The sequence below is a fragment of the Vibrio sp. OPT20 genome, from assembly GCF_963889365.1.
Classification (GTDB): domain Bacteria; phylum Pseudomonadota; class Gammaproteobacteria; order Enterobacterales; family Vibrionaceae; genus Vibrio; species Vibrio splendidus.
The window spans coordinates 1-115,343 of sequence record NZ_CAWPOA010000075.1; the positions used below are offsets into that span (position 1 = coordinate 1).

At 43.9% G+C, this 115,343-nt stretch carries 110 protein-coding genes, 2 pseudogenes and 1 riboswitch; of the genes and pseudogenes, 51 read left to right on the forward strand and 61 right to left on the reverse strand.

Features of this window, described 5'->3' with window-relative positions; translation table 11 throughout:
- Positions 1-367: 367 nt before the first annotated feature.
- From AACR09_RS16280 to AACR09_RS16295, 4 genes are all read right to left on the reverse strand, one after another.
- Complete coding sequence (locus AACR09_RS16280; protein WP_193834397.1) at positions 368-2,635, reverse strand: YjbH domain-containing protein; 2,268 nt, start codon at positions 2,633-2,635, stop codon at positions 368-370.
- Complete coding sequence (locus tag AACR09_RS16285) at positions 2,635-3,600, reverse strand: capsule biosynthesis GfcC family protein (RefSeq protein ID WP_193834398.1); 966 nt, start codon at positions 3,598-3,600, stop codon at positions 2,635-2,637. The genes AACR09_RS16280 and AACR09_RS16285 overlap by 1 nt, the downstream gene beginning before the upstream one ends.
- A gap of 21 nt (positions 3,601-3,621) precedes the next feature.
- Entirely contained in the window at positions 3,622-4,329 is a 708-nt protein-coding gene (locus AACR09_RS16290) for a YjbF family lipoprotein (RefSeq protein ID WP_193834399.1), read from the reverse strand.
- An 83-nt stretch (positions 4,330-4,412) separates the two neighbouring features.
- The gene (locus AACR09_RS16295; RefSeq protein ID WP_228010407.1) at positions 4,413-4,652 is read right to left on the reverse strand and encodes a hypothetical protein; all 240 of its coding nucleotides are present in this window, start codon (positions 4,650-4,652) and stop codon (positions 4,413-4,415) included.
- A gap of 262 nt (positions 4,653-4,914) precedes the next feature.
- Between AACR09_RS16295 and AACR09_RS16300 the strand changes: the two genes are divergently transcribed.
- From AACR09_RS16300 to AACR09_RS16320, 5 genes are all read left to right on the forward strand, one after another.
- On the forward strand, positions 4,915-5,349 hold the full coding sequence (locus AACR09_RS16300; RefSeq protein WP_193834401.1) for a rhodanese-like domain-containing protein: 435 nt from the start codon (positions 4,915-4,917) through the stop codon (positions 5,347-5,349).
- A gap of 99 nt (positions 5,350-5,448) precedes the next feature.
- Positions 5,449-5,925: a protein-export chaperone SecB gene (gene secB, locus AACR09_RS16305; protein ID WP_004733234.1), complete on the forward strand. Its 477-nt coding sequence runs from the start codon at positions 5,449-5,451 to the stop codon at positions 5,923-5,925.
- Between the two features lie 269 nt (positions 5,926-6,194).
- Positions 6,195-7,259 (forward strand): NAD(P)H-dependent glycerol-3-phosphate dehydrogenase, encoded by a 1,065-nt coding sequence (gene gpsA, locus AACR09_RS16310; RefSeq protein ID WP_193834402.1) that lies wholly within the window; start codon positions 6,195-6,197, stop codon positions 7,257-7,259.
- A 546-nt stretch (positions 7,260-7,805) separates the two neighbouring features.
- Positions 7,806-8,627 (forward strand): serine O-acetyltransferase, encoded by an 822-nt coding sequence (gene cysE, locus AACR09_RS16315; RefSeq protein WP_009847961.1) that lies wholly within the window; start codon positions 7,806-7,808, stop codon positions 8,625-8,627.
- 105 nt (positions 8,628-8,732) lie between these two features.
- The gene (locus AACR09_RS16320; RefSeq protein ID WP_193834403.1) at positions 8,733-9,884 is read left to right on the forward strand and encodes a murein hydrolase activator EnvC family protein; all 1,152 of its coding nucleotides are present in this window, start codon (positions 8,733-8,735) and stop codon (positions 9,882-9,884) included.
- A gap of 258 nt (positions 9,885-10,142) precedes the next feature.
- Here AACR09_RS16320 and AACR09_RS16325 read toward each other — a convergent pair whose 3' ends face one another.
- Complete coding sequence (locus AACR09_RS16325) at positions 10,143-10,781, reverse strand: TetR/AcrR family transcriptional regulator (protein ID WP_004733226.1); 639 nt, start codon at positions 10,779-10,781, stop codon at positions 10,143-10,145.
- Between the two features lie 157 nt (positions 10,782-10,938).
- A complete protein-coding gene (locus AACR09_RS16330) occupies positions 10,939-12,102 on the reverse strand; it encodes a nucleotide sugar dehydrogenase (protein ID WP_193834404.1) in 1,164 nt (387 codons plus the stop codon).
- Between the two features lie 152 nt (positions 12,103-12,254).
- Here AACR09_RS16330 and rfaD point away from each other — a divergent pair, with 152 nt between their 5' ends.
- The 5 genes from rfaD (at position 12,255) to AACR09_RS16355 (ending at position 17,357) form a co-directional block, all read left to right on the forward strand.
- On the forward strand, positions 12,255-13,196 hold the full coding sequence (gene rfaD, locus AACR09_RS16335; RefSeq protein ID WP_193834405.1) for an ADP-glyceromanno-heptose 6-epimerase: 942 nt from the start codon (positions 12,255-12,257) through the stop codon (positions 13,194-13,196).
- 140 nt (positions 13,197-13,336) lie between these two features.
- The gene (gene lpxM / locus AACR09_RS16340) at positions 13,337-14,293 is read left to right on the forward strand and encodes a lauroyl-Kdo(2)-lipid IV(A) myristoyltransferase (RefSeq protein ID WP_193834406.1); all 957 of its coding nucleotides are present in this window, start codon (positions 13,337-13,339) and stop codon (positions 14,291-14,293) included.
- 16 nt (positions 14,294-14,309) lie between these two features.
- On the forward strand, positions 14,310-15,509 hold the full coding sequence (locus tag AACR09_RS16345) for an O-antigen ligase family protein (RefSeq protein WP_193834407.1): 1,200 nt from the start codon (positions 14,310-14,312) through the stop codon (positions 15,507-15,509).
- Positions 15,502-16,254 (forward strand): glycosyltransferase family 25 protein, encoded by a 753-nt coding sequence (locus AACR09_RS16350; protein ID WP_193834408.1) that lies wholly within the window; start codon positions 15,502-15,504, stop codon positions 16,252-16,254. Before AACR09_RS16345 ends, AACR09_RS16350 begins: the two co-directional genes overlap by 8 nt.
- Positions 16,251-17,357: a polysialyltransferase family glycosyltransferase gene (locus tag AACR09_RS16355; RefSeq protein ID WP_193834409.1), complete on the forward strand. Its 1,107-nt coding sequence runs from the start codon at positions 16,251-16,253 to the stop codon at positions 17,355-17,357. Before AACR09_RS16350 ends, AACR09_RS16355 begins: the two co-directional genes overlap by 4 nt.
- A gap of 4 nt (positions 17,358-17,361) precedes the next feature.
- Here AACR09_RS16355 and pseI read toward each other — a convergent pair whose 3' ends face one another.
- The 9 genes from pseI to AACR09_RS16400 form a co-directional block, all read right to left on the reverse strand.
- Entirely contained in the window at positions 17,362-18,411 is a 1,050-nt protein-coding gene (gene pseI, locus AACR09_RS16360) for a pseudaminic acid synthase (protein ID WP_193834410.1), read from the reverse strand.
- Positions 18,404-18,961: a UDP-4-amino-4,6-dideoxy-N-acetyl-beta-L-altrosamine N-acetyltransferase gene (pseH, locus tag AACR09_RS16365; protein ID WP_193834411.1), complete on the reverse strand. Its 558-nt coding sequence runs from the start codon at positions 18,959-18,961 to the stop codon at positions 18,404-18,406. The genes pseI and pseH overlap by 8 nt, the downstream gene beginning before the upstream one ends.
- Positions 18,942-20,012, reverse strand: a complete 1,071-nt coding sequence (gene pseG / locus AACR09_RS16370) for a UDP-2,4-diacetamido-2,4,6-trideoxy-beta-L-altropyranose hydrolase (protein ID WP_193834412.1) — start codon at positions 20,010-20,012, stop codon at positions 18,942-18,944. Before pseG ends, pseH begins: the two co-directional genes overlap by 20 nt.
- Before the next feature lie 3 nt (positions 20,013-20,015).
- Complete coding sequence (gene pseF / locus AACR09_RS16375; RefSeq protein WP_016789203.1) at positions 20,016-20,705, reverse strand: pseudaminic acid cytidylyltransferase; 690 nt, start codon at positions 20,703-20,705, stop codon at positions 20,016-20,018.
- Positions 20,705-21,880 carry a UDP-4-amino-4,6-dideoxy-N-acetyl-beta-L-altrosamine transaminase gene (pseC, locus tag AACR09_RS16380; protein WP_193834413.1) on the reverse strand — a complete coding sequence of 392 codons (1,176 nt, stop codon included), beginning with the start codon at positions 21,878-21,880 and terminating at the stop codon, positions 20,705-20,707. Before pseC ends, pseF begins: the two co-directional genes overlap by 1 nt.
- A complete protein-coding gene (gene pseB / locus AACR09_RS16385; protein WP_193834414.1) occupies positions 21,877-22,890 on the reverse strand; it encodes a UDP-N-acetylglucosamine 4,6-dehydratase (inverting) in 1,014 nt (337 codons plus the stop codon). The genes pseC and pseB overlap by 4 nt, the downstream gene beginning before the upstream one ends.
- Before the next feature lie 76 nt (positions 22,891-22,966).
- On the reverse strand, positions 22,967-24,052 hold the full coding sequence (locus AACR09_RS16390; RefSeq protein ID WP_193834415.1) for a glycosyltransferase family 4 protein: 1,086 nt from the start codon (positions 24,050-24,052) through the stop codon (positions 22,967-22,969).
- Between the two features lie 10 nt (positions 24,053-24,062).
- Positions 24,063-24,854, reverse strand: a complete 792-nt coding sequence (locus AACR09_RS16395) for a glycosyltransferase family 2 protein (protein ID WP_193834416.1) — start codon at positions 24,852-24,854, stop codon at positions 24,063-24,065.
- A 9-nt stretch (positions 24,855-24,863) separates the two neighbouring features.
- Entirely contained in the window at positions 24,864-25,895 is a 1,032-nt protein-coding gene (locus AACR09_RS16400; RefSeq protein WP_108086641.1) for a UDP-N-acetylglucosamine 2-epimerase, read from the reverse strand.
- Between the two features lie 132 nt (positions 25,896-26,027).
- On the opposite strand from AACR09_RS16400, the gene waaA reads away from it, so the two are divergent.
- Positions 26,028-27,284: a lipid IV(A) 3-deoxy-D-manno-octulosonic acid transferase gene (gene waaA / locus AACR09_RS16405; protein ID WP_193834417.1), complete on the forward strand. Its 1,257-nt coding sequence runs from the start codon at positions 26,028-26,030 to the stop codon at positions 27,282-27,284.
- A 5-nt stretch (positions 27,285-27,289) separates the two neighbouring features.
- On the opposite strand, the gene AACR09_RS16410 is transcribed toward waaA, so the two are convergent.
- Both AACR09_RS16410 and AACR09_RS16415 read right to left on the reverse strand, forming a co-directional pair.
- A complete protein-coding gene (locus tag AACR09_RS16410) occupies positions 27,290-28,399 on the reverse strand; it encodes a hypothetical protein (protein WP_193834418.1) in 1,110 nt (369 codons plus the stop codon).
- Positions 28,400-29,122, reverse strand: coding sequence for a 3-deoxy-D-manno-octulosonic acid kinase (locus AACR09_RS16415; protein WP_102445965.1), 723 nt, complete (start codon positions 29,120-29,122; stop codon positions 28,400-28,402). It lies immediately after the preceding gene.
- A gap of 96 nt (positions 29,123-29,218) precedes the next feature.
- Between AACR09_RS16415 and AACR09_RS16420 the strand changes: the two genes are divergently transcribed.
- The 3 genes from AACR09_RS16420 to AACR09_RS16430 all read left to right on the forward strand — a co-directional run bounded on the left by AACR09_RS16420 (position 29,219) and on the right by AACR09_RS16430 (position 31,886).
- Positions 29,219-30,301, forward strand: coding sequence for a glycosyltransferase family 9 protein (locus AACR09_RS16420; RefSeq protein ID WP_193834419.1), 1,083 nt, complete (start codon positions 29,219-29,221; stop codon positions 30,299-30,301).
- A gap of 1 nt (position 30,302) precedes the next feature.
- Positions 30,303-30,785: a pantetheine-phosphate adenylyltransferase gene (gene coaD / locus AACR09_RS16425; protein ID WP_193834420.1), complete on the forward strand. Its 483-nt coding sequence runs from the start codon at positions 30,303-30,305 to the stop codon at positions 30,783-30,785.
- Between the two features lie 348 nt (positions 30,786-31,133).
- Entirely contained in the window at positions 31,134-31,886 is a 753-nt protein-coding gene (locus AACR09_RS16430) for a glycosyltransferase family 25 protein (RefSeq protein ID WP_102445962.1), read from the forward strand.
- A gap of 145 nt (positions 31,887-32,031) precedes the next feature.
- Here the strand turns inward: AACR09_RS16430 and AACR09_RS16435 are convergent, their stop codons facing one another.
- From AACR09_RS16435 to radC (AACR09_RS16460), 6 genes are all read right to left on the reverse strand, one after another.
- The gene (locus tag AACR09_RS16435; RefSeq protein WP_193834421.1) at positions 32,032-33,036 is read right to left on the reverse strand and encodes an NAD-dependent epimerase; all 1,005 of its coding nucleotides are present in this window, start codon (positions 33,034-33,036) and stop codon (positions 32,032-32,034) included.
- 91 nt (positions 33,037-33,127) lie between these two features.
- On the reverse strand, positions 33,128-33,937 hold the full coding sequence (gene mutM / locus AACR09_RS16440; RefSeq protein WP_151408853.1) for a bifunctional DNA-formamidopyrimidine glycosylase/DNA-(apurinic or apyrimidinic site) lyase: 810 nt from the start codon (positions 33,935-33,937) through the stop codon (positions 33,128-33,130).
- Between the two features lie 2 nt (positions 33,938-33,939).
- A complete protein-coding gene (locus tag AACR09_RS16445; protein WP_193834422.1) occupies positions 33,940-34,494 on the reverse strand; it encodes a hypothetical protein in 555 nt (184 codons plus the stop codon).
- A 347-nt stretch (positions 34,495-34,841) separates the two neighbouring features.
- On the reverse strand, positions 34,842-35,009 hold the full coding sequence (gene rpmG / locus AACR09_RS16450; RefSeq protein ID WP_002535344.1) for a 50S ribosomal protein L33: 168 nt from the start codon (positions 35,007-35,009) through the stop codon (positions 34,842-34,844).
- A gap of 13 nt (positions 35,010-35,022) precedes the next feature.
- Entirely contained in the window at positions 35,023-35,259 is a 237-nt protein-coding gene (gene rpmB / locus AACR09_RS16455) for a 50S ribosomal protein L28 (protein WP_004728407.1), read from the reverse strand.
- A gap of 292 nt (positions 35,260-35,551) precedes the next feature.
- A complete protein-coding gene (gene radC / locus AACR09_RS16460; RefSeq protein WP_026012282.1) occupies positions 35,552-36,226 on the reverse strand; it encodes a RadC family protein in 675 nt (224 codons plus the stop codon).
- Positions 36,227-36,449: 223 nt separating this feature from the next.
- Between radC (AACR09_RS16460) and coaBC the strand changes: the two genes are divergently transcribed.
- From coaBC to lpxL, 3 genes are all read left to right on the forward strand, one after another.
- The gene (coaBC, locus tag AACR09_RS16465) at positions 36,450-37,691 is read left to right on the forward strand and encodes a bifunctional phosphopantothenoylcysteine decarboxylase/phosphopantothenate--cysteine ligase CoaBC (protein ID WP_102487733.1); all 1,242 of its coding nucleotides are present in this window, start codon (positions 36,450-36,452) and stop codon (positions 37,689-37,691) included.
- A gap of 139 nt (positions 37,692-37,830) precedes the next feature.
- A complete protein-coding gene (gene slmA, locus AACR09_RS16470) occupies positions 37,831-38,421 on the forward strand; it encodes a nucleoid occlusion factor SlmA (RefSeq protein WP_016768952.1) in 591 nt (196 codons plus the stop codon).
- Between the two features lie 39 nt (positions 38,422-38,460).
- Entirely contained in the window at positions 38,461-39,441 is a 981-nt protein-coding gene (lpxL, locus tag AACR09_RS16475) for an LpxL/LpxP family Kdo(2)-lipid IV(A) lauroyl/palmitoleoyl acyltransferase (protein WP_193834423.1), read from the forward strand.
- A 129-nt stretch (positions 39,442-39,570) separates the two neighbouring features.
- Here lpxL and pyrE read toward each other — a convergent pair whose 3' ends face one another.
- Positions 39,571-40,212, reverse strand: coding sequence for an orotate phosphoribosyltransferase (pyrE, locus tag AACR09_RS16480; RefSeq protein WP_102487735.1), 642 nt, complete (start codon positions 40,210-40,212; stop codon positions 39,571-39,573).
- 215 nt (positions 40,213-40,427) lie between these two features.
- The gene (gene rph / locus AACR09_RS16485) at positions 40,428-41,144 is read right to left on the reverse strand and encodes a ribonuclease PH (protein ID WP_004735726.1); all 717 of its coding nucleotides are present in this window, start codon (positions 41,142-41,144) and stop codon (positions 40,428-40,430) included.
- A 283-nt stretch (positions 41,145-41,427) separates the two neighbouring features.
- On the opposite strand from rph, the gene AACR09_RS16490 reads away from it, so the two are divergent.
- The 3 genes from AACR09_RS16490 to AACR09_RS16500 all read left to right on the forward strand — a co-directional run bounded on the left by AACR09_RS16490 (position 41,428) and on the right by AACR09_RS16500 (position 45,485).
- Positions 41,428-42,294, forward strand: coding sequence for a YicC/YloC family endoribonuclease (locus AACR09_RS16490; RefSeq protein ID WP_004735725.1), 867 nt, complete (start codon positions 41,428-41,430; stop codon positions 42,292-42,294).
- A gap of 235 nt (positions 42,295-42,529) precedes the next feature.
- Positions 42,530-43,750, forward strand: coding sequence for a tyrosine-type recombinase/integrase (locus AACR09_RS16495; RefSeq protein ID WP_193834424.1), 1,221 nt, complete (start codon positions 42,530-42,532; stop codon positions 43,748-43,750).
- A 148-nt stretch (positions 43,751-43,898) separates the two neighbouring features.
- On the forward strand, positions 43,899-45,485 hold the full coding sequence (locus AACR09_RS16500) for a DNA cytosine methyltransferase (RefSeq protein ID WP_193834425.1): 1,587 nt from the start codon (positions 43,899-43,901) through the stop codon (positions 45,483-45,485).
- Positions 45,486-45,518: 33 nt separating this feature from the next.
- Here AACR09_RS16500 and AACR09_RS16505 read toward each other — a convergent pair whose 3' ends face one another.
- Together AACR09_RS16505 and AACR09_RS16510 are read right to left on the reverse strand one after the other, a co-directional pair.
- Complete coding sequence (locus AACR09_RS16505; RefSeq protein WP_193834426.1) at positions 45,519-46,010, reverse strand: HEPN domain-containing protein; 492 nt, start codon at positions 46,008-46,010, stop codon at positions 45,519-45,521.
- A gap of 1 nt (position 46,011) precedes the next feature.
- On the reverse strand, positions 46,012-47,586 hold the full coding sequence (locus AACR09_RS16510; protein ID WP_193834427.1) for a DUF262 domain-containing protein: 1,575 nt from the start codon (positions 47,584-47,586) through the stop codon (positions 46,012-46,014).
- 206 nt (positions 47,587-47,792) lie between these two features.
- Between AACR09_RS16510 and radC (AACR09_RS16515) the strand changes: the two genes are divergently transcribed.
- From radC (AACR09_RS16515) to AACR09_RS16545, 7 genes and pseudogenes are all read left to right on the forward strand, one after another.
- Positions 47,793-48,266, forward strand: a complete 474-nt coding sequence (gene radC, locus AACR09_RS16515) for a RadC family protein (protein WP_193834428.1) — start codon at positions 47,793-47,795, stop codon at positions 48,264-48,266.
- The gene (locus AACR09_RS16520) at positions 48,263-48,700 is read left to right on the forward strand and encodes a DUF2787 domain-containing protein (protein WP_193834429.1); all 438 of its coding nucleotides are present in this window, start codon (positions 48,263-48,265) and stop codon (positions 48,698-48,700) included. Before radC (AACR09_RS16515) ends, AACR09_RS16520 begins: the two co-directional genes overlap by 4 nt.
- Positions 48,701-48,746: 46 nt before the next feature.
- The gene (locus tag AACR09_RS16525) at positions 48,747-49,190 is read left to right on the forward strand and encodes a DUF2787 domain-containing protein (protein WP_193834430.1); all 444 of its coding nucleotides are present in this window, start codon (positions 48,747-48,749) and stop codon (positions 49,188-49,190) included.
- Between the two features lie 317 nt (positions 49,191-49,507).
- The gene (locus AACR09_RS16530) at positions 49,508-50,275 is read left to right on the forward strand and encodes a transcriptional regulator (protein ID WP_193834431.1); all 768 of its coding nucleotides are present in this window, start codon (positions 49,508-49,510) and stop codon (positions 50,273-50,275) included.
- Positions 50,272-50,652 (forward strand): hypothetical protein, encoded by a 381-nt coding sequence (locus tag AACR09_RS16535; RefSeq protein WP_193834432.1) that lies wholly within the window; start codon positions 50,272-50,274, stop codon positions 50,650-50,652. The genes AACR09_RS16530 and AACR09_RS16535 overlap by 4 nt, the downstream gene beginning before the upstream one ends.
- A 50-nt stretch (positions 50,653-50,702) precedes the next feature.
- On the forward strand, positions 50,703-50,960 hold the full coding sequence (locus AACR09_RS16540) for a hypothetical protein (RefSeq protein WP_102437944.1): 258 nt from the start codon (positions 50,703-50,705) through the stop codon (positions 50,958-50,960).
- A gap of 42 nt (positions 50,961-51,002) precedes the next feature.
- Positions 51,003-51,188: pseudogene (locus AACR09_RS16545) on the forward strand (hypothetical protein); the annotation flags it as partial.
- A gap of 290 nt (positions 51,189-51,478) precedes the next feature.
- On the opposite strand, the gene AACR09_RS16550 reads toward AACR09_RS16545, so the two are convergent.
- The 5 genes and pseudogenes from AACR09_RS16550 to AACR09_RS16570 form a co-directional block, all read right to left on the reverse strand.
- Positions 51,479-52,033 carry a hypothetical protein gene (locus AACR09_RS16550; RefSeq protein WP_193834433.1) on the reverse strand — a complete coding sequence of 185 codons (555 nt, stop codon included), beginning with the start codon at positions 52,031-52,033 and terminating at the stop codon, positions 51,479-51,481.
- Between the two features lie 92 nt (positions 52,034-52,125).
- A complete protein-coding gene (locus tag AACR09_RS16555) occupies positions 52,126-52,653 on the reverse strand; it encodes a hypothetical protein (protein ID WP_193834434.1) in 528 nt (175 codons plus the stop codon).
- Positions 52,654-52,911: 258 nt separating this feature from the next.
- Positions 52,912-53,358 (reverse strand): annotated as a pseudogene (locus tag AACR09_RS16560) (ribonuclease HI).
- Between the two features lie 44 nt (positions 53,359-53,402).
- Positions 53,403-53,591: an AlpA family transcriptional regulator gene (locus AACR09_RS16565; protein ID WP_193834435.1), complete on the reverse strand. Its 189-nt coding sequence runs from the start codon at positions 53,589-53,591 to the stop codon at positions 53,403-53,405.
- A 76-nt stretch (positions 53,592-53,667) separates the two neighbouring features.
- On the reverse strand, positions 53,668-54,348 hold the full coding sequence (locus AACR09_RS16570) for an inovirus Gp2 family protein (RefSeq protein ID WP_193834436.1): 681 nt from the start codon (positions 54,346-54,348) through the stop codon (positions 53,668-53,670).
- A 493-nt stretch (positions 54,349-54,841) separates the two neighbouring features.
- Here AACR09_RS16570 and AACR09_RS16575 point away from each other — a divergent pair, with 493 nt between their 5' ends.
- Positions 54,842-55,693: a hypothetical protein gene (locus tag AACR09_RS16575; RefSeq protein ID WP_193834437.1), complete on the forward strand. Its 852-nt coding sequence runs from the start codon at positions 54,842-54,844 to the stop codon at positions 55,691-55,693.
- A 450-nt stretch (positions 55,694-56,143) separates the two neighbouring features.
- Here AACR09_RS16575 and cspE read toward each other — a convergent pair whose 3' ends face one another.
- From cspE to AACR09_RS16595, 4 genes are all read right to left on the reverse strand, one after another.
- Positions 56,144-56,356 carry a transcription antiterminator/RNA stability regulator CspE gene (gene cspE / locus AACR09_RS16580; protein ID WP_004735656.1) on the reverse strand — a complete coding sequence of 71 codons (213 nt, stop codon included), beginning with the start codon at positions 56,354-56,356 and terminating at the stop codon, positions 56,144-56,146.
- A 470-nt stretch (positions 56,357-56,826) separates the two neighbouring features.
- Complete coding sequence (locus AACR09_RS16585; protein WP_017093622.1) at positions 56,827-57,459, reverse strand: alternative oxidase; 633 nt, start codon at positions 57,457-57,459, stop codon at positions 56,827-56,829.
- A gap of 213 nt (positions 57,460-57,672) precedes the next feature.
- Complete coding sequence (locus tag AACR09_RS16590) at positions 57,673-58,098, reverse strand: phosphate-starvation-inducible protein PsiE (protein ID WP_017079068.1); 426 nt, start codon at positions 58,096-58,098, stop codon at positions 57,673-57,675.
- Between the two features lie 234 nt (positions 58,099-58,332).
- Positions 58,333-59,703, reverse strand: coding sequence for an NCS2 family permease (locus AACR09_RS16595; protein WP_065106070.1), 1,371 nt, complete (start codon positions 59,701-59,703; stop codon positions 58,333-58,335).
- Between the two features lie 58 nt (positions 59,704-59,761).
- Positions 59,762-59,861: riboswitch (purine riboswitch) on the reverse strand.
- A 324-nt stretch (positions 59,862-60,185) separates the two neighbouring features.
- On the opposite strand from AACR09_RS16595, the gene gmk reads away from it, so the two are divergent.
- The 4 genes from gmk (at position 60,186) to recG (ending at position 65,994) form a co-directional block, all read left to right on the forward strand.
- Complete coding sequence (gene gmk / locus AACR09_RS16600) at positions 60,186-60,809, forward strand: guanylate kinase (protein ID WP_004735650.1); 624 nt, start codon at positions 60,186-60,188, stop codon at positions 60,807-60,809.
- 279 nt (positions 60,810-61,088) lie between these two features.
- The gene (gene rpoZ / locus AACR09_RS16605; protein WP_004735648.1) at positions 61,089-61,361 is read left to right on the forward strand and encodes a DNA-directed RNA polymerase subunit omega; all 273 of its coding nucleotides are present in this window, start codon (positions 61,089-61,091) and stop codon (positions 61,359-61,361) included.
- A 53-nt stretch (positions 61,362-61,414) separates the two neighbouring features.
- Positions 61,415-63,541 (forward strand): bifunctional GTP diphosphokinase/guanosine-3',5'-bis pyrophosphate 3'-pyrophosphohydrolase, encoded by a 2,127-nt coding sequence (gene spoT, locus AACR09_RS16610; protein ID WP_004735646.1) that lies wholly within the window; start codon positions 61,415-61,417, stop codon positions 63,539-63,541.
- A 374-nt stretch (positions 63,542-63,915) separates the two neighbouring features.
- On the forward strand, positions 63,916-65,994 hold the full coding sequence (recG, locus tag AACR09_RS16615; RefSeq protein WP_029405087.1) for an ATP-dependent DNA helicase RecG: 2,079 nt from the start codon (positions 63,916-63,918) through the stop codon (positions 65,992-65,994).
- A gap of 275 nt (positions 65,995-66,269) precedes the next feature.
- Here recG and envZ read toward each other — a convergent pair whose 3' ends face one another.
- A complete protein-coding gene (gene envZ / locus AACR09_RS16620; RefSeq protein WP_017080818.1) occupies positions 66,270-67,565 on the reverse strand; it encodes a two-component system sensor histidine kinase EnvZ in 1,296 nt (431 codons plus the stop codon).
- Positions 67,566-67,881: 316 nt separating this feature from the next.
- Positions 67,882-68,601 (reverse strand): osmolarity response regulator transcription factor OmpR, encoded by a 720-nt coding sequence (gene ompR, locus AACR09_RS16625; RefSeq protein ID WP_004735642.1) that lies wholly within the window; start codon positions 68,599-68,601, stop codon positions 67,882-67,884.
- 178 nt (positions 68,602-68,779) lie between these two features.
- On the opposite strand from ompR, the gene greB reads away from it, so the two are divergent.
- A complete protein-coding gene (gene greB, locus AACR09_RS16630; protein ID WP_017079316.1) occupies positions 68,780-69,262 on the forward strand; it encodes a transcription elongation factor GreB in 483 nt (160 codons plus the stop codon).
- A 742-nt stretch (positions 69,263-70,004) separates the two neighbouring features.
- Positions 70,005-72,335, forward strand: a complete 2,331-nt coding sequence (locus AACR09_RS16635) for a Tex family protein (RefSeq protein WP_193834438.1) — start codon at positions 70,005-70,007, stop codon at positions 72,333-72,335.
- 138 nt (positions 72,336-72,473) lie between these two features.
- On the opposite strand, the gene AACR09_RS16640 is transcribed toward AACR09_RS16635, so the two are convergent.
- Positions 72,474-72,947 (reverse strand): ATP-dependent Lon protease, encoded by a 474-nt coding sequence (locus AACR09_RS16640; RefSeq protein ID WP_123302167.1) that lies wholly within the window; start codon positions 72,945-72,947, stop codon positions 72,474-72,476.
- A gap of 173 nt (positions 72,948-73,120) precedes the next feature.
- Entirely contained in the window at positions 73,121-73,897 is a 777-nt protein-coding gene (gene bioH, locus AACR09_RS16645; RefSeq protein WP_193834439.1) for a pimeloyl-ACP methyl ester esterase BioH, read from the reverse strand.
- Positions 73,898-73,990: 93 nt separating this feature from the next.
- Here bioH and AACR09_RS16650 point away from each other — a divergent pair, with 93 nt between their 5' ends.
- From AACR09_RS16650 to cysQ, 4 genes are all read left to right on the forward strand, one after another.
- Positions 73,991-74,704 carry a ComF family protein gene (locus AACR09_RS16650; protein ID WP_193834440.1) on the forward strand — a complete coding sequence of 238 codons (714 nt, stop codon included), beginning with the start codon at positions 73,991-73,993 and terminating at the stop codon, positions 74,702-74,704.
- 109 nt (positions 74,705-74,813) lie between these two features.
- Entirely contained in the window at positions 74,814-75,398 is a 585-nt protein-coding gene (nfuA, locus tag AACR09_RS16655; RefSeq protein WP_004735612.1) for a Fe-S biogenesis protein NfuA, read from the forward strand.
- 374 nt (positions 75,399-75,772) lie between these two features.
- Positions 75,773-76,324: an ADP compounds hydrolase NudE gene (gene nudE / locus AACR09_RS16660; protein ID WP_017079321.1), complete on the forward strand. Its 552-nt coding sequence runs from the start codon at positions 75,773-75,775 to the stop codon at positions 76,322-76,324.
- A 36-nt stretch (positions 76,325-76,360) separates the two neighbouring features.
- Complete coding sequence (cysQ, locus tag AACR09_RS16665) at positions 76,361-77,188, forward strand: 3'(2'),5'-bisphosphate nucleotidase CysQ (RefSeq protein WP_004735610.1); 828 nt, start codon at positions 76,361-76,363, stop codon at positions 77,186-77,188.
- A 149-nt stretch (positions 77,189-77,337) separates the two neighbouring features.
- On the opposite strand, the gene AACR09_RS16670 is transcribed toward cysQ, so the two are convergent.
- From AACR09_RS16670 to gspC, 12 genes are all read right to left on the reverse strand, one after another.
- Positions 77,338-78,117 carry a type II secretion system protein N gene (locus AACR09_RS16670; RefSeq protein WP_102568471.1) on the reverse strand — a complete coding sequence of 260 codons (780 nt, stop codon included), beginning with the start codon at positions 78,115-78,117 and terminating at the stop codon, positions 77,338-77,340.
- A 1-nt stretch (position 78,118) separates the two neighbouring features.
- Positions 78,119-78,607, reverse strand: a complete 489-nt coding sequence (locus tag AACR09_RS16675; RefSeq protein WP_017086954.1) for a type II secretion system protein M — start codon at positions 78,605-78,607, stop codon at positions 78,119-78,121.
- A 20-nt stretch (positions 78,608-78,627) separates the two neighbouring features.
- A complete protein-coding gene (gspL, locus tag AACR09_RS16680; RefSeq protein WP_193834441.1) occupies positions 78,628-79,875 on the reverse strand; it encodes a type II secretion system protein GspL in 1,248 nt (415 codons plus the stop codon).
- Positions 79,844-80,893, reverse strand: coding sequence for a type II secretion system minor pseudopilin GspK (gspK, locus tag AACR09_RS16685; protein WP_102490901.1), 1,050 nt, complete (start codon positions 80,891-80,893; stop codon positions 79,844-79,846). Before gspK ends, gspL begins: the two co-directional genes overlap by 32 nt.
- On the reverse strand, positions 80,877-81,644 hold the full coding sequence (gspJ, locus tag AACR09_RS16690; RefSeq protein WP_416222630.1) for a type II secretion system minor pseudopilin GspJ: 768 nt from the start codon (positions 81,642-81,644) through the stop codon (positions 80,877-80,879). The genes gspK and gspJ overlap by 17 nt, the downstream gene beginning before the upstream one ends.
- Positions 81,645-81,666: 22 nt before the next feature.
- Complete coding sequence (gspI, locus tag AACR09_RS16695) at positions 81,667-82,062, reverse strand: type II secretion system minor pseudopilin GspI (RefSeq protein ID WP_193834443.1); 396 nt, start codon at positions 82,060-82,062, stop codon at positions 81,667-81,669.
- Positions 82,049-82,642, reverse strand: a complete 594-nt coding sequence (gspH, locus tag AACR09_RS16700) for a type II secretion system minor pseudopilin GspH (protein ID WP_017091444.1) — start codon at positions 82,640-82,642, stop codon at positions 82,049-82,051. Before gspH ends, gspI begins: the two co-directional genes overlap by 14 nt.
- A gap of 135 nt (positions 82,643-82,777) precedes the next feature.
- Positions 82,778-83,221 carry a type II secretion system major pseudopilin GspG gene (gspG, locus tag AACR09_RS16705; protein ID WP_004735601.1) on the reverse strand — a complete coding sequence of 148 codons (444 nt, stop codon included), beginning with the start codon at positions 83,219-83,221 and terminating at the stop codon, positions 82,778-82,780.
- 88 nt (positions 83,222-83,309) lie between these two features.
- A complete protein-coding gene (gene gspF / locus AACR09_RS16710; protein ID WP_004735600.1) occupies positions 83,310-84,530 on the reverse strand; it encodes a type II secretion system inner membrane protein GspF in 1,221 nt (406 codons plus the stop codon).
- Position 84,531: 1 nt separating this feature from the next.
- Positions 84,532-86,034: a type II secretion system ATPase GspE gene (gene gspE / locus AACR09_RS16715; protein WP_004735599.1), complete on the reverse strand. Its 1,503-nt coding sequence runs from the start codon at positions 86,032-86,034 to the stop codon at positions 84,532-84,534.
- Positions 86,034-88,058 (reverse strand): type II secretion system secretin GspD, encoded by a 2,025-nt coding sequence (gene gspD / locus AACR09_RS16720; RefSeq protein ID WP_114634179.1) that lies wholly within the window; start codon positions 88,056-88,058, stop codon positions 86,034-86,036. Before gspD ends, gspE begins: the two co-directional genes overlap by 1 nt.
- A gap of 41 nt (positions 88,059-88,099) precedes the next feature.
- Complete coding sequence (gspC, locus tag AACR09_RS16725) at positions 88,100-88,996, reverse strand: type II secretion system protein GspC (RefSeq protein WP_193834453.1); 897 nt, start codon at positions 88,994-88,996, stop codon at positions 88,100-88,102.
- A 317-nt stretch (positions 88,997-89,313) separates the two neighbouring features.
- Between gspC and hslR the strand changes: the two genes are divergently transcribed.
- From hslR to AACR09_RS16745, 4 genes are all read left to right on the forward strand, one after another.
- Entirely contained in the window at positions 89,314-89,700 is a 387-nt protein-coding gene (gene hslR, locus AACR09_RS16730; protein ID WP_004735595.1) for a ribosome-associated heat shock protein Hsp15, read from the forward strand.
- Between the two features lie 18 nt (positions 89,701-89,718).
- Positions 89,719-90,612, forward strand: coding sequence for an Hsp33 family molecular chaperone HslO (hslO, locus tag AACR09_RS16735; RefSeq protein ID WP_054542068.1), 894 nt, complete (start codon positions 89,719-89,721; stop codon positions 90,610-90,612).
- A 337-nt stretch (positions 90,613-90,949) separates the two neighbouring features.
- Positions 90,950-92,575, forward strand: a complete 1,626-nt coding sequence (gene pckA / locus AACR09_RS16740) for a phosphoenolpyruvate carboxykinase (ATP) (RefSeq protein WP_004735593.1) — start codon at positions 90,950-90,952, stop codon at positions 92,573-92,575.
- 153 nt (positions 92,576-92,728) lie between these two features.
- The gene (locus tag AACR09_RS16745; protein WP_228010411.1) at positions 92,729-94,693 is read left to right on the forward strand and encodes an AsmA family protein; all 1,965 of its coding nucleotides are present in this window, start codon (positions 92,729-92,731) and stop codon (positions 94,691-94,693) included.
- Between the two features lie 70 nt (positions 94,694-94,763).
- Here the strand turns inward: AACR09_RS16745 and AACR09_RS16750 are convergent, their stop codons facing one another.
- From AACR09_RS16750 to AACR09_RS16760, 3 genes are read right to left on the reverse strand one after another with little or no spacing between them, the layout of a single operon-like run.
- Complete coding sequence (locus tag AACR09_RS16750) at positions 94,764-95,699, reverse strand: bifunctional GNAT family N-acetyltransferase/hotdog fold thioesterase (RefSeq protein WP_004735591.1); 936 nt, start codon at positions 95,697-95,699, stop codon at positions 94,764-94,766.
- 16 nt (positions 95,700-95,715) lie between these two features.
- Positions 95,716-96,150, reverse strand: a complete 435-nt coding sequence (gene dtd / locus AACR09_RS16755; RefSeq protein WP_004735590.1) for a D-aminoacyl-tRNA deacylase — start codon at positions 96,148-96,150, stop codon at positions 95,716-95,718.
- Positions 96,122-97,063, reverse strand: a complete 942-nt coding sequence (locus AACR09_RS16760) for a virulence factor BrkB family protein (protein ID WP_017086963.1) — start codon at positions 97,061-97,063, stop codon at positions 96,122-96,124. The genes dtd and AACR09_RS16760 overlap by 29 nt, the downstream gene beginning before the upstream one ends.
- 205 nt (positions 97,064-97,268) lie before the next feature.
- Here AACR09_RS16760 and AACR09_RS16765 point away from each other — a divergent pair, with 205 nt between their 5' ends.
- Together AACR09_RS16765 and AACR09_RS16770 are read left to right on the forward strand one after the other, a co-directional pair.
- Positions 97,269-97,910: a DUF2959 domain-containing protein gene (locus AACR09_RS16765; RefSeq protein ID WP_017079335.1), complete on the forward strand. Its 642-nt coding sequence runs from the start codon at positions 97,269-97,271 to the stop codon at positions 97,908-97,910.
- A gap of 20 nt (positions 97,911-97,930) precedes the next feature.
- Positions 97,931-98,461, forward strand: coding sequence for an AAA family ATPase (locus AACR09_RS16770; protein WP_193834444.1), 531 nt, complete (start codon positions 97,931-97,933; stop codon positions 98,459-98,461).
- 358 nt (positions 98,462-98,819) lie between these two features.
- Here the strand turns inward: AACR09_RS16770 and typA are convergent, their stop codons facing one another.
- Positions 98,820-100,652, reverse strand: coding sequence for a translational GTPase TypA (gene typA / locus AACR09_RS16775; RefSeq protein ID WP_004735586.1), 1,833 nt, complete (start codon positions 100,650-100,652; stop codon positions 98,820-98,822).
- A gap of 564 nt (positions 100,653-101,216) precedes the next feature.
- Here typA and glnA point away from each other — a divergent pair.
- The 5 genes from glnA to AACR09_RS16800 all read left to right on the forward strand — a co-directional run bounded on the left by glnA (position 101,217) and on the right by AACR09_RS16800 (position 108,867).
- Entirely contained in the window at positions 101,217-102,626 is a 1,410-nt protein-coding gene (gene glnA, locus AACR09_RS16780; RefSeq protein ID WP_004735585.1) for a glutamate--ammonia ligase, read from the forward strand.
- A gap of 226 nt (positions 102,627-102,852) precedes the next feature.
- Positions 102,853-103,422: a DUF4124 domain-containing protein gene (locus AACR09_RS16785; protein ID WP_193834445.1), complete on the forward strand. Its 570-nt coding sequence runs from the start codon at positions 102,853-102,855 to the stop codon at positions 103,420-103,422.
- 168 nt (positions 103,423-103,590) lie between these two features.
- Positions 103,591-104,667, forward strand: a complete 1,077-nt coding sequence (gene glnL, locus AACR09_RS16790) for a nitrogen regulation protein NR(II) (RefSeq protein ID WP_017079339.1) — start codon at positions 103,591-103,593, stop codon at positions 104,665-104,667.
- A 122-nt stretch (positions 104,668-104,789) separates the two neighbouring features.
- Complete coding sequence (gene glnG / locus AACR09_RS16795) at positions 104,790-106,193, forward strand: nitrogen regulation protein NR(I) (RefSeq protein ID WP_193834446.1); 1,404 nt, start codon at positions 104,790-104,792, stop codon at positions 106,191-106,193.
- Between the two features lie 109 nt (positions 106,194-106,302).
- The gene (locus tag AACR09_RS16800; RefSeq protein ID WP_193834447.1) at positions 106,303-108,867 is read left to right on the forward strand and encodes a bifunctional diguanylate cyclase/phosphodiesterase; all 2,565 of its coding nucleotides are present in this window, start codon (positions 106,303-106,305) and stop codon (positions 108,865-108,867) included.
- A gap of 91 nt (positions 108,868-108,958) precedes the next feature.
- Here AACR09_RS16800 and hemN read toward each other — a convergent pair whose 3' ends face one another.
- The 5 genes from hemN to AACR09_RS16825 form a co-directional block, all read right to left on the reverse strand.
- A complete protein-coding gene (hemN, locus tag AACR09_RS16805) occupies positions 108,959-110,350 on the reverse strand; it encodes an oxygen-independent coproporphyrinogen III oxidase (protein ID WP_004735579.1) in 1,392 nt (463 codons plus the stop codon).
- A gap of 346 nt (positions 110,351-110,696) precedes the next feature.
- Complete coding sequence (locus tag AACR09_RS16810; protein WP_017079341.1) at positions 110,697-111,185, reverse strand: DUF2489 domain-containing protein; 489 nt, start codon at positions 111,183-111,185, stop codon at positions 110,697-110,699.
- 6 nt (positions 111,186-111,191) lie between these two features.
- Positions 111,192-111,749 (reverse strand): Der GTPase-activating protein YihI, encoded by a 558-nt coding sequence (gene yihI, locus AACR09_RS16815; protein ID WP_004735577.1) that lies wholly within the window; start codon positions 111,747-111,749, stop codon positions 111,192-111,194.
- Complete coding sequence (locus AACR09_RS16820; protein WP_004735576.1) at positions 111,749-112,387, reverse strand: class I SAM-dependent methyltransferase; 639 nt, start codon at positions 112,385-112,387, stop codon at positions 111,749-111,751. The genes yihI and AACR09_RS16820 overlap by 1 nt, the downstream gene beginning before the upstream one ends.
- Positions 112,388-112,944: 557 nt before the next feature.
- On the reverse strand, positions 112,945-113,562 hold the full coding sequence (locus tag AACR09_RS16825) for a c-type cytochrome (RefSeq protein WP_004735574.1): 618 nt from the start codon (positions 113,560-113,562) through the stop codon (positions 112,945-112,947).
- 148 nt (positions 113,563-113,710) lie between these two features.
- On the opposite strand from AACR09_RS16825, the gene yihA reads away from it, so the two are divergent.
- Positions 113,711-114,370: a ribosome biogenesis GTP-binding protein YihA/YsxC gene (gene yihA / locus AACR09_RS16830; protein WP_004735573.1), complete on the forward strand. Its 660-nt coding sequence runs from the start codon at positions 113,711-113,713 to the stop codon at positions 114,368-114,370.
- Positions 114,371-114,600: 230 nt separating this feature from the next.
- Complete coding sequence (locus AACR09_RS16835) at positions 114,601-115,200, forward strand: hypothetical protein (protein ID WP_017081700.1); 600 nt, start codon at positions 114,601-114,603, stop codon at positions 115,198-115,200.
- Positions 115,201-115,343: the final 143 nt, after the last annotated feature.

The window sequence follows — 115,343 nt, forward strand, 5'->3', positions numbered from 1 at the left end:
AGAAAATGTACGTCGTTGTCGTTTTGTCATTGAACACCTCATTTATGGTGGAGACTTTACCACCTAATTTGGTGTCCGGGATCATTAGACCACTACATGTTGCTTGACAGAAAATACCAACATAAGGGGAGGCTGGGAGGGGTTGGTAACACATAGATTAACATCCCCCTCTAACTCCCCCTTTGATGAACATCACCGCTTACAAACGAACGGCGCTCAAGGGGGAGAACCAAAAGCTAGGCTCTTCGCAGACTTAATTACTCCCACCTGCTTTAAAGCTCTTCGATACCCGTTCACTCGCATCTCGATTCTTCTCTTTCCCCGCTCTTCGCATCCCGCTTACTCGTTACCCGCATCTGCTTTCAAGCTATTTAACGCTACTTGGCCTTTGGAACCAAGGTGAGCGAGCATCGGTTTGGTCGAACAAGTTGTACTGTTTGTTCAATACTTGGCCGCCATCACGCGTGATCGGTAACCAGGTGAAGCCAGCACGGCTTAAGCTTGGTTTCACAGTAACGAGATCAAACGGAATCGATACGTAAAAGCCTTTGGTGTAGCTGCCTTCGCCGTACTCTTCTGTTGTCATGTCGGTTAAGCTGACAAATGCACCAGCAATCACACCGCTCTTGAACTGCTTAGAGAAATCGACACGAGTACCGATATCACCCGCAAGGAATTTACCGACACCCACTTTAAGCAAGGTATCGCTCAAGAAATCCCACTTTGGGGTGTAGTAACCCGTAATAAAGCCAGTCGTGCCTTTGTCGATCACTTTATACGTTCGGCTGCTGTCGTCTGGGTTGACTTGGATCTCTTGATCAAACGTACCAAACCAGCTTTCAGGGTCTCGCTGGCTGATCGCGGTCATGTCTGCGCCAATCGCCCAGTTTTGGTTGAATGGACGATAAAGGATTTCGCCCCCCACACCCGCGAACATGCTCTCTAAGTAACCACCATAGGCTTGGGTGTAGACACCGCTGCCGTAGTCTTCAAACCAAGTCAGTTGTAAACGGTCTAAGCGAACCGGGTCATCAACATAAGAGCGGAACAAGGTTCTTACTCTTGGCGTTTGGTCGGTGCCGTCTGATGGGACTTCGTAATTAAACTTGTCGTAGTTATCAATTAAGTTGACGTAAAGCGAGCCCGACAGTTCGACATTGTTTAACGCCCAGAACGAAGCGTTGGTGTATAAGCCCAAACTGTACAAGTAAAAGTTTTCAGCCGAACCAAACGATTGAGCGAGGTTTGGTGAAATCGACACATCGAATCGTTCACGCCCATCATGATAGATAACGGATTTCTTGCGTTCTAATTCGTGAGTGTTTGTTGCGTCACTGGTTTGAGCGTTAAGGTAATGATTGTTCGCTGCCGCTTTGAATGCTTGCGCGTCTACCGTTGTCTCCGTGAGTTCCATCGATTTATCGTTTTCGATGATTTTATAGGTATCGATGTAACTCGGTACCGCGTTGGCGATCACGGTCGCGCCGCGCTCAAGGGCGATATCTCTGTCTCGGTATTTAACCTGAGTGCCCTTTACCACAATACTATTATCGTCGACCAAGATTTGCGCTTGTTCATAGCCAGCGATCGTTTCAAGCTCTTCTGCGAGGGCTGCCATGTCAATATCGTCAACCGTCTCGACATCGCTTGGGCGTAATTCTGCGGTTTCGGTATCTCGCCACACCGAATACATTTCATTGAAGTTAGTCGAGAGATCGAAACCAAGGGTTAAAGTATCGCCTCGCTCATAGCTGACTTTCGCTGAGCCCCAATCAGTGAAACGGTACACAGCGCCGACGTTCCATGGCGTATGTTGTGTCATGTCGACACCACCACGTACTACTGGGAAGTCTTGAGAGTAATCATTGCCATCGTATTCAAGCTTCAAGGTTAAAGGCTTATAAGGGGTTTGATATTCAAAACCACCATAAATCGCCGCATCACCTTTAAACCAGCGTTCAAAATCGACACTGCCACCATTACCTTTGGTGTCAGATGGACGTTCACAATATTTGTCACTGGCTTTGCACAATGGGTTAGTGAAGTTGCCACTGGTGCCCATGTATCCCCAAGCCATGCCCAAGGTAAAATCAACAGGGCCAAAGCGTTTGGTGGCCGCAACAAATTCGCCATCAAATAAACCGGTACCACCAAAATCACGCATACCGACCGATACTTCCGGTAAATAGTACCCTTCTTCGATTAAGCGCAGTTTAAAGTCGATGCCTTTATCTGTGTATTTAGTACAGCCACTGAATGAGTTTTGAGAACAATCTTGGTCTGCGCCTCCGCTATAGAGCAGGTCTTGTACTTGTGTATAACGAATGGTGGTTTCAAGCCAAGGCATCACCTGTAGGCTGACGTTATAAAAGTAGTATTCATTATTAAACGAAGCACTAAAGTTAAACTCGCCTTCTGGTGCCATTCGGCCTGTCGGCATTTGCATTAAGCCAACACCACCAAAGTTCATTTGTGACGTTCTGTATTCTGTGTCGTCAAATGATGATTTCTCTGCTCTGTTCGAAGAGGTATCAATGGTTGTTTCTGCAAAAACAGAAGTGCTGTTCGTTATTAACAAGGCGCAGGTAACCGCTGTGCACACTGCCGATAGAGGGAATGATTTCTGTTTCAGCATTACAGGCCAACCTTATGACGTAGCAAATCGACGATATCTTGGTTCAACGTTGAGTATTCTGATGGCAAAGAGTAAAACGCCATAAATACGATGGCACCTGGTGCTAGGTAAACCGGCTGTTCGTTCCAGTAAGCGTATTGAATGGTTTGTACCACGCCATCTGGCTGAACAACATATGCCACGCTTTTATCTGCGGCTTCACCAATAAAGCCGTTCGGCAATGCATCGAGATAATCATTCAAGGTTCCATGTTCAATCAGATTCATTGTTACCGACTCTTTCATTACACCCATCAACTGAATGGACGTTGGTCGTTGTGGCAAGTACAGAGAAAAGGCTTGAGTTTGACTAGTAGATGCTCTTTTTATGGCAGTAGACGACGGCTTGTTAGTGGGAGAACTTGAAACAAGCAACAGATTCTTATCTGATTGAGAGATAACCGCATTACGATCTAACTCAACAAAAACTCGATTGAGGTATTGGAAAGAGGCTAACTGTTGACGCACTAAGTTTGCTTCTGGTTCTTCTACCGAGAAAGCGTCAAGTTGGTTAAATACATTGCGCTTTTTGGCTTCGATAGCTTTGTTAGATTCGCTAGCTTGAGTATTGGTTTTATCAAACAGTTGAGCCGAAAGGGAGAAGTAACCAATACTGCCGCTAGCATTTTCGTTAGAGCTAGCATTCGCATTAAAGCTAGCGTTCGCGTCGTCTAATACCTGAAGCAGTCGAACGTCAGCTTTATACTCAAGCGTCACACCTTGAAGAGGAAGCTCAATTGTTGTTTTAATCGAAGGCGTAATAACGTTAGATGCCGCTGAAGCGTAGCTAACAGTGCACAGAGAGAACAGCGCGCTCAAAGCTAACAAGTTTCTCATCATTAACAGAGCTCTCACCGTTAATAAAGTTCTCACCAATGGCAACCGACGTCCCGTCATTTTTGATGCGTGACTCATATAATTCATCATTTTAGTTCATTACCCTGTTCGTTAATTACTTTGATAATGCTTAAGGACGGTTAGCTCAAGCCTTGTCATATCGGGGCCTAAATACTGTATGGTTTTGACCACTTTGCCTTTACTGTCGACCCAATATTCGTTGGTTATGTCTTGTTCTAACATTGGGAATTGAATTTTTTCTTGGAATTTCTTGGTATCGATAGACGCTAACGGAGTTTCAACCGTTTCATTTCCCGCATACGTTCGGGTGATGTTCGCTTTATAGCCGAATCGATAGTTAGGTTGCCAGTCGTAAACCGCTTGCCATTTTTGAGCTCCGGGGTTGGCAGACACATCAAATGCAGAAGAAGAATCGGCTGACGAGTTGTTTCCAGACGAGAACGTATTCAATGGTTGGAATGCCAAACCAGAAAGGTTTTCGTAAGGAAGCAATAGCGTTTGTACGATACGTCCATTTTCAGTGACGATCATCGCTTTATCAGAAGACATCCACTTTAACTGCTCTGCGCCCGTTTGCGGGTTTTCACCGACGTACGCTAAGACCATGAAGATTTTACCTTGGTCATTAACTTCCGCATAAATACTGGAATAAGGTAAAGTTTGAATGTATTTCTTCGACAGCTCAACATCGGAGCTGCCAAAAAAGGCTTCATCGAAAGTGGAATTAAAATCTTTGACCTTTTGAGAACATGCAGCTAAGGCGAGAACTGCGCATAGTAATAAGATACTTTTATACATAAAACAAAAACCGAAGATAGTAAGGATATAAAAAAGCCACTTTACATATTTATGTAAAGTGGCTTTCAAAGCTCAAAGTTTAATTACTGTTGAGCTGTCACTGTAGTCGCACCGCTTTCATTAGAAGCAACCGCGACAGCTGCCGCAGCCGCTACTGCAGCTGTCGCTACAGCAACTGTTGTTGCTGTACCTGCAGCTGCTGCTGATGCACCAGCGCCTGCTGCTGTACCTGAACCAGTACCCGTCGCTGCTGTAGTTTCAACTGCAAATGCAGCGCCTGAGAAGCTAACTGCTAATGCAGCTGCTAGAGCCATCTTTTTCATAATGATTTCCATTAATATAAACGTTTATATGTAGAAGATTATTTTCACACCCTCAATCAGTTGCTCAGCTTAAACAACTGATTGATCATGATAGATAATAACCACAATCAAGTAAATGAGTAAATCATAAGCAATACCTTATAAATCCTTCTTGAGATAACGCTTTTTGCATCACAACACCCTTCCTCTGTATTCTCCTACCCTTTCTCGCTATACTCCTGACCTATAGTTTTTCGCCCAATAACGAATAAGAGTTCAAGATATGCAAGAGTTAGTTCCATTTGTTCAAGAGAATATGATTTTAGCCATCGTATGGATCGGCTTGGTTGTTGCCATCATTGCGAACGTTATCAAGACATCAAACGCAGCCTACAAAGAGATCACGGCAGCGCAAACCACACACATGATTAACCGTGAAAACGGTATTGTGGTTGATATTCGTACTAAGGATGAGTTCAAAAAGGGCCATATTACGGACGCAGTTCACATTTTGCCGTCAGATATCAAAGCAAATAGCTTTGGTAGCCTTGAAAGCCAAAAAGCAGACCCAATCATCGTAGTATGCAAGACAGGTCAAACCGCTCAAGAAAGCGCGAACTTGCTGGTTAAAGCAGGTTTCGAAAACGTAAGCGTACTGAAAAGCGGCTTAGTGGCTTGGAGCGAAGCTAACCTTCCTTTGGTTAAAGGTAAGAAATAGGTTAAAGGCAAGAAGCGGCTGACCGATCAACTAACTTTCAGGCTCTGTTTGATAAATACAATGAACAGAGTCTAATTTAAAATTTTTAAGGACAAGAAAATGGCTGAAGCAGCACAACAAGACGCACAACAAAACTTCGCAATCCAACGTATCTTCCTAAAAGACGTCTCTTTCGAAGCGCCAAACTCTCCAGACATGTTTCAAAAAGAGTGGAACCCAGATGTAAAACTGGACCTAGACACTCAAAGCCGTGAGCTTGGCGAAGGCGTTTACGAAGTCATCCTACGTCTAACGGTTACGGTTAAGAACGCAGAAGACACTGCATTCCTTTGTGAAGTTCAACAAGGCGGCATCTTCTCTGCAAGCGAAATGGAAGCTGGCCAACTGGCACATTGCCTAGGTGCATTCTGCCCGAACATCCTGTTCCCATACGCTCGTGAAACGATTTCTAGCCTAGTGGTTAAAGGTACGTTCCCACAACTGAACCTAGCGCCAGTAAACTTTGATGCTTTGTTCATGAACTACCTACAAAACCAAGCTCAACAAGCAGAACAAACTGAAGGCGAGCAAGCTTAGGTTTTCAAGTAAAGCTTAAGTTTCGAAATAGAACTACTCTGACTAATGCTCAAATTGCTTATTTTTAAGAAGCTGGGCTTTTATTCGATAGCTAGTTTTCGTTAAATAGTTAGCTTTTAAATGCACATCGCAGCTTCTGCGATGTGCATTTTTTATTTACACTGTATTTTGATAGAGAGATTTTTCTTCTTAGTAGAACACTTTTTCTTCTTACTTTAGAAAACATCTCAAGAACTCTTCGATTTCCCTCATTATTTTTAGGTGGAAGCATGACAGAAACAACTCGCCCGACTCACGCGAAAGGCGCTTACGGTAAAGATAACGCTTACGGTAAAGACATCGCCATGACAGTGATAGGCGCAGGTTCTTATGGGACATCTTTAGCGATATCTCTAGCGCGTAACGGTGCCAATGTTGTTCTTTGGGGACATGACCCTGTTCATATGGCTCGCCTTGAATCTGAGCGTGCGAACAATGAGTTTCTGCCAAATATAGAATTCCCAGAAAGCCTGATCATTGAATCAGATTTAGAAAAAGCAGTGACTTCGAATCGAGACCTTTTGGTTGTCGTCCCGAGCCACGTGTTTGGTATCGTTTTAAATAGCCTTAAGCCTCACTTAACAGAGAACTCTCGCATCTGTTGGGCAACCAAAGGCTTAGAGCCAGAAACAGGCCGCCTACTTAAAGATGTCGCGCACGATGTGCTTGGTGATGGCTACTCGTTAGCGGTTCTATCAGGACCAACCTTCGCCAAAGAGTTAGCGATGGGTATGCCAACAGCTATCTCTGTCGCTTCACCTGATGAAGTATTCTTAGAAGAGCTGCAAGAAAAAATTCATTGCGGCAAAACATTCCGCGTATACGCAAACTCTGATTTCATCGGCATGCAACTGGGTGGCGCGGTTAAAAATGTTATCGCAATTGGCGCAGGCATGTCAGATGGTATTGGCTTTGGTGCCAATGCACGTACCGCACTTATCACTCGCGGCTTAGCTGAGATGAGCCGCTTAGGTGCAGCTCTTGGCGCACAACCAGAAACCTTCATGGGCATGGCCGGGTTGGGTGACTTAGTACTAACCTGTACTGATAACCAATCACGCAACCGCCGCTTCGGTTTGGCACTTGGCGCAGGCAAAGATGTCGATACCGCACAAGAAGAAATTGGCCAAGTCGTTGAAGGTTATCGCAACACTAAAGAAGTTTGGCTATTATCAGAACGCATGGGCGTTGAGATGCCAATTGTTGAACAAATTTATCAAGTACTGTATCAAGGGAAAGATGCACACTTAGCAGCACAAGATCTACTTGCACGAGACAAGAAGTCAGAAAGATAGAAGAGCAGATACGGGATTCGAGTAAACGAGATGCGAAAAGAGTAAAAGCGGATACGAGATTCGGGTAAACGAGATGCGAAAAGAGTAAAGGCAGATACGAGATTCGGGTAATCGAGATGCGAAAAGAGTAAAGGCAGATACGAGATTCGGGTAATCGAGATGCGAAAAGAGTAAAGGCAGATACGAGATTCGGGTAATCGAGATGCGTAAAGAGTAAAAGCAGATACGAGATTCGGGTAATCGAGATGCGTAAAGAGTAAAAGCAGATACGAGATTCGGGTAATCGAGATGCGTAAAGAGTAAAAGCAGATTGAGCGCTTAAAGAAGGCTTCTTTTCGTTATCCGCATCTCGCTACTCTAATCTGTTCTTTACATCTCGTTCCTCACTCTTAAAGATGACGTGAATTTTAATTCCGTCATTCCAGAACTGAGGAACGAAGTGTCTGGAATCTCGTAGTTCTTCGTACCTCGAATCTCGGTTTCTCGCATCTGCTCTTATAGCTCTTCGAATCTAGCATCTGCCCCTTAAAAATAATGGATGGTAAAATGAAACACTGTGAACAACAAAAAGTTTGGCAATGCATTGTGAAGGAAGCTCGACAGCAGTCGGAGCAAGAACCTATGCTTGCGAGTTTTTATCATGCTACGATCATCAACCATGAAAGTTTGGGCGCAGCCCTTAGCTACATCCTAGCAAACAAGCTAAAGACGGCTTCAATGCCAGCAATGGCAGTGCGTGAAGTGGTTGAACAAGCATTCAAACAGGACCAATCGATTATTGATGCTGCCGCTTGTGATATTTGCGCGACGGTAAATCGAGATCCTGCGGTCGAGATGTACTCGATGCCTCTGCTTTACCTGAAAGGCTACCACGCTCTGCAAGGCTACCGAGTGGCTAACTGGTTGTGGAAGCAAGGCCGTATCGCACTTGCCACTTACCTACAAAACCAAATCTCTGTTGCTTGCCAAGTGGATATTCACCCTGCAGCTCGTATCGGTAAAGCTATCATGCTCGACCACGCGACAGGCATTGTGATTGGTGAAACAGCCGTCGTTGAAAATGATGTATCTATCCTTCAAGACGTAACCCTTGGTGGTACGGGTAAAGAAGGTGGCGATCGTCACCCTAAAATCCGCGAAGGCGTAATGATTGGTGCCGGCGCTAAAATCCTTGGCAACATTGAAGTGGGTGAAGGCGCGAAAATTGGCTCTTGCTCTGTGGTTCTGCAAGCCGTACCACCTCATACAACAGTCGCTGGGGTTCCTGCAAAAATTGTCGGAAAACCTAAAACCGACAAGCCATCTTTAGATATGGACCAAGGGTTCAATGGTCGCTCTCAGAACTTCATCCATGGTGATGGGATTTAAGAGCAGATACGGGATGCGAGCAACCGAGATACGAAAAGCTTAAAAGCAGATGCGGGATTCGATTCAGCGGAATTCGAAAAATTAAGAGCAGATGAATACAACTAAATGACGATAATGATGAAACAAATTCGAGCCATTAGCCGGACTCTTCTGATATCTACCAGCCTTTGCGCTGCTCTGTTATCTACATCGTCATTTGCCGCCTCTCAGGGGGAACTGAAAGGCGTATCGAGCGAAATATCTCGCCAACAAACAAACCTGTCCTCACAACAGAAAAAACTCGATAACTTACAAGCAAGCCTCAAGAAACAAGAGCTATCCATCGCTTCGCTTGAAAAAGCGATACTAGACAGTAAAAAGCAGCTCAATACGGCCAATGCAAATATTGCCAACTTAGACACCAAGATTAAAGCGCTTACGGCTCAGAAAAAAATCCATACCGACAAATTAGAACAACTGATTCAGACTTACTACATGACAAGTCGAGCTAAAGCGTCTTCTCACATCCTCAACACAGGTGTGGAAGAAGATCGCATCAGTCACTACTACCAACACCTTGCCAAAGCTCGCTCCGCAACAATCAAAACGATTGAACAGACGCAACTTGAATTAGAAGAAAGCCACAAACAGCGTCAACTTGAGCAAGAACAGATAGCAACACTGCTAAAACAGCAAACCACCAAGCGCGACAAGCTATCTAAGACTCAAACGCAGCGTAAGAAAACCGTTGGCAGTATTAAAAAGAACATTTCGGGTGATAAGAATTACTTGGCGGAGCTTCAGCGCAATGAAACTCGCCTAAAAGCTGAAATAGCGAAAGCAGAGAAAGCGGCTCGAGAAAGACGTAATGCCGTCCCTATGGATGGGTTAGCCAAACGTAAAGGCAAGCTGCCTTGGCCAATCAAAGATAAAGTTCTACATAACTACGGCTCACGCCAAACGGGTCAAATTAACTGGAAAGGCATGGTAATCAAAGCTAAGTACGGCCAGCAAGTTAAGTCTGTTTATTCAGGCACGGTGGTTTTTGCAGAGTATCTACGTGGTTATGGCTTAGTGGTACTACTTGACCACGGTAAAGGCGATATGACGCTCTACGGCTTTAACCAAGCACTTTTAAAGAAAGAAGGTGACAAGGTTAAAGCGGGCGAAGCCATCGCGCTTGCTGGTGACACTGGCGGCCAAACTCGTCCATCACTGTACTTTGAGATTCGCAGAAACAGCCAAGCTCAGAACCCGAAGAGTTGGTTGGTTAGGTAAGAGCAGATACGGGATTCGAGTAATCGAGATGCGAAGAGCGGAAAATCTCTGAATTTGTATTTATCAGGCTTCGTCATTCCAGAATTGAGGAACGAAATATCTGGAATCTCGCTACTACATTGTTAGCCTCGAGGATAAAGAGAGATTCCCTATCACGCTCGTACCTCGCTGTAGGGAATGACGTCGCGGTTCATATCCCACCACTCACCCTGCTCTTCCCCGTTCTTCGTATCTCGAATCTCGGTTACTCGCATCTTTCTACTTGGAGTTCAAAGCCCTTACACCATCTTCCAACAGTGTCAGCTGCTCAAAACCTTGAGCAGTCGCAATTGGTTTAACGGTCGCGATCATCTGCAACATTCCTTGATGTACCACTTGCTCGGTAATTTGGGCTTTTGGAGACATCGCAGACTGATAAGCCAACCAACCTGATGCGATCAAGTGAAGAGAAGTGACCATCGACTTCATTTCCGTATCCGTTGCTTTGAGCAAGTTCAACTCAACGAAGGCTCTCATAATATCCACAAGATTCGTTTGCAGCTTTTCTTGTACGGCCATGTAATCAAGGTGGAGTTTTTCATCACGTGACAATATTTCAGGTAGGTTCGCATAGAAAAATCGGTACTTCCACATCAACGTGAAGATAGAATCTAAGTAGCGCTTTAGTAGCGTCAGGCTTTCTTGTTGGCCTTGAATCGGCGTGAACCTTTCAAGCAACTCTGTTGAATAGAGCGTAAAGATGTCACGTACAATTTCTTGTTTGTTACGGAAGTGGTAGTAGAGGTTACCAGGGCTAATCTCGATATGCTCAGCAATATGATTGGTCGTAATACTACGCTCACCGTGCTCATTAAAAAGCTCTAGAGCAGCGTAAACAATCTTGTCACGTGTTTTCATTAGTTATTAGTATCCCTATCCGTTTAGTGGTTCAGTATATCGCCACTAAGCGGATAGATCGAGCTGATAACATCTGGTCGAATTAGCAAGCGCTAAAATTCACCTTCAACCCATAATACCTTTGATCAATCACAGCTGTAATTAATCGCTGCTGGAATCAATCACTGCCAAACAGGTCTCGCGTGTAAACCTTATCTGCAACGTCTGATATTTCATCGACCATTCTATTGGATACAATCACATCTGATACGGCTTTGAACTCTTCTAGGTCAGAATAAACCTTCGAATTAAAGAAATGCTCTTCTTCCAACACCGGTTCGAACACGACCACTTCAATACCTTTAGCTTTCAAACGCTTCATGATGCCTTGAATCGACGACGCACGGAAGTTGTCTGAACCGGCCTTCATGATCAAACGATAAATACCGACAATTTTAGGCGAGCGCTTAATAATTGAATCCGCAATGAAGTCCTTACGAGTGCGGTTAGCATCGACAATGGCACCCACAATATTGTTAGGTACATCTTGATAGTTAGCTAACAGCTGTTTGGTGTCTTTTGGTAAGCAGTAACCACCATAGCCAAATGAAGGGTTATTATAGTGATTGCCAATTCGAGGATCTAAACCAACGCCTTCGATGATCTGACGAGAATCCAAACCATGCGCTTCGGCGTAAGAATCAAGCTCATTGAAATAAGAAACACGCATCGCCAAGTAGGTATTTGAGAAGAGCTTTACTGCTTCCGCTTCTGTGGAGTGAGTAAACAGTACGTCGATATTCTCTTTTTCTGCGCCTTCAACAAGAAGGTTTGCAAACACTTTAGCGCGTTCAGAACACTCACCAACAATGATCCGTGATGGGTGTAAGTTGTCGTACAGAGCTTTACCTTCGCGTAAAAACTCTGGTGAAAACATAATGTTTTCAAAACCTAGCTCTTCTTTGATCTGCGCAGTATAACCGACAGGAACCGTTGATTTGATCACCATTACCGCATTGGGATTTATGCTCATAACATCCTTGATAACAGATTCAACGGACGAGGTGTTGAAATAGTTACTTTTAGGATCATAATCTGTTGGTGTAGCAATAATGACAAATTCAACATCTTTGTAGGCAGTCTTATCAGTTGTCGCTCTAAAGTTTAACGCTTTACTTGACAGGAAGTGTTCGATCTCATTATCTACAATCGGCGACTGCTTATTATTCAGCATTGTAACTTTTTCATCAATGATATCGACAGCTACCACTTCGTGATTTTGTGCCAATAACATCGCATTTGATAAGCCAACATACCCAGTACCGGCCACTGCAATCTTCATACTAATACCTATAGCTTTGAGTTATTTACTCAATTTAATTCATAATTTATCTGGCCACATCATACTCTGGTTGAAGAATTATTCCACTAGCCCGCCTCATCCATTCCTTGCTATACTCGAAATAGTTTTGTATTCAAAAGAGTTAGAAAATTATGATTATCGTAACGGGTGGTGCTGGCATGATTGGCAGCAATATTGTTAAGGCGCTCAATGAGGCGGGCCACAACGATATCCTAGTCGTCGACAACTTAAAAGATGGTAAGAAATTTAAGAACCTTGTAGACCTAGACATCACTGATTACATGGATCGTGATGATTTTCTAACTCAGGTTATGGCTGGTGATGATTTCGGTCATATTGAAGCTATTTTCCATGAAGGTGCATGCTCTGCTACCACTGAGTGGGATGGCAAGTACATGATGCTTAACAACTATGAGTACTCAAAAGAGCTACTTCATTACTGTGTGGAGCGTGAAATACCCTTCCTATATGCCTCTTCTGCTGCCACTTATGGCGAAACCGATACTTTTATCGAGGAGCGAGAGTACGAAGGTGCATTGAATGTCTACGGCTATTCAAAACAACAATTTGATAACTATGTTCGCCGACTAACCGCGGATGCTGCAGCGCATAACGAAACGCTTCCACAAATCGTTGGCTTCCGTTACTTCAATGTTTATGGTCCACGCGAGCAACACAAAGGCAGTATGGCATCGGTAGCATTTCACCTAAACAACCAAATGAACGCCAGTGAGAACCCTAAGTTGTTCGCAGGTAGCGAAACCTTCAAGCGTGATTTTGTGTATGTCGGTGATGTCGTGGCTGTAAACTTGTGGTTCTTAGAAAATGGTGCTTCAGGCATCTTCAACCTAGGTACAGGCAACGCAGAGTCTTTTGAAGAAGTCGCAAAAGCGGTCATCAAGCACCATGGTAAAGGCGAAATCGAAACGATTCCTTTCCCTGAGCATTTAAAGGGGGCTTACCAAGAATTTACTCAAGCCGACCTAACCAAGCTTCGCAATACAGGTTGCGATATTGAGTTTAGAACAGTGGCAGATGGCGTCGCTGAGTACATGAAGCTCGTAAATGCATAGCTGTAGCTTTATATTTCAGATTAATACTAATAGTGCCCCCTACTTTTTAGGGTGCATTATTGGACAATCTAGTAAACATAATCATTCCCCGAGTGACCGATATAAAGTTAACTCTCTGATATAAATAATGTAGTGAACGAATGACCACACAACGTAATGATTTTGATCCAAAAGCTTACAATCCTGAGTTTAAATGGGGATTTCTAGCACCTAAATACTGGGGAACTTGGATTGCTGTTCTATTGTCGTCTTTAGTCTGCTTCTTACCTAATAGCATTCGTCTAGCACTCGCTAAGTTTATGGCTAAGCAAGCTGTAAAAATTAAGAATAAGGCTAACCGCCGAGCCCGTGTGAATCTTGAGATGTGTTTCCCTGAGCAATCTATCGAAGAGCGCGAAGAAACTCTCTATCAGTCATACGTTACTTCCATCTCATTTTTGATGGGATTTGCTTCACTGACACTAAAAAGTAAAACTTGGCTAGAGAATAACACCTCGATAAACGGCCTGAGCAACCTAACCGATATTACGGACAGTGGCGAGAATGTTATCTTGTTAGTGCCACATACGTGGGCTATCGATATCCCTGCAGTATTACTTGCATCACGCGACCTTCCAGTTTCCGCGATGGCAAAAGCTCAGAAAAACAAACTCAGTGACTGGCTAATGCACAGGCAACGCGTACAATACGGCGGTCGTGTTTATGATCGCAGTGGTGGTATCAAACCTTTCATCAAGTCAGTGCGTGATGGCTATCTGGGCTACTATCTGCCCGATGAAGATCTTGGTCGTGAGCACAGTGTCTTCATAGATTTCTTCGCGACTCAAAAAGCAACAATTTCAGGCCTCGGCCGCCTCTCAAAACTGAGTAAGGCCAAAATCGTTCCTTTGTTTGCTCAATACGATAGCAAGACAGGCAAATACACTCTGGATTTTTATCCTGCTCTACCATTCCCAACAGGAAGCGAAGAAGAGGACGCTCGCATGATGAATCAATGTATTGAAAATTACGTGAGTAAGAATCCTGAGCAATATATGTGGATCTTAAGGCTACTTAAGACTCGTCCAGACGGCAATATAAACCCTTACAGTAGTTAGCATTACATTAAACAGTATGAATATAATTAACAAAAAGCAGATTTATGCAGCAATCTTACTATTGCCTTACTTTTTTGCCACTACAGGCATGTTAGTTTTAGATAGTGGTGACAAGAAAATTATCCCACTTTTTTTAATTAGTATCATCGTCAGCATATTGGTATTCAAAAAAGAAACTATATTAAGTAATCTAAGGTACCCGTTTATATGGTTAGTAAGTATTTCATGTATATATACCGTGTTTAGCTACTATTATCACGGTGCTAGCTCAAGAGAAATAAGGGCTCTTATTGGATCCACCTTATTCCTAATGTTCTTTCCCTATCATATCTTGAGCTATAAATCTCTCGGTTGGATTGTGTTATTAGGTGGAATGACTGTATTTTTAAATAGTATGTACTTTAATATATACATGGGAGTTTCGCGTGACGCAGGTTATATCAACCCAATCCCTTACGCCACTTCATGTGCATTAATTTCCATCATTTCTTTTTCATTATTAATAGAGCAACCCTCTTTTAAAGAAAAGTTAATATCTTCATTAGCCTTTCTATTATCTTTGCCTCCAATAGTTCTCAGTGAAACTCGAGGGATTTGGCTTGCCATGATTTTAAGCATCTTAGTTCTTGCTATCTTTAAGTGTATAAAAAGCCCACCAAGTCGAAATAAATTACTAATTATTCTCATCACCACAACAATTTCATTATTTTCTGGAACTTATCTATTTAAGGACAAAATCACAGAAAGATATGAACGAACTGTTTATGAAATAGAACAAATCCAATCTGGAAACTATAGTACTTCTATTGGACAAAGGTTACAATTATGGCAAATAGCCCCTAAATTAATCCAGCAAAAACCACTACTTGGCCATGGACATGAAAAACCAAAGCTATTGCTAGATAAGTTAAAAAACAACGAAATATCTAATCTAACTTTTCGTCTTGCTTCACACCATTATCACAATCAGTTCCTTAATAAAATGGTGAAATCGGGAACTTTAGGATTAATACTACTTATAAGTATATTATTTTACCCCCTAGTAATAATGAAACATCTACAACCATTAGCTAAGTATATTACTGTTGGTTCAGTTACTCTATTATTTATTGCTGGGTTAACTGATGTACCTTTCAACCATCCTCAACCACTAATATTATACTTATTGTTTCTAGTCCCTCTTTGCTCAAGATGTAAGAGAGTTACCAATGACTAAAATTTTTGTCATAAATTTAGAATCTTCCACAGAAAGAAAAGAGAACATTGGTCGCCAACTAGATGAACTGTCTCTTCCTTTTGAGTTCTTTTCTGCGATAGATGGTCGAACATCTCCTCCTCATCCGCTACTTAAACGCTATAATGATAACCTGAGCCAAAGATACCGGGCAAAAACACTTAACGCGGGTCAACTAGGTTGTTATGCAAGTCACTTTTTACTCTGGGAAAAATGTGTAGAGCTAAATCAACCAATAATTATTATTGAAGACGATGCTTTATTATTTAAAAAGACATTCTTAGACTTTTTAAATAATATTCCTGAACTACCTAAATCCATCGAATGTATTCGGTTATTCAATAACAAGCGTAGAAAGTTCAGTTCCTATTCTACACTTGAATGTTCTTCAACCAGCATCCACAAATTTACAAAAGGGCATATGAGTACAACCGCTTATTACCTTACACCTCAAGGAGCGAATAAACTGTTATTACACTCTAAAGAGTGGTACATGGCTGTCGATATATATATGGATCGATTTTGGGCGAATGAAGTTGAATGCTATGGAACTAAAGAACCTTGTGTCACCAATGATCCTAAATTCGACTCTGAAATTGGCTATGCCAAACGAACAACGACTAGAAGTCTATTCAAGAAGTGTAAACGTGAGTGGTTTAACTTAAACGAAACCATTCAACGTCACCTACATAATTTAAAATTCAAACTGAGTAGAAATAAATTATGAACTCAACACATAAAGATATTTATGTCTGCTCTACGGTAAGGCACTTACTACTTAGTCTTTATAGAGCCCAAGATCATACTGGCGCATCTACTATAATATACTTTTATGACTATCAAGACATAAACCCTAAAGACATAGACACAACACAACTCCCTCCCCAAATAGAGTTGGTGTTAATGAATAGGGAATCGTTAGTTAATCATATAAAGAACATTGAATATATTGGAAAATATATTTTATTTTGTTCGCTTCGTGGTTGGTCAATACCAGATAAATTTAAAAAAATCTTGGTGGCATCAATATATGAAAGCAATAAAAACGTAGACTTAACGGGTGGGATAAATAAACTATTCTTATTCAATGATAATAATAAGATGTCTAGGTTATTTCGCCTTCTAGTTAAATCTTATTCAATGATAGAAGATGGAATGGGGAATTACGTTAAGCACCAGATTGATGACAAACCCAAGCAATTATTTCGCTTGCTATCAAGTCAGCCACCTAACCATTACGTATTTGGTGAAAGAAAGCAATGTGACCACATTTATGTGATACACCCAGAAAAGTTACCAAAATCAGTACAACACAAAGGAAGAAGACTTGTTTTATCAAAAAATAAAGCAAAAATATCAATAATTCAACAATGCTTTAAGTTTGACAATACTAGTAACTTCAACAATAAGACATTGATCATCGCCACGCAACCCATATTTAACAAATTAAAAGGTAAGCTTAAAGATAATGGTTTCTTTTATGACATCTATAGTAGATTAATATTAGAGAGTGAACGTAAAGGTTTTACGCCAATTTTAAAGTTACACCCAAAGGAAAGTGAGTCAGATTATTTATCCTTCAAAGAAAAAGGAGTGATATTTTTATCTAATAAGCTACCTTTGGAAATTTACCTGCTATCGAGTAAAGATAAGGTTAACATAATATCAATTAACTCTTCAGCCGGAATGGGGATAGAGGAATATTGTGAAATATATAAATTAGTCCCAGATAACAAAGTTCATAACTTAGAAAATATATTAATTGAATTAGAAAAAAAACAAGATAGCCTTCAAGATTTAATATCTCTCCAGCTATCTAACATCAAATAGCTGACTATATAAATAAATTCAAGGATAAAGGAGTTCCTGAATTTATCTTACTTAGAGCTTTTTTTCCTAGAACGTCTTCATAGTATTTTGGTGGCAAGCCAAAACCAGGTCTGATACTCCGAATGTTTTCAGGGGTCAACAATTCACCTTCCTCGATGTCTTTCACTACATACAAAGATCGGCGAAATTTCACGTTCCCCTTTTCAGCTTCCGTTCTCTCGTAATTGACTTGTCCCATTGCTTGCCAAGCTGTTTTCGTATCTTTACATAATGCCGCTAACTCATGAGGCTCAAGAGAAAAGCTATCATCTGCGCCACCACCGTTACGATCCATTGTGACATGTTTTTCAATCAAACATGCGCCTAGAGTAACCGAAGCAACGGCGGTAGCATTGTCGATAGTGTGATCAGAAAGGCCAGATAAAACGTCAAACCGCTCTGCGATATCGGCAATCGTCTTTAAGTTATATTGTTCTGCAGGGGCTGGATAGCCGCTTACACAATGCAATACAACCAATTCCTTACATCCATTATCTCTCGCTGTTTTTATTGCTTCTGCAATCTCTTCCTCGTTGGCCATTCCGGTTGAAATAATCATCGGCTTACCCGTTTGAGCAACACGCTTAATCAGAGGTAAATCAACCACTTCGAAAGATGCTATTTTGTATGCGGGAGCGTCTAGCTCCTCTAATAAATCTACAGCGGTAAAATCAAATGGTGAACTAAATATCGTAATACCTAACTCTTTTGCTTTTTCAAACAAAGGCTTATGCCATTCCCAAGGCATATGCGCTTCTTTATACAACTCATACAGAGTTTGGCCATCCCATAAACCACCATGAATTTGAAACTCTTCCGAGTCACTATCCATAGTGATAGTTTCATGGGTATAGGTTTGAAGTTTAATCGCATCAGCACCTGCTTTTTTTGCTTCTTCCATAATCTGAAAAGCTCGGTTTATATCACCATTATGGTTAGCAGAAAGCTCAGCAATAATATATGGAGGACAATTAGGACCAATTTCTCGATTATCGATGTATATGTTTTTATTCATTTTCTTCGTATACTCTCAATTTATCTTTCATAAGGTTTCTAGTATCTTTCCACTCATGTGAAAAGATACCCAAATGTACTACATCGTGATATTCAGTCCCATTGAAGAAAGCATCTCGATGAGTACCTTCAACTTTAAAGCCAAATTTGGAGTGTAATTTCACTACTGGTTGATTAAAGCCTAAAACCTCACAGCATAATTTGTGCAAACCTAATTCAGTAAATGCGTGCTCTAGGGCCCGATATTCCATCAAAGATCCGGTACCTCTTACCGCGTTGGGCGACGCATAGAATGCCCAAGAAGCGATTCCAGGAATTCGATTTATATCAGTAAATCCAACAACCCCTGCTGGCTCTCCATTTAACTCTGCTAGAAAATATTCTTTTGAACTATCCTTGCACATGCTAGAAAACCATGACTTATGCTCATCCATAGTGATTTCATGAGAGGTGTACATATTTTTTCTAACATCTGGAGAGTTTCTCCAAGCAAGAATTTCTTCTAAATCACTTTCTTCAAGTGGCCTAAATTTAATCACTCTTTGTTTCACGACAAAAGCTCTCCATTGTTTGAACGACCTTATTCGCACCGAAGCCATCAACTTCAAAATCTCTAAAAGGTTTGATGTCATCCCACCTTTCACATAAACGCGCTAGCTCAAGTGCATAAGTATCGGTACTCGTCGTTATACCTTCACCTAAGTATTCAACAAACCCTAAATCTGACAAGTAATTTGAAAGTATTACTTGATTCTCCGCTACGGAAACTATCGAGGCTGGAACTCTGAGACAAAAACGCTCCCAGTTACTTACTCCTGAGGCGCCAATTGCATATTTGCTATTACTTAAAGATAAATCAAAACTCTCTAAATTTTTGTATATAGAAACATTGCTCTTTTGATTAAGCTTTATCAAAGCATCAAAACGAGGGTTGATTCTCCCCGTGATCAAAATAGTATTAAACGGGAGCCTCTTAAACTCATTTGCTGCAAGAATAAATTTCTCGCACTCATTTGTAGGATCTGTTCCACCAAAAAAGACTAAGAGTTGATTGGATATTGAATCTCGGGGCGAATCCCGTAATGTTGAAAAGCTCTCTCTTAAAAGAGCATATTCAGGACCAAGGAGCTTAGTAGCAGAACAATCCGAATATCTTTTTGAAATGTTCGGCCATAGGTTTTGGTCGAGAATAATATCACTACAGTGTTCACGGTTAAGGTCATCAATCGATAAAATAGCGCATGACAGCTTACCTATAATGATACTTTCCCATTCATGGTCCAGCGCATAGTGATCCACAATCACCCACTCGGAAGAATCAACTTTAGATAGAAAGTCATTTGCATCTTCTTCAACGCTACGTTGAAGCCAAGCTTTATAATCAGCGCTATGGGAAGGAGTCATTTGTAGACAAGAGGGAGTCAGCTCTAATACGTCAAAGCCTCTATCACGGATATATGTAATCATGTCCCCAGGCTGAGGCAGACAAGCAAAGCATACAGAAAAACCTTTGCTTTTTAATATATCAGCAAGCACCAAACAGCGCATGACGTGGCCACTACCGATAAATAGTGACGCATCCACTCGGAAGGTAACCTTCATTATTTATCCTAACCTCAATGCTGAAAAAAGAGATTCGGCCAGTTCCCAGTCTTCTTGGGTATCAATATCTTGAACGCGTTTTCTCGGCAAGAGCACGGCCTTAGAGTGGCTGGAAAACACCGATAGTTTATTCAGGAAAGCATCTTTACGACCCCAATAAAACTGGCCAGCATCGTGATACGCTTCTTCCAAGTCTTGTGATCTTACCTGTTCGTTCTCAGGCGAAAACATCGAAACATAGCCTTGCTCATCAAGCTTAATTGCACGCTGAATCGGAAAAGGAAACGATGTGGCACCAAATGTAAATTGCACACTATTTCCTCTAAGTAGCTCGTAGCCTTTCTGAAGATCTTCAGGTAAAACAAACGGAGCAGTGGCGTACAAACAACAAACATCACCAATATCCCAGCCATTATTAGCGCACCAAGTTATTGCATGGTGTATCACATCCATAGTGGTAGCATAGTCATCGGAGATATTTGAAGGCCGTAAAAATGGCACTTCAGCACCATACTTTATCGCTACCTCGGCTATCTCAGCATCATCAGTAGAGACAATAACCTTATCAAAACAATCCGAAGCAAGTGCAGCCTCGATTGAGTAAGCGATCATAGGTTTGCCATGAAAGTGCTTTATATTTTTCCGAGGAATACGCTTGCTGCCACCACGTGCAGGAATAATAGCAACGTTCATTATTTACCTGTCAAAATTTCAGTTACTACACGAACAACGGTATTTTGCTGTTCTTCCGTCATACCGTGGAACATTGGCAGTGAGATGGCTTCTTGATAGTAGCGTTCTGACTCAGGGAATTCCCCTTCAGTAAAGCCCATAGCTTGGTAATATGGCTGAGTATGCACAGGAATGTAATGCAAATTAACACCGATGCCATTTTCACGCAGAGCGTCAAACACTTGTTTATGAGTTAATGATATCTCATCCAACTTCAAACGAATTACGAATAAATGCAAACCTGAGTATGTGTTTTCAAGTTGATAAGGAAGTACCAAGGGTAATTCAGATAACATTTGATTATAACGCTTAGACAACACATGGCGCGTCGCAACAAATTCATCAAGACGTTGCATTTGCGTGACACCCAACGCCGCTTGAAGTTCTGTCATGCGGTAGTTGAAACCTAAATCAACCTGTTGGTAATACCAGCCACCATGAGAAGCTTCCGTCATCATTACAGGATCTCGTGTAATACCATGACTGCGCAAGAGAGCCATTTTATCCGCTAGCTCTTTCTGGTTCGTTAATGCAGCACCACCTTCAGCCGTTGTGACAATTTTTACAGGGTGAAAACTGAACACTGTAATATCAGAATACTTACAATTACCGATTGGTTGTTCATGATATTGACCACCAATAGCATGAGAAGCATCTTCAATGACTTTAAAGCCATATTCTTTGGCTAGCTTAGCAATGGATTCCATATCACAAGGCTGACCACATAAGTGAACAGGAACCACGACTTTAGGTAGAGTTCCTGTAGCTTTAGCAGTAATTAGCTTTTGCTCTAGCTTTTTAGGGCACATGTTATAAGTTGCTGAATCAATATCAACAAAGTCCACTTTAGCTCCGCAATAAAGACCACAGTTTGCAGACGCAACAAAAGTAACAGGCGTTGTCCACAACCAGTCATCTTCCCCCAAACCTAAAGCCAAACAAGCGATATGCAGAGCCGAGGTTGCACTATTCACTGCTAACGCATACTGAGCACCAGTATGTTCTGTTAACGCTTTTTCAAACGCAGGAACTTGTGGTCCCTGAGTTAGAAAATCAGATTTAAGGACATCAACTACACTATCAATGTCTTGCTGACTGATATCTTGCTTGCCGTATGGAATCACTGTTCTACTCACACTGTAAATTTAGGATCAACATGTTCTTTGATTAGGTCACGTAGACCTTCAATCGTTTCCCACTCAGTATTGGTGCCTGAGTTGTATTTAAAACCAAAAGGCACTTTCTCAGCCTTATGGTGATTCATGTACTCATCTTCTGTGTATGTAAAAGAGACAGAAGGAAGGATTGCGTAATAACGACCTAAATCAATCGTATTGAGAGAATCAGTATCAGTGATCATTTCTTCATGAAGCTTTTCACCAGGGCGAATACCTACAACCTTAGTTACCATGCCTGGAGCAATAGCTTCAGCGATGTCTAGAATTTTGTATGAAGGGATCTTAGGAATAAAGATCTCACCACCCAAATGGTTTTCAATTGCATACATGACCATATTCACGCCATCTTGAAGAGAAATATTAAAACGCGTCATCTCTTCATGTGTAATTGGCAGTACACCTTCTTCTTTTTTCTGCATAAAGAACGGAATAACTGAGCCTCGAGAGCCCATAACGTTGCCGTAACGAACAACACTAAAACGAATATCTTTAGAGCCACGAATATTATTCGCGGCTGCAAACAATTTATCAGAAGCTAACTTAGTTGCACCATATAGATTAATCGGAGCACAAGCTTTATCCGTAGATAGTGCAACCACATCTTTGACGCCACACTGTAGCGCTGCATTAATTACATTTTCAGCCCCATCAATATTAGTACGAATACACTCCGTCGGATTGTATTCTGCTGTATCAACTTGCTTAATTGCTGCTGCATGAATAATTACATCAACGCCTTCACAGGCTTGAATCATACGGTTACGGTCACGCACATCACCGATGAAAAAACGTAATTGTGGGAAATCCTTATGTGGATATTGTTGCTTGATTTCAAACTGTTTTAGTTCATCACGAGAAAAGATAATGATCTTTTTTACATCTTGATATCGTTCAAGAATTGTTTTAATGAATTGTTTCCCAAATGACCCTGTGCCACCTGTAATTAATATTGTTTTGTTATTTAGCATACTCAACTACTCTAATATTCTTATATTTTCCCTAAGTTTTTAAACTTAAGTACTTTAATTACAAATTGATATCTAGCTACTTTTCGTTGGCTAACAATCTCTTAAAAAATTCCAAATGCTTCTTCACTGTCACTCGTGAACTAAAGCTTTCATCTAATCGCTGCTTAGCCGCTTCACTCATTGTTGTGCACTTGGCCTTATCTTGTGCGAGCTTGTCCATAGCCTCACCTAACGCCTTAGCGTCACCGGTCGGGACAATATAACCAGTCTCGCCATCTACAACGAGTTCAGGAGCGCCACCGGTAGTTGTAACTACTGAGGTTGTGCCATTTGCCATCGCTTCGACAATCGTGCGTGGTAGCCCTTCTCCACTAATCGATGGCTGAACTTGAAAATCAGCCATACACATGATTGAAGGGATATCTGTACGGTGCCCAATATAGTGAATTCGCTCACTCATAGGGCTCGCTTTCATCTCATCGAAATGAGGCTCATAGCCGCTGCCCGCTAAGATCAAATGGAAGTTCGGTGCAGTAATGTATTTGGTCGCCTCAAGTAAGACAGAGATGCCCTTACTTGGCCTTACATGCGCTGCAGTAATCGCGACTACATCATCTTCATTCAAACCAAACTCAGAGCGCTCAGTTGGTGGTACTTTATACCAATCCAATTCATGCCCTTTGTATATGGTAACAACGTTATCTTTGTTCTTCCAAACGCGCTTCACCACATCTTGTCGAACCGCTTCAGAAACACATACTATGCCGTCTACACGAGGGTGAAGTTGCGTTAAATAAGCACTAGGGTCATGTCGATACAACCCTCCAGTTGTACCTCGATAAACGACTAATTTAACGTTAAAGCCAATACACGCAAACGCGGCATTGGGGATCGTCTTAGAGTTAAAAGCATAGCAGATGTCGTAATCATGCGTTTTCAGCTCGTGGCGAATCTTTTTAATGGTATCAAAACAAACTTTACGCTTTGGATAACCATCAACGACTCGAATGCCGCACTCTTCTAACTTTGAGACATGCTCAGACTCACCTTGGGTCATGATAGTGACTTGGTGACCTTGACGCGCAAGCTCAATAAAGATCGCGGCTTCAGGGCGTAAACTGTTCCATGCATGTAAGTAAGATGCACAAACTAAAATCTTCATCTCTCAGTTCCTATTTGGCTTGGTCTTTTGAGCTGTCTTCTGAACGATTTTCAAGAATCCACAAACCGACGTATTTATTGAAATTCACTTGAGCGTAGGTCATCGCCATAATGAAGCCGACACTACCATCCATAAAGCCGCGGCGAATAATATAAACAAGGAAGAATGTCCATGCCGCTCGTAACAAGGCCAAAAATAAGCCGTGTGATTTCTTGCCTTTACGATGGTATTTTTGGGAGCCAAGCCAAGCGTACTGCGCTGCTTTATCTAAACCATGGCCATAATCGCGATGGGTGTAATGAAGAAGAAACCCCTTCAATATCCCTGTCGAGCCTTGCTCTGAAACAACCGTCTCATGAACCTCATCAAGCGTATATCGAGAACCGTCTCTCTTGAACAACCTTAAGACTGCACGAGCGCTACGGCCATACTTGAGCGTTGTCCCATAAAGGGTCACCCCCCAAGGAAGTTTATACGCTGTGTGTTTAATTTGATCTTGTTTCAATAGTTCAACAAGAGCGTCACTCATGTCTTTATCGAGAGCTTCATCAGCATCAATCGATAGCACCCAATCACATGTCGCTTTATCTAGAGCTCGCTGCTTTTGCTTACCAAAGCCAGGCCAATCTGTGATTGTCACGTTATCTGTATATTTTTGGCATATTTCAACTGTTGCATCTGTTGAGCCACTGTCTAAAACAATCAGTTCATCGGCAATATCAACAACAGATTTAAGGCAAGTTTCAATTCGGTCTTCTTCATTCTTGGTAATAACAATGACAGACAGGGTATGTTTTCTCATTATTCAGCCCTAGAATTTCCAATAGTTTAATGATTTACGGATTTTAAAGTTGCGAATCCAATTTTTTGGCTTGTTATCTTGCCAGCCGCTTTCTAGCACATCAGTAATAGCACTCAGAACTCTCGCTGAGGATTGCCCATCTAAATATGGCGTTATTGACGGGCCGTAATGAGCGATAGCGTTATCTCTGTCTTCATCAGCTAGCATCGCTTGCTTAATTGCTGACTCTAATTGCTCGGCTTGAGTAATGTTAATAAAGCTTGCTTGAGGATCACGATTATTCATCGTAACAACGGGTTTATTGAGCAACAAAAATTCCTGAAATATCGATGAGTTATCACACACCATCACATCAGCACGATGCTGCATTTCTATCACTCGATCATTATCAAAGAACAGAAGATTATCGCCTTCTAACGCCTGATATTTTGCTCGTGTCTCTTGTTTCATTTTAGGGTGCAATGTCACTAACCATTGCCACTGGCTTTGTTGGCTTAGGCGCTTAAGCTCTTCATAAACCAATTCAGCACACGATAAGCTTGGCGAAAAAGTGGAAGCGAATAGAATTTGAGGCCTCTCATGACGCTTCTCACCAGCTTGATAATTAAACAAGCTATCTAACTTCAACCACCCGGTCTCTTTTACTTGAAAATAGCCACGCTGTTTAGCTAACGGCTCAAGCGAACTTGTTCTTTCATGGCCTTCAGTGCAATACAAATCAAATAGACCACGCTCAGGGTATAAGTTCCCTCGTTTGCTCTCGTTTAAGCCATGAAATACTTGCACCTTCAATCCTGGAATAAAAGCAGGAACGCGATCACCGGGCACTAAAACAGCTGAAGGGTAAAAGGAGACAGCTTCAGCTAAAGAGACGCTCTGTTCATGCTCTAGTAAAAGATGTTCAGAAGCCTCGTCACCAACAAGCAACCACTTAACATCGTGGCCGAGCTGCTTCGCGTAATCATAGAATGGGCGAAGAATAGCAAATGAATAATTTTGCTCGACGTAGAGCAAGAAACGATAGGTTTGATCGGTTTGCATAAGCGATGAGATAAAATTCACCATGTCCGTTTGAAAGCGCAACTAAGCATTTAATTATAACGCTCTTTACTTTCGAGATTGAAGAAAATACTCTTCTGAATATTGATTTTACCTTCTGGTGTCACTGTTCTTATGCTTATACGACTTATCTATACTCTCATATTGTCATTAGCTTCTCCGCTACTGCTGTATGGGCTTTATAAGAGCAAACCCGGAAAACCAAGTTTCGGTAAGCGCTGGAAAGAACATTTCGGTATTACGCCGCAAACTCAAGGTAAAAGCCCTATCTGGATTCATGCAGTGTCGGTTGGTGAATCTATTGCTGCGATACCTATCATTAAACAACTGAAGCAGCGAGATCCAAATCAAGCCATCATTGTTTCCACGACAACCAGCACGGGTGCTGAGCAGATAGACAAGCTTGGTGATTTGGTCGAGCATCGTTACATGCCGATTGATTTTTTTTGGTGTGTGCGAGGCTTCCTCAAATCAGTTAAACCAAAGCAAATGTTGATTATGGAAACAGAACTGTGGCCAAACACACTGCATTGCGTCGCGAAAGCTGGGGTTCCTATTTCAGTACTTAACGCTCGTCTATCCGAACGCTCGTGCCAACGCTACGCCAAATTCCAACCTGTGTTTAACCTTCTAGCAAAAAACCTATCTCAAGTACTCTGCCAGTCCCCTAGTGATGCGGAACGTTTTGCTAGGCTAGGGCTAGATAGGTCATCTGTCCATGTGACAGGCTCAATCAAGTTTGATATTGAAGTCTCTTCTGAACAAATTGAAAAAGGTAGGGCATTAAGGGAGCAAGTAGGCTTTGAACGTGATGTCTGGATAGCGGCCAGCACTCATCAAGGCGAAGATGAAATTATCTTAGACGCTCATAAACAGCTCCTTAAAGACAATCCTAATACCTTGCTGATCATTGTGCCTCGTCACCCAGAGCGATTTAGTCAAGTGACGAAGCTGGCTAAACAGAACGAATTCAACACCATCACTCGAACGAGTCAGCAGCCAATCACCTCTGATATTGAAGTGTATATTGCTGATACGATGGGGGAAATGTTGGTATTACTCGGTGGAGCTGATGTGTGCTTTATGGGAGGAAGCCTTGTGGGCGATAAAGTAGGCGGCCACAATCTTCTAGAGCCGGCGGCCCTGCAGTTACCTTTACTGAATGGCCCTAGCTATTTTAACTTCGGCGAGATCACTGACAAGCTACTGGAAGCCAATGCCGTGGTTATTTGTCAAGATAGCCAAGATATCACAGGCCAACTCCAACAACTGTTCAAACAATCAGAACTGCGTAAAACTAAAGGCTTAGCGGCTTATCAAGTAGTTGAGCAAAACCGAGGGGCGTTGCTCAATACACTCATGAAAATATAAAGCTATTAACTATATATCTTGTTTAATACTTGATACTTATGTAAAAAACGGTTTTTCATTATTTTCTGGTTTTTCTCGTCCACTTTAAGATTATGATCAAAACTTAACGGGATTTCAGTCAACGTATTGTAGCTATAGACAGAGATCCCTTCAGCCTCTACCATCTCAGTAAAATTAGGTGTACCATCTTTTACATGTATCCTACCAGTACCACCAGATACATAGCTTCTAGCTGTGCTCATGCTCCCTCTACCCTGTAAAATAATATCAGAGCAAGACATGAACAATGCGTTATAATTAATGTTGTTTGTTGGAGTTATATAGCTGATATCAACTACACATTTCATCTTGAATAATGCCAAAAATGTATCGATAACGAGCCTAGAAAACACTCTTTTAGGTTTAACGAAAACTAACAATTTATGTTGATTTAAAACTCCAGCCATACCTAAACGATAGATAATTGACAAAATCTCAAGCACTGTGAAAGAGTCAGCTTTTGCACCTATTAATATTTTATTTTCTGCTTGGGTTTCCTCTACGAACTTAGACCGCATACATTCAAATTCATCCCACAGCTCACTGGGCATCGACTTAAAGGCATCCCTTGCGTCATAAAAATTGAGTTCTTGTCGTTTCAGAATTTTTTCAAGTGAGGGACGGAAGTAGGGTTCTGGCGCAATAAAGTTAATAACTTTGCTCAGGACAAATAAGCAGTCTTCATTAATCTGATTGTTTCTCGTTTGGATTAAGCTACCATGCTTGTCGATTGTTTTGAGCCAACGAGCTACTTCATCATCGGTCAAGTGAATGTATAACTTACCGATAAATTTATCTGAACACTCCAGAAGACTCTTTAGAAAAGGAGCATTACTTAGACTTAAGCTAATTGAAGTTACTGTCTTGCAACTAACAAGAGCAGCTGGATCAACATTACGATAGTTTACTAACTTTACGTTCGTACCTTTTAGGTGGTTAATTTGATCGCTTTCAGATAGAGATATCAGAACTATATCTTCTTCTTTAATCGAACATTTTCTAATAAGTACATCAATGTACAATTTCGTAAAAACGTGGTTTTCAAAACCAACAATGAGATTTTTATTTAAGAACATCTACATAACTCCCAACATGTAACCATCATTTAGGTATCCCCAATCCGATTCCTGCCATTGAACCTGACGCTTGTTCACTTCTTTTAAGAACGAGCGCTTTAAGCGATTCAAGTTGCCTTCTTTCCAGTCATCACCCGCTTGATGACCACACTTATCAAAATCAATAATCCACACCTTTTGCGAGTCATCAAGTAATATATTATGAATGTTGAGATCGGTATGATTAACCCCAGCATCGTGCATCTTGCGTACCTCTTGCCCAATTCGACGATAAATATCCGCATCTATTGGGCCATTGACCAAGACATCAACCAGATCTTTGGCATTGGGAATTCGTTCAGACATTAAGTCCGCTCGATAAAGTAGTCCGCTTTTAATGGCTCTAGCAGCAATGGGCTTCGGTACATTCACACCTGCGTTTGCCAATGCCTTGAGAACATTAAGCTCCATCGCACAGCGCGTGCTTTCCCAATCAGAGAAACGATATTGGTCTTCGACTAGCTTCCCAAACAATCCGCCACGGCGATAATGGCGCAATGCGGCCTGTATTCCATCAAGCTGAATGAACCATGTGGTACCGCGTCCTTGAGCACTGCCTGAAATGGCGTCTTGTTGCTGCCAATATTCAGCCTCAAAGATCTGAGCGATATCGCCCTCTGGTACCTGAGCCAAAAGTTCAGGGTCGTACCAAATTGTTTGGTTCTTGGTGCTAATCGTTTCCATCTATGAGGCCTTTGGGTCGCTTTTCGTCATTGCTATTTTACAACTAATGCGAGTATCTGCATAATTCTGATGTTATTCACTTTTTTCGGGCACTTTATGTCACTGTTCTCAACTGCACCTCAATCTCTTTGCATACTTCGCCTCTCCGCGATTGGCGATGTTTGTCATGCTATTTCTGTAGTTCAAGCCATCCAGAAGCAGTGGCCTGAAACGAAAATCACTTGGATAACGGGCAAAATAGAAGCCATGCTGATCGGCGATCTACCCGGTATTGAGGTGATTGTTTTCGATAAGAAACAAGGCTTCAAAGGAATGCGTGAATTATGGCGTCAGCTATCTGATCGTAAATTTGATGCACTTCTGCACATGCAAGCCGCACTCAGAGCCAGCGTGCTATCTTGGGGGATCAAGGCGAAGTGCAAAGTGGGATTTGGCAAAAACCGTACTCGTGAAATGCAGTCACTCTTTACCAACCGCCATCTACCTATTTCAGATAAGTTTCATGTGTTGGATAACTTTGCCGAATTTGCTCGCTACATTGGTGTGCCTTTTGATAAGCCTCAATGGGATATCCCTTTAACACCTGAAGATGAACAATTAGCAATCAGCACTATGGCAGACAAGCCGACCTTGGTTATCTCCCCAGCTGCAAGCAAAGATTCACGCAATTGGTTAACTGAGCGATATGCAGCTATTGCTGATTATGCTGTCGAACAAGGCATGCAAGTGGTGTTATGTGGTTCTCCGGCACCAAGAGAAGTTAACCTAGGTAGCGACATCGAAAAATTATGCCAGTCGCCAGTAACCAACTTGATTGGCAAAACGAACTTGAAGCAACTGACTGCCGTACTGAAACATGCAACGGTGGTATTGGCACCTGATACTGGCCCAGCTCACTTGGCAACTACGCAGTCAACGCCTGTAATCGGCTTGTACGCACACAGCGATCCTCGTAGAACAGGCCCTTACAACGATCTCGATATCGTAGTGAGTGTTTATCAACAGCATGTAGAAACGCAACAAGGTAAGCCAGTCGCAGACCTTCCATGGGGAACTCGCGCAAAAGGCGATGATCTAATGAAGGACATCACCGTCGAGATGGTAAAGCAGAAACTCGATAAGGCCTTAAACTCTAGTAAAGCACCGAATTCGAACACTACATTAAGCAAGGACAGCTGATATGAGCACACACGTTATTTACCCAGGGACTTTTGATCCTGTGACCAATGGCCACCTTGATATTATTGTTCGTGCCGCGAGTATGTTTGACCATATCACCGTTGGAGTAGCGGCGAGCCCAAGTAAAAAGACCATGTTTGAATTAGATGAACGAGTAGAGCTATTACGCGATGCCGTAGCTCACCTGTCTAATGTATCTGTTGAAGGGTTTTCTGGATTACTTGTAGATTTTGCCAAACAACAGAAAGCTAACGTGTTGGTGCGTGGTTTGAGAACAACAATGGATTTTGAATACGAGTTTGGTCTCACGAGCATGTACCGGAAGTTACTGCCGGGCCTTGAGAGTGTATTTCTAACCCCTTCAGAAGAGTATGCATTTCTCTCTTCGACAATAGTTCGAGAAGTGGCTATCCATGGTGGGGATATAAGTCAGTTCGTACCTCAAAAAGTAGCAGACGAAATTAAAATAAAAACAGCCAAGTAGTATTCTCATCGAAAAAGTAGCGCTCGTTGGCGCTATTTTTGTAAATGCTATGAAGTTTAAAGCGAGTAGAGGCTAGACAAAAATCAAGTTTTCATTCTCAGTACGCTTTAGGAAATCGTATTTCAAAAAGGCCTATTTGTACTAATTCCGGTGAATACCAACAACGTCATACGCCTCACGCATAGCCTCTCTAGCACTGCAGAGCCTATAACAGTGAATCAAGCCACGATGCATCAACATTCTTGAAGCCCGTCACAACCATAACTGCTAACTAAGTGAACAATCATTACAAAAAACTAGGCGAGTGATAACATAGTTCATTATAAATAAATACATCAATATAGCTCTATGAAATCATACTGTATTACCTTAAAAGCAAATCATTGTAGGCAAAAATCAACAGCAGATACCCTTAAGGATGTTCAGGTTGATTTTGAGTTTTTTATTGGGGTGGATGCGCGAACCGATGAACACCCTCTACTAACAAGAATTCACGATAGAGCTTTTTTACACAATATGGGTAGGTCGCATGCAATTGGAGAAGTTGGATGTTATGCAAGCCACTACCTTATTTGGCAAAAATGTATCGAGCTCAATGAGCCAGTTTTAGTCTTCGAAGATCATGCCGATATTGATATCGACATATTTCGTAATACACTGACTATCGCCGAGCAGCATATTGAGCAGTGTGGCTTTATTCGCTTACAAGACAGTAAGAACAAATTACATTACTCAGTTGATAGGTACGATACCCAACACCTTGTAAAGTATTTGAAAGTACCTCAAGGAACCGCCTGTTACGCTATATCTCCCAAAGCTGCACAAGCTTTCATCGAACAAAGTTCAACTTTCAATTATCCAGTCGATGTATTCTTACGGAATACTTGGATTCATAAACATCCCATGTTTGGTGTTTCTTCTGCAGGATTGCAGCGTAGTAAACGGCCGTCAATTATCGGTAGCCGTAAACATAAAGGTAGAAAAGACTATTCTGTAGCCTTTATGAAGATTGTGAACAAAATAAAGAGTATGGCACTCAATCTATCAACAAACCTTTATCACCTTGCAGTCCTAGATAAAGAGTTCAGACCAAAGTTCTAGAGATAGGAAAAGTAAACTCACATTAAATTGTCCCCTCTCTCTTTATATTTATGCTTATGTTTGTATTTATAATTAAAAAATAACCATGCGATTGCCTATAAAAATAGCGCTCATTGAGCGCTATTTTTAATGAAACCGTGACTTTTTAAAGCGAGTAATAGGCTTTATACCAATCCGCGAAAGCTTTTGCTCCTTCTTGGATCTTCACTTGAGGCTTATAGCCAACTGCTTCAAACAGATCGTCAGTATCAGCGCAAGTCGCGTACACATCACCTGGCTGCATTGGCATGAAGTTCTTTTTCGCTTCAACACCTAGAGCACCTTCTAATGCTTCTATGTAATCCATCAATTTAACGGGGCTACCATGGCCAATATTAAATACACGATACGGCGCAGAACTGGTTGCTGGTGAACCTTGCTCTACTGTCCAATCTGGTTGCTTAGCTGGAATACGATCTTGAACACGGATAATACCTTCAACGATATCATCGATGTAGGTAAAGTCGCGCATCATATCGCCATTGTTATAGATGTCGATCTCTTTACCCGCCACGATTAAGTTCGCAAACTTAAACATCGCCATATCAGGGCGGCTCCAGGGGCCGTAAACCGTAAAGAAGCGAAGGCCTGTCGTTGGTACGTCATATAAATGAGAATAGGTATGTGCCATCAGCTCATTCGACTTCTTGGTCGCTGCGTATAGTGAGATCGGGTGATCAACACTGTCTGCTGTATGGAATGGCATTTTTTGATTCAAGCCATAAACAGAGCTTGATGATGCATAAACGAGGTGTTCAACCTTGTTATGGCGACAGCCTTCAAGAATAGCTAAGTGACCGACAAGGTTGCTATCGGCATACGCCATTGGATTATCAATTGAGTAACGAACGCCAGCTTGCGCTGCTAAATGAATCACACGGTCAAACTTTTGCTCAGCAAACAGCTTCGCCATGCCTTCTCTATCAGCAAGATCCAGCTCGATAAAAGTCAGGTTTTCATGTTCAATGCGTTTTAGTCGGTCATGTTTTAAAGAGACTTGGTAGTAATCATTTAAGTTATCAATACCGATAACCTCATGTCCTGCCGCACATAGTCGCTCTGACACTGCGGAGCCGATAAAACCGGCAACGCCAGTTACTAAATATTTCATTCTACTATTCTCAATTCGTATCATTAATGTAATTGTAGCGACTAGCCCGCATATCTACTAGCAGTAAAAAGTTAACGTAAGTTCAGTTTTTTTAAACTTGGCACTCTTCACAAAAGAACGTATTCCTCTGCCCTATTTTTAACTCTTGAATTAGAGCTTCACAGTTAGGGCACTTTTCACCGGCTTTCCCATACACTTGTAGCTCTTGAGCAAAATACCCCGGCTTGCCATCTGCTTGCGCGAAATCTTTTAAAGTAGTGCCACCTTGTTTGATAGCAGTCGCAAGTACCTCTTTAATCTCTTGAGTTAACAAGACCCACTCGGCTTGAGTTATCTTATTAGCAGGGCGAAGTGGATGAATTCGTGAAGAAAATAGTGCTTCATTTGCGTAGATATTTCCCACACCGACCACCACTTTGTTGTCCATAATGAACTGTTTGACGGCCACTTTACGCTTTTCTGCTTTCTCAGCAATGTAATCAGCGTTGAAGTCATCGGTTAGTGGCTCAGGGCCAGATCCCAGTAATACAGTATGTATCTCATCAGGCGCCGACCAGAGCCACGCACCAAAGCGGCGCGGATCGTTATAACGCAGTACCTTGCCATTGGTGAGCTTAAGATCCACGTGATCGTGCTTTGCTGCAGGAAAATCGGCATCTAATATACGCAATGAACCAGACATACCGAGGTGAACTATAGCTGTGCCCATATCGGTTTCAATCAATAGGTACTTTGCGCGACGCGAGATTGATCGAATCACCTGCCCTTCTAATTTCTTAAGTTCTTGAGGGATATCCCAGCGCAGCTTAGGCGTGCGAAAAGTCAGGGATTTAATCGTCTCGCCAACTAAATGAGGCGAGATCCCCATGCGGCTTACTTCAACTTCGGGTAATTCAGGCATAGTTAGTCGTCCGATTTCATTGGTTTGTCTGATATAGACTGCTTGTTTGATGTAGATAGTTTGTCTGATTTAAAGGACTGGTCTGAGCCAAAGCTTGGAAACAAGTAGCTCTCTTCAATAGACACCGCCAACCACTGATCATTCCAGTTTTTTAGCAGCCAGAACTGAGGCAGTTGATAATAGGTAATGCGTTGTGGTTCTTCTTGATCTTGATACCACACCTCGATGGTGTGCGGGGTATTCAGTTGTGGTGAGAGGTCGGTATAGGTTTGAGAGTCGACTTCGGTACCCACAAGCTCTTTCCATCGCTGCGACAACTCTTGTGCACTGGTAGTTTGAGGAAGTGTTGTCTCTTTAAATTGATAAACCCAATGATCGTCTTCTAGCACAACTGACCAATTAGCAAAGTGCAAAGCTTGAAGCTCGGCTGTTGGGTTTAAAAGGTAAGGATAAAGACTGCTTACCTGAAGTTCAGATTCAGGCTCAGGTTCGATAAGGTACGTTTTGATCAAGGTTGGAAGATTTAACACCCCAATAAAAGCAATCACGCTTAACATGAGTATGTTATTCCATCGACGTCCACGATATCTCATCTGATTCTGCTCATCTAACCTATTGAGTGTTCAGTATATCGTGAAAAAGGCGATACTTTCTATGTTGCGCTGTTTTCTATCACATAAGCCCATCGGCAAGTGTAACGTCTGTGCGGTAGGTGCCAAATTGAGCCAATGAAACTTACGTCTATCAAAAACACTGAGTCTTCTCGAAAAAGCTTAAGCTTCTCAAAAAACCTTAGACCTCTCAAAACAATGGGGCTTCCCAAATTTTGGACATAAAAAAACCCAGCTATAAGCTGGGTTTTTAATTTATTCTTCTATAAAAGAAGAGACAAAGGGGCTATCAATTACTTGATTTTAGCTTCTTTGTACATAACGTGCTGGCGAACTACTGGATCAAACTTTTTGATCTCAAATTTGCCTGGCATGTTACGCTTGTTCTTGTCAGTTGTGTAGAAGTGACCAGTTCCAGCAGAAGATACTAGACGGATTTTCTCACGAATGCCTTTAGCCATTGCTTAATTCCTCTTAAACGTTTTCGCCACGTGCACGGATATCAACAAGAACAGCATCGATGCCTTTCTTATCAATAATACGCATGCCTTTAGCAGTTAGACGTAGTTTAACAAAACGTTTTTCGCTCTCTACCCAGAAACGGTGAGTTTGTAGGTTCGGCAGAAAACGACGCTTGGTAGCATTGCGTGCGTGTGAACGGTTATTACCCGTTACTGGACGCTTACCAGTTACTTGACATACTCGGGACATGAATGTCTCTCCAAATCGTTTCAGCTCGATATCAACCTTGGTGGCCGAACCTCTCTATCAATTCTGAAAATAGAGGTAAAAACCATAATGGAAAATCCATTCAAGGCTATCAAAGGTCGCGTATTATACTAACTTGACATGCATTGCTCAAGACCCGAACAGATCCTTTTTAAGGATTTCGTGATCTTTTTTTGAACAGGGCAGCTATTTGAGTAATCAGAGCTGATTTAAGGTTCTAAAATGTGGGCGGAATGATAGCAGATTTAACGCAACTAACAACCTAAAATGTGATTCAAATCCATCCGCGCTCTGCAAAAGAGATAACTTCACCATCTCCAACCACAAAATGGTCGAGAATTCGGATGTCCACCAGCGCCAATGCGTCGGTTAATCTGCGTGTAATTCGCCTATCTGCTTGACTTGGCTCCGCGACACCAGAAGGATGGTTATGCGCCAGAATTAATGCTGCTGCATTATGATGAAGTGCCCGTTTCACTACTTCTCTAGGGTAAACTGATGCGGCATCGATGGTTCCTTCAAACATCACTTCATCCTTTATTACTCTATTTTGGTTATCTAGGAACAAGATATAGAAGGCTTCTCGCTGGCGATCGCGCAATATACTCGAAAGATACAACTTGGTATGGCTTGGGCTAGTGAGTGCATCGCCTCGAGATAAAGTTTCGGCCAAATAACGTTGCGTCATCTCTAAAACGGCCTGCAACTGGACATATTTCGCCTGCCCCATCCCTTTATGAGCACAAAACTCAGTCTCGGTTGCAGAAAAAAGTTGGCGCAGTGAACCAAAATCTTTGATCAACTTGTCAGAAAGCTCTAAAACATTCATTCCTTGTGTACCCGTTCGAAGAAATATCGCTAACAACTCCGCATCACTTAAAGAATCTGGCCCTCGACTCAGTAACTTTTCTCTTGGCATCGACTCAACAGGCATCTTACTTATAGGCATATAAAGGCTATTTAGGGTCATGAATACGATCCATCAGCTTAATGAGCTTGCAACCAGAGATCCTTTGATAAAGAGAAAAGGAAACGAGTCGCTAGCAAAACCGTGTAATTGATAAGTTTGATAACACCAATTTGATGAGCATCAAGTCTGTTCCAATTCTGCTTCTAGGCACTAATCCTTTGTTCTGATATCGTAAGTCCCAGAGAAATTAAGGAACAGAATCATGCAAACATTGGTTAATCAACTGGATAACGCTGACCTACAAGGCCTAGCTGGGAAAAAAATCCTACTTGGCATTAGTGGTGGTATCGCTGCGTATAAATGTGCCGAACTGACTCGACGCTTAATTGAACGAGGGGCGCAAGTACAAGTCGTGATGACGAATGCAGCCAAGGAGTTCATCACTCCTCTCACCATGCAAGCCGTCTCTGGAAGGCCAGTGTCTGATAGTTTGCTTGATCCTGCTGCTGAGGCTTCCATGGGACACATCGAGCTAGCGAAATGGGCTGACCTCGTTTTACTAGCTCCCGCAACCGCAGATCTTATTGCGCGCATGACCGCAGGCATGGGTAACGACCTACTGACCACTTTGGTTTTAGCAACCGATGCGCCAGTTGCGGTATCCCCAGCAATGAACCAACAAATGTACAGCAACCCAGCAACTCAAGAGAACATCGCCACGCTAAAACGTCGAGGCTGTGAAATCTGGGGACCCGCTGCTGGCGAACAAGCCTGTGGTGATGTCGGCATGGGTCGCATGCTAGAACCAATGCAGCTCGTGCACCGTTGCGAAGACTTCTTCCAACCTAAACCACTTGCTGGCCGCTCTGTGTTAATCACTGCAGGCCCAACTCGTGAAGCCATCGACCCGGTGCGTTACATTACCAACCACAGCTCAGGCAAGATGGGCTATGCACTGGCTGAAGCGGCCGCGAAACAAGGCGCAACAGTGACTCTAATCAGTGGCCCTGTTTCATTAGCGACGCCAAGCAAGGTTAATCGTATTGATGTCGACAGCGCACAACAGATGTTTGATGCCGTTAGTGCCAACGCGGCTCAACACGATATTTTCATCAGCTGCGCCGCAGTTGCCGATTACCGCCCTGAGACCATTGCAGACCAAAAGCTTAAAAAGGTCGATGGTAAAGATGACATGACCATTCAAATGGTTAAGAACCCGGACATTGTCGCTTCTGTAGCCTCAATGTCCGAAGGTCGCCCATTTACTGTTGGCTTCGCTGCAGAAACTCAAGATGTTGAGAAATATGCTCGTGGTAAACTGGAAAGAAAGAACCTCGACATGATTTGCGCCAATGACGTTTCTGTCGAAGGCCAAGGCTTCAATAGCAGCAGTAATGAATTGCACCTTTATTGGAAAGACGGTGATAAATCTCTGCCACTGGATAGCAAAGATACCCTTGGTTTCCAGATCCTCGATCAGATCCAACAGCTTATTGGTGCATAAACGCACAAATTTGCTCTGACAATCTGCTGACACCTCTCGATTCTGTTGACCTAGGGCTCACAAAACTAGGAAACAGAATTGAATGGTGTTTATAATCCTGCTTCACTCAATCCTCATCTTTAGGAAAGGAAGTAAATAGATGGCTGGTACTCGAAAATCAAACCGTCGTGAAGAAATCCTACAAGCTCTCGCACAAATGTTGGAATCGACCGAAGGTGCTTCTCGTATCACAACGGTAAAGTTGGCCAAGCAAGTCGGCGTATCTGAAGCTGCGCTCTACCGCCACTTCCCAAGCAAAGCTCGCATGTTTGAAGGCCTGATCGAGTTCATTGAAGAAGCGTTGATGTCTCGAATCAACCGTATTCTAGATGAAGAGAAAGACACACTTGAGCGTATTCGCTTAGTCATGCAGCTTATCTTGGTCTTTTCTGAGCGTAACCCTGGATTGACTCGTATTTTGTCGGGTCATGCTCTAATGTTTGAAAATGAACGCCTGCGTGAACGCATCAATCAGCTTTTTGAGCGTATTGAAACTCAGCTTCGACAAATCCTGCGTGAAAGAAAGCTTCGTGAAGGGAAATCGTTCCCGGTTGATGAGAAGATCTTAGCGGCTCAACTGCTCGGTCAGGTTGAAGGCAGCCTGAATCGATTTGTACGTTCTGACTTCAAATATCAACCGACAGAAAACTTTGATGCTTATTGGGCACTGCTGAGCGCTCAGATTAAGTAGCAATCAAATTAAGTAGCAATCAAATCTTAAGTGATGGTTATGACGACGAAAACTTCTCCGACAAACAGTACGGCACAACACGTTATTACTAAGCCACCTTTTACTCTGGCACTACTCCACCCTAAATACTGGGGAGTGTGGTTCGGTTTTGGGCTATTGGCGCTTATCGTTAATGTTCTCCCTTACCGTATATTATTACTGCTAGGTCGTTCATTGGGCTCTCTTGGGGCTCACTATGGTAAAAAGCGCGTAGCGGTCGCAATACGTAACTTGGAACTCGCCTTCCCAGATAAGCCAGCAGACGAAGTCGCTGCCATGGTCAGTGAAAACTTTAAAAATACCGGTATGGCGCTGATCGAAACGGGCATTACCTGGTTCTGGCCAACGTGGCGTTTCAAAAGAATCCTAGTGGATAAAGACACCCAAACACTACGAACTCACAAAGCCAACGGTAAAGGTGTGTTGTTGTGCTGTGTGCATGCTTTGAACCTAGAGATCACTGCGAGAGCAATGGCCGTTCTTGGTATTTCTGGTTTAGGTGTTTATCGCCCGCACAACAACCCAGCTTACGAATTCATTCAATACCGTGGTCGTACTCAGAACGGCAATCGCCTTATTCACCGTAAAGACGTGAAGCGTATGATTCGAATCCTGCGTCAGGGTGAGATCCTTTTCTATCTGCCGGATCATGACTATGGCCGCAACAAGTCTGTGTTTGTGCCTTTCTTCGCAGTAGAAGATGCGTGTACCACAACAGGCACCAGTATTCTGGCTTACACTAGCCGATGTGCACTTGTTCCGGGGTCTGGTTTTAGAAATGCCGATGGTAAGTATGAAATCATGGCGGATGAGTCCATCGAAGATGACTATCCACGCAAAGATGAAAAAGCCGCGGCCGCTTATCTAAACCGTTATCTTGAGAAGATTATTTTGCGAGCGCCAGAGCAATGGATGTGGCTGCACAAGCGTTTCAAAACCATGGAAGACCCAGAAATTGAGCGCGGTATTCGTTATAAATAGATAAGAAAGCAGCTCATCTCAATAGAAAAGTAAAAGGCCCGAAAGAGTTATCTCTCTCGGGCCTTTTTACTTTTTCGATTCTTAACCTAGAGCGCTAAACCATCAGGTTCAACTTCTTCAGTTTACGAATTAGATACCATATTGAGCGCGGTACGCTTTGACTGATTCTAGATGTGCTGCGTCGGTGCCTTTCTCTTCAAGGAAGGTCACCAGATCAGTCAGGCTAACGATTGAGATAATCGCACAACTAAAGTCACGCTCTACTTCTTGAATCGCAGACAATTCGCCTTTGCCCTTCTCTTGGCGGTCAATCGCAACAAGCACACCCGCTAAGTCAGCGCCGTTTGCTTGGATGATTTCCATCGACTCACGGATCGCAGTACCTGCAGTGATCACGTCATCCACTAGCATGATACGACCTTCAAGTTCGCTACCCACTAGGTTGCCACCTTCACCGTGGTTCTTCGCTTCTTTACGGTTGAAGCAGTAAGGCGTGTCCACATCGTGGTGATCCGCTAGTGCAACCGCTGTTGTCGTTGCAATTGGGATACCTTTGTACGCAGGGCCAAATAGTACGTCGAACTCAATACCTGAGTCTGCCAATGCTGCTGCGTAGAAGCGACCTAAGCGTGCTAGGTCACGACCTGTATTAAACAATCCAGCATTGAAGAAGTAAGGGCTCTTACGGCCAGACTTTAAAGTAAACTCACCAAACTTAAGTACTTCTTTCTCTAGTGCAAATTCAATAAATTCACGTTGATATGCTTTCATGTTTTTCCTCTACGTTTATCCAATAAAACTTAATTAACTTAAACTCTTCTTAGTATCTTCTAAGTAGTCGTGTTTTCCGCTAGGCAACAAGCTTACGAAACCCGTGAGCTTACGAGTAGTAAGTGATTCGGGTGAGTAAGCACAGTTAACAACGCGGAGGGCGCGAATACGAAGAAGATAAAAAAATAGCCCCCAATGTGGGAGCTATCTAGAAACTAGTCGGCCAACGCAGCTTTCTGCGCTTCGACGATATCGGTAATGCCCTTATTCGCCAGGGCTAAAAGCTGCATCAGCTCTTCGTGGCTGAACGGTTCGCCTTCTGCGGTGCCTTGAATCTCAATCATCTTACCGTCTTCCGTCATTACAACGTTCATGTCGGTATCAGCTGCTGAGTCTTCAACGTACTCAAGGTCACACAGTGCTTGTGCACCAACGATGCCCACTGAAACTGCCGCTACGTGGCCTTTCATTGGGTTCTTTTTCAGTTTACCGCTTGCAAGTAAGCTGTTGATAGCATCAGCCATTGCAACGCTTGCACCTGAGATAGAAGCAGTACGTGTACCGCCGTCTGCTTGGATAACATCACAATCGACAGTGATCATGATTTCACCCATTACTTTCAGGTCAACAACAGCACGTAGGCTACGCGCGATCAGACGTTGGATTTCCATCGTACGACCACCTTGCTTACCGCTCGCCGCTTCACGACGGTTACGAGTGTGCGTTGCACGTGGAAGCATGCCGTATTCAGCGGTTACCCAACCCTTTCCTTGGCCTTTTAACCAACGCGGTACGTTTTCTTCTACCGTCGCATTACATAGAACTTTAGTGTTGCCGAACTCAACTAATACAGAACCTTCAGCATAAGCTGTGTAGTTACGAGTAATTTTAATTGGACGAATTTGATCTACAGCGCGGTCATTTGGACGCATTGGTATCTACCTTATTAACAGTCTGAAGTGATTTACTATCGAAAGAGTGCATCACCTAAGAAAGGGGTGAGACAGTTTTGATTGGGGCAAGATTATATAGCAGTTTATCTTTCAAATCTATTTACCATTCAAAGCGACTTACGACTTAAAGCGACTTACGACTCAAAGATACTTACCGTGAAAGGCTATTTATCGCGGAAAAGCGACAGGCTTCGGGTGCACCCCGTATCGTGATACTATGCGTGCGCGTTATTTTCAGAATGATAAAAGACAGGAAAATTCGATGATTTATAGTATGACCGCGTATGCACGCAAAGAAGTAAAAGGCGATTGGGGTACAGCAGTATGGGAAATCCGTAGTGTAAACCAACGCTACCTTGAAACTTACTTCCGTATGCCTGAACAGTTCCGTGGTTTAGAGCCGATCTTGCGTGAGCGTTTCCGTAAGCGTCTAGCGCGCGGCAAGGTTGAATGTAACCTACGCTTCGAAGCAAACCCAGCAGCAAAGGGTGAACTAAGCATTAACGAAGGTTTGGCTCAGCAGGTGATCAATGCCGCTAACCAAGTTATGACGATGACAGGTGAAGACAGCCGTTTGAACCCATTCCAAGTCATGAACTGGCCTGGCGTGATGGAAACGCCAGAGCAAGACATGGATGCCATCAACAAAGATCTACTGGAAGCATTTAACGATGCTATTGCAGAGTTCATTGATGCTCGTGCTCGTGAAGGCGAGAACATGAAGGCGCTCATCGTACAGCGCTTAGATGCAATCACTGAAGAAGTCGTGAAAGTTCGTGCACGCATGCCTGAGATCCTAGAATGGCAACGTGAGCGCCTTCTTACCAAATTTGAAGATGCTAAAATTGAACTTGAAGGTTCTCGTGTTGAGCAAGAACTTATCCTACTTGCGCAGAAGTCAGACGTAGCAGAAGAGCTAGACCGTCTAGACTCTCACGTGAAAGAAGCAAATGTAGTACTGAAGAAAGGTGGCGCTTGTGGCCGTAAGCTAGACTTCATGATGCAAGAGTTCAACCGTGAGTCAAACACACTAGCGTCTAAGTCTATCAGCACAGACATAACAGCATCAGGCGTAGAGCTCAAAGTTCTTATCGAACAGATGCGTGAGCAGATCCAGAATATTGAGTAGATTCCCCTCTACTCCAAACACTTCCACAAGGTCCTTGTTTATAAGGGCTTTGTTATTTTTACCATCCATACACATCCATAAAATTCATCAACAGCCACGAACAAACGGGGAGTATCGTGGGTAGCACTTTGCTATTTACTCCCCACCGTAGTATAAATATCACAACATACTCCCCACTTCTGGAGGGTGATGTAATAATAAATTCTATTAGAGCTATAAATTCAAGGAGATAGAGATGGGTAATCTCACCGTCAACCAAGTTAAGGCGATAGTAAAAGACCAAAAAACAGGTCGTCATGCCGATGGTGATGGTTTCTATCTAATGATTCCTAGAGTAGGTCGACCGTACTGGATGCTAAGGTACACCCTTTTTAAGAAAAGAAAGGAGATGACAATTGGCAAGGTCGATGAACTTTCTCTTGCCGATGCAAGGTTGAAAGCTGCTGAGCTTCGAAAGCAAATAAGCGAAGGGATTAACCCAATTGCAGAAAAAAAGCGGAGTAAACAAGCTGATATACAAATAATCGATGATCTCTTCGAAGACTGGTACAAGGATTTGTCCAAAAGGCTCAAGCACCCCAATATACCTAAGCGTATCTACCAGAAAGAGATCTCTCCGCAAATTGGTCAATACACGTTGAAACGTGTCACCCCTTTAGATATCCGTAACATCATCCAAATAGTCGCTGACAGTGGCCGTCCAACCACAGCCAATGACACGCTAATGTATTGTAAGCAGCTTTTTAAACACGGTATGAAGATTGGTGTTATTGAGTCTAACCCTGCACTAGCATTTTCTAACTATGATGCTGGTGGCATTGAAGAGAGCCGAGATCGTGTACTAGAACTGGAAGAGATTAAACATGTTTTTTCCGTCTTCAATCAAAATATATATAGTTTCAATCGAGACAACTACCTAGCCTGTACTCTGCTTCTTTGTCTTGGGGTTCGTAAGTCAGAACTAACAGAAGCAAAATGGGCAGAGTTCGATTTTGGTGGTGCTTTATGGCACTTACCAGCCGAGAGAAGTAAATCTGGCACAAGTTTCACTATTCCTCTTCCGGAGCTGTGCATAGAATGGTTTAAAGAACTGCATATGCGAGCTTGTGGCTCGGAGTACGTCTTCCCGAATAGAAGGGAAAGCAAAGTACCTCACATGGGCAAAGACACATTGAATAGAGCTATTTCAAAGCTATTTGGTCGAGAGTCCGGTCGTAAGGTACAACCACCAAATAAAATGGGCGATATCAAACACTTTGCGGTTCACGATCTACGCCGCACCTGCCGTAGCCTACTCGCTTCAGAACGAGTTTCTAGCCATATTGCCGAACGCTGTTTAAATCATAAAATTAAAGGAGTGGAAGGTATTTATGACCGTTATGATTATCTTGAGGAGCGTAGAGAGGCACTTGAGAAAGTCACTGAGCTAGTAAAAGACAGTGTCTGGTCTGTTTAGGCGATCAAACTCTTGGCAGTTGTTATTAAAGCTGAACTGAATACGAGAGGATTTAAACGGGTTTCGAATAATCTTCGAAAATATCCTGGACCTTTAAAAACTAATGTTTTAGAATTTAGATCTAAATATTATATAAGTGAGTATAAATTTGAATCATATTGAGCTGTTTTCGGGATGTGGCGGATTATCTTTAGGCTTAGCTAGAGCTGGGCTTGAGCTTACATTAGCTAATGAACTATCGCCAATGGCAGCCGAAACGTTTGCATATAATTTATTAGGCGAAGACCTATATTCACTTTCGAAGCAAGAAAAAAAAAGCAAGAAAACCTTTTGGCTTAGTAGTCAATATCCAGACTTAAGCAACCGACTTAGAGAAAACCCCTTTGAGTATCCAGATCTAGGTGCAGGGCATACAGACATACCTAACGAATACCAAAAACTACAAGGAAGCCTTTTGGTCGGGAATGTCATTCACCTAAATCAATTGTTAGAGTCTGAACCTAAACTGCTTGAAGATATAAAAAGTGGGTTCGGAAATAATGGTATCGATCTTGTATCCGGAGGACCACCTTGTCAGAGTTTTAGTTTGGCAGGACTAAGAAAAAAAGACTGTGATAAAAATTTATTACCTTGGGAGTTCGCGAAATTTGTAGGTATGGTGAAACCTAAGCTGGTAATTCTCGAAAACGTTTCTGGTATACTAAGACCTTTTAATGAAGATGGCGTAAAATACCATGCTTGGTTTGAAGTAGCTAAAACCTTTGCGAAACAAGGTTATATACCATTGTGTCTACATATAAATGCACGATTAGTAGGTGTTCCTCAAAATAGACCTCGTTTCATAATGCTCGCAATTAGAGAGGATATTTATACAAGTATATCTACGTCTTTGAACGAGTATGAAACTAAACTACTTACCCCTTGCGCAGATCTATTTAAAGGTATTAGAGGCGGTAAAAACGTCAATATACAAGACTATCACTGTTATGACGTTAACATTGATAAAGATCTAGAGTTATTTAGAAATTCATTTCTTGCACCTCTTGTTGGCAGTACAGAGGTGTCTGTGAAAATGGCTATTCATGATTTATGCTTTACTCATAAAAACAACAAATCAAAATTTATCAATACATTAAATGACAGTTTTGCAGATATTTTAGGTAAAGCGACTCCTATATCTAATCACTTACCAAGAAAAAATAGCGATCGAGTTAAGAGAAGGTTTCGGGTTTATCAAGTACTTCAAGAAAGCAGTCAAGAAGCAAGAAAGCAAGTTGTTGACATTTTAAAAGGTGGATCAGTTCATCTTAACAATACAGCTTGGAAAGAATTGAAACCACATAAGTTTGTATCTCCAGAAGGTGAATACGTAAATTTTAGAGCAAAAGAAGACTTTATTAGTTACCTGAAAGAACACTCGACAAAAAAACGAAGTCAGCGCGCACTAGATGAAAATCAACCAGCCCCTGCGGCTTTGTCTATACCTGACGATGCATGCCATTACGATTGTAACGAACTACGAACCTTAACAGTTCGAGAAATGGCTAGAATCCAATCCTTTCCTGATGCATTTACATTTCGCTCAAAAGTAACTACAGGGGGAACTATGAGACGCAGTGAAGTACCTCAATATACTCAAGTTGGTAATGCTGTTCCTCCACTATTAGGACTAAAGTTAGGTAACGTTATTTCCAAAATAATACAAAAACAAGCATCCACATCAAAGAGTCGATGATGTAAATGCTTCGGTCGAGACAACCCTAATTGATCATGACTTAATTAGGGTATCGATAAACGAGACTAGCTCACTAATAGTAGAAAAAGCTCTACGGACGGAAACAAGAGTAACACCATTCGTTTTAGACTCTTGCCCATGAGCAATGCTATTTCTCCAGCTAACTACTGAATTTATATCATTTTTCCTATCATCTTTATCTTTTAGCCACTCCAGAAAGTTATCGCTCCAATTGGAATTAAACTGACCTAGAATAGTTTTAATATTTTCAGTATTCATATTTTTTGAAATAGGCCAGGTTTCTTCGACATATCTAGATATCTGCCTCCTTGAGCCTTGTGATGCATATTGCAGCAGCAACTCTTTTACAGCTTGCTCTAAGTATCCTGATACTAAGACCGCTAAATACTTAGCGTTATGAGCTTGAGCTTCAGGACTACTATCTTCTGCCACATATGACTTAAGTAAACTATCAATTCTACTTCTGTATTTATCGTGGCTATTATGGCGAGAATGACGTGACATACTACTCCCCAGAGAATATCTTCATTGCAATATCAATCCTACCAATTACATTTTCTGTATCATTAATAAACTCATCTGTTGCATTGATATACTGTTGATCTGTGAGTAGCTGTTCTAAATGTCCAGCTAAACCATCTTCATCTAAAGTCACTCCACTTTTAAGGGCTTTCGCCACTCCAACCATTACAGAGTCAAATTTTGATAAAAGGAAAGTACCTCCCGTTTTAAAAATCTTCGAATCAAAGTCGCTTAGAATAATGGTTGTTTGTTCAAATAGACTTTCAAGATCACTCAAGCTTTCCTGTGGTATGTTTCTGTTTTTTTCCATAAATTTATCTAGAAAACTAGGCATCGGAGCTTTGTAATTGCAATGGTCTTCGTAAAGAGCCATAAACCTCAAGATTGCTTCAACATCTTTATAACGGCTATGTTTGGGACCAAACAACGCTCTCCAACTAGGCATATCATTCAGTTTATGTAGAAGGTCATCAAATGAGCCATAAAAAATACACGACCTCACTTCTTGAGGTTGGAGCGGTTTTCCACTTGTATTAAGTCTTCTAAAAATTTGTATCACTGCATTGTTATACTCATTCCCGTAGTGGAGGCTATCCGCCGATGGGTCTGGACGAATAACAATACTGTGAAGCACTGAGTCACTTAATGTTCTAACATCAGCATCATCCAATACTTTTGATTTGGGAGACTTCGCAACATCAGAATTGAAATAACAACCCCGAAGATCCTCATGAATTTTTTTACTATTCGAAATCGAGAACTCTCCTGCTAAATATCTTTGAAGTGTTTTTAATCTCTGCTGTCCGTCAATGATGTTCAACGTTTTTGAGTCACGATCCTGAGCTAAAAAGATATTTGGGACAGGCAAACCAAGAATTAAAGATTCAATAAATCTCGATTGCTCAGTTAAACTCCAGACAAAACCTCGTTGGAAACCTGGCAGTTTGATATCCCCCCGATTTAGCCGTTTTACAAGTCCTTCAACATCACTGTCCCAACCATAACTTGAAACTTCAAATCGTGATGGTAAATCACTTTCACTACTTTCATCATTCTCAACTTTAGTATCTTCCCCAACCCCAACAGTTCCTACAAGCTCATTGGAGTCAACGTCAATTCTATTTACGATTTCGGAAAAGTAAGAACCATCAGCCGTATCCAATGGATGACTATCAGATAAGTTCAAAAGTATAATATTACTATTTTCAATAAATACAGCAAATGCTTGCCCATCAGACGCCAAACGGCTAAAACGCCCAGGCCAAAATCGACTATCCCCTCTAGTATTCGCTTTATATAAAGAAGTCTTTGTTTCTTCAAGATTTCCATTGCTCAAAACAATACACGGAAGCATAACCTTGTATTCAGAGCCAGATAATTGTGCGTCATAATCATGAATCTGCTTATTCTTTAACAATTCGATGATTGGTGACGTTGCATCTAAAATACTTTTCGTTAGTCCTGTTTCAGTGACATAAAGCAATTCAAATTCAATTCCTAACTCACTTAAAGTCTGTGTCTTCTCTAACTCAGATGATGTTAATTCTCTTATATTCATTTTCTTCAACCCAAATAAAGACCAAAATTCCTTGATCACTGTTCATATTAATTACTTTAAGTTCCATATTGCTTGTACCTTTTCAATATGGGCATTTATTTACAATAAGTTACCATCAATACGACTCTCGTTCATCTCAAACCAAAAATATTCAGGCATATGTCATCAATGTGAATCCCCATCATTGAATCCGACAGGAGCCCGTAATGACTACCCCTAATTCTGATTACAAAAAACAACAGCGCTATCAGGAGAATGAAATCCTAGAGCATGCCGCTGAGATACTCGCGACACGCTATGTACGTGGTGATGCCTTAATTAGCCCTGATGCGACCAAAGAGTATGTACGCTGCAAGCTAGGTAGCTATGAACGTGAAGTGTTTGCTTTACTGCTACTGGATAACCAAAACCGATTGATTGAGTTTAAAGAACTCTTTCATGGCACAGTAGATGCCGCCAGCGTCTACCCAAGAGAAGTAGTAAAAGCGGTGTTGGAAGTGAATGCAGCAGCAGTGATTATGGCTCACAACCATCCTTCAGGTGACTCTACCCCCTCACAAGCGGATCGACGTATAACCGAAAGACTCAAAGACGCTTTAGCGCTGGTGGATGTGCGCGTATTGGACCATATCGTAACAGGCGAAACCTGCACCTCATTTGCTGAGCGAGACTGGTTATGATTGAACAACACTATGGTGACATCAGTATCAATGATGCACTGCTCTCGTCATTAGAGAGCCTTCTAGCAGGTCATACCGTTCCTGAGCATGCTGAGAGACTGGTACTGAACTGCCGTCAAATGAGTTACTACCGCCATCGTCAAGGATTGCACCCTATAGAGATACAATTCAAACGGAAGTCAATATCAGGTCCTTGGCTTATCGTGTTCTTTGCAAGCTTTTCTTACCCTAATGACAACAATACTTCAGTAGAGCCCGAGCTGTACTTTCATCTTGCTAATCGCTGGTTCTATCAACCCGATACAGGAACAACGGATTTATCTCATCCAGAAGTGCAAGAGGTGCTCTCTGCTTGGATGAATGCATTAACTCGCCACCTAAGCCGAAACGTCTTTGACAGCGTGCAACTCTCGTTGGTCAGCTCGTTTAGCTAAGCCCCTACCTACTTTCTGATTTATCCCTAAACAAGGAGGACTGTCGATGTCCCAATTAGTCTTTACGTCATTACCCCTACCTGTCTCTAAGAAGCTGTATGCATTGCTTAATGCGCGTTACTCGGCTCATTTGTTTAACAATGAAACGCTCTCCACCAGCAGTCATGTGGTCTTTAACTTTCGTGATAAGAGTTACAGTGCTGATGCTGGTGGCTTTCACCCTGTCGAAATTTCTATTTGCCAGTCTTCAACAGGAGAATGGTGTGTTGAGTACATCACGGACTTTGCTTATATGGGGAGCTACTACCCTGAGCTTGAACGGAATTTGGATTTTGACTTTCGTGCTCGTCAATGTTTTGCCAGCTATCACGGCTGGTTTTCAATGAAAGATAACCGTGACGCTGTCGAGCTGTATCAATTGTGGGAGAGTAATTTTCTCGCTTACGTCGAGATTGAGCCATTCGACGATATTACCCTTACCCCACAATAACTCATGACTTCCCTTCTTCTACAAACCATCAAACTTGTCACGGCTCTTATCACCCTGTTTACCCTCTCTCCCTTCTTTGGTGCCATTGGAACCCTAACGACTTTGGGCTTTCTGGTGGTTCTGCTGATTGGGTTACTGGTAGCTATCTCAGAGCTGAGAGATAAAAACAACCATCGATAATGTTAATCGACTCACGCTTTCGTTAAGTCGATTGATGGCGCTTTAACCGATGGACATTATGTGTCGAACCCACCTCTATTCTCGCGACATTAAATGTCCGACTCCAACATGGAGCGCTATGTATTGAGAGAGTAGTCATGAGCAATAAAACCAGCATTGAAGGCTTATCTGCTTTGCTGCACACGCTAATGTTTATTCCTCAACATCAATGGATCACCGTTAGGGAGTTGCAGCAGCAGTTAGCCCTAATCGATATCCACCGCACCACGCGCAGTATCAAACGTTATCTCGATGACATCATTGTGGAAGTGTTTAACGTAGAGTGCGATTCGATGAGCATGCCCCATGTTTACCGAAAAACATCCGAGCAATTACTGACGTTCAATAAACAAGAAATGCTCTATTGGCAACTGACCAACAAGTACTTACAGCCGCTTATTCCTGATGCACTGAATTATGGACAGGGTCGGTCCTCGGAGAGAGACAAACCCTTACGGGATAAGGCTTCAGCCATTTCAAAAGAACGACTTTGGCTAAGCAAAGTACACCTCAACCTACCTAATGCGAGAAGCTGGAGTAACAGGCAGCAACAAGTCTTAGGGTCAGTCCATGAAGCATTACTTAACAACCGAATGCTAAAGGTCTCTAGCCAAGCTTTGCAGCAAGAGCAAACGCTCATTGAACCACTGGGACTCTCGGTTCAGTGCGATGCGCTCTTGCTGCTCTTTCGGTTATCCGACCAACATCCAATACACACCGTTGCCTTACCACTCATCGATGAGGCCAGTGTATCGACATTTTCATTTACCTATCCCTCTGACTTCAATGTTGAGCAGTTCATGCAGACTCACGAAGGGACAGGCTATCCAGAATTTCACTCACCAATGAGGAGAGTAAACCCATGACAAAAATAAAACATCGACTAAACCAATCGGTTCGATACGCAGTCACGATTGCCCTGTTTATAGGAATGACAGGCTGCACAGAGCAGGAAGAATCACCAGAAGCCGTTGCGGATATAGAAGTATCGATCTCCACCAACTCTCATTGGGGAAGCTTAGTCTTTGACCTACAAGCCATCACCAACAACACCGTCATCACCGACGTTGTGATTAACCGAGGTAATTGTCGTATTCCTGCTGGTACGGCCTCAGAGCTATCTAGAAACGTTTCATTGAAGTTCGGTGAAACCTACACGGGATACAGCAACAACTGCACCGTCGATAACGTGAAAGAAATTGAAGTCACTTCAACGGCTGGCACCTTTGTTTACACCTTCTAAACCGAAAGCAAAACGACTCATCTATTTATCAATACCAATAAGGATCGAATATGAAAAAATCATACGTACTCATCGCGATTGCATTGAGCTCTCTAAGCGTTTCATCAATGGCAAACGCTGCGCTCGGTGGAACACCAAACATCTCTAAGGCGCATCTGGAGAAACACTGGAATGGAAAACAAGGCCCTCAATCCACTCTTGTCGCTGGAGCTCTTCTACATTGGACAGCCGATGCGTGTGGAAAGCTTAACGGTCAGATCTCCGATAAGAATAAGTGTTCACCTGAAGCTGAACAAACGGCTAACTAATCTCCCCAACTTTCTTTTTAAAATTATAGTGAGAATGACACCATGAAAAACATCACAACAAACACACTTGTTCTACTGACTATCCTAGCATCACCTTTTGTTTTGGCTCAAGGTGGTGGTGCGCTTGGAGGTAATCCATCGGTAGAAACGGGAGCGGTTAACGTCAGTGTAGGTAAATGCATTCAATACAAAATAGATGTGAAAACGGTGAAACGGAAAGGAAAGGAAAGGAAAGATCAAACATTGAAGTGCCCAACGGTTGTAATACTGAGGAAAACAACTAACAAAGAGCGATATAGAAAAGGGATTGATGCAATCCCTTTTTTCCCCGCAAGCCACACTTAAATTCTATCATTTTGAATTTTTTGACTGTCATTACTCGTTATTAAAACTCACCTCTAAACAAGGGCTATTTAGAGAAATAATACTCAAAGAGTCCATATCAAAAAGTCGAAGCAGTGAGGCAATGGTGCACAAATTGAATTGCTCGACAAAGCTAAACAATATTAGCTTTAAGATTAGAACTCAATAAACTCAAACATCGCACCAGATTGCCTTAAGAAGTCTTCTCCTACTAGCATCGGGTGATATTTTACACCATTTGATAACTCATCGGCATGGCTTGCTATTATGCCACCAGCTCCACCCTTAATGTTGTTAATCTTTGCGTAACTGGTTGGGAAAGTCAGGTCGAGAATCTCCATACTAGGTAACGTTAACCAAGCGTGAATATTGAGGGTAGATCCCTTAAATCCATTTTGCAACAGAGCGAGTAGATCTGTTTCTGATTGATAAAAAAGCTTTTGGTCTTTTGACTCAATGTGTCCGATAGTAAACTCACAGGGTACGCCAATGATCTCACTTATTGGTTGCTGAAGTTTATAATGAAACTCAAGGCACTTTGCGACAACATCATCCTCTGTTGGTAAACCAATGTATTGTTGGAGCAATCTAGGAAACTTGGTCATGAACTCATAAGTGAGAAAACGTACATCTTGGCACGTGACATAAGGGCTCTTTAAATTGAACCGTTTGGTCCGTTCTAATGCAACTTTAAATTCTTGCTGGTACATATTTTCCTCACATCAATTGCGATAAGGCCAACTGAACTGCCTTTCGAGAATAGGTTCAGAAATCTAACATCTAAACGCAGTTGTTTTTACACTTAAAAAAAACACCGCGGAATAAAGCCAACAATTAGAAGTACCGCTAACATAGCTAACCCTTTACGCCGTTGAGACATCTTATCATTTACGTACGTTAGTAAACCATTAACTAAGAGAGCACAAATGCACACTATGAGCAAATGCTCAGGGAAATCGAAATTCGCAAACCGATCATTCAGTGATAATACCCACAGAAATAATAGAAACCACACAATGCTGAATACGAAGGAGAGCAACTGTTCTTTAATTGCTATAAATAGTTTTTCGCACCGACTCTCAGGCTTCAAAATAAAGAACACTGGCAAAACAATCGCTAGAGCGGTTAGAGCACACCAAATAGTGTAATAGCCATAGCTTTCATTCATAAATAACTCAAAACCCATTTCTACTGTATCCAGAGATAATTGAATCTCTGGATGCAACATAGCAATAGAGGCACTCCCTAACATCAAAAGAAAGATTACCCCTATAGGCTGAAATATGTAATCTTCGTACCAGTATGACGATTGTTTTTTTACCTTGTTCATTCTGTTCTATTTCCTTTTTTCAAACTTGTAAAATTAGTCATTAATCTATCTAACTTGATGTAATGCAAAAGGTTACACTATAAGTCCTACGTCAACCTAACTTAATTTTCTTCCTCTCAACGCATCAGCCTACAGATATATGTTATCTATAAAAATGCTTAACGCTACCCTAAAGACGAATCACCGTTCCTAGGGATAAAGCAAAATTATGACCGCACAGCCTGCTAGCGATCTGCCAACAAACTGTGCACAATCTTCTTAATCAGCTCCTGCCGCTTCAACGGCTAACAAGTCTGCCATGTCATTACCTTTATCTCCTGAATGGGCTTTGACCTTTCTCACCTCAACGTATTTCTTTGAACGCAGTTCGTCGATTTGTTGTCATAGATGACGGTTCTTTACTGGCTTTTTGTCTGACTTACGCCAACCTTTATCCTTCCAGTTATCTAACCAACCGTTATAGCCTTTTACACAAAAATCACTGTCTGAGTAGATAACATCGCCATCCTGCGCATACTCTAGACCTTCGATTAAGGCCATTAGCTCTAATTCTGCATTGGTGGTACTGCGTCTGATAATGATGCTATCTTGATACTCTAGTTCACCGTGCTCATTAAAGGCCGCAATACCAATGCCACCTTGTGTGCATCCGTGTTGATTGTTTGGTGCTGCGCCATCTACGTAAATTGAAAAGGGAGCCCACAATGACTCCCTGTTGATGTGGTAGGTGTGTTCGTTGTTGCTTGTGGTTAACTTTGGCTTTCTCGAATTGCTAGACGTTGTTCCATCCATTCTTCTATTTCGCTTTCAAGCCATGCCACCGCTCTTCCTCCCAATGGAATGGTTTTAGGGAAGACTTCTTCATCCATAAACTTGTAAATAGTTGAACGACCTAATCCCGTTAACGCTATTACTTCTTTTAGTCTTAAAAATCTCATTGGGAATAGTCTCCTGTGTTGTATATACCCATGAGATAAGCCACCGCTGTAAAAAAATGCAGTTTCCCTTTTTAGGTTAACGACGACTGCACCCGAAATTCCTTCTACGATCACCAAAATGCTTCGTGTCTTCTTTGGCTAAATAGCTAGCGTGTTTAAACAACTCATCAAAAGCATCATCAAAGTCATCAGAGTTACTGTTCAAGCGATGAATAACCACGCTGTCACTATTCTTTCTCTTTGAGAAATGTACCAATCCATTTGCCTCTTCATAATCAACTCCGACGACTCTCGCCCATGCCTCTACGATAAAGGAGCCTAAATTATCATCTGGCGTTTGAGTTTTCCCCAACCAGTTAAATCTATCCTTATTGAACATGAGTACTAAATGATAGTGGTCACTCATTGAGGTAGAGCGCTCTCTAACCCACACATTTCGCACCTTGCAGGGATGAACCCTACCACCCTCTTGTCTTTTTTTTCGCTTTCCAGAGTAAGCTATCTGAGACTGCAACGAGCGGATAAAATCTGTGATGACATTGCCACCCTCTTCATTGGACCTTAACTTTGGAAATCTCAAATCTACACGGATAGCCATGAGGCGAGGATAGTCATCTAATGCTCGTTCAATGGTGTCGTGCATTTTTTCTAAGTAGTCGAGGTACAGTGGACCGTGTGCAGTCTGGATAGGATGACCAAGAAAGGTTTTCTTGGTGGTGAGTCTAAGGTTTTTATTTTTTCGAGAACGTACATTCATTGCTATCTACTCCTGTCTTTAGGTTCATAGATAGGCTGATGCCGTTATTTATAATTGTGTACTGTGAGTCACTTGGTGTGACTCAGGGATATCTGATGATGTGGTCGTGTACTAGGTATGGTAGATGTTTAGTTATTAACGTAATAATACTAACCAGACAGACATTAAGATATGACAAAAAATTCGATTTTCACATCAAGATAGCGTGACGAAATCGTTTCTAATGGTAGTGGGAATAAAAAATTCAAATTGTAACTAAAAAAATATCACATGATTCAAGCAGTATAGTCGCACTTTAAATGATTTTAACTTCATAATGCTATGATTTTGGATAAATTTTAGATTCATACAAAAATCAATGGAATTAATACCCTACACATATACTACTTAATTACTACAACATAACCATAATATGCCTACAATTAGACTATTTATTTCCTACTTTATGCAATCGTGATATAACTGCATCATAATCGGAGGTTGGAGGGTTGATATGAGTAATGTCTATGTTGAGTTTTTAGAGAAAAAGGGACTGTGTAACGTCAACAATATCCGTAACTTAAAGTTCTATCTGAGTTACCTTTGTCACCATTTGGATGAAATAAAAGTATCTAGACAGGGGGACGGTAAAGCGGATCTACAAAAAAAAATTTACTACACCTACCAAGATCCTACATTCAATTTAGACCCACATATTAACCTTATGAATGAGTCAGCTACACGTTCACTTCTGTCAAACAATGCTTTTGATTGGATAGACAAAAGTGAAGATCGTGTAAATTATTTCGTATGGTCAATGCTAAGACTAGCAACATACGACGAGGTAACATCTTCTAATCATAAGTTTGGATTCACCTTTGATATTGAGCGATGCATCGAAAATCTAGAAGAGTCCGATAAGAACCTATATATTGATTTGGGATTAGATACATACCCTCTTTGTAGAAAAGATGTGAGGGAAACCATTTATGAATTTTTTGATGTTTGGGAGGCTCATGCGTCTGCCAAAGAACGGCTTATGAAGAGGCTAAAGAGACAATGGATATCTTTGACCAACCGTATATCTCCCGATTATTCATGGATCTCACCAAGTAGTAAGAAACAGAACCTATGGATTTATAACTACATTTATAAATCAAAAATCTACGTTCCGCATATTCCTCAACCAACTTCAACAAAAGAACATTACAATGCAAACATTGCTATTATAGATAGCTATCTTTCATTAGACCGAGATACAAGACACGATGACTACCTACCTCCTCATAAAATAATGTCCCGGATGAAAAAAGCGTGGCAACAACACGAGCATCGAGAAAAACAATTGAAACAACGCAAATCATAATGATGTTTCTAAATCAACAACCAAATGGGGAGTATATTGGGTAGTAATAAACTAAAAAACGAATCATAAAAATATAAATTATTGATATAAAACAAAATAAATTAGCCAATCTACAAACAGATCCAGAACATTGAATAACAGTTTGTCAGTAACACGCTGTGAATAGCCATTAGCTGAATCAGTGTTGATTAGATCAAGATAAGCTCCTAGTTTTAGGGGCTTTTTTTATGGATACAATAATGACAATCAGGATGAGTAAGTTGAGCAGGTCGTTACGCAGGAGATTTGTTTGGATCAAGAGATAGATACAGCTATAGATAAAACAGAGAAGCAGATATAACAAAGGATTTTAGAATATTTTGAGGGGGTATTACAAGTGGAACTAGAGGGGAAAGATTTAAGGGAGAAAGTGACGCAAGTTGCTAATGCAACTTGCGTCGACTTAAAATCTTATAGAGCTACAACGTTTGCAGCTTGAAGACCTTTTTGGCCTTGCTCTACTTCGAAAGACACTTGTTGGCCTTCTTTAAGAGTCTTGAAACCTTCAGAAGCGATAGCACGGAAGTGAACGAATACGTCAGCGCCGCCGTTGTCTTGAGTTAGGAAACCGAAACCTTTCTCTTCGTTAAACCATTTTACTACGCCGTTTGTTTTGTTAGACATGATGTGTCCCTTATATAAAAATAAAAAATTAATCGCCAAAAGTGCGATGCGCTGAAAGCTTGAATTATTTAATGTATCTATGAAGCCAAGGGAAACACTGAGAATAACAATGAAGCAATACTAAGGGTTTTACTTTACAACTGATGTTTCATTTAATAACTCTGAAAACAGAGCGAGGCCATTCTTGGTGATCTGGGTCGGGTTGTAAAGCTTTATTTGAAAATAATTGATGTTTTTTTGTTCGGTTGACTCAGATTACAGCCCTACTACGCCATTAAGCTCATTTATAACGCTTTGATCTTAAAAAATTTACTCATAGTACGCCTCTCTAAGCGCTCCCCCTCAGGTAAGCCCATATTTCTAGTATCCATAGAAAAGCTCAACCCCATCCCAGATTTGAACCAGTAATTAAGACGACCTTATTTTCTGATTGTTGAGCTTTATTTGTCATAATTATGTCTTTTTGATGATTAGCACTGATGATCGGGTAAGTCTTGGGTTTTATAGAGATCGGCAATGTCGTGATTCTTATCTCTATGTTTAGCTTCATCTTCCCTTATGCAGAAAAGCACATCCAAAAACGTAGCATTCTCGGGTAAGCGATAATATTTAATCGCAATTTCAGGAGCGGGATGATTGGGCAACGTGCCATCTTGAATTTTCGAGATATATTCGGAGTAACTATTACAAGCTTCCTCTTCAAAATACCCAACGATCCTATGCGCGGTTTTAGATGAGACTAAGTAGATCACGCCATAGATGAGTAGAAAGATGAACTGTAATAGCATCACTAAAATGCGTTCTATAATGGACGGGTTGGTAACGGTGAGGAAAATCATCAAATGCATCCGTTCATTATCCGCTTCGTCCAGTAGCTCTTTGATCCAACCACCATCGTCTTTCATGCGGCGCAGAGCTTTGAGGTGGTTGAACACTCCCGCCACCATGCCCGGCACCGCCGCTATGGTTTCCAACAACATGGCTCGTTTGGCTAAGTGTTTTCCATAAAACAAGTTAAGTGTCTTTTTGAGAAGTCGAGTAACAAGAAGTGCAACCTTTTCGGAGAAGATTTCAGGTTTATAATGAGTGCTTTCAAAATGCATAGCGTGTTCCTTATATGAGTCTAATACTTACTAATCAACATTCATGCCAAGACACAAAGCCTTATACAGCAAGGAAAAAACAACAATTAGAGTCATATTGACAAATAAAATAACGTAATAAAAGAGACATCATTGTGTCTTTTAGACACATTAAGAGCAATAAAAAAACCCAGCAACATGGCTGGGCTCTTATTAGCTTATAACCTGATTGATTTACTCATCCGGCTGCTTGGTTCTTAGATCGACATAAGGCCAATAATGGTGTCCCACACGAATCAAGAGTGTTGCTGCGGCCAAGATAAATGCCGCTAAAGATAACCAAACGATCAATACCGCATCGAGTTCTTTCATGCCCAAAGTGATGTAACGAGCAATTGCCATCATCGCGATGTAGATTGGGTATCGCACTGGGATCTTACCGTTCATCACAAACTGCTGAACCATTGCCAACACTTCTAAATAGATAAACATCAGCAGAATGTCGGTCAATTGCACTCGGCGTTCAGCGAAGACATGCATGAACTCTTCGACCATCGCAAACAAGGTCGCCAGTGTGATCGCCACCAGCAATACCGCTTCCATAATGTGGAATACTTTTAAAAACGGCTTACTAAAAGATTTAGGTAAGTTAGAAGGCATAGTCACTCTTCAAAAAATAATTAATCCAGTCTCTACAATAGCATGCATCAATATAAGTCGCGTACTGTCAAAGCATCGACTTGGGGATAACACCATCAATTCATCGGTAACCAACAATAAAAAGCAAAGGTAAGAAACAACAGATACAAAAATGGCCCCGCATTTACTGCAGAGCCATCTGTTTGTCTTTTACTTAACGACTGCTACTTAACAAACGTTATTTCGCCATTAGGCTTATAGCAGAATCAGGTAAGTTAAGAACACCACACACAGGCCGTAGATAAGCGGGTGTACTTCTTTGCGCTTACCCGCGACAACCATCGTGAATGCGTAACTGATGAAGCCCATCGCCATGCCGTTTGCTGGTGAGAAGCTTAGAACGGTGAACATGATGGTGAAGAAAGCTGCAATGCGTGACTCTTTCTTTTCCCAGTTTATCTGACCAAGGCGACCCACCATGTAGATGCCTACCACTACCATCGCAGGCGCGACCATTGCCGCTGAGAAGATAGAGAAGATTGGGTATAGAAATAGAGACACTAGGAATAGGCCAGCCACCATGACTGCCGCTAAACCTGTTTTCGCACCTTGAGAAGAAGCAATACCCGATTCAGAGAACGCAGTGATCGATGTGGTACCAAGAATCGAACCAATCACCGTACCGCCCGCATCTGCCACTAGCGCCGATTTCGCGTTTGGCACCTTACCGTCTTTGTCGATGATACCTGCATCGCGGCCCACACCCACAATCGTGCTCAAGCCATCAAAGAAATCGACAATCAGGAAGATAAGTACGATGAACAACAAATCGAACATTTTCTCAGGCGTGAAAGCTGAGAAATCAAAGATCGCACCAAAGCTGCCCGCCATGCTTGGTGGCATAGAAACGAATTGGTCTGGGATTGGTGCGTTTGATGTACCTAAGAACACATCAGCCAAAATCGTCAATGCTATCGCTGAAACAAACGAGATAAACGTTGCCAGCTTAATGTCACGAACCATACAGCCCAGAGCGATGAAGATACTCACATAAGCGATAACCACTTGTGGGTCTGAGATGTCACCTAAGCCAACCAGTACAAACGGGTTAGAAACAATGATGCCTGCATTCTTAAGGCCTAAGAAAGCAATGAATAAGCCGAGAGATACGGTAATCGCTAGCTTCAAATCTTCAGGAATTGATTCAATCATCGACTTACGGATATTGGTCAACGAGAAAGCGAGATAAAGGATACCGGATAGGAAGATACCAAATAGCGCTTCATTCCAAAGTACCGCCACAGAACCGCTTAACAGTAGACCTTTGAAGAATCCGTTCATACTCATGCCCGGAGCCAGCATGACTGGGTAGTTACCCCAAATACCCATGATAAGCGTTGCGATAGCAGCAGAAAGAGCGGTAGCCGTAAAGACTGCCCCTTTGTCCATCCCCGGGATGCCCCCCAGAATTGCTGGGTTAACCGCCAAGATATAACTCATCGCTAAGAAGGTAATAAAACCTGCGTATAGCTCAGTGCTGATCGTGGTCTTTCTCTCTGAGAGTTTGAACAGGGTGTCAAGCGAGCCAGACGTTTTCTGGGCTTTCAGGGTGGAGTCGGTATTCACAACAAAACCTATGTAATAAATTAAGAAATTTGAGATTCAAATGCTGTGAGAATAGAGGGGTCTCTACACTAAAAACTGTAGTCACCAAGGTAGGCTCGGTAGTAGAAACATCTAGTCCATATCACTAGATATATACAGCATTTAATCGTTTGCGCGGATTGTAAGGATTGAGATTAAAACTTCAACAAATTTTGTCCAGATCACATAAAAAAGTGAAGATGACGAGCCATTGCAGTTATACAAAGATCCTTGAAAAGATCATTCGCTGATAAATAACGATCAAGCCAGTTGTTCTCAATCATCTAAATATGCTACTCTTCGCCTCCATTTTTCTGACCTAATTTTCACCAGTTGCACCTATTAGTTTTACTAGTTATTCCTTTATAGACGTAACCACCGGAACAAAAATTAGGGTCAGTGCTATCTTTTATAGTGTCGGTTTATCGCCTTCACTCAATCCAACCAACAGTGGAAATATACAGATGGGCATAGGTACTCTTTACATCGTATCTGCACCTAGTGGCGCAGGTAAATCGAGCTTGATCTCAGCAATGCTGGAAACCAATCCAACCTACGCAATGAAGGTATCTGTTTCACACACCACTCGCGGTATGCGCCCTGGTGAAGAGAATGGTGTTCACTACCACTTCGTAGAGAAACATCACTTTGAAGACCTGATTAAGAAAGGTGAGTTTCTAGAGTACGCTGAAGTATTCGGCAACTACTACGGCACTTCACGTGTTTGGATTGAAGAAAACCTAAACCGCGGTATCGATGTATTCCTAGATATCGACTGGCAAGGTGCTCGTCAGATCCGTGAACAAATGCCTCAAGCGAAGAGTGTCTTCATTCTTCCACCATCAAATGGTGAGCTAGAGCGTCGTTTGAATGTTCGCGGTCAAGATAGCGACGAAGTTATTGCGAAACGCATGAGCGAAGCAAAATCAGAGATTTCTCACTATGCAGAATACGATTATGTGATCGTGAATGATGACTTTGATGCAGCCTTAATGGACTTCAGGGCAATCATTCGTGCGGAGCGCTTAAAAGAAGATAAGCAAGCAGCTAAATACAGCGGCATGCTTACAGCACTACTAGCGGAATAATCTCTGATACCAATCGTAGTAAACAACTGGTCATTCTAGCTTGCTAAAAAGCCTGATAACGTCGTTATAATTTTTGATTGTAGGGTCACTACTTATCGAAAAATTCTGCCTTGTTCTCAAACTTTTTTCCGGCGCTATCTCTGAGCACTGATTTACTGTGATTGGTATAACTGGATTTTCCATTGAGATAAGTATACGGTGAGCTAGAAAGTCTCTAGTTAAACTTGTATACTTTCTCGTCATATAAAATTTATTAGTTAATTACTATTTGGAGTCCTCATGGCACGCGTAACTGTTCAAGACGCTGTTGAAAAAGTTGGCAACCGTTTCGACCTAGTTCTTATTTCGGCTCGCCGCGCACGTCAAATGCAAACTGGCGGCAAAGATTCACTAGTGCCTGAAGAAAACGATAAGCCTACGGTTATCGCTCTTCGCGAAATCGAAGAAGGTCTTATCACTAAAGACGTACTAGATGCTCGTGAGCGTCAAGAGCAACAAGAGCAAGAAGCGGCTGAACTTGCAGCAGTAAGCAGCATCGCTCACACTCGTTAGCTCACAGCCGCTAAAAGCGTCATTCGAACTAATTAACCTTCCGGGCCTTTAATTTGTATCTATTCGATAGCCTCAAAGACGTTGCCCAAGAATACCTAACAGAGCCTCAAATTGAGGCTCTGCGTCAATCTTATGTGGTAGCGAGAAATGCCCATGAAGGGCAAACCCGTTCAACGGGTGAACCATACATAATCCACCCTGTTGCTGTTTCAAGAATCCTGGCAGAAATGCGTCTGGATATCGAAACTCTGCAAGCCGCCCTACTCCACGATGTAATTGAAGATACTGAAGTTACAAAAGAGGAGCTGGAAGCTCAATTCGGCAATACCGTTGCTGAACTGGTTGATGGTGTATCTAAGCTGGATAAGCTTAAATTTCGTGATCGCAAAGAAGCGCAAGCAGAGAACTTCCGTAAGATGGTTCTCGCCATGGTGCAAGACATCCGCGTTATCTTGATCAAATTAGCTGACCGTACTCACAACATGCGTACGCTTGGGGCACTTCGTCCTGACAAAAAGCGTCGTATTGCTCGTGAAACTTTAGAGATCTATTCTCCGCTAGCTCACCGTCTTGGTATTCATAACATCAAGACCGAACTAGAAGAGTTGGGCTTCGAAGCCCTCTACCCTAACCGTTATCGCGTACTCAGAAATGTAGTGAAAGCTGCGCGTGGTAACCGTAAGGAAATGATCCAACGTATCCATAGCGAAATTGAAGGCCGTCTTGAAGAAGTCGGTTTGTCTGCTCGCGTCGTAGGTCGTGAAAAGAACTTGTTCTCCATCTATAACAAGATGAAAACCAAAGAACAGCGCTTTCACACCATTATGGACATCTACGCTTTCCGCGTAGTGGTTGATACCCCAGACACTTGTTATCGCGCACTTGGCCAGGCTCACAGCTTGTACAAGCCACGTCCGGGCCGCATGAAAGATTACATTGCGGTACCAAAAGCCAACGGCTACCAATCTCTTCATACGTCAATGATCGGCCCTCACGGGGTACCTGTAGAGGTTCAGATCCGGACCGAAGATATGGAGCAAATGGCCGATAAAGGCGTCGCGGCGCACTGGTCTTACAAAGGCAGTGGCTCACGTAGTAGCAATGGGACAACCGCACAGGTTAAAGCACAGCGTTGGATGCAGAGCTTACTTGAGCTTCAACAAAGCGCAGGTAACTCATTCGAATTCATTGAAAACGTTAAATCTGATCTGTTCCCAGATGAGATCTTCGTGTTCACGCCGAAAGGTCGCATCGTCGAACTTCCTGCGGGTGCAACAGCGGTCGATTTTGCTTACGCGGTACATACCGATGTGGGCAACATGTGTGTAGGGGCTCGTGTCGACATGAACCCTTACCCACTCAGCAAATCGCTGAAGAACGGTCAAACCATTGAGATCATCAGTGCTCCGGGCGCACGTCCAAATGCAGCATGGCTCAACTACGTGGTGACCTCACGCGCTCGAACTAAGATCCGTCAGGTTCTGAAGACCATGCGCCGTGAAGAGTCGATTACGCTAGGCCGTCGTCTACTGAATCACGCACTTGGTGAACACTCTATTGCCGATATCGGCCAAGAGAACCTCGAGCATGTATTGTCTGACTTACGCCTAGAAAGCGTTGAAGACTTGCTAGCATCGATTGGTCTTGGCGAGCTGATGAGTATCGTCATTGCTCGTCGCCTACTGGGTGATGCTGACGAACTGACTGAAGTGAAAAACAACAGCGATGCGCCTAGGAAGAAACTAGCTATCCGCGGAGCTGAAGGTCTACTACTGACTTTTGCAAATTGTTGTCACCCGATCCCAGGCGATCACATCATTGCTCATGTATCTCCCGGTCGTGGTCTTGTGGTTCACCGCGAAACGTGTCCAAACGTTCGTGGCTACCAAAAAGAACCAGACAAATACATGGCGGTGGAATGGTCTGACGATTACGATCAAGAGTTCACAGCTGAACTTCAGATCGACATCCAGAACCACCAAGGTGCACTGGCAGAGTTAACGAACGTTATCTCGAAAACGGGCTCAAACATTCACGGTATTTCAACCGAAGAACGTGATGGACGCCTGTACACAGTGACTATCTTGCTGACGACCAAAGATCGTGTTCATCTTGCAAGTATTATGAAAAAGCTACGTGTGATGCCACACGCGCTGAAAGTAAAACGTCGTAAGAACTGATCTAAAAGCAGATAAATAAAGCAGATGAGAGATACGAATCTCGAGATGCGAAGAGCAAAAGCTTTTCACCACCTCAACTCTTCGTATTTCGAGTCTGCTTTAATTTTTTGTACTGTCCTGTTTTCTATATCCCCCCTTTAGTACCCAGTTTACTCGTACCTCGTCTCTGCCCTTGATCCTTTCGTATCTCGTTTACCCGTATCCCGCATCTACTCTAATCTTTTCGCATATCGTTTACCCAAATCCCGTATCCGCTCTTAATCTCTTCGTATCTCGTTCACTCTCATCCCTCATCTGCTTCTAAGCTTTACCCTGTACAAAAATCCAGTAAAATGCTTGAATAGATTATCTCTCTTACGTTTATGAGCCTTGTTATGTCACAGCTTTTATCTGCTATCCCTCTCAACTCTTTATCTGGAGTCGGCGCTAAAGTCGCAGAGAAACTAGAGAAGGTTGGGCTTAACAATGTACAAGACCTGCTATTTCACCTGCCTTTGCGCTATGAAGATCGAACGCGTATCTATCCAATCGTAAAACTGCATGCTGGTTTATGGGCAGCAGTGCAAGGCAAGGTAATGCACGTCGATACCATTTTCGGTAAACGTAAGATGCTCGCAGTAAAGATCAGTGATGGTAATGGCACTATTACCCTACGTTTTTTCAACTTCACTGCAGGCATGAAGAATAACTTTGCTGAAGGCAAACAAGTGCACGCTTATGGTGAGATCAAACGCGGTAATATGGGGCTTGAGATCGTCCATCCTGACTACAAATTCTTTGCGCCGAGGCAACAGCCAGACGTTGAAGCCAACCTAACTCCGGTGTACCCAACCACCGAAGGGCTAAGACAAGTCACGCTGCGTAATCTTACCGATCAAGCTTTAGAGTTAATCGACAAGGCCGCAGTTAACGAGCTTCTCCCATCCGGTTTATACGACCACCAAATAACACTCGCGCAAGCACTGCATACCATTCACAGGCCTCCTCCAGGCATTGACCTAGAGCTGTTTGATGAAGGTAAACACCCTGCGCAGCTGCGCCTGATTATGGAAGAGCTACTGGCTCAAAACCTATCGATGCTGTCTGTTCGTAGTAAAGGGCAGCAAGACAAAGCGATGCCTTTCCCTCCGGTAAACACCCTCAAAGATAAGTTGTTAGCTCAACTTCCGTTTTCACCAACCAATGCTCAAGTAAGGGTGACTAAAGAGATCGAAGCCGACCTTGAAAAGCCACACCCTATGATGCGTTTAGTACAGGGTGATGTAGGTTCAGGTAAAACCTTAGTCGCCGCACTGGCAGCCGTTCGCGCACTCGAACATGGTCAGCAAGTGGCACTGATGGCACCAACCGAACTATTGGCAGAACAGCACGCGATTAACTTTGCTAACTGGTTTGAGGCGATGGGCATTCAAGTCGGTTGGCTGGCAGGTAAACTCAAAGGTAAGGCTCGTGAAACGGAACTAACACGTATTGCCAGCGGCGAAGCGCAAATGGTGGTCGGTACTCATGCGCTGTTCCAAGAGCATGTCGAGTTCAAAAACCTTGGTTTAGTGATCATTGATGAGCAACACCGATTTGGCGTCCACCAGCGATTAGAACTACGTGAGAAAGGCGCAAAACAAGGCTACTACCCCCATCAGTTGGTCATGACCGCCACTCCAATCCCACGAACGTTAGCAATGACGGCCTATGCCGACCTCGAAACTTCGATTATTGATGAACTGCCACCGGGACGAACACCAATTCAAACCGTAGCGATTCCTGATACCAAGCGCGATGACATTGTTGAACGTGTGAAAAATGCGTGTCTCAATGAAGGCAAACAAGCCTACTGGGTGTGTACGCTGATTGATGAATCGGAAGTACTGGAAGCTCAAGCTGCAGCTGATACCGCAGAAGAGCTACAACGCAAACTGCCTGACGTAAAAATTGGTTTAGTCCATGGCCGTATGAAACCCGCCGAGAAACAGGCGGTGATGCGAGAGTTCAAAGAGAACAAGCTGCATCTATTGGTTGCGACAACCGTGATTGAAGTCGGTGTGGATGTACCGAATTCGAGCTTAATGATCATCGAGAACCCAGAACGTCTTGGCCTAGCGCAACTGCACCAACTGCGGGGCCGTGTTGGCCGAGGTTCGGTCGCAAGTCATTGTGTATTGTTGTATCACTCACCGCTGTCTAAAACCGCTCAGAAACGCTTAGGTGTGCTACGTGAAAGTAACGATGGCTTTGTGATTGCACAGCGCGACTTAGAAATCCGTGGCCCCGGTGAATTGCTCGGTACCAAACAAACTGGCTTGGCTGATTTCAAGATCGCCGATCTAATTCGTGACCAACGTTTAATCCCAGAAGTGCAGCGTATTGCTCGTCATATTCACGATAGCTACCCAGACAATGCCAAGGCGATCATTAACCGTTGGTTGGGTGAACGCGATGTTTACTCTAAGGCGTAGTTAACATTAAGGCATAGTTAACACTGAGACCACATTCAAACGTAAATAAGGCTTCCTCAAGGAAGCCTTTTTAGTGTGCGTTACTTTCATCAAGCAAGAGCGAGATTCCCTATTCGCTCGTTCCTCACGATAGGGAATGACGATCAAAGTAAACTTTCATCATCAAAGTCCATGGTTAGCAATTCGTCATCCCCGAGAGGGAAGAATGACCGAGTCGGGGATCTCTTAACAGTTCCCCGAACCGAACTTATCGTCATCACACGGACCGATGATAACTAGGGCTTCACAGGGAAACTGATCTGCGCTTTTAAGCCACCTTCACTACGATTATTAACCACTACCGCGCCTTGGTGCTGACTGACAATACGTTTCACAATCGCCAAGCCTAAACCGGTACCTTCACTGCCACGAGCGGTGTCACCACGCGTGAACGGTTCAAACAATTTACCGACTTGGTCTTGCGGGATCCCAGGGCCATTGTCTTCAACGGTCACCCAAGCCAATTTATTATCAGCCGTCATGCCAGTCGATACCTTGACCCAACCATTGCCATAGCGCAGCGCATTCACCACCAAGTTACTCACGGCACGCTTCATCGCGATCGGGTTACCTAGCGCAGGCTTCATCGATTCTGGAATATCGGTTTCAATTTGTACCTCGTAGCCACCTTCTGAGCTAGAAACTTCTCGGGCAATATCATCGACAAATACCTCTTGGAATGAATCTCGATCAACGGGCTTTAGGTAATCCATAAACTGGCTGATGATCTCATTACACTCTTCGGTATCACTGATGATCCCTTCCGCTAAATAGCTATCTTCTGGCGACATCATCTCGGTCGCTAAGCGAATACGCGTTAACGGAGTACGTAAATCATGACTGATACCTGCCATCAACAAAGCGCGATCTTCTTCGAGTTCTTGGATACCTTTCGACATCTGATTAAAGGCTCGAGTTACCGAGCGGATCTCTTGCGCACCTTGCACTGGCAATGGTGGTGGAATATCGCCACGCCCCACACCTTGGGCGGCTTTCTCTAGCGCTATCAAAGGCCGGTTTTGCAAGCGAATGAACAGCCAGCCACCTGCGACAATCAACATCGCCATGATCAGGCTGTTACGGAACAGAGGCGCAAAGTCTTCTTCTTGCAGCTCAGACAGAGGAATACGAATCAAGGAGTTAGGCAGCTGCGCGATGTCCATCCACAACACGTAGCTCTCTTTGCCTAGAATCAGCCGTACTTCGGTTTCAGAGCCCAACTCTTTGGTCATCTCCTCACTCATCAGATCGATTGCTACTGCATGGTAATACTCACCCGCAGCTTCGCTGTCCTTGGCGTGAACCGTCACTCCGAGCTGCTCAAGCACACGTTGACGCAGTGGCGCATCAATCTCGATATCACTGCCTTGATCCAAGACGAGGTTTAGCTCGTGAGCCAGAATCTTATTAAACTGCTGCAAACTCGGCATCAATGCATAGTTAAACACCGCGTAATAAGAAAAGATTTGGCTAGCAACCAACAAGGTTAAAAAGAGCACTATCGACTGAGTAAAGGAGCTACGTATGCGCATAGAAGACCTAAAGTGAGGGATGATAAAGGGATATAGTGGGAACTATAGCTGTAATACCAATCACAGTAAGTAAATGATCATAAATAGCACCGGAAAAAGGCTTGAGAACAAGGCAGCAATTTTTGATAAGTAGTTATTCTACAATCAAAATTTCTAACGAAGTTATCGAGCGTTTTAACAAGCTAGGATGAGCAGTTATTTACTACGATTGGTATCTCTCATTGTGCTGAATATAAAACGGGCCATCACATATTAATGAGATGACCCGTAAGATTCACAGAATCGGTAAAGCAGCTATAGAGCTTATAAAGCTGGATTACACAGCTTTGCCATCTGGAACGAATACATAACCCAAGCCCCACACCGTTTGGATGTAACGAGGTTTACTTGGATCTTCTTCAACTAGACGACGCAGACGTGAAATCTGAACATCGATAGAACGCTCCATCGCTGAATACTCACGGCCACGTGCCATGTTCATCAGCTTATCGCGAGACATTGGCTCACGAGCGTTAGTGACCAGTGACTTAAGTACCGCAAATTCACCTGAGGTCAGAGGCATTGGCTCTTCACCACGGAACATTTCACGTGTACCTAGGTTCAAGCGGAACTCACCAAAGGCAACCACAGATTCTTCCGTGCTTGGCGCTCCCGGAGCTTCAATCACTTGGCGGCGCATTACCGCTTTGATACGAGCAAGCAGTTCACGCGGGTTAAATGGTTTTGGCAGGTAATCATCTGCACCTACTTCCAAGCCCACAATGCGATCCACTTCATCACCCTTTGCCGTCAACATAAGGATAGGCAGCGAGTTGTTTGCGTTTCGTAGACGACGACAGATCGACAGACCATCTTCGCCAGGCAACATTAAATCCAATACCATCAAGTGAAAATTTTCACGGGTTAACAGGCGGTCCATCTGCTCACTGTTTGCCACGCTACGCACTTGAAAGCCTTGCTCTGACAGATAGCGTTCTAGTAATGCACGTAGACGAGCATCGTCATCGACCACTAAAATTTTGTAGTTTTCTTGCATGTAATGGTTCCACCTATTAAAGCTCAAACCTAAGGTTAAGCATTCTTGGTAAATTGTATATTGGTATAAGACATTAAAAATGTAACATTATTGGAGAAAAAGTCGCCTAAATAATTGTTAACGTATGTTGCCTTTCTATATATTCTATCTTAGAACATCATTTCATTAAGTCAGATTTATGAAAACCAAACTGATCACCCGAGAAGGTTATAACAAGCTCAAAGCAGAACATGACCACTTATGGCACGAGAAGCGCCCAGAAATCACTAAGATAGTCACTTGGGCAGCAAGCCTTGGAGATCGTTCAGAAAACGCAGACTACACGTTCAACAAGCGTTTGCTTCGTCAGATTGATCGCCGAGTGCGTTTCTTACGCAAGTTCCTGCCTGATGTCACGATCGTGGACTACTCACCGCAACAAGAAGGTAAGGTATTTTTCGGTGCTTGGGTCGAGATTGAGAATGATGATGGGGAAATGAAGAAGTTTCGTATTGTCGGCCCTGAAGAGATCTACGGTGATGCGAAAGGTTATATCTCTATCGACTCGCCAATGGCTAGAGCTCTGCTGAAGAAGGAAGTGGATGATGAGTTTACGGTAACCACACCGGAAGGCGATAAAGAGTGGTTCATTAACTCGATTCGCTACGCAGACGACGCGTAAAGTTTATTGCTTATGGCTTACCTTATGCCTTGGCTTATGGCTTATAGCTTATAGCTTATAGCTTATAGCTTATAGCTTATAGCTTAGCGTGATTAACCGGCCATCACAGGTCGAGCAGACAATCCCAAACTCCAGATAAAAGAAAACCCCGCTAGGCTTGCGCCTGGCGGGGTTAAGTCTCTATCGCAGCAATCCGGCTACTGTTTATCTCTACGAGATAAGGTGCTCCCTGCATCTGTCCTTGATAGTGGCTAAATCCTTTAACCAATTTCCTTTTTGTTCATCGCCATCCTAGCGGTGTCCATTCTAGCCTGTCATCCTGACTGGCGAATCTCATCCAGAGATTATTACTTCCTTGCTGACCACTCATCCTAAGTAATCAAATCTTCATCCTGAAGATACCTAGTCCATTAGGCTTTTTCCTGTTCCTGCCAACTCCCTGTCGACAAGTTAAATATTACGGTATTTGGGCGAGTTTCCTAGATAGTCCCAAAAAATATTTCGAGTTAGAAATACGCCCCAAAACATAGCGCCATTAAAAATCAACAACTTACATTTAAATTAAGACATATTGACAGGTTTAAGGCGACTTAGGCTTACATCACGTGTGAGAGATCTCGCACAAAGCGGATATCACAAACGGAAATTCGACTTCTGACACGATAATTACACAGCCAAAGCTAGAAAAAGCGTACGCTCACCCCCATGTATTTGTCATGATATTAAATAAGAGATTCATCGGATGAGCCAAGCTATCTGTCGACTGATTGCTGAAGAACTGAATGTTCGTTCAGAGCAAGTCACCGCCGCAGTCAACCTAATTGACGACGGTAACACCGTTCCCTTTATTGCCCGCTACCGTAAAGAAGTCACGGGTGGCTTAGACGATACCCAACTGCGTAACCTTGATAGTCGCCTTTCATACCTTCGCGAACTTGACGATCGCCGCCAAACGATTCTTAAGTCGATTCAAGACCAAGGCAAGCTCACGCCAGAATTAGAGCGTGATATCACTCAAGCCGACAGCAAGACGCGCCTAGAAGATTTATACCTACCATACAAACCAAAGCGCCGCACCAAAGGCCAGATCGCAATCGAAGCAGGCTTAGAGCCACTTGCCGATACACTTTGGAATGAACCACAACACGATCCTGAAACCGAAGCCGCTAACTTCATCAGCAGCGATAAAGGCATTGCTGATACCAAAGCGGCACTGGATGGTGCACGAGCGATCATCATGGAGCGCATTGCTGAAGACGCCAACCTACTTGAAAAGATTCGCCAACATCTCACGCGTAACTCTGAGCTCGTTTCACGTGTCGTGGCAGGCAAAGAGCAAGCCGGCGAGAAATTCAAAGATTACTTCGAACACAACGAAACACTCAACAAAGTACCTTCACACCGTGCGCTTGCGATGTTGCGAGGCCGAAATGAAGGCTTCCTAACGCTGGCAATGAATGCTGACCCTGAGCAAGAAGAAGGTGTACGTGGTTCTTACTGCGAGAACATCATCTCTGATCACTACGGTATTACCCTGAGCAGCGCACCTGCAGATGCATGGCGTAAGCAAGTGATTAGCTGGGCGTGGCGTATCAAGGTTTCTATGCACATGGAAACTGAGCTGATGGGCGCGATGAAAGAACGCGGTGAAATCGAAGCGATTGAAGTGTTCGCAACCAACCTTAAAGACTTGTTGATGGCGGCGCCTGCTGGCCCTCGAGCAACCTTAGGCTTGGATCCGGGTTTACGTACCGGTTCAAAAATCGCGGTTGTAGATTCAACCGGTAAGGTTCTGGCAACAGAGACCATTTACCCTCACCCACCACAGAAGCAATACGACAAATCTGCACACGTGGTTGAGCAGATGGTTCGCCAATACAATGTTGATTTGATTGCGATTGGTAACGGTACGGCTTCACGCGAAACAGACAGCTTTGTTGCTGATGTGATTAAACGCGGCAACCTAACAGCACAAAAGATTATTGTCAGCGAAGCGGGCGCATCGGTTTATTCCGCGTCTGAGTTAGCGGCGAAAGAATTCCCGAACATGGATGTATCGATTCGTGGTGCAGTGTCTATTGCTCGTCGTCTGCAAGATCCACTGGCAGAGCTAGTGAAAATTGACCCTAAATCGATCGGTGTGGGCCAATACCAACACGACGTGAGCCAAACTATGCTCGCTAAGCGCCTAGATGCGATTGTCGAAGACTGTGTAAACGCGGTTGGTGTTGATGTGAATACGGCTTCTGCCGCACTGTTAACTCGTGTTGCTGGCCTTTCTAACACTATCGCCCAGAACATCGTGGACTTCCGTGATGAAAACGGTCGCTTCGAAGCGCGTACAACACTCAAAAAAGTCGCTCGTTTAGGGCCAAAAGCGTTTGAACAGTGTGCGGGTTTCCTAAGAATCATGGATGGTAAGAATCCACTAGACGCATCTTCGGTTCACCCAGAAGCTTACCCATTGGTGAAAGCCATCGCCGAGAAAAACCAGAAAGACATCAAGTCTCTGGTGGGTAATACAGACTTCTTACGTGGTTTACATGCGGTTGATTACACCAATGAGAACTTCGGTGTACCTACGGTAACCGACATCATCAAAGAGCTGGATAAGCCGGGTCGAGATCCTCGTCCTGAATTCAAGACAGCAACCTTCGCCGATGGCGTAAATAGCATGTCTGACCTAGAACCCGGCATGATCTTAGAAGGTGTGGTTTCAAACGTAGCTAACTTTGGCGCCTTCGTTGACATTGGCGTTCACCAAGACGGTTTAGTGCATATATCAGCGCTAACCGATCGTTTTGTGTCTGATCCTCATGAAGTCGTGAAAACGGGAGAAATCGTCAAAGTGAAGGTGATGGAAGTGGATGTTCAACGTAAACGTATTGCGCTAAGCATGCGTATGAAAGATGAACCCGGCCAAGATAACCGCGCACAACGTTCAAGTGCACCTCGCACGCAAAACCGCCCGAATCAAAGTTCGCAAGGTGGACAACGTCGTCGAGAAGAGCCGCAACAAAACGCTGCGATGGGTGGTGCTTTTGCCGCTGCCTTTGCTAAAGCGAAGAAATAATAGGTCAATGAAACGACGGCGTGTCGTGAAATAAATAGCCTGTAAAAACAGAAAACCTGCATCCCTTAGGGTATGCAGGTTTTTTTATTATGTGTTCAAAAGAGACATCGAAGTTTGGTTAGGTCATAAGTTTTCGATTTATAACACGACCAACATTCCTGATGGAGCATGAGGCGCAACAGCATGACCATAATGATATTTTATGACCTTACGTCGCTTCTCCATCTGTCCCTCTTGAATCGCCGCATCTAAAACATGCTTTGGCAGGCGGAAACGCATGGTATAGCCTTTTCCTTGATCAGCACTGTATGTTCTCAGTGCCAATAAGCTGAACAGCCTATCAAAAGGATCTTGTGGCTCTTCTTGGCTAATCGAATTGGCCTCTGACTCGTTCTCCATTTCATAACCTGGATGGTCTGAAGGATCCCAAGCCGACTGCTGCCTTCGTTTATCGTCCGATTTTACCTTTCGCTCTGCATTGGTTTTCGCCAATGCTACGGCGGGAGCGACAGGTTCTCGAACTCTATTGTCACGCGCAACTTGCTCTGTTTGCACATTAACGGATGGGGCGATCAGTGGCACACTCACTGCAGTTGCAGGTGACACAATCATCGCGAACTCCTCAAGAATCGCCCATCGTTATTGCTATAACACTGCTGTACTGAGTTACACAGCAGGCATAGCCCAAAACTTACCGCAATCAACTCTGGAGAGAGTGAGGTCTGAGTATCATGCAACGCCTTGGTTAGATCATATATCGACCAAGCCAGCGATAAATTTAGCGATTATTTTCGCGCGAAGCTGACCAGTTCACTGCAAAAGGCATCCGCTTCAGTCATAAAAGGCGCATGTGAAGACTGAGTGAAGATGTATTGTTCGGTATGAGGTAAGGCTTTGCCCAGGTCTTTTGCAACCTTGATTGGCACAAGCCCATCTAATCGACCGTATAAGCGCAGCATAGGCACAGAGATCTGCGGCAGTTGTTCACGGAGGTCAACGTCTGACAGCATCTTTAAACCAGCCAATAATGAATCGGGATTCGGCAACGGGCGTGAAAGCACCGCTTGCTTGAGTTGTTTGACATCTTGTCTTGCAGAAGGACTGCCCATGGCTTGCAACGCCATAAAGCGTTCGATGGTGGTTTGAAAATCTTCAACCAACTGTTCGGTGAATGCGCTTAATACGTTTGGCTGAATGCCTCGCCATAACACCGGTTCTTTTGCGGCGGCGAATTTAGGAGAACTGGCGACAGTCACCAATTTACTGACATAATCTGAGTGATGGAGAGCCATGTGCGTCGCGACCAAACCACCGAGTGACCAACCCACCCAAATCGCTTGCTTGGGCGCGTCGACCAATAGTTGCTGAGCAATCTCTTCAAGATCTTGAGCGTGGCAATGCGCGCTATGTCCATACCCTGGAAGGTCAACAACATGCATTCGGAAGTCAGCTTCTAAAGCAGTAACCGTTTGCTGCCATACGGCACCATTCATACCCCAACCGTGAACCAGAACTAAATCAGGCCCTTGCCCAGAAACATGCCAATACAACGCGTCACTCATTCTCAATATTCCCTACTTTTTTCATCGGCGATTATCTGTGCTTTTCAGTATGGTGAGTAAAAGGAACACCATAACCCAAAAGCATCACGAGCTATGTTATCTGATTGGCTACAAAAACACACACCACGTCTGGTCACACCTCAATGCCACCTGTGCAAGCTAGATAAGTCGCACAGCGATGCTCACCCTCGATGGTGTGATTCTTGTCTTAATCTCTTTGAGTCAGTTCCTCGCTGCCAACGATGTGGTTTAAAAACACTGCTCACAATAGAGCAGTGCGGACAGTGCTTATCTCAACCTCCACCTTGGCATCGTCTCTATTGCGTTGGGGACTACACCTTTCCAACAGCACGTTACATTCAACAAATGAAGTACGCCGATAAGTTTTGGTTTGCACGCGATCTGTCAAAGTTATTAGCTTCACGTATCGAGCACCCTGCTCCGCTGATCACCAGCGTACCTCTGCATTGGCGTCGATATATTCATCGAGGCTTTAATCAAAGTCAGCTGCTCGCTAATTACACAGCTCAAGAACTTGGCGTTAAAGATGAGGTGCTGTTCCGTCGAATTCGCTCAACCGCTTCTCAGCAAGGGCTGACTAAATCCGCACGCTTACATAATCTAAAGAGCGCTTTTACGCTTCGAAAACAAGACTTTCAAGGAACTGTCCCTTCTCACGTCGCGATAATTGATGATGTTGTAACCACCGGCAGTACTGTGTATAAATTATGCCAATTACTACTTGAAGTAGGCGTGAAAAGGATTGATATTTACTGCATCTGCCGCACTCCTGAGCCCTCTGGATAAAAGCTGTGAATCGCTACTTGTACAGCAATCCAACAAAAAAGGGCTGAATTACAAATCTGACAGGAGTAGAATGGCGCTAATAACCTACAAATCTACTCAGGTATTCGTCGTGTCAAATATTACTATTACAGAAACAGCTCAAACTCACTTTGCCAATCTGCTGTCACAGCAGCCTGAAGGTACAAACATTCGTGTGTTCGTGGTAAACCCAGGCACACAAAACGCTGAGTGTGGTGTTTCTTACTGCCCAACAGATGCTATCGAAGCGTCTGACACTAAGCTTTCTTTCGACGCTTTCTCTGCTTACGTAGATGAGCTAAGCCTACCATTCCTAGACGAAGCTGAGATTGACTTCGTAACTGACAAAATGGGCTCTCAACTCACACTAAAAGCGCCAAACGCTAAAATGCGTAAAGTATCAGATGACGCAACTCTGATAGAGCGTGTTGAGTATGCAATCCAAACACAAGTGAACCCACAGCTTGCTGGCCACGGCGGTCACGTTAGCCTAGTAGAGATCACTGAAGAAGGCGCAGCTATCGTTGCATTCGGCGGCGGTTGTAACGGTTGTTCTATGGTTGACGTAACGCTTAAAGAAGGCATCGAGAAAGAACTTCTTCAACAATTCGAAGGTGAATTGACGGCCGTTCGTGATGCAACTGAACACGATCGCGGTGAGCACTCTTACTACTAATCACTTTACGACTAGGTACTTCATGATTAACTACTTCACGACCAAGTACCTTACAACTAAGTGCTACTGCGACTAAGTACTCATCCAGTCTTAGCCGGTAGAAAGTTAAAGATTCAATCGAAAGGTTGATGCGCAAGCATCAACCTTTTTTTGTGTTTAAAACAGCAAAGCACTTTCGAACCGTCTATTTCTCGTTCAATGCCCATAATGACGGGCGCGTTACCATTTGGAGTAAGGTATTCAAGTGATCGCAATCGGTTCCTGATCCAATAATTCCAGGATATGAAAACTCGGATCTAGGAACTCAACTCTATTTCCCCTATATTAGAATGACTTTATAAGAAAGAATTCCAATGAGCTAAGGAGCGAGCGCAATGACAAAAAGGACCAAGCCAGAAATTTTGGCTCAACAAACTGTCGCTCAATCAAAACTATTCTCTATCGAGTCTCTCGATTTACGCTTTTCAAACGGTGTAGAGCGTACCTACGAACGCATGAAGCCCAGCGGCCGCAACGCAGTAATGATGGTTCCGATTACTGAACAAGGCGATATTCTGTTAGTGCGTGAATACGCAGCAGGCACAGAGCGCTATGAACTCGGCTTCCCAAAAGGGCTAATTGATCCAGGCGAGCAGCCCAATCAAGCCGCCGTTCGTGAACTAAAAGAAGAGATTGGCTTCGGTGCCAACAAGCTTACTCCCCTAAAAGAAGTGATCCTTGCACCCTCTTATTTCTCTAGCAAAATGACGCTGTTTATCGCAGAAGAACTCTACCCAGAGAAACTAGAAGGTGACGAACCAGAACCACTAGACATTGTGCGCTGGCCACTTGCTCAAGCCGAAGAACTGTTAACGCATCTCGACTTCTGTGAGGCTCGCAGTATTACAGCCCTACTATTAGCCCTTCGTGTATTAAACAATAATTAGAACATTCAGGCTCGCTCGAAGAGTAAGAGAATATTTATGCCAATAACAAAAGATTTGTCTCACCTCCTACCCTCTATCATTGAGATTGCTCGCTCTGCAGGCCAACTCATCTTAGAGATTTACGAGAAAAAGGATTACGAAGAGTTCACTAAGAGTGATGACACTCCAGTAACCAGTGCCGATCTTGCAGCACATAAGCTGATATTAAAAAAACTCAGTGAATTGACGCCTGATATTCCCGTATTATCCGAAGAAGACGCCGACATCAGCCTAGAGCAACGCTCTCAATGGGATCGCTACTGGTTGGTTGACCCACTCGATGGCACGCAAGAGTTCATCGCACGAAGTGGCGACTTTGCAACAATCATCGCCCTAATTGAGCATAACAAGCCAGTAATGGGCGTCGTGTACGCACCTGTTTCAGGTGTGAGCTATTACGCTTACAGTGGCAAAGGCGCTTGGAAGATCCCAGACCTCAATGACAGTGTAAAAATCAAAACGCATCGTCACGAGCTGCCAAACCAATCGATCGCGATGGCAATCAGCCGTCGCCAAGACATCAATCGCATCACTAACCGTATGAGCTCTGCTTGGAACTATGATTTGGTTCCTTTAGGCTCTGCTGCGCTGAAGGCATGCTTGGTTGCCGAAGGCGCTGTCGATTGTTATCTACGTATTGGACCAACCGGAGAGTGGGATACCGCGGCAACCCAGTGCATTGTTGAAGAAGCGGGAGGCCGAATCCTGAGTACTCAATTAGAGCCACTGTCGTACAATGAAAGAGAGACGCTTGAGAACCCGAACTTCATTGTTCTTGGTGATGCAGACTTACCTTGGGCAGAGATCTTACAAGGCAAAGATTAGGCGAGTTCGCTCCCTTTAACCGTCAGATATCCTCTGGATTCTCAGAACAAACAAAACGGGCACCTCAGTGAGGTGCCCGTTTTTATATCTTGCGATTTGATCGCCAAATTTACTAACCAACAGATACTAGCTCAGAAGTAGAGACCGGGCTAAAAGCGGCCTTGATAAGTAAATTGGTATTTACCTTGGCTATCAGGGTTGCCCAACCACTTAAGTTGGCTCTGCATCGCAGGCGGGAATTCAGCGCCCGGCTTAAACCATGCCGCCGAGGTGTAGCTTTGATTGGGCGTTACGCTCGCCGAGAACTCACTGTCCACTTGCTCGCTCTTCTGAGCGCCTTTGGCTGCAATTGTGTTGTCTTCACAGGTAATATCTGCAATCACAGGGCCAAGGTCTAACGAGCCAACAGGAGAGTCGACCGCTGCACCAGACCAAGCAAGCGTACCTTCGCCCGATTGGCACCAAGGCTGAGCATGAACCGCATGTTTGATCGTCAGTTCAACTTGTCCTGCAATAGACACAGGCACTGGGATAGCTGGCGCATATTTCATCACGTTGCTGGCTGGCATTGATGCCACTAAGTTTTCCGCGTAAGCACCACTCATGCTATATCCGACACGTCCTTTACCTGATAAGTTCATGTCGCTGTTGCGGCCAAAGCGAACCGCAAGTTCTGCTTTGGCTTGGAATAGTTTAGAGAACTGGAAGTCCCACTGCACTGAGCCGTAATTGACACGCTGCCACGCAATATTGTTAGCGCGACCTTGCCAAACTGTGCCCTCAACGCCTTCAATGCTTAAACCACGCACGACGGGTGCATGCTTGAGAGCAAAAGCAGCAGGCAAATGCAGCAACAAGCTTACCGAGAAAAAAACGATAAAAATGACGCTGAATAACAGGCCGTATTTGAAAGATAAACCGCGTTTCACATTAACCTCGTTTAAACTGTAGTCGGTTGATCTCAATAACCCCAGGGCTATCAGAGCGATCAATATCCATAAACTCAACCTCAACACCCTGCTTTTCTTTCAGGTATGTCAGCCAGTCAACGAACTTATTAAATGGCACAGGCTTAATCCACACTTGCAGCATCTCACCACGTGGTTGTACTCGTATCAGCTCGATGTTAAAGCGGCGCATAGAAGCAGGCACAGATTGGTTCAAGGGCTGACTGGCACTGATGCCACCGCTGCCTCGTAGTTCAACGACTTGATTGGCTTTGTCGGTTACCCAAGCAAGAAGCTGCTTCTCACTTTGAATACGACTTTGTGCAAGTTCAGCTCGCTGACTGAGTGGCTGTAATAACCCCCAATAAACGACACCCAACACCAATAAAACTGAGCAACCAACAACTAATCGTTGCTCTCTTTGACTTATTGAAGTCCACCACGCTTGGAGTGGTTCAATCATATTTCTCATCACTGATCTCCTTACGCAGGTTATTGATGGGGTTTAAGAGTAAAGCTGCCAAATACGGCATCGCCATTGCGATTCAATGGCCCTTGCTCAACGACAAACTTCTCTTCGAGTTTCACCCTTGCGGTCTCAAAGTGTTGGAAGTCAGAGCTTTTCGCCTGAAGTCGAACCTCAGAACGGTTGCCATCATAACGAATGCTTTCAACTTCGATCGACTTCACTTGCCCTAAGGTTTCAGGCAACAATGCTAGCCAACCGAGTAAGGAGTCACCTTCGCCTGAACCACCGTATTTCTTAGCTTCATCATTCATCTGACGCTTAAGGTAGCTTATTGTCGGAATGCGTTGTTTACCTGGCAGCACAGCTCTAAAAATACGTTCACTCTCGGCTCTGTAAGCTTCGGCTTGCGCTTCATACTGCTGAACCTTCAACACTTGTTGAGTCACAATCACGGCCACCAGCAAACAAGCAGCAATCGCCACTTTCTGCCAAACACGCCAATATTTACTGAATGAAGATTTGGTTTTAAAGGTGCCAGTCAGTAAATTTACGCCGCTTGTGATCGCTTGCTGACTCAATAAAGACATCACCAATTCCGCAGGCTTTGCTTGCCACTCGAGACCGCTTTGCTGTTGAACGTCGTCGCTCGGCATCGCGGTATAGCTGAAGATAGTCGTCGATTGCTCTTCCTCACCAGCGACAACCCAATCACTTTGCAAAAACATCGGTAACCATGCTTCACTGATCGATACGGCTTGATAGTTACCTTGACGTTGAGAGTGACCTTGGCGTAATAACCAATGTTGGTCGATCTGTAATGCACTGATGCCTTGTTCTTCAAAAGGCACGGCTAGTGTATCTGGTAGCACCTTACGGAAGATTATATTGGCTTCGCGAAACAGGTCTAAAGCTTGTTTTAACCATTCACGATCCACACCACACACGGTAGCGTGAGTGGCATCTTTATCTAAAATGGTCAGGTGTAAGTCTTCGATATCTTGTGCGACTTCGTCTTCTAATAAGAACGGCAGCATAGAATCAAACTGGCGAGCAGCACCTTTCGGGATCTCAACACGCTTAATTAAGCATTCACTTCCCGGCAATAAAGCGATACAGCTGCGCTTTTCAGCGTAAGGCGTTAACTCGTCAAGCTGATCCCAGCTAGACAGTTCACCGCTTGCTATCACTTCTTGTTGGCTTGTCGACCAAACTAACCACTGCACAGGGCTTTGTGGTTCGCTACTCAGTCGAACGGTCAGAAACTCGCTCACTGATTCCTCCAAAACGACGGCGTACTACCGTCACTGTTTCTCGATTACTACTATAGAAAAGCGTCCGTATACGTACACGTGACTGCTCAACTAATACCTCTGCATCTAGCTCAAAATAGGCGCTATCTACAGTTAAATATGCTTTCGCTTTCTTGCTGACTTCGGCACTCACACCAACAATGGCAGGTTCAGCCATGAAAGCATCCACCGTATCCCAGCCATCAAATGGGCGTTTGTCTATCAGCTGTTTGGCATCCGATTCACTTAAGCCTGGCGCAAACATCGCTTCCAATAAAGGCGCTTGCTTTTCCGTGAGTGTATTCACGTTCAAACGGAAATCATCGGTTGGCAGAGCACAAACAAAGGGACGAACCTTATTCATCACTTCACCAGTGACCTGATAAACCGCTCGTAGCTCCGATTCATCGGCCATTAAGCCATTCGCCGCCAAATAAGAGGGCTTCATCGCTTCATACGTGCTGTCTTCTACGCCAGACGAAGAGGTGGTTCGTGTATCCGCATCAACAAACTCCCACGTTGAATTTGCGATAACCTCAGCCTGATAAGGTTCAACGTCTTGGTTTTCCAATAAGGTTTGCCAAACCGTGATTAAATAAGGAGTCTGGTTACTTGAAGTGGTCGCCACTCCGGCTAAGGCATTAAGATTAAAACATGCCTGAGCATCAACAATGCGGCCCTTAACTTGGCCATAATCCAATGGGTATACCTGCTCTTCTAACGCCCATGGTTGGCTTAGGTTCACGGTATCACTGTCTTTGTAACTTTGCCTAATACCGTCTTGCACAAGCGCTTCTACACCAATGCTATACCAGTAAGCCTGTTGATAATTCAACTGATTACCAACGCGCTTGAATTGAGTAAACAGACGTTCAGACATGCTGCCAGCAATGGTTGCCATGATCGCCAATAGCATCAAAATAATGATCAGCGCGACACCACGCTGCCTGCGCCCTAGAACAGGTATGTTCGCTGCACGCTTGTTAGTTCGATGAGTCATTATTCCCCTCATTACTACCTGAAGAGTCACTGTTTGAAGAATCATCGGCCTGATCTAGCGTGCCGCTTGGTGTGAGATAAACACGCTCTATCTCACCATAGTCTTTTAGTGTCAGCTTGAGCCTCACCGCTTTCGGCAGGGACTTATCGGTTTGCCACTCTTTACCCCAGCGGCTTCCGTCATAAAACTCGAATTCCAAGCTTTCAACATCATCAAGCAGAGGGGTAATCACACCTTCTTGGCCTGAAGGTGTATCGGGATAACGCCACCATACACGCTCAAGTGTTTCTTCTTTAATGCGGTAGCCAACCTTCGTGACTTCACCGCGAGGAAACTGCTGTTGTGGGTTGTGCCAACCTAGGCGAGTAAACATGATGCCTACACTGTCAGAATCCAATAAATACTCTTTCATTAAGATCAGCTTAGATGATGCTTCTTCACCGTTGGTACGAAATTTTCGCACCGCCATCTGGCGAAAATCATTATCTAAAATGACTAAACTGCGTTGCAGTTGGTTCAAACGAGCACTGCGCTCAATAGAGATCTCGTTGCTTCGCTGCACCTGATTAACCACCTGATAAGCCGCCATGCTTAACGTGGCAAAGATAGCGATCGAGACCAAGACTTCTATTAGGGTAAAGCCTCTCCCTTTGGAAGATAGACCTTGTTTACGCGACGTACGCTTATTTGCCCACATGCTCTTACTTAGCGACACGCTCTTAGTTAGCGAGCTGTTCTTAATTGACAACATACTCTTAGTTGACCACACGCTTTTAATTGACCACATAACTGCGCACCGTAACGACTGGAGACGCTTTCTTACTGGTTGCCGCACTCACATCAAACGCCTTTAATAAATCATCGCTGGTATCGATAGGGGTAATCTTCCAGAACCACTCTCTTCCCGCTAACTCTTGCGTGCCCTGTGCTTTTTTAAGCTTCTCAGGATGTAGCATGACTAGGACCATTTGATTATCAACGACCATCGCCGCGAAGGTTTTTTCTTCGAGATAACTGAGCGTATTGATGTGCTGGGTGACGGCACGAATCACACTGATCGCCGCCGTAGCGAAGATAGCCAGCGCAACCAATACTTCAAGCAGAGTCATTCCTCGAGAACCAAGAGGCATACCACGAGAACGATAAGGAGAACGGTTATTCTTCTTCATCTTCTTCTCCCGGCTCTAGCAGTCGAATCTCACCATTATCCAATACTCGAATGCGCCAACCATCTTGTATAGTGTCACCCGTGTTTGGGTAAAACGACAGTACAAATGGCGTCATTTCAGCACTCGACAAGATGTAGAGCTGTGGTGGCTTGGGCTTCTTTTCCTCTTCCAGATCCGCAAACATGTCTTCATCAAATAAGCTTCCCGGATTAAAAAGGCGATCGTCGTCTTCCCACGCGCCACCACCTAATGTCAGCGACAGTGCCAGTTCTTCCGGTAATTCAGTTGAAGAAGGGATCTTTTCGAACTCAGTTTCTTGCCAACCATCAGACTTCAAAGTCATCAGTACGTAGGTCGATTTCTTTTCATCAACACGAACACCAAAATCTAAACCACTCAAGATAGCCTCTTCATTGAGTAACTGAATTCGCTGATAAAAGCTTTGAGCGTATTTTTTAGCAACATCTTTGCTGTTGGTAGGGATGGTCGAGATCACCGCGACCGCCGATACTGACAGTAATACCAACACCAAAAGAATCTCAATCAAGGTGAAACCTGGCTGTGTTTGCTTAGTTTTCACCTTGTAGACTCCATTTTTTGCGTACTACCATCAATAACGTATCAAGCGACAATGACGTATCAAGCAACAATAACGAATCAACCAACGGGAACGTATCAACCAACGGGAACGTATCAACCGACAACAAGCCGAAGCTTATTGGAAGTCCTGCATGTTCCAGTTGCCGATATCCGCAGCAATACCTTCACCACCTTCTTGACCATCGGCGCCAAGAGTGAAGATATCAATTGTGCCGTTATCGCCAGGGCTTAGGTATTGGTACTCATTGCCCCATGGGTCGTTAGGTAGACGCTTGATGTAACCGCCGTCTCGGTAGTTACGAGGCTCTGGACTGCTTGGCTTTGTCACCAACCCGTCAAGGCCTTGATCCGTTGTTGGGTAAACGCTGTTATCCAGTTTGTACATGTCGAGCGCGTTCTCTAGCGCCACGATATCAGTGATGGCTTTTTGTTGGTCAGCCTTCTCTTTGTTGCCCAACAGGTTAGGTACAACAAAACTTGCTAGAACACCAAGGATAACGACAACAACCATGACTTCTAATAGGGTAAAGCCTGATTGTTTTTTCATTTTATTTTTCATTATTTTCTCCAAATTACAGATAGCGAGTTAAGGGGAATGATGTCCTTCTTCTCGATAATCCAAAAACTAACGTCTGATGAGCAGCAGGTTAACCACTCATTAAATTGTTCATTTCAAGCATTGGCATCAGCGTCGCCATCACGATAAACAGCACTAAGCCAGCCATCAACGCGATAAGCGCTGGGGTAAAAATGCCTAACGCGATATTAACCGTCGACTCAAAGCTTTGATCCTGGTTATCTGCCGCTCTTGTCAGCATCTGTTCCAATTGGCCACTCTGCTCACCACTGGCGATCATATGCAGCATCATCGGGGGAAAGAGTTTGGTTTGATCAAGCGCTTTACGCAGGCTTGCCCCTTCTCTAACGCTATCTGATGCCTGTAAAACTTGTTGTTTCACGTGATGATTCGACATCACATCTACCGCGACCTTCATCCCTTCAAGGATAGGAATCGCACTAGAGGTACAGATAGAAAGTGTTCGTGCAAAGCGAGAGGTGTTGATCCCTTTCGCTATCTTGCCGATCAGCGGGATGCTCAATAATTTGCGATCCCAGCTCATGCGAACGCCCGGCTTTTTCAGTGCAGTCTTAACCAACACAATCACACCAATGGTCAACACCAGTAGTTGGATGCCCCAATTCTGGATAAATTCACTCGATGCTAATAAAAATTGTGTCGACTGAGGAAGCTCTTGTCCCATTTGGATAATAGGCTCAACGATCTTAGGCACTACCGTTGCCAGTAGGAACGACACAATCGTCACCGCAAACACCACCAGCACGATTGGGTAGATCATCGCTTGCAGCAACTTAGAACGCATCTTCTGACGGTTTTCTGCGTAGTCAGCCAATCGTTCCAATACCGCATCGAGGTGTCCTGACTTCTCACCAGCAGCAACCATGGCTCTGAATAGCTCATCGAAGATATGGGGATAATCAGACAAGCTGTCTGCTAACGAATAACCTTCAGTCACCTTAGATCTCACCGCGAGTAGCATGGTGCGAATACGAGGTTTCTCAGACTGTTCGGCAACAGCTTTCAAACACTCTTCCAACGGCATACCAGATTGAACGAGCGTGGATATTTGACGAGTAATAAGCGCAAGATCAGGTGTACTGATGCCGCGTTTAAAGCTGGTCGATGGCTGAGCACCTTTTGCTGTTTTTGCTTTAGCCTCGGTCATCTCAACCGGCATCAAGCCAAGTTCTTTGATTCTTTGGCGAGCCTGACGAGCATTATCTGCTTCAATTGAGCCTTTTTTACTTTTGCCTTTGGCATCCAGTGCTTTGTATTCAAATGCCGCCATACTAGACTTCCTTGGTCACGCGCATCACTTCTTCTAGGGAAGTTACCCCTTTCAGAACTTTGCTCAAGCCATCATCTCGAATGCTTGGTGTTGTGCCACGAATTGCTTTATCAATCGCCTGCTCACCCGCTTCACTGTGAATCAGCTCTTGTACTGAGTCATCAATCATCAGCAGCTCATGAATACCCGTACGACCTCGATAACCCTTATGGCCACACTCTTCACAACCTTTGGCATGGTAAAGCGTCAGGCTTTCTTTCTTCTTCAACCCAAACAGTTTCTTCTGCTCTTTATCGGCTTCATAAGGTTCTTTACATTCGTTACATAAAGTACGAACCAAGCGCTGAGCCAAAACACCCAGCAGTGAAGAAGAGATCAAGAAAGGTTCAATGCCCATATCACGCAGACGTGTAATCGCACCGACGGCAGTATTGGTATGCAGAGTCGACATAACTAAGTGACCTGTCAAAGAGGCTTGGACAGCGATCTCTGCGGTTTCCAAATCACGGATCTCACCAATCATGACCACATCAGGATCTTGACGAAGAATGGCACGTAAGCCTCGCGCAAAGGTCATATCAACCTTAGGGTTCACTTGTGTTTGACCAATGCCATCGATATCGAATTCGATCGGGTCTTCAACGGTTAAAATGTTTCGTTCATTGCTGTTGAGTTCTTGCAGGCCTGCGTACAGGGTCGTCGATTTACCTGAGCCTGTCGGGCCAGTCACCAAGATAATGCCATGTGGGCGCTGAATCAGCTTACGGAAGTTTTCGTGGTTCTCTGCTGTCATACCTAAGCTGTGCAAGTCTAGACGAGTGGCGTTTTTGTCCAACAGACGCATTACCACACGCTCACCGTGCGAAGAAGGCATGGTTGAGACACGAACATCAACCGCTCGACCACCGATACGCAGAGAGATACGGCCATCTTGTGGCACGCGTTTTTCTGCAATATCCAGTTTAGCCATAACCTTGACACGTGAAACCAATAGCGGAGCCAGTTTACGGCTTGGCGCTAGAACATCACGCAGCACACCATCAACTCGGAAACGGATACAAAGTGACTTTTCAAAGGTTTCGATGTGTATATCCGAAGCACCCTCTTTGATCGCCTCACCCAGCATCGCATTGATTAACTTGATGATTGGTGCATCATCTTCTGATTCAAGTAAGTCTTCGTCTTGAGGTAGTTCTTCCGCTAGTGAGAAGAAATCATCACTATCAGCACCAATGTCTTCCATTAGCTGACGAGCTTCTGACGAGTCACGCTGATAAGCATCGGTCAGCTTTTTATCAAACTCATCGAGAGTAATCGCTTGTGGCGTGAAACCATTTTTCACCACTCGACTCACTTCAATGATCGCCGCCGATTTCAGTGGCTCAACATAATAAAGTATCGGTGCGCGCTCTGGATGTTGATACTCCAACACCATCTTATAGCGATTCGCAAAGCTAAACGGCAAGCGCTGATAAGTACGTGCCGCCCCTACCAATTCAGCCATTATTCTTGTTCCATTTGATCGATGAAGGCTTGAATTTCAGCCGGGTGATTCATGTCGGCACCAAATTTAGGCAATACCGGGATGTTATCATCTGCCATTAATTTCAGCCCTTGCTCAGCCTTGTACAACTGCTCAGCACGGATGAAGTTGTATTTACGCTGAGTGATACCATCGGCTGTCATACCATCACGAATAATGGTTGGTTTGATGAAGACCATTAAGTTCTTTTTTTCAACCTGAGTACTGGTTGATTTGAACAGGTGTCCTAGAACAGGGATATCACCCAAGAACGGCACCTTAGATTCACTTTCCAGTGCTCGCTCGTCAATCAAGCCACCAAGCACCAGCATTTGACCGTCTTGAACAATCACTGACGTATTTAGCTGACGCTTAGCAAAACGCACATCAACCGCACCATTGGCGCCCAATACGTTCGATACTTCTTGTTCTATTTGCAGCTGAACTGAGTCACCTTCATTGATTTGTGGCACGACTTTTAGCTTGATACCCACTTCTTTACGTTCAACCGTTTGGAATGGGTTATCGTTACTTGAGCCTGCGGTCGAGCCAGTTAAAACAGGCACCTCTTCGCCCACAATGAACGACGCTTCGCCGTTATCCATCACGGTGATACTTGGAGAAGATAGGATATTTGAATTTGAATCGGTCGCTACTGCACTGATCAAGGCGGTCCAGTCACCCATCACTACGCTCATTGCGGCGCCATTAACGCCAGAAAGAGCAGAAGCCAATGTAGAATAATCGCCTTCTTCTGTCGTGGTTTCATTACGTAAGAAGTTATTATTTTCATCATAAACAGCTTTGGTTGTTGTTGAATCTTTTGCTTCTTCTAGGCCAACCATCACACCACCAATGGAAGCGCCAGTGTTGCTGTACTGAATCATGGCACCCGTTTCAAGGTTACCCCATTGCACACCAAGGTTAACGCCGTCACCTTCGGCCATTTCGACAATCAGTGCTTCAATCAATACTTGAGCACGACGAATATCCAGCTGTGCGATCACATCTTGAAGCGCATTCATGATGTCCGGCTGTGCGGTAATCACTAAAGAGTTGGTGTCACTGTGAGCGGAGATCATCACTTGGTTACGTTGCGATGAGCTGCCTTTGGTTGAAGATTGCTTTTCTGATTGCAGGTTGTCCGACACGCCTTTCAGCACATCAACTAAATCTTCTGCTTTTGCGTACTTAAGGTAAATAACTTGGTTGTTGCCCTTGGTTGCCATTTCAACATCAAGCTGTTCAATCAGCCTTCTTAAACGGCTACGTACTTTAGGGTCGCCTGAGATAAGAATCGCGTTGGTACGCTCATCAGCAACTAATTTAGGTTGTAGGAAGGCAGGTGTATTTTTAGCATCTGTGGTTTTGCTTAACGCATCAACGATACGTACCATTTCTGCCGCAGAAGCATTCTTTAGCTCAACGACTTCAATCTCTTTATCACCCGCTTGGTCAACGCGCTTGATGATTTCAGCTAAACGATTAACAACGGCTGCACGGCCAGTAATTAGGATGATGTTGGCTGGGTCGTAGTGCACAACGTTACCCGCGCCTGCATTGTCGTTTAGTTGACGAAGCAGAGGAGAAAGTTCACGCACCGAGACATTACGAACCGTTACAACACGTGTCACCACGTTGTCGCCTTTGATCGTATCACTGTCTCCAACAACTGGAATTGCCGATGTTTTCGAATCCTTGGCCTTGATGATCTTAAGAACACCTGAGTCCATTTCGACAACCGCGTAGCCATACACTTCCAATACGTTTAGGAAGAAGCTGTAATATTGCTCTTCATTGAGTACGTCGTAGCTGCGTACATCGATTTTTCCGCGCACCGAAGGGTCAACGATGATCGTCTTCTCTAGGTTACGACCAACAATATTAATAAACTCTTGAATATCAGTGCCTTTAAAGCTGGCACTAAAATCACTCGCGATGGCTGCGGGTGTGCAGATTAAGCTTCCTGCCAATAACCATGCACTTTTCTTAAACCAATGCTTCACGTACTTCTCCTACACTTTCGTCCTTCGTTAGACGCAAAGTTTTAAAATTCAATAAACACTTCATGTTGTTGACCATCTCTCTCGACGACGAGGTTTAGCTCTGTCAGCTCTGAGATAGAACGGAATATGTTGCCCATAGCAGCAGGGTCTGTCAGGTCTTGTCCATTTAACTGAGTGGCAATATCTCCGTTTTGGAGCCCAACAGAGTTAAAAAGTTCTGAATCTTTGCCAGGGCTCACACGATAACCAATCACTTTACCGTCGCGTTTCACCTGAGACAGTCGAACATATTGGAAGATTTGTTGCGGATCTTTCATTATCTTCGCTTTAATTTCATCTAGCTTCTCTTCTGCAGAAGCTGGGTTGTTGCCACGCACAGAAGAAGAGGTACGAGGTGGCGCAGGCGCTGATACAGACAAACGCTTGTACTCAATACCTTCAAGCATCAGGGTTTCGTCTCGACCTGAGTTATCAATAATCACGCGATCGACTAATACCGCTTTTAACTTAGCTCGCGTACCTTCGATCTCTTCATTAATGCCGTAGGTTGCTTGTGTGCCGCGATTGGCAATCACAGCCAAGCTCAGCTTTGGATTTGAACTGGCTACTGCACCCACTAAAACGAGGTTCAGTCGCGTCTTTGGCGCATCTTGGATAACTTGCTGCTCAACCACAGCAGGCGTGGTTGGGTTATAAGCACCAAACATATTGCTCTGCTGTAAAGAAGAGATATCAAGAGTCGATTGAGGAGCAGAAGACGAGGAAGCCGTTGCTGCCCATGGCACGACGGTTTGCTCAGCAGGTTCAATAAACCATGCAAGCTGTCCTAAAATCCATGCGGAAGCTGCGATCAACACACAACAAAGAACAAGGCTCAGTTTCTGCTGGAGTAAAAATCCATTCTCTAAAAATCGGCTCAGCACCGGAGAGTTATCCATGCGAAGTTTGAGCTCTAAAAAGTTCACGTTCCCTAACCCTTTCTATAACGAATAAAGCTGTAACCTACTAAACTATCAGCTTTTTTGTTCATACATTCTGTTCCTGCTTATTAAAAGCATAAGATCCTGAACTATATCATAGCAAATCTATAAATCGGCATTACCTGAGCTATTTTGTAATCTTCCTTGAAAAAAAAGCCAATCGCCTCCACATAAGCTTCTACTAAATGTGATAAGCGTCATCAAATAAAATAAGTTGCATACTGTGAATAACAGTTAAACCGCATTCATTTCTAACTGAAAAGGCACTGTCCTATATGAAAACGACTAATGAAGCTGTCAGACTCGATAAATGGCTGTGGGCAGCACGCTTTTATAAAACTCGTTCAATTGCTCGCAACATGGTCGATGGTGGCAAAGTCCACTATAATGGTCAGCGCAGCAAACCCAGCAAAATCGTAGAACTTGGGGCAGTGATTACCCTGCGCCAAGGGAATGAAGAAAAGACGGTCACCATAGAGAAAATATCCGCACACCGTGGCGGGGCGCCAGTCGCTCAAACCCTCTATGAAGAAACCACCGAAAGCTTGGCAAAAAGAGAAGAGTTTGCACAACAACGCAAACTGAATGCTCATAGTCCAGCACCAGAACGTCGCCCAGATAAAAAGCAACGTCGTGACATCATTAAGTTCAAGACTCAATAAGCTAGAAGGAATAGCCAAATGGCAGACCCAATGTCTACAAGTAATGTTTTAAATCGCTACCTATTTGAAGACCTATCAGTACGTGGTGAATTGGTACAGATGGACGAAGCATACCAACAGATTATTTCTAGCAAGGAATACCCAGCGCCAGTACAAAAGCTGTTGGGTGAGCTACTGGTTTCAACGACGCTACTAACGGCGACTCTAAAGTTTGAAGGTTCTATCACGATGCAACTGCAAGGTGATGGTCCAGTATCTCTCGCTGTTATTAATGGCGATAACGATCAGAAGATTCGTGGTGTTGCGCGCTTTGACGGTGATATTGCTGACGACGCTGGCCTGCACGACCTTATAGGTAAAGGCCACCTAGTGATCACTATCGATCCTAAAAAAGGTGAGCGTTACCAAGGTATCGTTGGTCTTGAAGGCGAAACACTTGCTGACGTTCTTGAAGGTTACTTTGCTAACTCAGAACAGCTTAAGACTCGTCTGTGGCTACGTACGGGTGAACATGAAGGCAAAGCACACGCTGCAGGTATGTTGCTGCAGGTTATGCCAGACGGCACCGGTACGCCAGATGACTTCGAGCACCTAGAGCAGTTAACTGACACGGTTAAAAACGAAGAACTATTCTCTCTAGAAGCGAATGATTTGTTGTACCGCCTATATAACCAAGAGAAGGTTCAGGTGTTTACCCCTCAACCTGTCGAGTTCTTCTGTGGTTGTTCTCGTGAACGCAGTGGTGCCGCTATCATTACCGTTGCTCAAGAGGAGATCTACGACATCCTGAGTACGGAAGGTAGTGTTGCTCTTCACTGTGATTACTGTGGCACAAACTACTCGTTCGATAAGAGCGACGTTGATGCACTGTACGCAGAAGCAGCAGATAAAGGCGACAATACGGTTCATTAATTTACAGCGTACCAAAAACACGTAATTTACCCCAAAAAGGTCAGCACTAAGCTGGCCTTTTTTGTGATCAAAATAGCGCAAAGCCCGTAACATCTCGTAATAAAATCACCGCTTAATTTTAATCAATTAATAATGTTCTCGCCCCTAGCGCAAAGGTTTGCGTACAGGATAGACTAGTCGGGCCAATATGTGACGAGACGCTTAAAACCTCACGGTTAATATGGATATTTTTTGAGCTGTATCCCTGTTTCCCCCGAGCCTCGTTGCTAGCATGGTGAGCAGATAACAATAAAAAATTAATACAAAATCCCTACAAAATATCCTACAAGGAGCACCTATGACCGTTATGGAACATACTAAGGCTGCACAAATTGATCTAACTAAGCACGGACTGACTGGCGTTACTGAAGTTCTTCGTAATCCTAGCTACGAGCAGTTATTCGTTGAAGAAACACTGCCAGGTTTGGAAGGCTACGAAAAAGGCGTAGTAACGGAACTAGGCTCTGTTGCGGTTGACACTGGTATCTTTACTGGCCGCTCACCAAAAGATAAGTACATTGTTAAAGATGACACTACGCGCGATACCATGTGGTGGTCAGATCAAGGCAAAAATGACAACAAACCGATTACAACTGAAGTATGGAGTGAGCTGAAAGAGCTTGTGACAACTCAGCTATCTGGCAAGCGCCTGTTTGTCATTGACGGTTACTGTGGTGCTAACCCTGATACGCGCTTAAGTGTACGTATTATCACTGAAGTAGCTTGGCAAGCGCACTTCGTTAAGAACATGTTCATTCGTCCAACTGACGAAGAGCTAGCAACGTTCGAACCTGATTTCGTGGTAATGAACGGTGCTAAAACAACGAACCCTAACTGGGAAAAGCAGGGTCTAAACTCTGAAAACTTCGTTGCTTTCAACCTAACAGAGCGCGTTCAAATCATCGGTGGTACTTGGTACGGCGGTGAGATGAAGAAAGGCATGTTTGCAATGATGAACTACCTGCTTCCTCTGCAAGGCATTGCTTCAATGCACTGTAGTGCAAACGTTGGCGAAGAAGGCGACGTAGCTGTATTCTTCGGCCTATCAGGTACCGGTAAAACAACCCTATCAACCGATCCTAAGCGTGAGCTAATCGGTGATGATGAGCACGGTTGGGATGACGATGGTATCTTCAACTTCGAAGGTGGTTGTTACGCGAAGACTATTCGTCTATCTAAAGAAGCAGAACCAGAAATCTACAATGCAATCCGTCGCGATGCTCTGCTAGAAAACGTAACGGTTCGTGGTGATGGTTCTATCGATTTCGATGACGGTTCAAAAACAGAGAACACTCGTGTTTCTTACCCGATTCACCACATCGACAACATTGTTAAGCCAGTATCAAAAGCCGGTCACGCTCAAAAAGTTATCTTCCTAACAGCGGATGCGTTTGGTGTGCTACCACCAGTATCTAAGCTGACTCCGGAGCAAACTAAGTACCACTTCCTATCTGGCTTCACAGCTAAGCTAGCAGGTACAGAGCGCGGTATTACTGAACCAACACCAACGTTCTCTGCGGCATTTGGTGCGGCATTCTTAACTCTTCACCCAACTCAGTACGCTGAAGTGCTTGTGAAGCGTATGGAAGCGGCTGGCGCTGAAGCTTACCTTGTGAACACTGGTTGGAATGGCACAGGCAAACGTATCTCAATCCAAGATACTCGCGGCATCATCGACGCTATCCTAGATGGCTCAATCGACCAAGCTGAGACTAAGGTTATCCCTATGTTTAACCTAGAAGTACCGCTAGCGTTGCACGATGTTGACCCAGCGATTCTTGACCCACGTGATACTTACACTGACCCACTACAATGGGAAAGCAAAGCGAAAGATCTAGCAGAGCGCTTCATCAACAACTTTGATAAGTACACAGACAATGCTGAAGGTAAGTCACTGGTTGCGGCAGGTCCTCAACTAGACTAACCCAACATCTGCTCGGGCTTAGCCAAAAGCGAACGCCCAATTTAAAATGATATTTTTGTAGCAAGCCCCTCTTTTGAGGGGCTTTTTTGTTGCTGCTTGCCCCTTTTTGTTCCACTCTGTTTTGAGACTATTGAAATTTAAGGCTTTCAGGGAATGAAAAAGGTATTCATGGTGATTGGCATTGTGGTGGCCATCATCGTTGCGACTATCGCAGCGTTGTTATTAAGCCTACAAACTCAATACCGATCGGATGTTGCTAACTTTTTTATCAAGCATACGCTTGAACAACCTGTACTCATTGAAGACGTTGAGTATCAGGCGCCTTATCACATCACCTTGATGGGCATTACCCAAAGCCAACCTGATAAACAAAAACCTCTCTATATCGACAAGATCGATCTTTGGTTCAGTCCCAGCTCGATTACAGAAGCTAAACTGGTCTTGGACTCCGTCTTGATCAGTGGCCTACAGTTGGAAATAAGCGATCTAGAGGCATTCACGCCGTTATTCACCCAACCAAACATCAAGCTCCACCAGCTAGCCATCAATAATCTCGACTTTTCGACCCCAGACTTTAATGCGCGAGGCATCGACCTCCAGATCTCCGATCCAACGTGGGATGACAACAACGTATTACTGCCTTATGGCAAAATCCAACTCTCAGCCACGCAGCTGTATTGGCAAGGAGAAGCCTTCGATAACCTGTTGTTTGACCTAGACTTAAAACCTAGTGACAGCACGCTTTATGGCGCTTCATTTGACTGGCGCGGTGCCAAGATTTCAGGACAAGCAGAGCAGTATCAGCAAGATTGGTCATTGGTGAATGTGACCGTTGATGGCTTACGACTCAATCAGAAACAGACCCAAAGCCTACTAAGCAAAGAGTGGGATGTAGCCGGTATTCAGATCAATCACATCAATAGCTTAGATATTCTGCGCAGCGACGTGGAATGGCAAGATGGTCACCTCGCAGCTTTTGATGCCTCACTAGAAAATATCCAACTGCCTTTTGAGCTGTGGAAGCAACAGAAAGCCATTTTCTCTCTGCAAGCAGAGGGGGTGACCATTGATGATGACATGTTCATAGAGCCAAGTATCAAGCTCAATTTAGATCCGAACCAGATTCTGATTGAAGACTTCTATACTCAATTCTTACAAGGCAGTATTCAGCTTAATGGCGAAGTCACCCCTAGCAGCATTCAATTAGCTCAGCTCGACCTGCAAGGCATAAAGTGGATTACGGAAAGCCAAGATAAAGTTCTACCATCCGCTCGCCTATTGCCTTGGCTGACACAGCTTCAGCAAGCCTCTATTGACCGACTTAATATAGAACGTAGCCAACTTATCCAACTCGCAAACAAACCTTACTGGCAGGTCTCAGGGCTGCATGTCGAAGGACATCAGGTTCAACTGCTGCAACAGAGAAAGTTAGGACTGTGGCAAGGCAAGTTGATGGTTAGCGCCAACGATGCCAGCTATCAAAATATTGTCAGTGTTCAACCCGTGGTTGAAATGAATAGCGAACAAGGGAAATGGACGCTGACACGCCTGTTTATGCCACTAAAGCACGGCTACATTGAAGCCAACGCGACACTCGACTTCAACCAAATCAGTAAGCCATGGAGCTTAGATATCTCTGCCGATGGGCTACCCATAGCACCCATGCTGCAGCAACTCGAATTACCGCTCGATGCAACCGGCTATGGTGAGTTTGAACTTCAAGCCGCAGGCTTGTATGGCGATTCGTTGATGCTCGGTTATTCAACCACAGGGCAACTCACTGGCAGTGTTCGCCAAGGTGTGATGACCTTTGACGATAAGCTTTCTGAAACATCGACCGATAACGTGTTTGAAATCCCAGAGCTTAATGCGAATTTTGACCGTGGTCGCTTCACTCTCGAACCCATGCACATTATTGGTGCATCCTCAGCAGAGCAAGGTACACAAAGAGTTCAAACGCTCAACGGTGAGGTCTCTGGAGAGCTCGATTTGCTAGAAACTAGCAAACACACTCTATCCATTTCGTTATCGGACCAATGCCATCAAATCTCAGGAAAGCTCACCCAAGCTGAGTATTCCGAGATTAACGACTGCCAACAAAAAAGCGCCACTCCATAGGAGTAGCGCCTTCTATCTTTAATCTTTATCTGTATCTGTATCTGTATCTGTATCTGTTAGCCAGTGTCAGCTATACGCTTACGTTGGAGTCTGTTGATAATCGCTTTTTGTAGTCAGGGATCAGCATATAGGTTCCCGTAAACTCAACCGCTTCCACATCGCCACTGTTAATGGTCACATGAATGATGATGCGAGCTTTTCTGCCAGACGCGAGGCGATCTAAATCGCCACTGATCCCATCCAATGACGTAGATGCGACTGGGTTTTGCTCGACTGGGTGACGATAACGAATATTACTGTCTGCCAGTACGATATCACCGGTCAGCCCACGTTCTTTCATCAGTAGCCAAGTCATTCCCCAACCCGTTAGAGTCGCCAAGGTAAAAGCTGAGCCAGCAAACATGGTGTTATGAGGGTTAAGGTTGGGATTCAATTGAGCGCTACACTCAAACTGATAACCCGTGTATTGGTTAATCTTGATGCCCATTTTGTCACTGATCGGGATCTGATTTTCCCAACGCTGCTGAAGCTCATTACACCATTCTGGTTTGCGCAGTACATCAGCCATTGGGTCAAGAGGTTTCACCATCTGTTGGTGACGCACAGGGCCGCGTTGATCGTTAATTTCACCACGACGTTCAAACTCATTCTTCTCATAGAATGAGATCGCATCTTCACGTGCATTACACACCAAACGCTTCGCCCCTTCTTGACGTGCCAGTGACTCTAGCGCAACCAAGATAAGTGAGCCCATGCCTTTACTTTGGCGAGATTTCTTCACCGCCATATAGCGAATCTGCCCCTCTAGATCTGGGGTGATATAGAGACGACCAATCGCCATCGGGCGACCTCGACCATCGACAATCATGCGATGGTGACTCATGGCATCGTATTCATCGCGCTCTGAACCTACCGGCATTCGCCAAGGTTCACGGAGCATCTGCCAGCGAAAATGGTAATACTTGTTCAGTTGATTTTCGGTGGTCGGTGTTATGAGTTTAAACATGCTTATTCCTTTAAGCCTAAACCTGCAGCCAGAATGTTACTGGGCCATCATTAACCAAAGACACTTTCATGTCGGCTGCGAATCGGCCACGTTCCGTTGGCAACACTGATTCACACTGGTCAGAGAAATAGTTGTAAAGACGCTCTGCATCTTCTGGGTGAGCACCACGAGAAAATCCTGCTCGTGTGCCTTTCTTAGTATCAGCTGGCAGAGTGAATTGAGAAACCACTAATACCTTACCTTCTACCTGCTTTACATTAAGATTCATTTTATCGTCTTCATCTCCAAAGACACGATAAGTGGTCACTCGTTCCATCAAACGTTTGGCTTTGGCTTCGTCATCACCTTTTTCTACGCCTAACAGAACCAATAAGCCTTGCTCAATCTCACCCACTACTTCGCCATCAACACGGACGGCAGCTTCACTTACTCTCTGGATCAGTGCTATCACTGTTGTTTCCTTGCTCTGTGATTTTTTCTTTATCCGACGAGTGTACCATTTCTTGAGAGTCACTCCACTGTTCCTGCTCGCCCAACGCGGCCGTCACCTCAGCACCCACCAACACAATCAACCAGCACAAATACACCCAGACAAAAAGAATGGGAATCGCCGCTAATGCGCCATAAATCAATTGGTAAGAAGGGAATTGAGTAATGTAAGCCGCGAAGCCTTTCTTACTGAGTTCGAACAACAGAGCCGCAACCAGAGAGCCCGCTGCCGCATGAGAAAAGTGTATCTTTTTGTTGGGAACCAACAGATACAGACCGAAAAACGCAAAGAATGAGGTAATCAAAGGGAGCTTGCGAATCACGGTATTAAAGGCACTCGACACGACTTCGTTTTGTAACAAGTTCAATGATGTCACATACGACGTTGCAGCAATGCTCGCCCCAATCAAAATAGGTCCAAGCGTTAGCACCATCCAATACATTGAAAAGGACAATACGGCCCGACGCTTTTCTGTTACTCGCCAGATGTAGTTAAGGTTCTTATCGATGTTGGAGATCAGCATCAATGCCGCAATGAATAAGAACACACTGCCCACCGCTGTCATTTTTCCGGTATTGGCAACGAACTCGAGTAGAGCACCATGCACCGCATCCCCAGATGCTGGAACAAAGTTGGTAATAACGAAGTTTTGAATCACTAGGCCAACATCAGCAAAGACTGAAAATGACGATAAGATAGAGAGCAAAACCGTCAACATCGGTACGATCGAGAGCAAAGTAATGTACGCCAAGTAACCCGCATTCACATTGACCCTATCGTGCGTCATTCGCGCCAAAAGATAGCGGGAAAACTGAATGCTCCCTGTGACTGCGTTTTTTATCTTCAACTTGTAACTCCCTGGTAACTCGTTCATAGTCCTAATTAATATTCCGTTGTATTAATCACAGTAAGTAAGGGTTCAAAAATAGCGTAGGAAAAAGGCTTGAGAACAAGGCAGAGTTTTTTGATAAGTAGTTATTCTACAATCAAAAATTCTAACGCTGTTATCGAGCATTTTAACAAGCTAGGTTGAGCAGTTATTTACTACGATTGATATTATTTAACTATAGGAAACTAGGATGCCTTATTTAATAGTTATAGTCCTCTCTATTTTTACTCTTACTGGATGCCAATCAGCTTATTACTCCGCCATGGAGCAAGTGGGTTACCACAAGCGTGACATTATGGTCGATAGAGTGGAAGACGCTAAAGAGTCGCAGCAGGATGCTCAGGAAGAGTTTACTAGCGCACTTGAAGCCTTGAGTAGCCTGACGAATTTCAGTGGCGGCGACCTTGAAGACATGTACAACCAAATCAACGATAAATACCAAGACAGCGAGAAAGCGGCACAAAATGTCAGTGATCGCATTGCTGCGATTGAAGACGTGTCAGATGCGCTGTTTGCAGAGTGGCAGAGCGAGTTAGACCTCTACACCAGTGCTTCACTGCGCCGTTCGAGTGAACAAAAACTGCGAGAAACCCAATCGTCTTACAAGACCATGCTTTCAGCAATGAAACGCGCTGAGAAGAAAATGGACCCGGTACTCAATACCCTTCGCGACAATACGCTTTATCTAAAGCATAACCTCAATGCGAGTGCTGTCGGTTCGTTGCAAGGCGAATTTATGAGCTTGGAGAAAGACATCGCCTACGCGATAGAACAGATGAATGCTGCAATAGCAGAATCGGATAAGTTCCTAGCTCAGCTGAACCAGAAGTAGCGCTACAGATAAAGAACACGATGCAACCTATCATTATTACTGGCGGCCCCGGAGCCGGGAAGACAACACTGATTAATGCCTTGGGTGACATGGGTTACCCAACCTTCGCTGAGTCCTCTCGCCAGTTAATAGAACAGCAGAGCCAACTTGAGAACGGTATCTTACCTTGGTTCGACCTACCGGGCTTTGCTCGCCTGTGTCTCACTGTCATGAATGAACAAAAGGAACAGGCCAACCAGCATCCGGTTGCGTTTCTCGATCGCGCCATTCCAGATATCTGCGGTTACTTAACTCAGGCAAACCTTGAGATTGACGAAATCTACCGAGAAGCTAGCCAAGGCTATCACTCACAAGCCTTGTTCTGTCGCCCTGAGGCATCGATTTATATTCAAGATGAAGTGCGCCCTTACCCCTTTGAAGAAGCATTAGAGATTCACCACGCGTTGGTCAGAGTCTATCAAGAGCTTGGGTATGAGGTTGTCGAGGTGCCATTTATGTCAGTCGAAGAGCGGGCTCTATTTGTTAAAAGCCACCTAGGTATCAAAAGCTAGATCCCCACTCGGTCGTCCCTCCCTCTTGAGGATGACGAACACTTAAATGCTCTTCGTATCTCGCATCTCGTTTACTCGCATCTAAACAAACTTCCGTCATTCCCTACAGTGAGGAACGAACGTGATAGGGAATCTCTTGGATGCCGTAAAAGAAAGATTCCAGATATCTCGTCCCTCAATTCTGGAATGACGATTCGATAAATAAATATGGAACACGCTCTTCGTATCTCGCATCTCGTTTACCCGTATCTACTCCAACACCACATAAAACAAAAGCCCCGAGCAGCTAGGCTACTCGGGGCTTTCTTACTTATTCTAAAACGTATTGCTTGATAGCTAGAAGCTAGTCAGCTGGCAATTAAGCCTTAGCTGGACGTGCTGCACGCTTACGGTCGTTTTCAGTAAGAAGTTTCTTACGGATACGTACGTTTAGTGGCGTTACTTCTACTAGTTCATCTTCATCGATAAACTCAAGAGCTTGCTCTAGAGTGTGCTTGATCGGTGGAGAAAGAACTTGTGCTTCATCAGTACCAGATGCACGAACGTTCGTTAGTTGCTTACCTTTCAGACAGTTTACTGTCAGGTCGTTTGAACGGTTGTGAATACCGATTACTTGACCTTCATAAACTTCATCAGCGTGCTCTGTAAATAGACGACCACGAGCTTGAAGGAAGAACAATGCGTAAGTCAGTGCTTTACCCGTTGCGTTCGAAATTAGAACACCGTTGTTACGCTGACCAATGATACCGCCTTTGTAAGGACCGTAGTGATCGAACGAGTGGTAGATAAGACCAGAACCAGACGTCATTGTAAGGAATTCAGTTTGGAAACCGATAAGACCACGAGAAGGCATCATGAAGTCCATGCGAACACGGCCTTTACCATCTGGTGCCATATCTGTTAGCTCACCCTTACGTAGACCGATGCTTTCCATGATCGCACCTTGGTGCTCTTCAACTACATCGATAGTAACCGTTTCGAACGGTTCCATTTTCTGACCATCTTCTTCTTTGATGATTACTTCTGGACGAGATACTGCTAGCTCGAAACCTTCACGACGCATGTTTTCGATCAGGATAGAAAGGTGAAGCTCACCACGGCCTGATACGCGGAAACGGTCTGGACTTTCAGTTTCTTCAACACGTAGTGCAACGTTATGAACCAATTCTTTTTCAAGACGCTCAAGGATGTTACGTGAAGTTACAAACTTACCTTCTTTACCCGCGAACGGAGAAGTGTTTACTTGGAAAGTCATTGTTACTGTTGGTTCATCAACAGACAGTGGTTCCATTGCTTCAACATTGTTTACGTCACAGATAGTGTCTGAAATTTTCAGTTCACCAAGACCTGTGATTGCAATGATGTCGCCAGCGTTAGCTTGTTCTACTTCGTGACGCTCAAGACCTAGGTAACCAAGTACAGTACCTACTTTACCGTTACGTTTTTTGCCTTCAGCATTCACGATAGTTACTTGTTGGTTTGGCTTAACAGAACCACGAGTAACACGAGCAACACCGATAACACCTACGTAAGAGCTGTAATCAAGTTGCGAAATTTGCATTTGAAGTGGACCTTCAAGGTCAACTGCAGGTGCTTCTACTGTATCAACAACAGCTTGGAACAATGGTTCCATGTCTGTGCCAACTTCGCCTTCTTCCATTGTTGCCCAACCGTTTAGAGCTGAAGCGTAAACAACAGTAAAGTCTAGTTGCTCATCAGTCGCGCCTAGGTTGTCGAACAAGTCAAATACTTGGTCCATAACCCAATCAGGACGAGCACCAGGACGGTCAATCTTGTTGATAACAACGATTGGCTTAAGGCCGTGTGCGAAAGCTTTTTGCGTTACGAAACGAGTTTGAGGCATTGGGCCATCAACTGCATCAACGATCAGAAGAACTGAATCAACCATAGACATGATACGTTCAACTTCACCACCGAAGTCCGCGTGTCCAGGGGTATCTACGATGTTGATACGGTAATCATTCCAGTCAATTGCTGTGTTCTTAGCAAGGATTGTAATGCCACGCTCTTTTTCGATGTCATTCGAATCCATGACACGCTCTTCAGCTTCACCACGAGACTCAAGAGTGCCTGACTGTTGTAGTAGTTTATCAACCAAAGTCGTTTTACCGTGGTCAACGTGCGCGATGATCGCGATATTTCTTAACTTATCAATCTGTGGAGTAGACATGGATTCTCGATTCACTCATAAAAGGTAGCCGTCAATTATCTCAAAAGTTTGGATAATAACCGCTAGCTTGATTTAAAAAACGGTCAATAATATACCAGATTTTAGACAAAAACCCAGAAATATGTGATCTCAACCAAGGCTTTTTTCTTTATTAGCGATTCATATCCGCTTAACTTTGATTCAGTACAGTATCTAACAGCCTAATTCGTAGGATTCTAAAAAAGCATCAGCCGCAAGATAGACAGCCAAATCTCCGGCAAAATAACAAAAGTGGATTGACAACTTAGGCAATTCATTGCTGAATGGTGCTCGCTTATGTTTCATATTGGTGCACAGACAAGCAGTTGCACCAACAAGGTGCATTAGAAGATCATTTTGGTGCAAAAACCAAAGTTAACGAAACAAGAAAAAAAGTAAATCATTGAAATTAATGGAATAATTTTTTTGGCACGTTTTTGGCTATAGATAAATCAGCATCGATTAATGCACTTATAGACATTAATCAATGCTAGTTTCAACCGAATCGAGCTAATACCGAATTAATAACACTGGAGGTTATCCAAGATGTCAGTAGAAAATGTACTATCCCTGATCCAAGAGAACGAAGTTAAATTTATCGACTTACGTTTTACTGATACAAAAGGTAAAGAGCAGCACATCTCTATTCCTTCTCACCAAGTTGATGCAGACTTCTTCGAAGAAGGTAAAATGTTTGACGGCTCTTCAGTCGCTGGTTGGAAAGGCATTAACGAATCTGACATGGTAATGATGCCAGACGCAGCTTCAGCTGTACTGGACCCATTCACAGAAGATGCAACGCTAAACATCCGTTGTGACATCCTTGAGCCTGCAACAATGCAAGGCTACGACCGTGATCCACGCTCTATCGCTAAGCGTTCTGAAGAATACCTACGTTCTACGGGTATCGCAGACACAGTTCTAGTTGGTCCAGAGCCAGAATTCTTCCTATTTGATGACGTTAAGTTCTCAAACGACATGTCTGGTTCTTTCTTCAAGATTGATGACGTAGAAGCAGCTTGGAACACAGGTTCTGACATCGAAGGCGGTAACAAAGGTCACCGTCCTGGCGTTAAAGGCGGTTACTTCCCAGTAGCTCCTGTAGATTCATCTCAAGACATCCGTTCAGCAATGTGTCTAGTAATGGAAGAGATGGGCCTAGTAGTTGAAGCTCACCACCACGAAGTAGCAACTGCGGGTCAAAACGAAATCGCAACTCGCTTCAACACGCTAACAACAAAAGCGGATGAGACTCAAATCTACAAGTACGTTGTACACAACGTTGCTCACGCATTTGGTAAAACAGCGACATTCATGCCTAAGCCACTAGTTGGTGACAACGGTTCTGGTATGCACGTTCACCAATCTCTAGCAAAAGACGGCGTTAACCTGTTTGCTGGTGATAAGTACGGCGGCCTATCTGAAATGGCGCTTTACTACATCGGTGGTGTAATCAAGCACGCTCGTGCAATCAACGCATTTGCTAACCCGTCAACTAACTCGTACAAGCGTCTTGTACCTGGTTTTGAAGCTCCGGTAATGCTTGCTTACTCAGCACGTAACCGTTCTGCTTCTATCCGTATCCCAGTAGTACCAAGCCCGAAAGCACGTCGTATCGAGCTACGTTTTGGTGACCCAGCAGCGAACCCATACCTATGTTACTCAGCAATGCTGATGGCTGGCCTTGACGGTATCAAGAACAAGATCCACCCAGGCGAAGCTATGGATAAAGATCTATACGACCTTCCAGCAGAAGAAGCGGCTGAAATCCCAACCGTTGCTGAATCTCTAGAAGTAGCACTTAAAGCGCTAGACGACGATCGTGAGTTCCTAACAGCTGGCGGCGTATTCTCTGACGATTTCATTGATTCTTACATCACACTGAAATCTGACGACGTACAACGCGTGAACATGGCAACACACCCACTTGAGTTTGAACTGTACTACTCAGTTTAATCTCCTGTAGAGATAAGCCATTTCTTACTGCAACCTTGTAAGAATCGCTGACTAAATATTAGGCTCGCCTCGCAGGCGGGCCTTTTTTATATACTCCCTCCCCCTGCTTCCTCGTACCATGCCTTAGACAAAAGCCCTCAGAGGCTGCTGCTATAAATACAATAAAATCAATAACAAAACCAACGCCAAACGTGAAATCACCTAGCGGTAAAAAGAGGCTAAAGATATGAAAAATATACTGTTCCTGATCGGGTTAACAGTCGCGCTCTCGTGCTCTGCTCAAACAGTGTATACCTGGGTGGATGAGGATGGTGTGCTCCACTTTAGTGATACCCCTAGCGATCAAGATGCCAAATCTCTTCGCCTACCGGATGTGCAAGCGTCAGCGCCGGCTCCTAAATTTGAAGCCTCGACGCCCGTTGATGCTGCAGCTTCATCTACAACTAAAACGGCAACGCCAGCCCAGGCTCAAGAGAAAACAGAAAGCACGAAACGTGAGGCGCCAGCTCAACTAGCCCTCACCATGCTGACTCCCGTTCATGACCAAACCATCCGTAGCAACCGCGGCTTAATCCCTGTTCAAATAGAACTTAGCCGCAAACTTGGTATTGGAGAACAATTGCAATTGATGCTCGATGGTCGTCGTTATGGCGCCCCACAAACCCAACCGAATTGGGAACTGAAAGGTATCGACCGAGGTACTCACACCATTGCAATTCAAGCACATAGAAGCGGCAAGCTTATTGCATCTACTAGTCCAGTCACCGTGTATTTACATCGAGCGACGCTCAAGTAGGCCAATGTGTTAAAAGAGACTGAATTACCTCTACTTTTCACCTAATCGAAGCAGCTTTCAGCGACTCTAATGAATTATCTTTAGCTTCTGGTTGATATGCGCCATACTTGAACTTAGCTACGCACCAATTTGGTGCAGTGAGAAAAACACCAGTTCAAGGACGAAATAGTGAATCGATCAGCCAAAAGCGACAGCATAGATACACATCATCTTTCCAGCGCCATTCTCGACAATATGGTGACCTCAACATTGATGCTCGATGAGCAACTGTATGTCCGATACGCCAACCCGGCGGCTGAACAACTCTTTTCACAAAGCGCGCGACGCATCGTCGATCATCCATTGAGCCAACTTATCCAACATGCCTCACTGGATTTGGCGCTTCTGACGCAACCGCTACAAAGTGGCCAGAGCATTACCGACAGTGACGTTACCTTCGTTGTTGATAACCGCCCACTGATGCTTGAAGTCACGGTTAGCCCAATCTCCTGGCAACGAGAGACGCTGTTATTGGTTGAGATGCGCAAGATAGACCAGCAAAGACGCCTCAGCCAAGAGCTCAACCAACACGCACAACAACAAGCAGCTAAGCTGTTGGTGCGCGGGTTAGCACATGAGATTAAGAACCCACTCGGTGGCTTAAGAGGTGCGGCGCAGTTACTTGGGAAAATGCTTCCTGATCAGTCTCTTAATGAATATACACAGATCATTATTGAGCAAGCTGACCGCCTAAGAGCGTTAGTCGATCGCCTGCTTGGCCCTCAAAAACCGGGGACCAAGTCAGAAGAGAACCTACACCAGATACTTGAGAAAGTCAGGCAGCTCGTAGAACTCGAGTCGGGTTCAACGCTCGCCATCGAACGAGATTACGACCCGAGCTTACCGGACATTCTGATGGATTCAGCACAAGTTGAACAAGCGATGCTCAATATCGTGAGCAACGCGGCGCAGATTTTAAAGGCCCAAGAATCAGGAAAAATCACCATTCGCACCAGAACGGTGCATCAAGCCAATATTCATGGGCAGCGACACAAACTCGCAGCGCGCATTGAGATCAGCGATAACGGCCCCGGCATCCCCGATGATTTAAAAGACACGCTGTTTTACCCGATGGTCAGCGGACGAGAGGGTGGCACAGGGCTGGGACTATCGATTTCTCAAAACCTGATCGATCAGCACAATGGAAAAATTGATGTTGAGAGCTGGCCGGGTAACACCACATTCACGATTTACCTACCCATTTAGGTCAACAGAACCTCGCGATTGGACAGCGAGACGAAAGGCTTAACTCGGTAACACAAAGATTAAAGACATCATAAAAACAACAATGATTATCACAATAGATTTGGCTGCAAAGGAATTGAATTATGAGTAAGGGATACGTTTGGGTCGTCGATGACGACAGTTCTATACGCTGGGTCGTAGAAAAAACACTTTCATCTGCGGATATAAAGTGTGAAACATTTGCTGATGCTGAGAGCGTATTGCTTGCTCTTGAGCGCGAGACACCAGACGTTTTGGTGTCCGACATTCGCATGCCTGGCATTGACGGGATTGAGCTGTTACATCAAGTTCACCAACGCTCTCCCGACCTGCCAGTGATCATTATGACCGCGCACTCAGACCTCGATGCAGCGGTGAACGCTTATCAAAAAGGGGCTTTTGAGTATCTGCCTAAGCCGTTTGATATTGATGAGACACTGACTCTAGTAGAGCGAGCCATCGCACACAGCCAAGAGCAAAAGCGAGAACAAGCCAGCGAAGTAGCCGAAGAAACCAACGCACCAGAAATCATCGGTGAAGCACCGGCAATGCAGGAAGTTTTCCGAGCTATAGGTCGTTTGTCTCGTTCATCCATTTCGGTTCTTATTAATGGTGAATCTGGTACTGGTAAAGAATTAGTCGCGCACGCACTGCATCGTCACAGCCCAAGAGCTAAAAAGCCATTCATTGCGTTAAACATGGCGGCAATCCCTAAAGACTTGATCGAATCAGAGCTGTTTGGCCACGAGAAAGGCGCCTTTACTGGCGCTAACAGTGTTCGCCAAGGACGTTTTGAACAAGCCAACGGCGGCACGCTATTTTTGGATGAGATTGGTGATATGCCACTTGATATTCAAACCCGTTTGCTACGTGTCTTGTCGGATGGCCAATTTTACCGAGTGGGTGGGCATTCTGCGGTTAAGGTTGATGTTCGTATCGTTGCAGCAACCCACCAAGATCTTGAGCGCTTGGTGTATGACGGTGGTTTCCGTGAAGACCTTTTCCATCGACTGAACGTTATCCGAATCCATATTCCGGCACTGCGCGAACGTAAACAGGACATTGAAAAGCTGACTCACCACTTCCTAGCATCCGCCGCTGAAGAGCTTGGTGTAGAAGTGAAGACACTGCACTCAGAGACCATCATGAAGCTCAATCAGCTAAATTGGCCGGGTAACGTACGTCAGCTTGAGAACATCTGTCGTTGGCTCACAGTCATGGCGAGCGGCAGTGAAATACTCCCTTCAGACTTGCCTCCAGAACTGTTGGAAGAAAAAGTGGTGACGACCTCAGGGACAGGAGACAACTGGCAACAACTGCTGGCTAATTGGGCAAAATGTGCGCTTGATTCAGGAGAAAAAGAGCTACTAACTTATGCTCTGCCAGAGTTTGAACGTATACTGCTAGAGGCTGCACTCAACCATACCAATGGTCATAAACAGGATGCAGCCAAGGTTTTAGGTTGGGGAAGAAACACCCTAACCCGTAAACTAAAAGAACTGTACTAGACCTTATATGACTCTCGATGCAGCTACTTTTTTAACCAAAAAAGGGTCGCTTGGTTTGAATAGTGTCGGTACAATTAAGGTATGCCATTCACTAAAGTTGTAGCTAAAGATGTCTTTGAAAACACAAATTACCTTGAGAACTGCTGTGGTTCTGCCATTCGTGATGATTTTTCTGTTCACGATGAGCGTAATGGTTTTCACTCAAAAGCAAAGCTACAAAGAGATGGTGAGTGATGTTAGTGCACGCCAACTAACATCACTTACTGACCATGTTCATCAAAGCCTGTCCAACTTTTTAGAAAAGCCATTTCACGCGAACCTCTCGCTCAGCCATAACATCGGCTACCACCACCTTTACCAAGCGGGAAACCTTAGCAAGGTCCAAGACTACATTCTTTATACGTTTTCAGACCATTTCACTGCTATACCTCAACTCGATGTGATCGGCTTTGGCTCTGAAGATGGTAACTATGTCGGTTTTCGTAAAGAAGCTAACAACGGCTATACCTTGATGGTACAAGACGAGCGTACTAACGATCAGCTGGTCATTTACCGTGGCAGCAAGATCAGCGAAGACATTCGATCTGTGATTTCAGGTTACGACCCGAGAGTCCGCCCTTGGTACACACCCGTTGCGACGCAAAAAAAGGCTGTATGGTCGCCAATTTATGCCAATGCAGATGAACGCCAAGAGATCACCTTATCTGCCCTCGCCCCTATCTATGATGACAACGAATTCAAAGCCGTCGTCGTTAGCGACATTAAGATCAATACCTTCAATGCGTTTCTCAAAGAACTCAAAGATAAAACGGATGCTTCTGTTTATATCATTGATAAACAGCAACGCTTGGTCGCTCACTCGGGCGGAGGCAGCGTGGTCTCTTGGGGAACAGGGAAAACCAATAAGGGCCAACGCTTACTGGCATCAGAGAGTGCTAACCCGGTAATACGTGAAAGTGCGAGCTACGTAGACCAATTTCACCTAATCGATAATTTGGGCGTGCAGCGCTTTAGCTTTCGCCTAGACAACGAACGATACTTCAACCAGATCACCCCTTATGAAGATGAGCACGGCATCACTTGGTTTATTGGTATGTCGATCCCTGAAAGCAACCTACTCGGTGAATTACCTGAAAACCAAAGAAACAGTTGGTTGCTCGGGCTAGCGCTGAGTTGCATTGGTGTCATTGCTGGGTTAATTGCCTTTAATCGCGTAACCCAACCCATCACTTCAACAGCGGATGCGGCAAAGCGTCTTGCTAAAGGCGATTGGGACACAAGTATGCCAAAGACAGGGCATATCTATGAAACTAGCATGTTGGTGGAGTCATTCAATGAAATGGCCAACAACTTAAAGGCTTCCTTTCAAGCATTACAGTCTCAGCTTACCTATGACTCATTAACCAAACTATACAGCCGCGAAGGCTTTATCGACGCTGCCAAGAAAAACCCAGCAAACGAAAAAGGCACACTTTATTTAGTGGGTATTGATCGCTTCCGAGACATCAATGACAGCCTTGGTCATTACAATGGTGACCAATTGCTTATCATTGCGGCCGCTCGTTTAAGAGGCACATTGCCATCCGAGTACCTATTAGCTCGCACTGGCGGTGATGAATTCGCCATTTACGCCCCGAACGTCATCCAAAGCGAGGAAGCTCAACTACTGACGAATCGCCTGCTTCAAACCTTTGCTTCCCCATTTTCAATGGAATCAGAAAGTGTCGTCATTAAGGTATCGATGGGAGTCGTCGGTGTATCTAACGTCCACGACATTGCGCTATTGCTGCGTAGTAGTAGCATTGCTTTGAGCAACGCAAAACAAGACAAAGCTAGTGTCAGCATTTACAGCCCTGAGATGGGTAAAGCATCAAGACATCGCACTAAGATGCTGGCGCGGATGAACCGAGCGATTGAACTTCAACAGTTCGAACCCTTCTATCAACCTATTATTGATCTAGAATCCGGATCGACCATTGGGGCTGAAGCTCTAGCACGCTGGATAACCGATGAAGGCGTAATTTCACCACTTGAATTCATTCCTCTCGCTGAAGAGAGCGGGCTGATTTACGATATCGGCAAGCAAATTCTACATAAGTCGTGTCGAGATACAGCCATCGCGATTGAGTCAGGAAAATGGAGTAAGGACTTCTCTATTCACGTCAACCTGTCGGTCGATCAACTGAGTGAAAGTGGCTTTGTTGAACAAGTAAAAGGCACGCTACGTGACACCAAGCTACCAGCAAGCAACCTAACACTAGAGATCACTGAGTCACGCATCGTCGACAATGACCCAGCCATCATCGATAACATGCTGACGCTAAAAGCATTGGGCATCTCGATTGCAATTGATGACTTTGGTACCGGCTATTCGTCACTGGCTTATTTACACAAACTGCCATTTGATTGCTTAAAGATCGATCGCAGCTTCGTCAGCAAGCTCGAAAAAGAGAACCTAGACAGCTCGATCGTCGCGGCCATCGTTAACATCACCAAAGGTTTCAAAGTGAGCTTAGTGGCAGAAGGCGTTGAAACACAGCAACAGGCAGAACTCCTCAAGCAACTAAAATGCCCACTGGCTCAAGGATTCTTATACAGTCGTCCAGTTCCGTTTGATCAGTGGCCAACCGACCTGACTAGCACCAAACAAAGCACCAAAAAGGGTGTCACCTAGTCAGGTAGAAAGTCTTCCGTTAGCAAGACACAGATACAAAAATGCCAGCATGATGCTGGCATTTTTTATGTTTTTATTCTCAATCGAACGATTAAATCACACGAGAGAACTGCTGTTGGCGAGCCTTAGCACGTAGGTATTTATCGAAACACATACAGATATTACGAATCAACAAACGGCCACGCAAAGTCACGCGGATTTCTTTGTCGTCGACTTCAACCAACTCATCGTTGATGAAGGTTTGCAGTAGCCCTAAATCTTCTTTGAAGTAACGATTAAAGTTAACCGAGAACTCAGATTCGATCATGGTTTTATCAAGCTTAAAGTTACAGATAAGCTGTTTGATCACTTCACGACGTAGAAGGTCGTCACTGTCTAGAGCAACACCTTTCCAAAGCGCGTGGCGAAGGTCATTCACTTGAGCGTAGTACTTCTTCAGCTCTTTCTGGTTTTGAGCGTAAGCATCACCGACCATTGAGATAGCAGAAACACCGAAACCAATTAGGTCAGCTTCACCTTGGGTCGTGTAGCCTTGGAAGTTACGATGCAGAATACCTTCACGCTGTGCTACTGCTAGCTCGTCTTCAGGCAGAGCAAAGTGATCCATACCAATGAACTGGTAGCCCGCGCCCGTTAAAGTCTCAATGGTATCTTGGAGGATGGCCATTTTCTCTTTTGGTTCAGGTAGGTCTTCATCTTTAATCTTACGCTGTGCGGCAAACAGTTGCGGCATGTGTGCGTAGTTAAATACCGATAAACGACCCGGTTTCATTTCTAACACTTGCTTCAATGTTTCCGCGAACAAAGCTTGAGTCTGCTTTGGTAGGCCGTAGATCAAATCAAGGTTGGTTGAACGGAAGCCTAGCTCTTTCGCACGTTTAACCATCGCAATGATGAACTCTTCATCTTGCTCACGGTTAACCAGTTTCTGCACTTCTTTATTGAAGTCTTGCACACCAATGCTCAGGCGGTTGAAGCCTTCGTTACGCAGGTGGTCAAGTACGTCGAGCTCAATCTCACGCGGGTCAACTTCAATACTGATTTCAGCGTCAGCTGTGAAGTTAAATTCCTCACGCAGAATCATCATCAAGCGAGTAATTTGTGTTTTGGTCAAGAACGTTGGCGTACCACCACCGAAGTGCAATTGCGTCACTTCACGGCCATTCAACAAAGAGGCGCGCTGGCGGATTTCATGTTCAATCACATCTAAGTACTCATCCGCTTTATGCGAGTGACGAGTAATGACTTTATTACAACCACAGTAGTAACAAAGCTTATGACAGAACGGGATATGCACGTAAAGAGAGAGTGGACGCTCAGGGTACTGAGTACACGCCATGTCGTAATCAGCGACGGTAAACGCTTCATGAAACTCCAACGCTGTTGGATATGAAGTGTAACGAGGTCCCGAATAGTTGTACTTGTTTAAGATCTCTTGATCCCAAACGATTTGCTGATTCGTTGTTACTGGCTTGCTCGACATAGCGGTAATTCCAATTTAGATCCGCGAGAACCTAAGGTCTCTCAAATCATTTTACATACATTAAAATATAGACGGGTTATTTTGCCACACGACCAGTAAGGTCGTTCCAAGACAAAATCAATTTTTCAGACAAAAACTCAGAACTGCTAGCTTGATCACTAACAAAGCATCGGGATTAACGAGACGCAAAAGGTAAGAAGGCTCATTTAACATCGTCTATTAAAAGATAAGGCGACTTAAAAACAAGATGCATTTAAGATGAAAAGTCTTAAATACATAGGTATTAAAAGCAGCGCGTCTAAAAACGGAATGTTAAACAAGCCTCTATATTTAAAAGTCTTAGTGACTAGATCATCTGAATGTTGATTTGGTTGTTGAGAGGCTTAACCTTCTCCTGCAACCTTTTCAAATCTTCAATGACCGCATCATTCAAGCGAGTCTCCGCCTTATGGCGTGTAAGATTCTGCTGCATGCGCTCTTTCTTCGTCAGTTCCTGCCTTCCGTCTCCGCGAGCCATATCTTTTACGATATGGTACAGCTCAGAAAGAGCAGGATACTCAGAATCAAAATCGACACGCTCATCACCCTGAACGTTATCCATAATGATACACACTCGGATACTGATCTCAGGTAAGTCACACTGGCCTTGAATACCCGCTAAGCACAAAGTATTTACGTTTTCGTAAATCGTCGCGTTACGTTTTTCAATGGCAAGTGCTTGATGCTGCTTTTGCAACTCCGTCTGCTTCTTCACTTGAAGTAGAAGGTAACCTGCGTAAGAGCCCAAGCCGAGAATGATAATTCCACCAGCAATTGCTAATAAGGTTACGTTCATTGGCTATTAACCTTTAAAGCTGTCTAAGTCGAAATCTTCGAATTGAGATAGCAAGTCTTCGTCAGAGCTTGCTTTCTTCTTAGATGCAACCGGTGCTTCTTCGAAGATCTCTTCTTCATCGTCTTCTGGTTCTAGCAGACCTAAGCGGCCCATTAGGTGTTCGATACGATCAAGTTTCTCATCAACAAACTTCTGCAGACCAGCACCTAGGTTTTCACCATTTTCGATACGATCTAGCAATGTGTTCAGTTGAGCATCATTCTCAAGCATCTCTAACTCTTGTTCGTTAGATAGCTTGCGCTCTTGTTTCGTCGACTTCTTCGCTGGTTCAACAATCAGCGGGATTTTTTTCTTGCTGCCTAAACGAGGGTCGCGAGCTAGTGCAGCTTTACGCTGTTTTGCTTCGCTACCATCTGAGTGGCGGCTGCCAGACTTAAGGCCTTTGCGCTTTTTAACACGCTTACGTTCACGACCTTCAACATCAGATTCACTACGGTTACGAGTAACCATAGGTTCCGGAGCGCCAAGTGCTCCCGGTTTTCTTGATTTCTTACTACGACCCATTACTGCACTTTCCTCAGTAAAATTACATCATTTCCAAAAAATTCTAGTTCGAGCTTATCCCGCTCTGCCAAAAACTGGAATGTTTGACGACTAAAGAAGACGACATGTGTCGGGTCATTCTTGTAGTGCCAACCAGCAAACGCGTCTACGTCTATTACTAGTTTAGTCATAAGACCAATCCAGCCCTTGGGTTTAACTAAATTCAACCATTGCTGCCACACTTTGTCTGGGTGATAAAGATGCTCTATCACCTCCGTGGCAGTCATAAAGTCATACGTTTTTTCCAACACAGAAGCTTCTGGGTGGTAATAGATATCGTACAACTCCATGGTGTGTCCGGCTTCTTCTAACATAATAGATAGCGTAGGGCCTGGGCCACAACCAAAATCCAACCCGTGTGAGTTAGATGAAATTTTGTCTGTTAGTGGATCCGCGATGCGAGATAGAAAACGGCGATAGCCTGCATCACTAGGATCGTTCTCATGGAGATCATAGTGTGCTTTCTCTTCTTTTGCTTCTAACCTTTGTTCAGGTTTAACAAATACCAGTTCACATTGCTGACATTGCAGATAGGCTCTGCGTTTGTCTTCAAAATAGTGATTCACGCCTTGGTGATGGCATAAGGGACAAGTATACATAGCACATCCTTAAACAGGGATGCGAAACATACCAGAAACTGAGTTTATAGTGGAGAGGTATTGGGTGTTTTTTCATCAAATCAATAAAAAAAGCGATAGGAAAACCTATCGCTCTCTAAATCTGCCTATATCGGCCAAAATTTGCATACTCAACTTGGTACACAAATCTCCATTTGTTATTGGTGCTTTCCATGCCAAATTTGTTTGTTGTTCATCGTCCTGATGAGTTTTGGCTATCCTTTTCTAACACCTTGTTGCTGGGCTGTCCTAGCCTGATCCGTTTCTGTCTATACCGTTAGACTAGATGACCATCCGTATCTAAGTCAGCTCCTAGCTGATGGCCGTTACTTTACCGTGTTACAAAAAGACTACAAGAGTTCAAGCTCACACTTTTGTACACAAATCGATCACACATTGATAAATCAGACATCAGCAACAAACATATTAATAAAACCAATACAAAAGAAAACGCCCCGACCATTACTGATCGGGGCGTCTCTTCAATCTCGCTCGAGCGTACATTTCTTTACTCTGGCTAAGAGCAAGAAACCGACATATTAGTGTAAACCACCAACGTACTTCGATAAGGTATCAATATCTGCGTCTGTTAACTTTTTAGCTACATCACGCATCATCGCATTCATGTCGTTATTACGGCTACCATCGCGGAATTTCTCAAGTTGAGCCTTGATGTAATCTGCGTGCTGGCCTGAAATCTTAGGGAAACCAGAAAGTTCGGTACCGTTACCACGTGGACCGTGACAAGCAATACACGCCGTTACGCCGCGTTCTGCGTTACCCGCGGTGTAAAGAACCTTACCTTCATCTACTACGTTCTCAGGAGTAGAGTTACTAGAGATAGGTAGCGATGCGTAGTACGCCGCTAGGTCAGCCATATCTTCTTCAGATAAAGACATCGCCATTGCACCCATTACAGGTTCATTACGACCTTGCTTACCACCACTAGTCATACCGAGCTTAAGCTCTTTTAACTGCTTCTCTAGGTACTTCTCATGTTGACCAGCCAGCTTAGGGTACTGAGTGATCAGACTGTTGCCGTCAGCACCGTGGCAGGCAACACATGTTTGTGATTTGGCTTTACCAGCTTCAATACTACCTTGAGCCCATACTGAGCAGCTGGCTAAAAGACTCAAAATTAGCGCTAATTTCTTCATGACATTCCATTATAATTATCAAGCTTCCAGTACCACTCTATGTTGCCACTCATGGTACAATAGGCGACCTTATGCCGAGCACGGTTATTTTACACAAATTCACAAAAAAGTAATCAATCGACTACACAAAGTCGAGATGGAGTTAACAGTGAGCGTAAAAATTCATTATCAAAACACGCATTTCATTACCAGTGCACCTGATATTCGTCATTTACCAGAAGACGAAGGGATCGAAATTGCGTTTGCAGGACGCTCCAATGCTGGTAAATCTAGCGCGCTAAATCGCGTTACAAACCAAAAAGGCTTGGCGAAAACCAGTAAAACACCCGGTCGAACTCAGCTAATTAACCTATTTAAGGTAACGGACGGTTGTCATATCGTCGATTTACCAGGATATGGCTTTGCTCAAGTCCCGCTTGAGATGAAGAAAAAATGGCAGAAGTCGCTAGGCGAATACCTACAACGACGTGAAAGCCTGAAAGGTTTAGTGGTATTGATGGATATCCGTCACCCAATGAAAGACCTTGACCAACAAATGATCTACTGGGCTATCGATAGCCGCATCCCAGTACAAGTTTTGTTAACAAAAGCAGACAAACTGAAAAGTGGTGCGCGTAAAGCACAGCTACTGAAAATCCGTAATGATGCGAAATCTTTCGGTGGTGATGTTGCGGTTGATGTCTTCTCTTCAATGAAGGGTATCGGCGTTGATCAACTGCGTGCCAAGATGGATGAGTGGTTTGCCCCAGTGTTTGCTGATCAAATCATTGATGAGCTAGCGGACGAAGAGCACAACGACTCAGAGTAGTTCTTCTATCTATAGCTTTATCTATAATTAGAAGTTAAAGCACTTACAGCAAGTGATTTAGCCTTATTAATACCCTTCCTTATATAGGTGGGGTATTTTTTTGCCCAAAAATTAGTGAGTTAAACCTAAGTCTTGAGAATTAAAGACAAGATTAATCGGTTAGAAACGAGAGAAGTGAACCATACTAAAAGACACATCTAAATAAACAGAACAATGAGAAAGGAATACTCATGTGGAAAACACCGTTGGCCATCATTGCACTCATGCTGGTCTCATTGACAGGGTTCGCCTCTGAAGCAGAACAAGAACAAGCCCCACTGATCAATGTTGATATGACCTTGGACTTGGATGGTATGGAAAAATACGCTCAAGATGCGAGTGAGTCTCTTGAGGTGATATCGCAATCTTTGCAGGCGATCGTCAACAACCCCAACCTTAGTGAAGACCAACAACAAGCTCTGAACCAAACCGTTGAAAGCATCAACAAGCTTGCGAGCTCAACCAAGACATCACTCAATCAACTCCCACAAGCCTTAGACCAATCTCGACTCGCCTTTAAAAAGACCAGTCAAATGCTGTTGGATGATATTCAGACCAAGATCATCATTGCGTTAGCAGCCGTTATCGCTGTCATTGTTATCGCTTTGACTGCTATCTACCTACTCATCCTAAAACCCATGCAGCAAACCTTGGTGAAAGCGACCAACAATATCTCTTCTATGGCGCAATCCATCCAAATCACCGCCGAAGCGCTGAAATACAGTACTGAGAAACAACAAGAAATCATGGATTACATTGAGCATTCACCCACTCAATACACTGATAAATAAGGTGTAAGCGATCAATCCTTTATCGGCAACTTGTAAAATAAAAGTTATTTTAAATGATAAAACAATCAAATTAGAGACGGATTTAAATTACCAAATGCTGATCGAGTTCCAGATCTAAGGCAAATCAGGTGTTTATCACTGTG

Bases quoted from the DNA above. Each gene is read 5' to 3' on its own strand.
- AACR09_RS16280 (WP_193834397.1), bottom strand. From the start codon at position 2,635: ATGCTGAAACAGAAATCATTCCCTCTATCGGCAGTGTGCACAGCGGTT.
- AACR09_RS16285 (WP_193834398.1), bottom strand. From the start codon at position 3,600: ATGATGAATTATATGAGTCACGCATCAAAAATGACGGGACGTCGGTTG.
- AACR09_RS16290 (WP_193834399.1), bottom strand. From the start codon at position 4,329: ATGTATAAAAGTATCTTATTACTATGCGCAGTTCTCGCCTTAGCTGCA.
- AACR09_RS16295 (WP_228010407.1), bottom strand. From the start codon at position 4,652: ATGAAAAAGATGGCTCTAGCAGCTGCATTAGCAGTTAGCTTCTCAGGC.
- AACR09_RS16300 (WP_193834401.1), top strand. From the start codon at position 4,915: ATGCAAGAGTTAGTTCCATTTGTTCAAGAGAATATGATTTTAGCCATC.
- secB (WP_004733234.1), top strand. From the start codon at position 5,449: ATGGCTGAAGCAGCACAACAAGACGCACAACAAAACTTCGCAATCCAA.
- gpsA (WP_193834402.1), top strand. From the start codon at position 6,195: ATGACAGAAACAACTCGCCCGACTCACGCGAAAGGCGCTTACGGTAAA.
- cysE (WP_009847961.1), top strand. From the start codon at position 7,806: ATGAAACACTGTGAACAACAAAAAGTTTGGCAATGCATTGTGAAGGAA.
- AACR09_RS16320 (WP_193834403.1), top strand. From the start codon at position 8,733: ATGACGATAATGATGAAACAAATTCGAGCCATTAGCCGGACTCTTCTG.
- AACR09_RS16325 (WP_004733226.1), bottom strand. From the start codon at position 10,781: ATGAAAACACGTGACAAGATTGTTTACGCTGCTCTAGAGCTTTTTAAT.
- AACR09_RS16330 (WP_193834404.1), bottom strand. From the start codon at position 12,102: ATGAAGATTGCAGTGGCCGGTACTGGGTATGTTGGCTTATCAAATGCG.
- rfaD (WP_193834405.1), top strand. From the start codon at position 12,255: ATGATTATCGTAACGGGTGGTGCTGGCATGATTGGCAGCAATATTGTT.
- lpxM (WP_193834406.1), top strand. From the start codon at position 13,337: ATGACCACACAACGTAATGATTTTGATCCAAAAGCTTACAATCCTGAG.
- AACR09_RS16345 (WP_193834407.1), top strand. From the start codon at position 14,310: ATGAATATAATTAACAAAAAGCAGATTTATGCAGCAATCTTACTATTG.
- AACR09_RS16350 (WP_193834408.1), top strand. From the start codon at position 15,502: ATGACTAAAATTTTTGTCATAAATTTAGAATCTTCCACAGAAAGAAAA.
- AACR09_RS16355 (WP_193834409.1), top strand. From the start codon at position 16,251: ATGAACTCAACACATAAAGATATTTATGTCTGCTCTACGGTAAGGCAC.
- pseI (WP_193834410.1), bottom strand. From the start codon at position 18,411: ATGAATAAAAACATATACATCGATAATCGAGAAATTGGTCCTAATTGT.
- pseG (WP_193834412.1), bottom strand. From the start codon at position 20,012: ATGAAGGTTACCTTCCGAGTGGATGCGTCACTATTTATCGGTAGTGGC.
- pseF (WP_016789203.1), bottom strand. From the start codon at position 20,705: ATGAACGTTGCTATTATTCCTGCACGTGGTGGCAGCAAGCGTATTCCT.
- pseB (WP_193834414.1), bottom strand. From the start codon at position 22,890: ATGCTAAATAACAAAACAATATTAATTACAGGTGGCACAGGGTCATTT.
- AACR09_RS16390 (WP_193834415.1), bottom strand. From the start codon at position 24,052: ATGAAGATTTTAGTTTGTGCATCTTACTTACATGCATGGAACAGTTTA.
- AACR09_RS16395 (WP_193834416.1), bottom strand. From the start codon at position 24,854: ATGAGAAAACATACCCTGTCTGTCATTGTTATTACCAAGAATGAAGAA.
- AACR09_RS16400 (WP_108086641.1), bottom strand. From the start codon at position 25,895: ATGCAAACCGATCAAACCTATCGTTTCTTGCTCTACGTCGAGCAAAAT.
- waaA (WP_193834417.1), top strand. From the start codon at position 26,028: ATGCTTATACGACTTATCTATACTCTCATATTGTCATTAGCTTCTCCG.
- AACR09_RS16410 (WP_193834418.1), bottom strand. From the start codon at position 28,399: ATGTTCTTAAATAAAAATCTCATTGTTGGTTTTGAAAACCACGTTTTT.
- AACR09_RS16415 (WP_102445965.1), bottom strand. From the start codon at position 29,122: ATGGAAACGATTAGCACCAAGAACCAAACAATTTGGTACGACCCTGAA.
- AACR09_RS16420 (WP_193834419.1), top strand. From the start codon at position 29,219: ATGTCACTGTTCTCAACTGCACCTCAATCTCTTTGCATACTTCGCCTC.
- coaD (WP_193834420.1), top strand. From the start codon at position 30,303: ATGAGCACACACGTTATTTACCCAGGGACTTTTGATCCTGTGACCAAT.
- AACR09_RS16430 (WP_102445962.1), top strand. From the start codon at position 31,134: ATGAAATCATACTGTATTACCTTAAAAGCAAATCATTGTAGGCAAAAA.
- AACR09_RS16435 (WP_193834421.1), bottom strand. From the start codon at position 33,036: ATGAAATATTTAGTAACTGGCGTTGCCGGTTTTATCGGCTCCGCAGTG.
- mutM (WP_151408853.1), bottom strand. From the start codon at position 33,937: ATGCCTGAATTACCCGAAGTTGAAGTAAGCCGCATGGGGATCTCGCCT.
- AACR09_RS16445 (WP_193834422.1), bottom strand. From the start codon at position 34,494: ATGTTAAGCGTGATTGCTTTTATTGGGGTGTTAAATCTTCCAACCTTG.
- rpmG (WP_002535344.1), bottom strand. From the start codon at position 35,009: ATGGCTAAAGGCATTCGTGAGAAAATCCGTCTAGTATCTTCTGCTGGA.
- rpmB (WP_004728407.1), bottom strand. From the start codon at position 35,259: ATGTCCCGAGTATGTCAAGTAACTGGTAAGCGTCCAGTAACGGGTAAT.
- radC (WP_026012282.1), bottom strand. From the start codon at position 36,226: ATGCCTATAAGTAAGATGCCTGTTGAGTCGATGCCAAGAGAAAAGTTA.
- coaBC (WP_102487733.1), top strand. From the start codon at position 36,450: ATGCAAACATTGGTTAATCAACTGGATAACGCTGACCTACAAGGCCTA.
- slmA (WP_016768952.1), top strand. From the start codon at position 37,831: ATGGCTGGTACTCGAAAATCAAACCGTCGTGAAGAAATCCTACAAGCT.
- lpxL (WP_193834423.1), top strand. From the start codon at position 38,461: ATGACGACGAAAACTTCTCCGACAAACAGTACGGCACAACACGTTATT.
- pyrE (WP_102487735.1), bottom strand. From the start codon at position 40,212: ATGAAAGCATATCAACGTGAATTTATTGAATTTGCACTAGAGAAAGAA.
- rph (WP_004735726.1), bottom strand. From the start codon at position 41,144: ATGCGTCCAAATGACCGCGCTGTAGATCAAATTCGTCCAATTAAAATT.
- AACR09_RS16490 (WP_004735725.1), top strand. From the start codon at position 41,428: ATGATTTATAGTATGACCGCGTATGCACGCAAAGAAGTAAAAGGCGAT.
- AACR09_RS16495 (WP_193834424.1), top strand. From the start codon at position 42,530: ATGGGTAATCTCACCGTCAACCAAGTTAAGGCGATAGTAAAAGACCAA.
- AACR09_RS16505 (WP_193834426.1), bottom strand. From the start codon at position 46,010: ATGTCACGTCATTCTCGCCATAATAGCCACGATAAATACAGAAGTAGA.
- AACR09_RS16510 (WP_193834427.1), bottom strand. From the start codon at position 47,586: ATGAATATAAGAGAATTAACATCATCTGAGTTAGAGAAGACACAGACT.
- radC (WP_193834428.1), top strand. From the start codon at position 47,793: ATGACTACCCCTAATTCTGATTACAAAAAACAACAGCGCTATCAGGAG.
- AACR09_RS16520 (WP_193834429.1), top strand. From the start codon at position 48,263: ATGATTGAACAACACTATGGTGACATCAGTATCAATGATGCACTGCTC.
- AACR09_RS16525 (WP_193834430.1), top strand. From the start codon at position 48,747: ATGTCCCAATTAGTCTTTACGTCATTACCCCTACCTGTCTCTAAGAAG.
- AACR09_RS16530 (WP_193834431.1), top strand. From the start codon at position 49,508: ATGAGCAATAAAACCAGCATTGAAGGCTTATCTGCTTTGCTGCACACG.
- AACR09_RS16535 (WP_193834432.1), top strand. From the start codon at position 50,272: ATGACAAAAATAAAACATCGACTAAACCAATCGGTTCGATACGCAGTC.
- AACR09_RS16540 (WP_102437944.1), top strand. From the start codon at position 50,703: ATGAAAAAATCATACGTACTCATCGCGATTGCATTGAGCTCTCTAAGC.
- AACR09_RS16550 (WP_193834433.1), bottom strand. From the start codon at position 52,033: ATGTACCAGCAAGAATTTAAAGTTGCATTAGAACGGACCAAACGGTTC.
- AACR09_RS16555 (WP_193834434.1), bottom strand. From the start codon at position 52,653: ATGAACAAGGTAAAAAAACAATCGTCATACTGGTACGAAGATTACATA.
- AACR09_RS16565 (WP_193834435.1), bottom strand. From the start codon at position 53,591: ATGAGATTTTTAAGACTAAAAGAAGTAATAGCGTTAACGGGATTAGGT.
- AACR09_RS16570 (WP_193834436.1), bottom strand. From the start codon at position 54,348: ATGAATGTACGTTCTCGAAAAAATAAAAACCTTAGACTCACCACCAAG.
- AACR09_RS16575 (WP_193834437.1), top strand. From the start codon at position 54,842: ATGAGTAATGTCTATGTTGAGTTTTTAGAGAAAAAGGGACTGTGTAAC.
- cspE (WP_004735656.1), bottom strand. From the start codon at position 56,356: ATGTCTAACAAAACAAACGGCGTAGTAAAATGGTTTAACGAAGAGAAA.
- AACR09_RS16585 (WP_017093622.1), bottom strand. From the start codon at position 57,459: ATGCATTTTGAAAGCACTCATTATAAACCTGAAATCTTCTCCGAAAAG.
- AACR09_RS16590 (WP_017079068.1), bottom strand. From the start codon at position 58,098: ATGCCTTCTAACTTACCTAAATCTTTTAGTAAGCCGTTTTTAAAAGTA.
- gmk (WP_004735650.1), top strand. From the start codon at position 60,186: ATGGGCATAGGTACTCTTTACATCGTATCTGCACCTAGTGGCGCAGGT.
- rpoZ (WP_004735648.1), top strand. From the start codon at position 61,089: ATGGCACGCGTAACTGTTCAAGACGCTGTTGAAAAAGTTGGCAACCGT.
- recG (WP_029405087.1), top strand. From the start codon at position 63,916: ATGTCACAGCTTTTATCTGCTATCCCTCTCAACTCTTTATCTGGAGTC.
- envZ (WP_017080818.1), bottom strand. From the start codon at position 67,565: ATGCGCATACGTAGCTCCTTTACTCAGTCGATAGTGCTCTTTTTAACC.
- ompR (WP_004735642.1), bottom strand. From the start codon at position 68,601: ATGCAAGAAAACTACAAAATTTTAGTGGTCGATGACGATGCTCGTCTA.
- greB (WP_017079316.1), top strand. From the start codon at position 68,780: ATGAAAACCAAACTGATCACCCGAGAAGGTTATAACAAGCTCAAAGCA.
- AACR09_RS16635 (WP_193834438.1), top strand. From the start codon at position 70,005: ATGAGCCAAGCTATCTGTCGACTGATTGCTGAAGAACTGAATGTTCGT.
- AACR09_RS16640 (WP_123302167.1), bottom strand. From the start codon at position 72,947: ATGATTGTGTCACCTGCAACTGCAGTGAGTGTGCCACTGATCGCCCCA.
- bioH (WP_193834439.1), bottom strand. From the start codon at position 73,897: ATGAGTGACGCGTTGTATTGGCATGTTTCTGGGCAAGGGCCTGATTTA.
- AACR09_RS16650 (WP_193834440.1), top strand. From the start codon at position 73,991: ATGTTATCTGATTGGCTACAAAAACACACACCACGTCTGGTCACACCT.
- nudE (WP_017079321.1), top strand. From the start codon at position 75,773: ATGACAAAAAGGACCAAGCCAGAAATTTTGGCTCAACAAACTGTCGCT.
- cysQ (WP_004735610.1), top strand. From the start codon at position 76,361: ATGCCAATAACAAAAGATTTGTCTCACCTCCTACCCTCTATCATTGAG.
- AACR09_RS16675 (WP_017086954.1), bottom strand. From the start codon at position 78,607: ATGAGAAATATGATTGAACCACTCCAAGCGTGGTGGACTTCAATAAGT.
- gspK (WP_102490901.1), bottom strand. From the start codon at position 80,893: ATGACTCATCGAACTAACAAGCGTGCAGCGAACATACCTGTTCTAGGG.
- gspJ (WP_416222630.1), bottom strand. From the start codon at position 81,644: ATGTTGTCAATTAAGAACAGCTCGCTAACTAAGAGCGTGTCGCTAAGT.
- gspI (WP_193834443.1), bottom strand. From the start codon at position 82,062: ATGAAGAAGAATAACCGTTCTCCTTATCGTTCTCGTGGTATGCCTCTT.
- gspG (WP_004735601.1), bottom strand. From the start codon at position 83,221: ATGAAAAATAAAATGAAAAAACAATCAGGCTTTACCCTATTAGAAGTC.
- gspF (WP_004735600.1), bottom strand. From the start codon at position 84,530: ATGGCGGCATTTGAATACAAAGCACTGGATGCCAAAGGCAAAAGTAAA.
- gspE (WP_004735599.1), bottom strand. From the start codon at position 86,034: ATGGCTGAATTGGTAGGGGCGGCACGTACTTATCAGCGCTTGCCGTTT.
- gspC (WP_193834453.1), bottom strand. From the start codon at position 88,996: ATGGATAACTCTCCGGTGCTGAGCCGATTTTTAGAGAATGGATTTTTA.
- hslR (WP_004735595.1), top strand. From the start codon at position 89,314: ATGAAAACGACTAATGAAGCTGTCAGACTCGATAAATGGCTGTGGGCA.
- hslO (WP_054542068.1), top strand. From the start codon at position 89,719: ATGGCAGACCCAATGTCTACAAGTAATGTTTTAAATCGCTACCTATTT.
- pckA (WP_004735593.1), top strand. From the start codon at position 90,950: ATGACCGTTATGGAACATACTAAGGCTGCACAAATTGATCTAACTAAG.
- AACR09_RS16745 (WP_228010411.1), top strand. From the start codon at position 92,729: ATGAAAAAGGTATTCATGGTGATTGGCATTGTGGTGGCCATCATCGTT.
- AACR09_RS16750 (WP_004735591.1), bottom strand. From the start codon at position 95,699: ATGTTTAAACTCATAACACCGACCACCGAAAATCAACTGAACAAGTAT.
- AACR09_RS16760 (WP_017086963.1), bottom strand. From the start codon at position 97,063: ATGAACGAGTTACCAGGGAGTTACAAGTTGAAGATAAAAAACGCAGTC.
- AACR09_RS16765 (WP_017079335.1), top strand. From the start codon at position 97,269: ATGCCTTATTTAATAGTTATAGTCCTCTCTATTTTTACTCTTACTGGA.
- AACR09_RS16770 (WP_193834444.1), top strand. From the start codon at position 97,931: ATGCAACCTATCATTATTACTGGCGGCCCCGGAGCCGGGAAGACAACA.
- typA (WP_004735586.1), bottom strand. From the start codon at position 100,652: ATGTCTACTCCACAGATTGATAAGTTAAGAAATATCGCGATCATCGCG.
- glnA (WP_004735585.1), top strand. From the start codon at position 101,217: ATGTCAGTAGAAAATGTACTATCCCTGATCCAAGAGAACGAAGTTAAA.
- AACR09_RS16785 (WP_193834445.1), top strand. From the start codon at position 102,853: ATGAAAAATATACTGTTCCTGATCGGGTTAACAGTCGCGCTCTCGTGC.
- glnG (WP_193834446.1), top strand. From the start codon at position 104,790: ATGAGTAAGGGATACGTTTGGGTCGTCGATGACGACAGTTCTATACGC.
- AACR09_RS16800 (WP_193834447.1), top strand. From the start codon at position 106,303: ATGTCTTTGAAAACACAAATTACCTTGAGAACTGCTGTGGTTCTGCCA.
- hemN (WP_004735579.1), bottom strand. From the start codon at position 110,350: ATGTCGAGCAAGCCAGTAACAACGAATCAGCAAATCGTTTGGGATCAA.
- AACR09_RS16810 (WP_017079341.1), bottom strand. From the start codon at position 111,185: ATGAACGTAACCTTATTAGCAATTGCTGGTGGAATTATCATTCTCGGC.
- yihI (WP_004735577.1), bottom strand. From the start codon at position 111,749: ATGGGTCGTAGTAAGAAATCAAGAAAACCGGGAGCACTTGGCGCTCCG.
- AACR09_RS16820 (WP_004735576.1), bottom strand. From the start codon at position 112,387: ATGTATACTTGTCCCTTATGCCATCACCAAGGCGTGAATCACTATTTT.
- AACR09_RS16825 (WP_004735574.1), bottom strand. From the start codon at position 113,562: ATGAAGAAATTAGCGCTAATTTTGAGTCTTTTAGCCAGCTGCTCAGTA.
- AACR09_RS16835 (WP_017081700.1), top strand. From the start codon at position 114,601: ATGTGGAAAACACCGTTGGCCATCATTGCACTCATGCTGGTCTCATTG.